Here is a 115,343-nt window from a genome sequence, read left to right on the forward strand (position 1 = left end):
TAGGGGGCTAAATAAATACACGAACGAACCTATGCATGCGTGATATGTGTTTAGGTATTTACTTTTTGCGGAACTATCACTTACTTTTACCTTCAGGCGTGGAAATCGCACAGCATTTTTACCATTTCGATCCGGAAATCAAATTTGCGAGCGCGATTTCGAATTTACGTGCCGGAATCGGGGATTTACGTGCCAGAATCGATACTTTTCGAGCGAGATATTGCAATTTGCGTGCCGGAGCCTAATTTAGGAAGTAAAACTGTTGCAGTAAACATTCCGGAACTACGACAAAAAAAACGAATCTGAATTTTAACCAAACATGAGTTGTTAGGGAGCTAAATAAATACACGAACGAACCTATGCATGCGTGATATGTGCATAGGTTTTTTATTTATTACGAAACTATCTCTTACTTTTACCTTCAGTCGTGGAAAACGCCATCTATTTCTACAGTTACGATCCGGATATCAAATTTGCGAGCGCGATTTCGAATTTACGTGCCAGAATCGGGGATTTACGTGCCAGAATCGATACTTTTCGAGCGAGATATTGCAATTTTCGTACCTGAGCCTAATTTAGGAAGTAAAACTGTTACAGTAAACATTCCGGAACTACGACAAAAAAACGGAAGACCCATTATCAGGACTCCCGTAAATTTCCTTCACGCTAGCTAAGTTATTTTTACACTACTAAAACTTGCCAAATAAAAGACTAATCCTATTACGCGTATTTTGAAGGAACTTGCTAGTGTATTTCTAATATAAATTAGAATAAGATGTAAGTTTCTCCACTTAGATAACATCTTCATGTAGGGGTACGAATAACTCTACCGACATCAATCAATTTCATTTTTTCACAATTCTAATTGTTCTTAAACTTCATATATAGATGGCATTTCAATTGGATACCCAGTACTTACCGCAACCATTAAATGTATCACTAGCACCTATTGTATCCAACTGATGTCTTATATCCATAACCTTGAACAATCACTGAACCATTATTATAGGTTGCTCCCGCTTACTCTTGTGTAACGATTAACCCTATTAGGAATTTCTTCAAAATATCAACCGAATATTCTCAAAATAATTCAACACATTCCGTCTCATTAGGTGTAATATAGATTGCCATTTCAATCATTTTCTTTGTGCACGAAGACGCTGGTGCTGGAATTAATATAACTGGGACATTTTGTTCATGACATATGTTAAGTACTTCTTCTACCGCCTTTGGAAAAATTTCCAATTCAAGATGACAATATCACTGCTCGCTAAGAGTGCTTTGAAAGGTTGACATCTGAAGGAGTTAAATTGAAATTAGCACCGGAGACAACAATACTCTTATTATCCCTTTCAGATACAATTTTAGTAGCTACACCCGTTCGTTTATTTTTGACTATACTGATACAATCAATATTAATTCCTTCATGCAATTGATTCTCTTGAAGTTCTTTCCCAAAAATATCTCTACCCACATTCCCTACAAAATTTACTTAACCACCTAATCTTGCAGTAGAAACATCTTGATTGGACCCTTTACCACCAGTTTGTTTATTTTAAAACAGTATCCATTACAATTCCCAGGAATTTCTCATAATTAGCTTCATATGCGATATCAACTTCGGGTAAATCGTTCCATGTATGATGATGTCTCGTGTCTAAAACTGTCATCCCCAGTGTAATTTCACCTTTGGTCTCAATGCCTACCTTCCCTTTCAATGTTTTAACAATGGATTCATCAATAATTGCTCCGATTGCCATAGAATCAATTAGCACACAATACGATTCAAACCCTCTATTATTAACAAAATTAATCATATTTAATAAGAAATCTGCCTCTTTTGTTTTTGCTGACTCTAATGTAAGTAGATGCTGCTTTGAAAAATTAACATCAAAATGTGTCGCTACATCTAATCCAATCGCAGTCAAAGGAACCCCTGATTTAAATACTATATCAGCCGCTTCTGGGTCAACATACACATTCCATTCACTTTGAGGATTGTCACCAGTTGCATTTGCTGATGAATATTTATTCAATCCAAATGCTCCTGCAATAGCATATATACCTTTAATCATTGGAATAATTTCCGGACTCTTTAAGAAGGCCATTGCTATATTTGTTAATGGAGCTAGTGCTGCTATATATAACTCATTTGGGTATTTTTTTACTGTATCAATAATTAAGTCTACAGCATGTTGATTCGCAAGTTCCATTGTAGGTTCTGGAAGGTATGCATCAGCTTGACCGTCTTCACCATGTGTAAAAGGATCACTTGCTAAATCTCGTACAAGTGGTTTAGCCATCCCCCTAGCTACTGGTATGTCTGTCCTATTCAATAATTCAAGTGTTTTTCTCGCATTTGCCTGTGTTACATCAACATGATAATTTCCAGAAACAGTCGTAATTGCTTTTACATCAAGAACCTGAGATTTACATGCCACGATAATAGCTAATGAATCATCCATCCCAGGATCACAATCAATTAATAGTTTTTTCATTTCTGTCATCTCCATTCACCCTTTTCATCCATCATTTTTTGTAAGAGTCCTTCAGCCTTTTCTTTTGTTTTCTTATCAATTTTGGTTGGTACGCCTTCTTGCTCAATACAAATAGCGGCACCTATACTCCCCATTAATCCCATCTCTTCTAGAGAACGATTTTCACATAATCCAATTAATACCCCGGCAGACGAACTATTTCCACCACCAGTTACATCAACAACCTTGATGTTCTTTACGCTGTTTATTTTCACCAATTCGTTCTTCGTTAGCATATAAGCTCCCTTTGAGCCGACTCTTAAAAATATGGTGTTAATGCTCCATTCTCTCAATCTTTCAATAACAACATCTAAATCACTTTCCCCAAATAATGATTTTGCTTCCTTTTCATTTAACGAAAATACATCAATTCTCTCTACAATACTCTTAACTTGTTGTTTAAAATCAATATGTGCAGAATCAGCATTAAGCTCCCACAATACTTTGATTTTTATTTGCTCGTTCAGGATGAAAAACTCATTCCAAAATTGTTCATCGTGCCCTTTAAATATATAAATACCTTCCGTATCACATGTAACAGCTTCCTCAATTTCTCTCACCGAAGCATTCATTTTTTGATAATGCTTAGCACCGTAAAAAGGTGTTTCTGTTCGATTCTCTTCATCTTCATATCGAATGATGGTTCTTGGTGTATTCGCATCCTTAATTATCAAATTTTGTGTAGGTAGTTCGTTATTTTGGAACCACTCAAAATGAAGATTTTGAAAATCTTCACCTACACCTGTCAGAATCGATATGTCGTCCGACCAAATTTTCGCACCAGCCAACGCATAAATGCCTGCTCCACCAAGAGCATATTTAACCTCTGAACTATCTTTTTTATGGATTTCATCCGTCACAGCTGTGGATACGATTAAATATTTTGACACCATCATCACCTCGCATACTTACACTACATTATATTTTTAACAGAGAACCCGTCTGCAACCATCGATCCGTTATCGATGATAAAACCTGCTGCACCACAATCATACGTATTATTTTCATCCGTACATTCAATTAATTTTTCTCTATTTACTGATACAGATAAAACGTTTCCATTCACTGACAATTCCATCTCATACAATTTGTCATGTTCATATTCAAAATCTACTGAACCAAGGATTCGTTCTTCATTATCTTTCCTACAAACAATAACGATTTGTTTGTCGTTTACAAACTTAGCTGCATAATATCTACGATGACCATTACTCCTTACTATTAATCCAGCTGACTCATGTAAACTGAATTCTAGCGCAGACTCTACTGAATAGTTTTTCCAGTCCTGTGTCCCTATCGTTACGACACCATTCTTCTCATGATGTGAAATACAATATGTGTATTTAAAATCAGCAGCAAAATGTTTGGCTGAACTTGACCAAGAATACAACCAAAATGGAGTAGTACTCCAAATGGATGTCATCATCATCCCTTTTTGATAAAAGTGACTTGGTGCTTCATTCCAATCGATATCCTTTATTACTAAACTACCATCAAATCTCTCTTCGGAAAGTATTTCATATCCCAATCTAAAAATAGCCATACCTTTTGTATCTGGGACAACCCATTCAACTTTATTTTCACCTTGTTTTAATGAAGTAGGTTCACTTTCAAACCGCTGAACTTCATTATTGATGTCATAATATAGTACATAATGCTTAATCTGCACTTCTTTGGAATCATAATAATGAATGGTTGAAGTTACTTTTTGAGACGCGTATAACGTCGGTGACGCTGTAGTCGAAAAGTTTATCGCTAATTTATCAAAATCAATAAATACGGGTGTTGAGACATGGACACTCAGACCTTTTGCTACTCCATTACACTCAATAAGCAAACCATTTTCATCAGATACCTCATTGGCATTGTAGATTTTTGAATGGCTCGTGTGATTTGTTGAATATGGACATAAATCAAATCCTTGCGTAGACCCTCTAAAATCAAATGTATAAGCTTTTTCTTCTCTCTCATAATTTTCGCCTATTAATCTCTTACTAGCTTCGACAATTTTATGCGTTTCTTTTACAGCGTCCGTGACTACTGAACCACCATCCGATGAAACTACATACATCATATCTCTCACTGGATTTCTAAAATCGGGTCCACTACCTATTCCTTCTAGCCCTAATCGTATGCCATTTAAACAACCAACATTCCCGGCATTACAATCCGTATCCCAACCTGCTGATGCTGCAATCATAATGGACTTTTGGAAATCGTCTTCTCCTAAAATAAATGCTACTAAAACCATTAAATGATTAGGGATAATATGACAAGATCCAGGAAACTGTTTATAGCCATATTTACTGTCTAAAAACTCTCGTACTTTTCTCCAATCTTTTTCTTCTTTACAAACTTCTCTCGTTTCTTGAATCGCCTGTTTTAAGAAGGGACTACTTATATACTTAAGCCCCCGATCTAATAAAGTGTTAATCTCTTTCTCTTCAAATGCCATGGCTTGCATAGCACCTAGAAAACATGCTGCCTCAACTGCCATACCATCATGACTTACACTTGCTGCAGCCTTTATCAACTCTACTGCTCGATCAGGATTGTTCGGACAGCTCATGGCAATAGCGTCAATAAATATTTGTGCGCCAATTTGTTCGGCTAATGTCTGACCATTCATCTCAATCGATCCACTCATCGGCGCTTTTACACCATTTTTTAATCGTAAAAATGCCGTATGCTCGGTTGAACGTCCCAAGCCCCCCCACCAAAGAACGGTTTTATCTTCAATAATATAGTTTAACCAAGTATCTCCAAATTTTTCGGCCGTTAAGTCTTGATAATTGTAATCTTTTAATGCTTTGAAAAATCCAAATGTACCTGATATATCATCATCGGCAACAATTAATGGTACTTTACATTCTTCATGAACATAGTAATTTATTTCATTAAATTCACTTTGGATTTTCTCATATGCCCAACCTTCTACTGGCCTTCCAAGATAAACACCGATGAGCTTCCCTAATACTCCTGCGTATGTTAATTCTGCATAATTTTGATTTGCCATAAAGAACACCTCCAAATTTAGCTAGACGCCACTTTAAATCCATTAGCTAGGATTGCACCTGAATTCACTACAAATCCGGCGCTTCCATTACAATACTCATCATCGATTGCATGAAGTTCTTTTTCACCATTTACTATTACTTCTAAAACATTGCCTTTTACAGAAAACGATACATTGTAACGCACATCCAGTTTCATATCGAAGTCTTTTTGAGCTAAATTTATATATTCGTGATCCTTTTGTTTTCCGATTACCATTCTATCTTTGTAAAAAAGCACAGAGTAGTACCTTCTATGACCGATAGATCTTGCGACGAGTCCAGCTGATTCTTGATTTGTAAAAATAATTTCTGATGACACGCAATAATCCTTCCATTCCTTTGACCCTATTGTTACGACTCCGTTATTAGTAGAATGAGAAATGGAAAAAGTTTCAGCAAAATCAGGATTAAAATGATCCGCAGAACTCATAAATGATTTAATCCATGTTGTATTTGTCGTCCAAGGGGTTAAACTTGGCGTTAACTCTATCGCTTTTTTCAATTCAAAAGACTTAGGTGCCTCGTTCCAATCAATCGATTTAATGACTACATGGCCATCGATTCTATCATTACTTGTTAATCGGATGCCTAATCTATAAATAGCATGTCCTTGTGTATGAGGAAGTGACCATTTTAAACGATTGTTTCCCTTCATTAAAATATGGGGATCACTAAATAAAGTTTTAATTTCGTCTTCTTGATCATATATATCAATAAAAAATGTTAAAACTGGTTGTTGTTCATTCATTGATAGAACTTCCACTTCTATTTCCTGTGTAGAATATAGGCTAGGGGAAGCTAAAACTTCAAAGTAACTAGTCCCTTCTTTTCCTCTTGATTCCAACTCAACAAAAGTATCCAATGAAACAGTAGAATGGTTTCCTTTTGCTAAATGATCATATTCAATAACCAATCCATTTTCTTTTGAAATCGTATTGTAATTATATATTTTCGTAGTTGCTAATTCTTCAAGGAAATCTTCATAAAGTGTAAATCCTTGTGTTGAGCCAGGATATTCAAAAGAGTACCGTTTTACTTGGAGCGGTATCTCTTCCCCATTCAGCGCATAAGCTGCTCGCACAATTTTTCTGGTCTCAATGACAGCATCCGTCACACAGCTACCACCATCTGCTGAGACAACATACATTCGATCAGAAACAGATTTTCGATAGTCTGGTCCTTTACTTAGTCCCTCAAGCCCTAAACGTATGCCATTAAGACAACCTACATTACCTGCATTACAATCCGTATCCCAACCTGCTGATGCTGCAATCATGATGGATTTCTGAAAGTCGTCCCCTGCCATGATTAAAGCCATAATAACCACTAGATGATTGGTCACCATAGGGCAGCTTCCAGGATATTTATCATAGCCATGGTTTATTGAAATCCATTCTCTAACTTCTCGCCAATCCGTAGCATTATGGCACACAGTAAGTAAATCTGTAATGACTGAGGTAAGTTCAACATTATTCACAACAGACAGGGCATTCGTTAGTAATCTATCGACATTTTTTTCTTCAAATGCACTAGCTTCCATATGCGCCAATAGACACGCCGCATCAACAGCAATCCCATCATGACTCACACTTGCAGCCTTTCTAGCAAAATCGACTGCTAACTCAGGGTTATTCGGACACGCCATGGCCCAACTATCGATAAATATTTGAGCACCAATTTGTTCCGACATACTTTTTCCATTCAACTCACTTGAACCACTTACGGGGGCGTTTATTCCATTTTTCAATCTTAGATAAGCGGTATGTTCTGTTGATCTAGATAATCCCCCCCACCACAATACTGTTTGATTTTCAATAATATAATTGAGCCAAGTATCACCGATTTGTGCAGCAGACAAATCTTTATTAAATTGATAATCTTCCAATGCTCTAAAGAATACGAATGTTCCTGAGATATCATCATCTGGTACAATCAATGGGACTCCTACTTGTCGATGCACGAAATGATTAACGTCTTTAAACGATTCATAGATTGAATCATATGTCCAGCCTTCAATAGGTCTCCCTAAATATACGCCTATGATTTTCCCTAAAACTCCCGAATAAATCTGAGATTCATATTTGGAGATACTCATTTTCACTATCACCCTTTTCTTTTTTATCCTTTAACAGACCCACTTACTAATCCCTCAATGAAGTACTTTTGAACGACTAAGAAGAAAACAATTAAGGGAGCAATCATTAAGACAGAAGCAGCCATCATTAATCCTTGATTTGTATTGTACGTATTATTTAATGATAAAAATCCTAAAGTTGCTGTGAAGTTTTCCTGCCCTTGTAGGAATGTAGATGTAATCAGAAATTCATTCCATACAGAAATCCCCACAATGATACTAACTGTAATCAATCCTGGTCTTACCAATGGAAACATTATTTTTGTAATCAAATTGAATGTTGAAGCGCCATCTATTCTTGCTGATTCCTCTAATTCAGTAGGTATATTCATAAAAAATGTTCGCATTAAGAATGTGGCTAACGGCATATTTACAGCTGCTAAGATAAAACTAACAGCATAAATATTCCCTATTAGATTAAATTTTGCTAAAACAAAATATAATGGAAAGAGAAATAATTGAATTGGGATTGTCATTGCGACCATGAAATAGATCGTGACTGCTTGAGTTGCTTTTATCTTTTTTCCTGCTAATACATACCCAGCAAGAGCTGAAGCAATTAAAACTATTACGATTGTCGTTCCAGTAAGCAAAATACTGTTGATAAATCCTGTGCTAAAATTCGCTGCATGCCAAGCATCAACATAATTTGAAATATTTAATGCTTTTGGCCAAGACAGAGGGTTTTTGATAATTTCAGTTTGATTTTTAAAACTATTTAATAACACAAGTGACAATGGAGCTAAAGCAGAAATAGAAAATAATAGTAGTATCACATGTGATAAGACAGACGTTCGTTTCTTCTTTGCCAACGAACTACTTTTCATAATATTTCCTCCAGCCTCTTAATTTTTCAAATCATTTCTACTCATCCAAATATATAGACATGAAGCTAACAATCCGAAGAAGCTCATAAATAAAGCAATTGCAGCTGCTTTTCCTACTTGAAATGCCGAAAAAGCAAATGTATAGGCATAGGTACTTAACATTTCAGTAGAATGTGATGGACCTCCACCAGTTAATAAGTAAACATAATCAAAGGTGAGGAAAGAGAAGATAATAATCATCACAAACATTATATTGAACGTAGGCCTAATACTAGGAAAATACACATATCTAAAGATTTGCCAACCATTGCAACCTTCTAAGTAAGCGGCTTCAATTTGTTCAGCAGGAGTTTGCCGAAGTGCAGCTAAATAAATGACCGTTAGGAAACCCCAATAATGCCAAATATCTACAGATGCTACTGCATATAATGCTGTATCGACCGATGATAATGGAGAATCAATTGGAATTCCAATCTCTTGTAAGTAACCAATTACTCCTGAAACTGGATTGAAGATAATATTCAACCATAAAATTGCATTGGTGGTTGGTGCTAAAATATAAGGAAAGAGGAAGATTAATTGATAGGCACTCTTACTTTTTTTTCTTTTTAGTAACATCATAGCCGTAAATAGTCCTATTACAATCGGAACTGTTACGAACATTAATGTCCACTTTGCATTATTTAACAACGCCTTCCAAAAAATGCTATCTACAAATAATTCATTAAAATTTTGAACACCGACAAAATTTGGCGTTGTTGAAACTCCATTCCAGTCGGTAAAGGCAACGATTACTGTTAATAATCCAGGGATAAACACTATTAATATACTAATTAGTAACGCTGGGGATATTAGAAAATAATTGACTGTATTTCTCATCAGCAATGACCCCTCTCTACTTCCATTAGGATAAAAATGGGACGATTTCAAATAAATTTGAGTGTCCCATTTTCTATAGTTACTCAGTAGGTTTTGGTATCGGTGGTACTAAGCCTTTTTCTTTTTCTTTATCAAACTCTACTTGCACTTTCTTCATTAACTCTGTACTAGTCATTTGTTCATTCCAAATCGATTCAATATCTAGGAAAATTTGTTGTGTGGCTGGTGGTAAGAATACACCTGAATAATAACCAAAGTGACCTTTATTTACACCATCCACCATATTTTTTATAGTTTCAGCGTATGCTTTTGACAATTCTGGCATGTCGCTAGTATCAATTTCTAGGTCTTTTAAAGGGACCCCCCAATAACCAGGCCATGTTTTCGTCATTTCATTCATAAACTCATTAGTCATCATAGTATCTAGAATTTTTGCAGCTTCATCTTTGTGTTTTGATTGAGCATTAATGGACAACGTTGCTGTGACACCTAAAGTATAATAAGGTTCATTTGTTTGATGATCTTTAGTTGGAAAAGCCATAAATCCTAAATCTTTCGCCTTGTCTCCTGAAAAGGATTGAGCTGCAAATTGGTATACTAAAGAAGGTCCAAAGAAAAACGGAGCCTTTTCATCAGCTAATAACTGTGTTGCTTCATTAAACGTAAGGTTTGTATAATCTTTTCCTGCTAAATAGCCTTTTTTATACCATTTTGCAGAAGTATCTAACGCGTCAATAATGGTAGGATCTGTCCATTTAGTCGTTCCAGTCAAGGCTTCGTAAACTTTTTCACCACCAGCAAAATGGGTTAAAAACAGTGATGAATAATTTTCGTTAACTGGTTTCCATCCCTTGTTTCCTGTTACTGAAGCATACATCCCTTTTTCAATTGCCTCATCCATAATTTTCTCTAATTCTTCGATAGTTTTTGGTTCCGGCCAATTATTATCTTTTAAAACCTTTTTATTATAAAAAATACCAACTGTGTTCAAAGAATTACCTAAGCTATAAAGATTTCCATTCACAGTACCAGATTCATAGATAGGATCTAAGATTCTATCTTTCCAACCATATTTTTCAGCATACTTGTCTAAATTTTCAATTCTCCCAGCCTCTGCTAACGGAATGACAAATGATGGACCTGAACCGTATACAATATCTGGACCTTTACCTGAAGAAAGGGCTACTGAAATATCTTTATCAACTGAATTTCTATATTCAATCTTTAATTCATATTCATCTTGCGATTTATTGTATTTATCAATTAATACTTTCTTTAGGGTTTCTTGATGTTCAGGAGGCGCTCCCCAGAACCACATAGTTATGATTTCTTTTCCATCTGCTGTCGTTTTACTATCGTTTGAACACCCAGCGAGTATTACCATCACCAAGAATATTGTAACTAAGCCAACTAATTTGTTTTTCATTGTTCTACCTCCATTTTATCTGTCTGATTGAACCTTCACGAAATATTCTCTATTTCTAGGTCCATCGAATTCTAGAAAATAGATTCCTTGAGAATGTCCAAGTAATAAATCACTATTCTCTATGATTAAGCTAATTGAAACACCTATTAATGAAGATTTAACATGACCCGCTGCATCTTGTGGAGTATCATGTTGATGCTTAAAGTCAATTCTCGTTGGAACGATTCTTCGTATTTCATCTTGTAAATCTTCTAATCCCCTTGGGTCCCAATATGAAGTAATGGTTAATCCCGCCGTTGTATGTGGCGTATAAATGATGCATGTCCCACTTTCTACACCACTATTTTTAACAAATTCAACAATATCATCGTTCAGTTTGATTACATCATGTTCTTTAGTTCGCAACGTGAAATTTTTCAGCATTAGTAAATCCTCTTTTCATTTCTTATTTTACAATGATTTCACTATTTTTTACGGCATTTCCATGTTGAGCAAATGACCAATTATCTTTACATCCCCTACCATCTTCTTCACCGATTATGTTGGCAATATAGCCACTCAGCAACGCTAATGGAACAAATTGTGTTAAAGGAATCGAAATAGAGTATTTTGATATTGGTGTTCCTATTACCGTGCAACCTTCTGCAAATGCTTTCTCCTTTAGATCTGAAATAACTAATGTTGGACGGCCGAGCTCAAGCGAATAGTTAATGGTTTCTATTGCCCGAGACAAACTGGGATTTGTAGAATTAGCTACCATTACTGTTCCAATTTTCGAAAAGTTTCTCATAAAGAAATTCAGATGTAACCACTCTTCCGTGTTAATGTGCATCGCATACTTCCCTACAGCTTCAAAGATCTTTGCGTGCCCATACCAAGCTGTGGCATAATCAAAACCTGAACCTATAAAATCAAACGCTTCCATTTCGGACCATTCCAAAGCAAGTGCTAATGTTTTACTATCCATGGAAGTAAGTGATTCTTCTAGTAGATCCGCTTGTGTTAAAATGTCTTTTCTATAATCCATAGCAACATCCATCGTGTATTTCCCTCTAACCTCACCAATTCTAATGGCCATTAAAAGCAGTGATAGGACTGACACTAAATAACTGCGGACCCCGGGGCTTGATTCGAATTTGGGAATATCTAAATCTAATGTCTTTTTCGCCGTTTTTCCAAGATAAGAGTCTTTATTAGATGTTACTCCAATTGTATAAGCACCGTATTTATTCGCACGTTCTACTGATTCACCTACTCGTGCTACTGTACCAGAATGGCTGACTGCAAAAATAAATGGGTTATTCGGGGAATTTCCTAATTGATTTTCCGCATACAATCTACTTAAATCAATGGATGTTACGACTTCTGTTGGGATACCTGTTAATAGTTCAAAGATGTGTTTTGTCGCTAATCCTGCCGCGAAAGAATCTCCACATCCTGTAATCACAATCTTTTGAATGGAAAAGATTTCAGGAGTGGTTAATAGCTTTCTTGTTTTAGGCTCTAAATCCTCATACTGCTCTTTTAATAATTTAGGTAAACTAAACACTTGGTTTCTCATTGCATTATCATAATCTCGCATAAGTTACCCTCCATTCACATATTTTTAACTTGTATTAACATTAACACAACCATACAATAATTATCAATCCAAATATTTTTTTTTTTCAAATTGATCAGTAAACTTTGAATTTACTTCATAATCATTTACAATCAATTGTATATATAACCATACAACTATAGGGAAAAGGGGATTATGTGGTGTACACTAATCGAATATCAATCGACAAAGATTCGCCTGTACCAATTTATCATCAGGTTGCAACTAATATAAGAGAACGTATTATGAAGAATGAATGGAAAGAAAATGAAAAGATACCTTCAGAAGCAAAACTAACAGAGGAATATGACATTAGTCGTGTTACATTAAGACAGGCTTTAGATGAATTGAAAAGAGAAGGAATTATTAATAAAATTCAAGGGAAAGGCGTTTTTGTTAAATATAACCCGAAACCTTTCGTTCATGATTTCAGTTTACCAACTGCATTAAATGCTAAGCTAGAACAGAGTGGGAATAATATTATTCCAGTATTATTAACATCTTCTATGTGTGGAACTATTCCTCATGTGAATGAATGTTTAAAAATATCTGAAGAGGAAAGTTTAGTTTATATTAAACGCTTATTTTTATTCAATAACAAACCTATCGGACTTAATAGATCGTGGTTAGCTGACTCAATGGTTCCTAAAATACTAGATAAACCGTTAATAGGTAACCACCTAAGTACAACTCTTTCAAAAAACTATAATCTAACACCTGTAAATATTGAAAATTCTATACAATCCATCATTCCAAATGCAGCAGACATGAAGCTATTAAATGTCCAATACACTGTCCCTGCAACTTTTCTAAAGAGTATTTCCTACTTAGATGATCAAACTCCATTAGAATATTCAGAAACAATATGGTTAGGTGATAGTGTAAAATTCACTTTCAATACCAATGCAATTCAATGATAGAAATTGGAGTCTTCTAAAATAGGGATTTACTTCTCTTTATCTGGACTATCTGATCACAATTAATAAGATGGTGTCGGAGATAACTAAGGAATGTAAGATTTTTCATTTTCCATGAATATTTTAAGTTAATTATTAGTACTTGACTTTGAACCATACGGTCGCAATTAATCACGGAATGCCTATCCTGCGCAAGACCACCTGATAGAATGTAACGAAGTAAAAAATAGAAAACCTATGCAAACGGTGTGTGCATAGGTTTTTTCCGAAACTAGCACTTCGTATTACCTTCAGATACGGAAAATCCACCTTCCTTTTCAAGCTTTACGATCCGGAAATCAAATTTGTGAGCGCCATTTCGAATTTACGTGCCAGAATCGGGGATTTACGTGCCAGAATCGATACTTCTCGAGCGGGATTGGCGATTTGCGTGCCGGAGCCTAATTTAGGAAGTAAAACTGTTGCATTAAACATTCCGGAACTACGACAAAAAAAACGGAAGACCCATTATCAGGACTCCCGCTTTTCTATAAAACGTACTATCATTTTCCTTCTAATACGTTAATAAACTCTCTTAAATAATCTGGCAGATCTGGTGGACGACGGCTTGAGATAAGATGTCCATCTGTAATAACCGGTTCGTCATACCAATTAGCACCTGCATTTTCCATATCATCTTTAATGCCAGGTGTACTTGTTACGTTTTTACCTTGCAAAATTTTCGCAGAAATCAATACCCAGCCTGCATGACAGATTTGACCAATTGGTTTTTCACTAGCATCCATTTCTTGGATTAAGGAGATAACTTCAGGAAACCTTCTGATTTTATCAGGTGCCCAGCCTCCTGGTACTAGAATGGCATCATAGTCTTCTGGATTCACATCACCATAAGCCATATCAGATTCTGCTGGCACACCGTATTTGCCGATATACGTCTCATTTGCCACTTCACCAGCAAGATGGACAATCGCTCCCTCTTCCCGAAGTCTGAGAATCGGATACCATAGCTCTAAATCTTCACACTCATGATGAACTAGGCTAATAACTTTCTTTCCTTCTAATCGCATGTTATTACCTCCTTATCTATTTCTAATGCTATTCTACACCATTTTAAACTTTTTCGCTTGAACAAGTTAACTTTTCGGGTAAATTTGAATAACTCAAATAAAATCATTTATTGACATTGGAAAACATAATCGATGAAAGTGAATGATTTTGAGGTATTATTTACTGAGTAAGAAGAACAGAAGTTATAATAAATAGAAGTTGTTTTTGAGCATGTTCAGGTTGAATATCTGTTTCTTGTTCTATTGAAAGATAAAGCCTCATCAAATTGTTCCATCACTTCGAAACTTTAATAAAATACAAAACCTAAACTTTTTCTAAATAAAGTGAAACTTCAATCTGTGGGGGTTCTTCACCCCCTATCGATTGTTAGCCCGTTCTATTGCCCGTTAATGCGGGATAAGTCCTATCCTTTTATCTATCTTACGCTTTTGGGCAAAATGGCCTGGAGCTTTAAAGACAATTCTTCCACTAGCTCATTGACTGTTACATCCCTCTCCGATTCTCCTTTTTCAAAAGCATCTTTGAGAATGTGATAAAAGTCTTCCTTTGTTATACTTGCATTCATGATAAATTCTCCCTCGTTTATGTACAGAAATCATCCCCAAAAAGAGTCCAATTCAGCACTCGGCAATCCGTTTATCGTGTTATTTACACTTGCATTAAACAATGTGTAATACATACTGGGTCTGACTTTTTATTTATGGAAGACCCCTCTCATTTCATAAGAAACCGGAGCCTTGTCCTTATATACTGACTTGATAACTTGCTCAAACATCTTTTCCAAGCAGAAAATAATTAACAATCAAATCCTATTATTCAGTCATTTTATTATTTTATCATATTCAACTACTTCCTCACTTTGAATTTTTTCGACAAAATCCGGGTAGCACAACCAAAACCTTTTGCTGTAAAATTAAATACCCCTGTTACACGAAGCAAAACCATGAATAAAATGGAAATACTATTTATATGCTTTTAGTTAATCACTAACAATATTATGACTGATAGCAAAGCAAATTAAATGAATAGAAAGTATGCATTTAATCAAATGTCTCCCTTATAACCTAAACTTTCCTTAATCCCCGGAATCAAAAACTGACCAGTATCGAGGACTGGTCAGCATTTATTCCTATTCCTTTTTCGCTGCCACATCCTCAGAAATATAAGCAGTTTCATCTACTATCTCAAACGCCGACATGCTCGTTCCACCTGTATTAATTTCTGGTACGTCAACTTCAGCAACAGACTTTTCTTCCCCTTTTTCTTTTGGAGAATTTAGGTAAACACAAAGAATAGCAATTGTTAATAATATACCAAATATAACTGCAATAACAAGCGCCTTTTTTTGTCTATAATCCAACACTACACCTACTTTCTCAGATATCCCCTTCCTTAAATTAAGTATATTTTGATTATTTAGCTAAATTCCTTTTAATTTTTCTTATCTAAATAAGTTTTGAAGTAATAGGTGTTAAGAACAAGGTAATGTGGTTATTGCTTTCTTTAAGAAACGCCTAAAATAGACTATGGAAAAAAATCATTTACTCCAATTTGAACTTCAAGGACTATCCACTAAAAAATAAGCTGGATCCTTCTTACGAATCTAAAAACGTCTTCCCCTTCAATTCATTCAACGTGACAACAAATTCATAAAGAAGTTTATAGGAGTTTTCCATATCTTCTAAGTCCACTACTTCAATAGGTGTGTGCGTATAGCGCGATGGGATGGAAATAACACCTGCTGATACACCTTTATGTGTCATGTGGATCGCCCCTGCGTCTGTGCCAATGCCCATGAAAACTTCAAGCTGATGAGGAATATGGCCGTTCTCGGCGATCTTCTTTAAATGTTGCGTAACAAGTGGATGGGCAATGAATGATTTATCGACAATTTTAATACACGGACCGGCACCTAATACCCTAGTCCCCGTCATCAACACGTCATTTGTATCACTCGTCGGCGTAGTATCTAGTACTAACGCATAATCCGGTTCGACAGCTGCTGATACAACGGATGCCCCTCTTAGTCCGACTTCCTCTTGAACGGTAAATGCTCCGTAAATATCGCCATGTTTGGCACCTGATTCACGTAATTTTTGCAGAAAATGAATCAGAACAGCACAGCCCGCTCTGTCGTCCAATGCTTTTCCGACAACACGATTGTTGCCCATTTGCTTACACTCGGTTCCATAAGAAATCGGCTGGCCTACGCGAATTCCCATCTCGATGACATCTTCTTTCGAACGGGCACCGACATCAATATATAGCTCACGATGATTAGCGACTCGGTTTGGGTCATCCCATTTCACATAATGAACGGATAGAGTCCCAATGACACCATGTACAATGCCACGATCTGCTTTAATAAGTACAGGTAAGGACAGCAAGATTCGGTCATCAAAACCACCTAATTTTTCAAATCGAATCAATCCGTTATCTTCAATTTTTTTGACAATAAAGCCGATCTCATCCGTGTGTGCCGCAATAACTAATGATGGGAAACTTGCATCATTGCCATTTATTTTCACGAGTAAATTACCAACTGCATCAACATGGTATTCATCCACATAGTCTTTCACTTCACGTAAAATAAACCGTTGGACATCTTGTTCGAATCCACTCGGTCCAACGATATTACTTAGACTTCTTAACAGTTTGTACATGGTTGTTCCTCCTTAATAAGGGTCAGACCCCACTTTTACTATATCTCGTTTATTTGTCTCGTAAATGACGCAATAAACTTTGGATTTAGTGTGTGAGGTCAGACCCTTTATATATCGTTCATATAGAGTGTAAGGACTAATCTTTTCCTTAGTTCGTCAAGTACACTTCAGCAAAATTATCATTTTCCATTGGGTGGGCGTTAAATCCTTGTACATAGCCCGCAAGACCCATAGGTGGCGTTGTATGTCCAATCGTTACCCACGGTGCATCTTGATGGAAAATTTCTTGTGCTTGTTTATACAACTTGATACGTTCTTCTTGTTCAAATGTTACACGAGCTTGTTGCAAAAGTTTTGTAAACTCTTCATTATTATAAAAAGCACGGTTGCTGGCTGGTTTTTCGATATTCGTATTGCTTAAATTCGGGAATAAGAAATTATCCGGATCTGCCATAACACCCGTCCAACCGTATAAGGCCATTGGATGTTCCCCTTCACCCGTCTTTTGTAAATACGTTGCCCACTCATACGTTTTGATTTCTGCGTCAATACCGATTGCTTTCAAGTTCGCTTGCATTGCTTCGGCAATTTTTAATGGTTGTGGTAAATACGGTCTTGGATTGCTCATCGTCCATAATTCCGTTTTGAAGCCGTCAGGGAAGCCTGCTTCTGCCAGTAGCTTCTTCGCGGCTTCTACATCGTATTTGTAATCTTGAATCTCATCATTATAGCCCCAAAGTGAAGATGGGAATGGGTTTTTCGCCACTTCTGCATAGCCATTATAGAAGGCATCAATTAATTCTTTCTTGTTAATCGCCATATTAATCGCTTGGCGCACTTTCACATTATCAAATGGTGCCATTTGTGTATTGAAAACCATGAATCCTGTGTTAAAACTTGGACGTTCAATTAAGCTTAATTGTGAATTGGCTTTGATTGTATCTGCATCATCTGGATTTAAGCCATCAATAATGTCTACTTCACCACTTTGAAGAGCAGTAAGACGGGATGAATTATCCGGAATCACACGGAAAATCATTTCATCTAAGTATGGTTGTCCATCAACATAATAATTTTCATTTTTCTTTAAGACCACTTTGTCATTACGACTCCAGCTCTCGAACTTAAACGGTCCAGTACCAACTGGATGTTCATAAAACTTATCGCCATATTTTTTAATCGCATCGGGACTGGCAATTCCGAACATTGGAATCGCTAAATAACTAATAAATGGTGCTGTTTTTTCAGTTAAGGTAATTTCTACTGTTGATGCATCTACTGCTTTTACAGAGGCAATTTTGTGATTTGGATCACCTTTAAATCCACCATACAGGAATGGATAGTACGGGAAGTCTCCCTTATGGTACGGATTCGCTGGGTCCATCCAACGCTCAAAGTTGAATACAACAGCATCTGCGTTAAAATCGGTGCCATCTTGGAATTTTACACCTTGTTTAAGCGTAAGTGTCCATGTTAAGCCATCTTCAGAAACTTTATAAGATTCCGCTAGTTTTGGTTGTAATTCGAGCTTATCATCGTAAACAAACAATGTTTCAAAAATATTATGCGTCACACGGATCGACTCGCCATCCGTAACATTGATTGGGTCTAAGCCAATCGAATCTGCGCCGCGGCCATAGATTAATGTACCACCGGCTTTTGGTTCCGTTGTTTCGCTCTTGTCTACAGCTTTTTCTTTGTTCCCACCAGAACAAGCTGTAAGCAATAATGTTAGTACGACTAAAATACTTACAAATAATGAAGAATTTCTTTTCATCATCGTTCCCCCTATTTTCTATATGGAAAGCGGTACGAAGTGTTCGTCCCGCAGTCTACCTATTTCTAGCTTTTCATTTTTGGATCTAGGGCATCTCTAAGTCCATCGCCCATTAAGTTAAAGCCAAGCACCGTAAGCATAATCGCAATTCCTGGGAATAAAACGGTCCATGGTGCCTGAATAATGTATTGCCTTGAATCGGCAAGCATTTTCCCCCATTCCGCTTGCGGAGGTTGAGCTCCCATTCCTAAAAATCCGAGTGCCGCCGCTTCAATAATGGCTGTTGCGATCGCTAATGTAGCTTGCACAATAATCGGTGCTAAGCTATTTGGTAATACATGATGGAATAAAATACGACCATCACTCATCCCCACCGCTCGAGCCGCCATAATATATTCTTCCTGTTTCACACTGAGTACTTTGGAACGAATGAGCCTGCCGAAATTCGGAATATTAATAATCGCAATCGCAATTAAGGCATTTTGTAAAGATGGTCCTAATACGGCTACGACTGCAATCGCTAATAGAATACTAGGAAAAGCAAGCATAATATCAAAAATTCTCGAAATCACTGTATCGATCCATCGTCCGTAAAATCCGGCGATAATGCCAAGAAAACAGCCGATGATTACAGATCCTGCGACCGATACGAGGCCAACCCATAAAGAAATTCGCGCCCCATAGATCACCCGGGAAAAAATATCGCGGCCAAAATCATCCGTCCCGAACCAGTGCTCTGAAGATGGTGGGTTATTACGAATGGAAAGTTGTTGTTCATTGATACCATATGGCGCAAGTAATGGTGCAAGGATCGCAATAATGATAAAAAATAGCACAATTCCTGAGCCAACTAATGCTACTTTGTTTTTCTTAAAGGTTTTCCACCCTTCTCGCCACGGGGAAACCGCTTCTTCCAGTTGAAGCTCGTTTGTCTCATTTTCACGTTTTGCTAAAACCGGCACAAAAATCCCCCTTCCCTTTAGTTGTATTTAATGCGTGGATCGATCGCAACATATAGAAGGTCCACAATCAGATTAATCAATATGAAGATGGTTGCAATGATGAGAATACCAGACTGAATCACTGGATAATCGCGAAATCCGATCGCTTCATAAATATAACGGCCAATTCCAGGCCAACCAAATATCGTTTCCGTTAAGATCGCTCCACCAAGTAATAGTCCGACTTGAAGGCCGATTACAGTTAGTACTGGGATTACCGCATTTTTTAATGAATGCTTGTACACGACAAAAAACATTCTCATCCCTTTTGCACGTGCTGTTCTAATATAGTCGGAACGCATGACTTCTAGCATACTGGAACGAGTAATCCGGGCAATAATCGCCATCGGAATCGTTGCAAGGGCTAAACTCGGTAAGATTAAATGGCGGATGACTTCACCGAATTGATCGAATCTACCAGCGATCAATGTATCGATTAAATAGAGATTCGTCACCACTTCAACTGGATCTCGAACATTCTCACGTCCTGTTGAAGGAAGCCAACCTAATTCTAAAGAAAAAGCCCATTGCTCCATTAATCCGAGCCAGAAAACCGGAATCGAAATCCCAATTAACGCCAGAATCATCGCGACATAATCAAACCATGAATTTTGAAACCACGCACTAATAATTCCTGCATTGACGCCAATAAAAATCGCAATAAACATTGCGACCAATGATAATTCCAATGTAGCTGCAAGATATGGCCAAATTTCATCCTTAATTGGCGCTGAGCTTCGTAATGACTCCCCTAAATCTCCTGACAGGAGCCCTTTTACATAGTGAAAAAATTGCACATACCATGGATCATTTAAGCCGAGCTTTTCAGTTAATTGTGCCACCGCTTCTTTTGTTGCTTGCTGTCCTAAGATCACTTGGGCTGGATCACCCGGGATGGCTCGAATGATGAAAAACACAACAAATGTCATACCAAATAGGACGGGTATAAGCATCAATAGACGGCGAATTGTGTAGGTTAACACAAAAACCCCTCCCCTTTCATTTCTACATATCTAAGTGCTTTCTTACTTCAATCGACAAGCCACAAAATGGCCTGGCGCAACTTCAATTAAATCATCACGTTCTGAGTCAATATTCATCCAAGAATCATCGATGACATATTTACTTGGCAGTGTGCCAAATTGAATCGCAGCTTGTTCATCGGCTTGATAATATTCCGGATCTGGAATAGGTACCGCAGCTAACAATTGCTGGGTGTATGGATGAAGTGGATTTTGATAAATTTTTTCAGCGTCAGCTAACTCCACCATCCGTCCTTTATACATGACCCCGACTCGATCACTAATATGACGGACAACGCCAAGGTCGTGGGCGATAAAGATATACGTTAATTGAAACTCCTTCTGCAAGTCTTTCAATAGATTGAGAACTTGCGATTGAATCGACACATCCAACGCTGAAACGGGTTCATCAGCAATAATTAATTTCGGATTGGTCATTAACGCCCTGGCTATGCCAATTCGTTGCCGCTGCCCACCACTAAATTGATGAGGATAACGTCTTGCGTGATAACTTGTTAACCCTACTACCTCTAACATATCGCTGACCTTTTTCTTTCGTTCAGCCTCATTGCCAATTCCATGAACAATCAGCGGTTCCTCTAATATTTTCTCAACTGTATGTCGCGGATTAAGAGAAGCATATGGATCTTGAAAAATCATTTGAATATGACGCCTTACTTTTCTCATTTCTTTTTTCGGGAGCGCTCGAAGATCTCGATTATCAAAGAGAATTGTTCCTTCTGTCGGTTCAATTAACCGAAGCAACATCCTGCCTGTTGTCGACTTGCCACAGCCACTTTCGCCAACGATCCCTAATGTTTCTCCTTCATTCACATGAAAAGAAACACCATCAACAGCCTTCATATCACTGATTTTCTTACCTAAAATCCCGCCCGTAATCGGAAAGTATTTTTTGACATTTTCCACCTGTAAGATCGGCTTCGTCATTTGGAAACACCTCCTTGTTGTTCATAAAGAAAGCATCTTACTTTTTGCCCTTCTCCGGTTTGATACAGTTCAGGTGTTTCCGTAAAACAGCGATCAAACGCATGTTCACATCGTGCAGCAAAACGGCAACCTTCTTTAATACTTCCTGGCTTTGGAACATTTCCAGGAATCGAATACAGCCGATCGACTTTTTTTCGCATATCAGGCACAGATTTAATTAAGCCCACAGTGTAAGGATGCTTCGGGCTTTTGTAAATCGTCGCAATATCTCCTTCTTCAACGACCTTTCCAGCATACATGACAACAACGCGCTGACAAACTTCAGCTACTACGCCAAGGTCATGGGTGATCATCATAATCGCTGTTTGATAGTCATGATTTAATTTTTTCATAAGCTTAAGAATCTGTGCTTGGATGGTGACATCTAGAGCAGTAGTCGGCTCATCAGCGATTAGCAATTGCGGGTTACAGACCATAGCCATCGCAATCATAACTCGTTGACGCATGCCGCCAGATAACTGGTGAGGGTATTCATTTAGCAATTCTTCCGCGCGAGGTAAGCCAACCATTTGCAAAATTTCAATCGCTCGTTCCTTCACTTGCTGCTTATTCCACTTGTTATGTAAGCGAATCGTTTCCATAATCTGATTCCCTATTGTAAACAACGGGTTTAAAGACGTCATCGGTTCCTGGAAAATCATCGTAATATCATTGCCCCGAATTTGCCGCATCCGTTTTTCCGATGCCTTCGTTAAATCCTCGCCTTTATACAAAATTTCTCCACCGACAATTTTGCCAGGAGGACTTGGGACTAAGCCCATAATCGATAACGAAGTCACCGATTTCCCGCAGCCCGATTCCCCAACAACCCCCAGAATTTCTCCTTTATTAATATAAAAATCAATATCATCTACTGCCGCCACTTCTCCATCATCCGTAAAAAAAGAAGTACGCAGATTTTTTACTTCTAAAACAGATTCACCGCTCATATGAAAGCTCCTTCCCATAACAATTCCCGACATTCCCCTTGCATTTCAATACCAAATTTCGTATTTAAATACAATCAATCCCGATAATTGTATACATAAAAAAGTTCAATTTTATCGAAAAACTTATTATTCTCAAACTTAAAGAACTTATAATCTATTTATTAATATTCTTTTGATATAATAATATTTTTAGAATATTTTTTGTTTTCATGTAGTATACCGCAAAAATCTACATTATTCTACAGTATTTTCACACACTTTAAGAGGATATTAAGCATCTGCAACCTGTTGGAGACATGGATTACGCGGTTGAAAGCGCTTTTATTTTGGGCGTAAAAAAACAGAGAGTCTATTTGAATTGACTCTCTGTTTTTGCTTAATCTGTAAAACTGTTGAAGAAATCAACTAATAAGATAACAATTCTGATTTTCTCTCGTTAAATACTGTATAGGAAGCTTGATTTCAGCAAGATAATACTAAAATACATAATAGTGGCATATTCGAAAAAAGTTTTGACAAATATCGAGTGGTGATAAGCAAAAAACTTAGTAGATAGGTAGCTTTGTTTCGTGCATCTTCCTAGCTTCTCCATCATACGAGCCGGTAATTAGATTTGTGTGACGAAGCCAATCTTGTTCACCGAGGAGTCGACGTTAAACTCAACAAGCACTATCTAGCATTCAATAAAAATTTACAGTTTGCAAAGTAGGCACATTATTCCAATCGAAAAAACTATACTTTTTCATCCGAACTCTACAGTATTTTCAAACTTTTAAAACGAGGTTAAGCATCCGCAACAAATTCGAGGAATTCTATTTAGTTCCTGGTTTTAGACAGACTTAGAACCAGATCCATTATTTCATACCCTATTGTAGTCATAAAGCCTGAACCCTTTTATGTTAGGTTCAGGCTTTATTAAGGACTATTCTTATTACTTACCGCTGAATTTCTCTTTTTCTACCTCATGTTTAGGATTACCTTTTCTAAATGACCAGATGTCAGAAACTGTTCTACCGGTGTAAATATCTTCAGCAACAGCATACCAGGAATACGTATGATTTGCCGGTAGCCCTTTCCAATCTACTTGTGCAGTTTTGCCGCTTTTCACATTTTCTACTTTGCCTATATCAGAATTGGTATAAACGTTGACTTCAAAACTGTCAGTCGCGACTCTTTTCTCTTGTGGTTGAAGATCCAGGTTGATGACAAACTCATCTTTTCCTGCGTATTTGTCTGTGTCATAGTAATTGTAATCATTCAGATAAGGAGAATATGTGTTTACGAGAATTCTGTTTTGGTCGGTATCGAAGTGAAGCAGGCGCATGTAGCCTTGTCCACCTTCTGGACCAGCTTGATAATCGGCAAGCATTTGGTAGACTTGACGATCCGGTGTTCCGTCCCCATCATCATCGATTGAATCAACCAGCGTTTGAGCTTCATGGTAATGGCCACTTAATACAGCGATGACGTTTGTGTTGGGCACTACCACTTGGTTATAGATTTTTTCTCCAAGCGGGTGTCTTGTTCCAGTTGACAATAAATACTCGTGGAAGCTTAGAATTGCTTTTCGGTCCGGGTAAGCCGCTAAAACTTCGTTTAACCAAGCGATTGATTCGTCATCGACTCCCCAGCCCATGTACGTGATGATATAGTCATTACCATTAGCTGAAATTAAATCATAGTGACCACGATTATTTTTGTAAGATTCGCCGTAGTATGGTTTGTCTTTAAAACGATCTTCACCAAAGTATTGAGAGTAATTTGTATAATCACCTGTTTTGTGATCTACGTCATGGTTTCCTGCTAGAACTCCATATGGTACTTTTGCATCGTCTAGGACTTTCATAAACTGATCTGCATTGTTCCATTGGTATTGCTTATCTGATTCATCTACTAAATCTCCGGTGTGGATGACATATTTAATTTTTAATGCTTCTTGCATTTCCGCAATCCACTGTGTTTGTCTTTCATAAATATGCGGATAGCTCTCGGAATAATATTGTGTATCGGACATCCAAACGAATGTATAGTCATAATCGTTTGGAGAAGCCGGAATTTCATCTTGTATCATTACGTTGATTTTACTGTTCTTTACATACTCGTTTACAGGAACGGTTTGCTTTAACGAAAAATCACTTTCTCCTGCAATTTTATAATCGATTGCCATCCAGTTATTTTTCGTATGATTCCATGCATACATCGTTACTTTTCTACCTATTAGTGAATGACCTTCCCACGATAATTCAACAACATCATCCTCATCAACTGATCTGTCCAGTGTTACATCAAAACGGTGGTACGGGAATTGCGTAGTTGAATCTGTCATCAAATATTCATCATCTGAAGCTGTTACTTTTGAGATGTCTTCATCGGTAAAGGATGTTTCACCTTCTGGAACTGCCATTTGTGGTGGCTCTACATCGGCTGCATGTTTAAAAGCTTTTACATAATCTTTATTTGCTGCATTATATGTGAAGCCTTTGTAAAAACTCACGTTCATATCATCGTTCGTAGGATCAGTCACTTTTACTTTCAAAGTTGGAGATCCTTTTACACCTGGATCACCATCGTTCGGTGATAGGAGCTCTGGTTTAGACGGTAATTCGTCGACCACAGAGAATCGGATTGAAAGTTCTGTTTTGTTTCCTACTTTGTCAATTGCAGTAATCAGTAGCTCATGGTTGCCTGGTGCTAATTGTGATGAGGAAGTTTTATACGGAACTGTTATTGGCTCGTTGTCCAGCTTAACTTCCGCTTTATCTATACCAGCTATCTCATCGGTAATAGATGGATCGATAATAAATTCGCCTTTATATTCCTTATTCTTCTCAATTGAAGGAGCAATAACAGGAGCAGTATTGTCTACTTTTACGGTAGCCGTCCGCTCGCCATTCACTGGATCGCTTACTTTAATCGTATGAGCACCATCCGATACTGTAGTTGTATTCCACTTATATGCCTTTGATGGAGCTTTTTCTACTGGTAGAGAAAATGTGAAATTAACTGCTGGATTATCATCTTTCATTGCAATCACCTTATCAGGATCTGTATAAACAGGATCATTTATTACTGTCCCGTCAGTAAGAACTAATCTCACGTTTCGTAAACTATAATCATCCCTGTTCTCTCCTGCATTCGAAGGGAATGGTGAAGCTTTATCACCAGAACGGATTGTAAAGGTGTTTTCGCCAATTTTTATTTTCTCCGGTTGTATCGGAATTGTGATTGTTTGCCAATCAATAATTCCGTCATCAAAAATGCGTAATACCTCATCCCCCATAGTCACTCCGTTTTGGAAGAAAGTATTTACATTACTTACTTCAAATGCAAGATAACTTTCATCTTCAAGAGCATAATAAGTCTGTTCCTTTAACTCAGACTCATCAATAAATAGCTTCACATTTTCCTGTGTTGCATCACTCGAAGAACCTTTAATAATTTCTTCTCCTGAAAGAAAATCTCCATTTTTTACATTGAGTCTTAACTTGTCAGGATTTTTATCGCTTGTAATCTTCACTTTGTATGTATTACTTTTTACTTCATTCGCTCCGTCAGAAACAATGAAATAATACTCAATGTTTTCTTTCCCAATTAAATCAGGCGAGTAAATTGTATAGTGATACAGTAAATCATTATAATCCTGCTGTAACAATGCCCTTTTATATTCTGTTTGCTCATTGTTTTTATAATACAGGGCAACCGTTTTTACTTTTACATTATCCGTGGCATCAGCCTTAATCTTTAAATCTTCTAATTGTTTTATTTCAGTTTTACCCGTCAAATCTTCCACTGTAGGAGATACACTATCATCCTGTACTTCAACTGTTTTTGCAGGGACTTGACCTGATTGGACTTTCCCAGGTGTAGCAGCATTTTTTCCTGCACTTATTTTGATCATCTTGTTTGACCCATCTACTGGATATCTGTATGTAATCCCTTTATCAGGATATGTGTCATCAATACCAGTTACTTCATTGTAATATGCAACCGAGCTTTCAAATCCTGTGTTGGTCGCTACGACAAGTCCTCGGACAGAACCGTTAGCCATTCCAGCGCTGTAGATTCTGACAATATCTTCAGTTTCTACTAGATTTGAATTGTAATTTGCATTAAAATCAGCTACCGTTTTCTTCTCATTTTGTTCATTAATAATCCAGAATACAAGAGTTTCTCTTGATTTAATCACAACATTATCGGGTACAGATTCCCAAATAACATCACTATTCGGGTCTTCACCATAACGGTATTGCATCTTATAATCTTTAAAATTTATATCTTTGTTCGTATTATTGTAGATTTCAATAAACTCATAGCCGTCAGCCCCTCCGACATTTGCTGAATCAGGAACTACTTCTGTAACGAGGAAGTCAGGCAATTTATTGTAATCTACTACTGGTTTTGCGACTGCAATATTATATTCTGACGTTTTAGTGATATTTTTTCCATCTGCTGCTTCAATATAATAAATCAAATCAGATTCAACTGTTTCAGCAGGAATTTCCACTGAAAATTTAGAAGAATCTTCAGGGGTAGCAGTCATCGATATTGATGTAAATTGCTCATCCCCTTCTTTTTTGAAATGAAGGGTGGCATAAGGTACAGCTTTATCATCTGTAACAGCCGCTTCGATCCTAATAGGTGTGTATGCTTCACTATTTTTCACTGCAGAATGCTGAATGTCAGGTGCCACTGTGTCTTCTATTATTTCAGGTAATATAACCGCTGTTGCAGGAACTTGCACAGGTACAATTGCTCCTGGCGTCGGATTTGCAAGCGTTTGGAATTTTTCCATTTCCGTTCCTGTTTTTGGATAGTTGAATTGAACAACTTTCCCAGTATTATCGGTCTCCCCAGGAAGATAACCTGCAGAGATGATTTCTTTCCCTGTTTGATCTTTAATAACAAGTGCACGATTCCCCCCATTCGCAAAACCAGGGAATACATCCTTGAATGGAATGACTTTGTCTTCAGTCAGGTTTATATTAAATTGTGCATTAAATTCAGCTAAAGTCTTTCCAGTATTATTGAACCAAAATACGAATGTCTCTTGTGGTTCAATGGTGATATTACTCGGAATTTGAAATGGTTTTTCCACACCTGTATCCAAATAACGGTAAATAAAAGAATAGTTATTTAATAGTAACGGTTGATTCGTATTATTATAGAGCTCGAAAAACTCATAATTGTCCGTTCCTGCGGAATCTGGTGAAATCTCAGTTATCAGTAAATGTGGGAGACTATTGAAATCTTCTACTGTAGTAGTTTCTGGTGAAGGAGTAGTTTCGGTTACAGAATTACTCGAATCTGCTGATTCGTCCGTTCCTTCCAATGTTGATTTTATAGGTTCAGTGCTTGAATCAGTATGTACGGAACCTTCCCCGGTTGATACCTGTGGAATAGAAACTTTTTCTAGTTCTTCCGCATTGGTAATGATTGGAGTAATTAAAATAAAGTTCGGTAATACTAGACTAAAAACTAATATATACGACATAAGCACCCTAAATCTCTTGTTCTTCATACTTCCCCCTAAAAAAATGATCGATTTTTGTAAAATTATACAATCATTTCATTAAGGAATATTTAGGAAATTGTAAAGTTTCGGTGAACTTAAAGAAAAACATTTCGAGTGCCAGGCACCAATTTGATAAAATTCCAGGTGTGCATATTAACTAAGTGTTCCAAAAGAAAGTAAACAACCTTTATACCTTATAAAGTGAAACTTCAAAACCAGTGGGGGTTTTACTGCCCGTTAATGCGGGATAAATGTAGGACTAAAGGTTGCTTAACTCTCTCTTTCATTCGTTTAAGATCATTTTACTTTTTCTACCCTTACAGGACTCTTCGTTCTTAATGATTGATAACAAGCTTCAATGACACCTAAATTTTTGTTGCTTAGTTTACCTTTGTTAATCGGTTGTTGTTGTAGGATAGATGTTGAGAAATGCTCGACTTGTAAGAGGTATTGATCCCCAGACACATGTTCTTCTCTTGCTTCTCCGTTTTCATCTGTTATGGAAATGATCCCTTCGCCATCTCTTAAATCTGGACGAAAAGCGAAAGGAACACGAATGGCGCCCTTTGTTCCAAAAATTTCATACTGATGGGTCATCGGCTCTTCAAAGCTGCAATGAAATCCTGCGGTAATACCATTGTCAAAGGTTAGTAGCCCAGAAGCCGTTAAGTCAACTCCTACATTTGCAGTAATATTACCAGATACATAGACTTCTTTTGGTTCTTGATCTAATAAAAAAAGGCTCGCATGAATACAATAGCAGCCAATATCAAAAATGCTACCGCCGCCTAATTCAGGATTGATCCGGATGTCACTCTTATTTAAATCAAGCTGGAATGTAAAGGCTGCTCGCATATGCTTTACATCTCCTATCTCTCCACTTGCAATGATTTCTTTGACACGTTGATGCTGCGGATGAAATTGATACATAAAGGCTTCCATGAATAAAACGTTGTTCTCGGCACATGCATTTGTCATTTCTCTTAAATCCGCAGAATGGAGTGCTGCTGGTTTTTCACATAATATATGTTTTCCCTTGTTTGCAGCTTCGATGACCCATTTTTTATGTAAAGAGTTTGGGAGTGGAACATATACAGCTTCAATATCTGGGTCCGCTAATAATTCCATGTAGCTGTCATAGGCTTTTGGGATATTCAATGTTTCTGCTACTTGTTTTGACTTGTTACTTTCGCTGGCAATTGCATAGACCTCATTGTTTTCCGCTGCTTGTAACGCGGGAATAATTTGTTTTTGTGCAATATTCGCCGTACTTAATATTCCCCATTTAATCACTCGTTTCAATGAATAGCCCCTCCTTCGGTTTTGTGCATAATAGACGGCCCATTGGTCGTTTATTGTACACAACGGGCACTGATTGTTACTTTTGCACTTCTAATTTCCTGTTATTCTGTCCTGGTTCTACAGTCTCGATCATTCTCATGTTTTTTAAGCCGTGCATGATTTCATACTTCTCTCGACCAAAATAATCATGAAGATCTAAATAATATTTATAAAGCTCATCATATATTTTCACATTTTCTGCGATTGGAACAAAAGCCTCCTCTTTAACTTTGGCCATTTTCTCAGCTGCTTCAAAAATCGTGTCGTAACCACCGTTTTTTCCCCCTGCAGCAACTGAAGCATACATGGCAGCACCGAGAGCCGTTGTTTGTTTTGAATCAGCTATTTTAATTTCTCGATTGGTAATATCAGCGTATACTTGCATAAGCAATTTATTTCGTTGCGGAAGTCCGCCACATGCGAAAAGTTCCTTGACCTCCACACCTGCTTCTGTAAAATTCTCAATAATTTTTCTAGTCCCAAATGCTGTCGATTCTAATAAAGTACGATAGATTTCTTCTGGTTTCGTAGCTAAAGTAAGTCCGATAATCGTTCCAGATAAATTGGCATCGACTAAGACAGATCGATTGCCATTCCACCAATCTAAGGCGATTAGACCTGATTGTCCAGGCTTATACCTGGTTGCCTTTTCCTCCAATACTTGATGTACACTTTTTCCTGCTTCTTCTGCTTCTTGTACAACATAGCTTGGTACTGCTTGCTCTACATACCAAGCAAAGGAATCTCCTACCGCAACTTGGCCAGTCTCATAACTGTAGTAACCCGGAATAATTCCATCTTCGACGATGCCACAAACCCCTTCAATCGCTTCTTCTTTATCCGCTATTAACATGTGACATGTAGACGTTCCCATCGCTAATACAAACTGTCCAGGGTGTACGGCTCCAACAGCTGGAACCCCAGCATGAGCATCAATGATTCCAACAGCAACAGCAATCCCCGGTAAGAGCCCTAACTTGTCAGCCATCTCTTTTGTCAGTTCTCCTGCCTTTTCACCAATCGACCGAACCTCACCACGCATTTTTGTTTCTAAAATATGTTCAAAACGCGGATGTAGTGCTTTAAAAAATGAAGCCTCCGGATACCCAGCTTCTTTATTCCAAAATGCTTTGTAACCACATGTATTACTACTGCGAATTAGATTGTTGGTTAATCGATACGTGACCCAGTCACAAGCTTCGATAAATAAGTCCGCTGCTTCAAACACCTCGGGTGCCTCTTTGATGATTTGTAAAATCTTCGGGAACATCCACTCCGAAGAAATTTTGCCACCATAACGATGTAAAAAATCTTCTTTTCTTTCTGTGGCAAGACTTGTTATTTCATCTGCTTCTTTATTTGCTGCATGATGTTTCCATAACTTCACCCAACTATGTGGATGGCTTTCCCATTTTGGATCCAAACATAATGGATCTCCTTGTTGATCTAAAGGTAAAATAGTTGAAGATGTAAAATCGATCCCTATACCAATTACATCTTTCTTATCGATCAAACGCAACACTTCAGGTACCGATTGAAAAAGTACATCTAAATAATCTCCTGGGTGTTGCAACGCCCAATCTGGTTGAAGTGGTTTTCCGTTCGGCAGCACCTCATCTAAAACACCGTGTTTATAAGGTGTCACATGTGTGGCGATTTCCTCACCCGTGTCAACATCGACCAATAGCACTCTCCCTGATTCCGTTCCAAAATCAATTCCGATCGTATATTTTCTTGTCAAATCGTTTTCCCCTTTCTTGGTTGCAAGCATAGCGGTCAAATAATTAAGAAGAGCTGTCCAAAAATGGGCAGACCCTTTTTAGAACAGCCCCATTTTGCATTCTTTATTTATATAATGGACCATACGCTTCACACGCTCTATAATCAGCGCCCGTTAAGTCCCCAGCACCAAAAGCACTCCAAGCACTAGGTCGGAATATGCGATTGTCCTCCACATTATGCATAGAAACCGGAATACGAAGCATTGATGCCAATGTAATTAAGTCGCCGCCAATATTGCCATAACTTACTGCACAATGGTTGGATCCCCAATTGTACATGACTGAATAGACATCTTTAAACACACCATGACCTGTTAATTTAGGAACGAACCATGTAGTTGGCCACGTTGAGTCTGTTCTTTTATCTAATATGTCATGCATATCTTCTTCTAATTCTACCGTATAACCTTCTGCAAGTTGTAATACAGGGCCAAGTCCCTCAACAATATTAATACGAGCAATTGTCACAGGCATTCCGCCGCGAGTCGTATAGTCGGTAGAGAAGCCTCCACCTGGGAAGAAATCAACCGCTTGACACCACTCTGTCGCTTGCAGACATTTTTGAGCTTCTTGTTCTGTGATTTCCCAGAATGGCTTCATGGCTGGCTTGCCATCTTTCTCTTGCTGACCTGTTCCATCTAATGCTGCTGGACCTGAGTTAAGCAAGTGGATAATTCCATTCGCAGCCACTCCAGTTAACTCTTTGCCAGTGACTCGTTTCACTGCCTCTGGACTCCAATACGTACGAACATCCGCAAATATTTGTGCTGCATTGGTCAATAGATGCCCGAATAACATTGTCACGCCATTCAACGTATCGTTTTCAGTAGCCATGATGAATGGTTCCCTAATGCCATTCCAATCAAATGATGAAGACAATATTGCTTCCATAAAATCGCCGGTAGGCATAAAGTCGGTCCATGCACGCTGTCCTTGGAAACCAGCTGCGATCGCATTATGACCTAATGCTGCTTCGCCAAATCCTTTTTCCGCTAACTTCGGATTGCCAATCATTAGATCTCTCGCAATTAGAGCCATTTTAACGATGGTTCTCCAGTCTTTCTCTTTCTGTTCTTCTGATCTTTGTGCATCAGGTAAAAGACCATTTTTCCCTTCTTTACAATGCTTCTTCACCCAAGTATAGGCAAATTCGTATTCTTCGGTATCATAAATTTCCAATTGCAATCTTCGCATGACTTCACTCATATCGACATATTCGTTTCTCATGCCGAGATATCGTTGAAAGAATTCTTCATTTACCATACTACTAGCAATCCCCATTGAGACCGAGCCTATGGAAAGATACGATTTGTCGCGGATGATTGTTACTGCAAGTGCTGATTTTGTGAATTGTAATAGTTTCTCTTGTACATCTTCCGGGATCGAAGAATCCGTCATCTCTTGTACATCGTGTCCATAAATATTAAACACTGGCAACCCTTTTTGATTATGGGCAGAGGAAGCTGCCGCTAAATACACCGCTCCCGGTCTTTCCGTTCCATTAAATCCCCAAATCGCTTTAAGCGTATGAGGGTCTTGGTCCATTGTTTCCGTCGGATAACACCAAGATGGAGAGACAGTAATTGTAACAGCAACACCTTCTTTCTTAAATTTTTCACGTGCTTGTGCAGCTTCAACAACTCCACCAATCGTCGTATCAGCGATTACACATTCAACAGCAGTTCCATCTGGATAATGTAATTGTTCTTGTATAAATGTCGCAACATTCGTTGCCATATTCATTGTCACTTCTTCTAATGATTCTCGAATCCCACCCTGGCGACCATCAATAACTGGTCGGATGCCGATTCGTGGAAATTCTCCTACCCATCTTTTATCACTTTGATTAATTAAAGATTCCATACTTGTTTCCATCTTTTGTTCCTCCTTCTTATTAAATTACGCCATGTTAGTTCCCTTGTTTATTTACCTGGAAAAAGTAGTTCCTGTACTTTAGTTCATCAAAGTTGGTCATTGTCACAGTTATACCTATATCGATTTGTTTTCTACCGCCTCTAAATAGCATTTACTACGCTGTTGGTGCTCCTTAAATTAACAAACATCTTACATAACTAATTCTGTTTTTCACCTCTTTCTCCTCCTTTGGTACAATGGATGTAATATAAATTTTTCAATTTAGAAATACTTTTCTGATCATTTCATCCTTAATTTTATTAATCATAAATTCAGAGATACTAAAGTCATTAATTAGATTCTGGTTTACCAAAAAATCACAGCCTTTCTTAGATGCGTCCCCCAAATACCTACATTACAAAGCCGGAAATTTGAGGTTTGCGCGCCAAAGCCAATATTTCTGCACTTATAAACAGAAAAACTCTCAACTGCTGTTAAGACAGTGGAGAGATCTTTTAACGGTTATCCTATTTCACTTCTACAATAAAGTCCGCCCAAGTGTTCATTCTTAGGTGAAAATTCAGTTTTGGATTTTCTTCAATTCTTACTTGTATATAATAATATCCGGGTTCATTAAGTTTTATTTCATTTGAGAATACATCAAATACTATAACAACAAACAAATTATGGAAAAATTAAAGACATGATTCCGGTACAATATCGAACTTATACCCAACAAGCTGCCTATTGAAATATCCTGTCTAACTCTTTGGGGGCACATCATAAAGGTTACTCTTTATACTCTTCCCGTTACACTCTATATGTTCACTTACCACTCTGCGACACTGCCGTCCTTATGACGCCAAACCGGATTGCGCCAGTTATGACCAACCTCTGCCATAGTTCTTACATGTTCTTCGTTAATCTCAATGCCTAGTCCTGGTCCGTTTGGAATTTTTACATAGCCATCTTCATATTCAAATACTTGTTTATCAACAATATAATCTAGTAAATCACTACCTTGATTGTAATGAATCCCTAAACTTTGTTCTTGAATAAATGCATTGTGACAGGTTGCATCTACTTGGAGGCAGGATGCTAAAGCAATCGGTCCTAATGGACAATGAGGCGCGGCTGCCACATCGAAAGCCTCGGCCATCGAGATAATTTTCTTACATTCTGTAATGCCCCCTGCATGTGATAAATCCGGTTGGATAATATCGACATAGCCATCAGTAAGCAGCTTTTTGAAATCCCATTTCGAATACATTCTCTCACCTGTTGCAATCGGAATCGCCACGTGGTTTGCGATGTCTCGTAATGCCTCATTATTTTCCGGCAAAACAGGCTCCTCAATGAACATCGGTCTGAATGGCTCTAGTTCTTTGGCAAGAATTTTCGCCATTGGTTTATGTACTCTGCCATGGAAATCAATGCCGATGCCAACATGAGGTCCGACTGCCTCGCGGACGGCTGCAATTCGAGCTAACACTTGATCAATTTTTTCATAGGAATCTACATACTGGAGTTCTTCCGTCCCATTCATTTTCACAGCTGTAAATCCTTTCGCAACCATGTCTTTAGCCGCTTCGCCAACATCAGCAGGACGATCGCCACCTATCCAAGAATAAACCTTAATCGACTCTCGAGCTTTACCGCCAAGGAGTTGATGGACGGGAGCGTTATAATATTTCCCTTTAATATCCCAAAGTGCTTGATCAATCCCAGAAATCGCACTCATTAAGATTGGACCGCCACGATAGAAACCTGCTCGATACATGACATTCCAATGGTCTTCTATATGAAGTGGATCTTTGCCGATCAGATATTCCATTAATTCATCAACGGCAGTTTTGACAGTTGCTGCTCTTCCCTCAACGACCGGTTCTCCCCACCCCACAATGCCTTCATCTGTGTCAATTTTTAAGAATAACCAGCGCGGTGGTACTTGGAATAATTCATATCCTGTTATTTTCATAGCACACTCTCTCCTTCTGTATGATCGAGATATTTGTTTAAGAACGGATGGCAGAAACAAAGGATTCAGCCTTTTGCGTCAATGCCTTTAAGTATTCTTCGTTCACTTCCTGCTTTGTATCGACGAGTGAGCTACCAATTCCAAAGCCAATCGCTCCAGCTTTTTGAAACTCGCCGATATTGGCTAAAGTAATACCACCGGTCGGTAAGAGTGGTATATGTGACAGTGGACCATGTATATCTTGTAAATAACTTGACCCCATGCTACCTGGAAACACTTTGATAATATCTGCCCCATACTCATAGGCGGTTAAAATTTCTGTCGGTGTAAACGCACCAGGGATGCTGACCGCCCCATATCTTTTCGTCATTTTGATCGTTTCAATATTTACAGTTGGAGACAAGATAAACTTTGCACCTGCTAATATAGCAGCGCGAGCTGTTTCCGGGTCTAATACCGTTCCAGCGCCAACAACCATTTCATTCCCAACCGCTTGACTCACGCGTTCTATCGATTGTAGGGCGTTTGGCGAGTTAAGTGTGATTTCGATCAAGCGGATGCCGCCATCTCGTAATGCTTTAGCAATCTTGACTGTATCTTCCGGTTTAGCACCACGGACAATCGATATAATTTTATGATTTAAAATCTGTGTAAGGGCATTCATTTCACCCACTCCTTTTCGTGTATCAGTGGAATGACATCTTCTTTGTGCGTTCGATTCATATCTTTATCAGGCAGCCCTTCAATATCCCCATTGACAGTCGTGACTATTGCTCCGACTCGAACTGCCTGGGTTTCTTAAAAACCAGCTATGCTCCCATATAACCAATACTCGCTGAGATTTTTTTTGCAGTCAGCAGCAAGTTTTCTACAATATTATCCTTTTGTTTGTTCATTCTTTCTTTAGGACCAGCCACACTGATCGCTGCTTGAATCGTTTGATCGGCTCCATAAACCGGAGCAGCTAAACAAAATAACCCTTCTTCATTTTCCTCATCATCGATCGAATAACCAAGTTGCCAAAAGATTCTTAGCTGCTCTAGTAGCTGTTGCTTGTCCGTGATGGTTTGCTTCGTAATCGGAAGCAATTCCACAGCGTTTAAGATTGTATGCCGATTTTGTTCAGGCATAAAGGCTAAGAAGACTTTGCCAAGGCCTGTACAATATAAAGGCTTTTGGCCACCAGGCTGTGCACTCGTGCGAATCGAACGATTACTGTCAATCTTCGCGATGTAGACTAGATCCTGATCCGATAACACCGCCATAAATACCGTTTCTTGAACATCTTCCATCAATTGTTTTAAGAAGGGATATCCTTGAGAAGAAATATCTAACGATTCCATGGCAGCGCTACCAATTTGAATCAGCTTTGGCCCTAACTTATATGTATTAGCGGAATCAAGGGATAAATACCCTTCTCTAAAAAGCGTGCCAATCAGACCCGATGTACTACTTTGTGGAAATGATAATGTTTCACTTATTTCTTTAATCGTTAAACCATGTGGCTTTTGGCTTAATAATTCAAATACTCGAAGAACACGCTCTGCAGATTTAACGGACATATGTGCACCTCTTTAAAATCATATATATGATTCTGATTCCTATATGTGATTTAGTAAGTTAATCGTATCATGAATAATTTGATAATTCCAACAATATTTTAAAAATGACTAACGATTCAAAGTCGTTAGCCATCTCCGTTCAATCAATAACAAGAGTTACTGATCGATTTTTATGTTTTCTTAAAAATTCTATTAAATGATTGTCTAGGTCATGTATACCGAAATCATACTCCCCGCCACTGGTCAACTCATTGAAAATGTAAGTCATCCGTTTTCTTTAGAAGCTTTACTGATTAGGATAGGTTTCTTTCAAAAACTTTACTGATTGATTAATTAACTCTTTTAAAACGTCAACATCAATATCTGCTATTTTATTTATATACACACACGCTTTACCTGTAGTATGTTTGCCAAAGTCCATTAATAATTCCTCGCGTTTCGAGTCACCTGGTGCAAAATACAAACTGATTTTAGCTTTTCGAGGTGAAAAGCCAACTAATGGTGCATCACCTTCGTGACCGGTTGCATATTTGTAATGATAGGAACCAAATCCAATAATACTCGGTCCCCACATCTTGGCTTGATAACCTGTCGTTTCTGTAAAAATATCTAATAATTTAAATGCATCTTCACGTTTTTTAGGGCTTTCGACATTTTCAATAAACTCTATGACACTACTGTCGGTTTCTTTTGTTTTTAGTTCGTACATTGTTAGAATCTCTCCTTTTTCTTTAGTATACTGTTTAGTGGGCCATACTAAAACTTCAATATGAAAAGCTTTTTCCTTCCGATCCAACTCCCCGTTTGTTGAAGAAAAATATTATAGTACATCTACGACAAATGTATAGGATGAGTCACCGTTTGTCCATTCAGCATAAATTTCAATTACATACTTTCCTTTTTTCGATGGTAAGGTGATTTGGTGTTGATTCACAAGTAATGCTTCACCACGGTTTTCTTCTTCCCATATATATGCCTGTAATTGTGGTAGGGAGCCATCGTTAAACTCTATATTAGCTAGTGAACTTTGATCAATTATTTCCGCTTTCATATTTTCAGCTATTTGCAATGGTGAAGCAGCATCTGCAATAACCGTCTTATTTGAAAATAAACCCTTTGATTCCCATTTATAAGTGCCTCTAGCTGTTTCGATCTTTTCACCATTTATTTTTACTATGGCATCTGGCGGTATTTCTGGCGGCTCTTCTGCAGATTTACTTGAACAACCTACTACATTGAATATGAACAACATTATTATTGCAAATACATACTTCTTATTTTTCACGTAAATCCCTCCTTTTTTCTGTTAGACATTGCTTGTTTATACATGTTTCAAATCATATTTTATAATCTAGCCTTAAAGGCCAACATCATATTACACCAAAAATATCAAAACTTATTATTATAGTAGATTTCGGTCCCTTTGAAGTAATTTACAAATGATGATCAAAGCGAGCAGCGATCTAGCACTACATTTCTAATATTTTGGCACTGTTAAATTATTTGCGAAATTAGATCTACACTTGTGAACAATTCTATTTTATTTGCTTGACTATTTGTTAAATGTGACAGGAATTTTAACCAAGACATAATCACCAGTCCACCTCTGCGTCGTGGCAATCAAACGATCTCCTTGTTTTTCAAAGAAAAGTCCGCTTCCGTCCTTTTGCTTGAACAGCCAGCCATTTTGACTTAGCATTTTCTTGATATTTTCGTCTGCTATGCTTTGTGCACTGCGTGTGATATACCACTCATATCCGTTTTCACTTGCTAATTTAACAATTTCTTTATTTGAATCATTTAGCAATTCTACCGCTTCTTTTTTACTAAGGTTCTCCATTGGAAGTGGAGGATAGAAAAGTTTGTTGTTAAATACAAAAACGGCAATAAATAGAACTGATACAACAAACACTATCATTTTCTTCATTCAATCGCCCCTTATGATTCTTCTTTCAATTCTATAATAAATATTCCAGTTGTATTCTAAAATACCTTTCTATTCGGAAAATCTCTTCTATTTAGACGTAGTGAGGTGTTTATTTCTATCATAGAACTCCTTAATAAATTCTGGAACATTTGACCAATCTTGTTGCATTTCTGAAATATAAATAGATTTGGTCGGTATAGCACCTTCGTACACAATCATTTTTATGTTGTCCAAAGTATTAATTTCTCACAAAAAAGCACTTGTTGCCTACAATGCAATCAAGTGCTTACAGTTAACAATATCAATTTCTTAGAATGAATCCATGGTTCGATGGTTCGACTCCCGTTAATGCACTTATGATTGTCTGCAAGATTTGTTCGTATTCGACAAGAAAGTTTTCATAAAACAATAAAAACGGCTTATGACATTCCTCGTAAAATCCACGGATGGCATTCCCCCCTGCTCCTTTAAGGGACTCCTCAAGTGCAATGAGATTGGTAACGGCCTCCTTGATTTGATTCATCTGATCTTTTTGGATATCTATTTTATCAAAGATCTCATCAATACCAGAATGCAGCGATCCTACTCATTTAGGCTATTCGTCAGTTTTTTTGTAAGTACACTTTTCACCATTACGTTTTTACGAAAAGTTATATACAGCCTTTCCGCTGCAAAATTTCATGAATGTTTTTATCATCCATTCCTAAACGGAAAATTTGTAAAGCACCCTATTCAGCTGCTCCTATTTTTAATGGTGGCAGGCATGAAAAAATAAAATTCGTATTAAGTTGAACGTAGGTAAACAAACACTCATTCCCTCAAAATACACATATATTAGTAAAAAAGGGGGTGATATGATGGATAGAATGATCCTAGTGTTTTTAGCAAGTCTTTTAGCTGGATTCTCACTGATAAAAGTGTCCTTAGCAGGAACATTTTTATCAAGTTTAGAACCATTCGCTACAATCATCGGAGTCTTAGCAGTTATCGTCTTTTCATTGGCCTTAATTTATCAAGGAGTAAAGACCTTATTTAACAAATAGCTATGTAAGCGCATTCAATTAAGATGACTCATATAGATCAGACCTCGCATTCTAAATCAGTATGTTATCTCATCCTGTATTTAGTTTTGCGGGGTCTCCTTCCTTTATGAGTGGTGACATTTCACGCCAAATCTATGTGACAACCAATCTCGGTTGCTCTATGAGAAAATGAAACTTCAATCAGTGGGAGTTTTACTACCCGTTAATGCGGGATAAACGATTCGTGGTACATCTTTACCATGAGCAATAACATCTCTAACTGCCCGTTTAATCCATTGTTTAGCCAGATCGTCAGTACCGCCAGCTTTTTCATGAAAATCTCTAATAAGACCTTTTGAAAACACACAAAGAACTTTTGTTTCACTATTAACTTGAAGTCTAACCCTTGGGTTTCTAGAGGAGACGATATAAGTAAGGACCCCACTAGCATTCAAAAGGTAATGTTTGTTAGACACATCACATTCCATTACAGCCCTAGTTACCCCATTAACGAACTCTTTTTCGCCCTTTTGGATATACTTTTGACTTCCCATAGTAAACAAACCACCTTATTAAAATATTCATACATACTATATATTTCGTAGAGTTGGCTTAACCTCCTCTATTTCCACAGAAAAATAACAAAAATTTTACGAGTGAAATAAAAAGTTTACATCAATATCGATTCGTGACTAACATATAAAATAAAATTTGATTTATATAAGTATACTATTTTATTATATAGGGATTTGTTGGATGTTGGGAAATAAAGTGGTAATGTCACTCTGCTTTTCCTCATAAGAAATATAATATGCTATAACATAAAAAACGGAAGTCTTTGATAAGAATCCCGCTTGTCTTTCTGGATATATTATAATTACGGTGGGCTTAAGAAAATTTATTCAGCCTTTTCTTACAATCTTCGGTAAAGTTCAATAGATAATAGACATTAGGCTCACCTGAATTAACTCCATATTAGCTATTCTCCCTTACTTTTACTTGGGAATGTACGCAAGCCTTTGTTATTTTACTAACGATATCTTCTATTCCAACAAAATCTTCTGCATCTGCAAAAAACATTAAACTCCTTTCTTGTCCTTTATATCCCTGGGTATCAATCAAAAAAATACTGGAGGGAATTGCGATTTCTTCTTTCATATTTCCCTTAAATCTTAATTGCCCATATCGACTGTTTAGGCACAACTATATAAACGGACCAGCTACCTTGATTCTAGTTATACTTAATATTCATCGATTTATCCTCAAAAATACTATAATCCATTTCTTTTAAACTAGGAGAGATGATCGGTTTAAAATCCATTTGATTTAGAATGTCTTTCACAAGATCAATACCGGGAGCAACCTCCTTTAACTCTAATCCAGCCTTTGTTAAAACAAATACTGCCCGTTCGGTTATATACATAACATCTTTTGAGTGATCAGTTGCATACTTTCCGCTGAAAGAAATTTGATTAACGTAATTTGTAAATTTTTTAATAGTACCTTCCTGAAGGATATGTAGCTTACCATTATGAATAGATGTCTTTAATCCTCCACCTGTAAAGGTCGTACAAAAGACAACTTTCTTTGCTGATTGCGTAATGTCTATAAACCCACCACACCCTACTGTTCTAGTACCAAATTTAGATACGTTCACATTACCAATTTGATCAACTTCTGCTGCCCCCATGAATGTGAGATCGACTCCCGCACCATGATAGTAATCAAATAAATATTCATGATCTAGAATGGCATCTGCATTGCGAGCAACTCCAAATTCGTTCGCCCCCAATGGAATCCCACCGATAATTCCAGATTCAAGAGTTAACGTGATCCGGTCGTTTAATCCTTCTTCGTTTATGATAGGACCAATAACATCTCCTGGAATTCCGATTCCCAAATTAATAACAGCAGATGATGATGTTAATTCCTGTACTGCCCTTCTACCAATTACTTTACGAATATCTAATTCAATAGGTGCGAGACTTTCCAATGATGTACGAACATCACCTGAAAAAACTGGATCAAAGACCGCACTCGGAATTTGGCGATGTTCTGTCACTGCGTCTTCAACAAGGACAAAGGCATCTACAAGATATCCAGGAACAACGACATTCTTTGGATGTAAGGTTTCTTTGTTGACTAAATATTTAACTTGAGCAATTACTTTTCCACCATAAGCCTTGGTTGCGTGTGCTGCCGACAGAATTTCCAGTTTTAAAGGCTCCTCTTCCGTTGTAATATTTCCATTTTCGTCGATGCTTGTACCACGTATGAAAACATAATCAAACGGAATAGAAGGATATAACAAAAATTCCTCATTGCTAATTGTGATCATTTGGACAAGGTCCTCTTTTGCCTTCGTTCGTTCATTGAATTTACCGCCTTCAACCCGTGGATCAACAAAAGTCCCTAGACCTACTGGGGAGATTTGTCCAGGCAATTTATTGGCCATCGCCCTTAACAAATGGGTTAATTGACCTTGTGGCCAACAATAGCAATCAATCTTATTCTCTTCAATCAACTTCCTAATTTTAGGAGCAAGTCCCCAATGCCCTCCAATTACGCGTGAAATGAGTCCTTCTTCAGCGATATGTTCTATTCCATTTGATTTGTCTGACTGTCCAGCGGTGTGAAAAACTGTAAGATCGTTTGGCTTTCCTGTTTCTTTATAATTCTGACCAATAGCTCGCAAGATTTTATCACATTGGCCCATTCCCCCAAATCCAACTAAAGCAATCGTACTTCCATCGGGAATTTCTCTGGCTAGGTCGTTAGCATTTAGTGATTGAACCATTTTATTCACCCCTAAAAAAATAATTAAATCATTTCTATGTCGTAGGAGAAATTGAGTATCTCTTATTCTCTTAAGTTTGTTGAGAACATAGACTTATTAAAAGCAAGTCCGTTAAATAATCTCATCGTTAACTTACTGGATGAACTTCTGTTGATGCTGACTCACTAAAATAGTAGAACAAGTCTTTGAAATTCATAACCTGCTCTTTGAAAATTACAGAAGGCATTTCTTTTAAATATGGAGAAATAACCGGTTGAAATTCCATTTGGGCTAAAATATCGTCTTCAATGTCAATTCCCGGTGCATATTCAATTAACTCAACTCCATTCGGAATAAGCCTGAAAACAGCACGCTCTGTTATAAAATACACAGGTTGTTGATTTTCTCTGGCATACTGACCACTAAATGTAATTTGTCGTACTTGATTGAGAAACTTTTTGTTTTTCCCTTCTTTAATAATTTTTAATTTTCCGTCTTTTATTTCTATCTCTAAACCACCTGCTGTAAATGTGCCAACGAAAACAACTTTTTTAGCCGGTTGAGTAATATCAATAAACCCACCGCACCCAACAACACGTGAACCGAATTTACTTACATTGACATTCCCTTTACCATCTACCTCTGCTGTTCCCATATAAGTAATGTCAACACCAGCTCCATTGTAATAGTCAAACTGATAGGGATGTTCAATAATAGCCTCAGCATTTTTGCTAATACCAAAATCCGTTCCTCCAGCAGGCACACCGCCAATCACACCAGATTCTACAGTTAGGATAATTTCCTGAAGAATACCTTCCTCACTTGCTACCGGACCAATTGTATCCCCCGGAATCCCCGTCCCTAGATTAACAACTGCTTGTGGAAAAAGTTCCATCACACCGCGGCGGCCAATGATTTTTCGAACCGTTAAAGGAATTGGCTCAAGAGTACTCTCGGCAACCTTTAAATCCCCAGAATATACAGGATCAAAGAAAGTAGAAGAAGTTTGACGGTGTTCATGAACAGGCTCTTCAGCTAGTACAATGGCATCCACAAATATTCCTGGAACGACAACCTGTTTGGGATGCAAAGACCCTCGACGGGCTAAATTCTTAACTTGAACAATCACTTTTCCTCCATAACGTTTTACAGCTTGGGCAACTGATATTGCCTCAAGTTTAATCGCTTCATCTTCCATCGTCACATTTCCGTTCTCATCTGCCGTCGTCCCTCGAATAATAGCCACATCAATAGGAATAGCGTTATAAAACAGATGTTCTTCCCCTTTAATGTCAATAACATCCACAAAACTTCCAGTTTGTTTAGCCTTATCGTTCATTAATCCACCTTCAATTCTCGGATCAATAAATGTACCTAAACCTACTTTCGAAAAATTCCCAGATTTTCCGGAAGCCATTGACCGGAATAAATGCGTCATTTGTCCTTGTGGTAGGCAATGAGCTTCTACTTCATTATCGTGGATCAGTTCCCCCCATTTAGGGGCTAAACCCCAATGTGAACCAATAATCCGTTTTACAAGTCCCTTATGCGCAAGGTGCTGAATCCCATTTACACGATCACTATGCCCAGCACAATGAATGAGCGTTAACTGAGAAGGAGTTCTATGTTCAAAAAAACGATTCTCTATTTCCTTGAGGATCGTTTCACAAGCTCCCATCAAGGTAAATCCAACACAAGATATGGTCGAACCATCCTTAATAAAATCTACTGCAGATTTTGCTGAAACAACCTTATTGAACATAATAGATTTTCTCTCCTTAATTAGATAATAAAACCGCCACCTACATTGATAACCTCTGAAGTAATATAAGAAGACTGTTCAGATGCGAGAAATGCAATACAATTGGCTACATCTTCAGGTTTACCAGCCCGTGCCATTGGAATTTTGGAAATCATTAGATCCCAAACATTTTCGGGCACACCTCGGGTCATATCTGTTTCAATAAAACCTGGGCAAATTGCGTTGCAGGTAACATTATATTTCGCTAATTCCCTAGCAGCTGTTTTTGTTAATCCCACGACTCCAGCTTTTGCTGCTGCATAATTGGCTTGCCCAATATTCCCTAGCCAGCTTGCTGAAGAAATGTTGATTATCCTACCATCTTTTTGTTCACGCATTTGAATGGCCGCTGGTTGCATACAGTTAAATACACCTGTTAAGTTTACCGAAATCACGCTATCCCATTGTTCTGGTTTCATTTTATGAAGCATGGCATCCCGATTAATCCCAGCATTGTTAACAAGAATATCAAGTTTACCATATTTGCTAATTGCATATTGAACGAGATTATTAGCTTGTTCTCGATCAGCTACATTAGATACAAAGGAATCAACCAAATACTCTTTGGCCTGAAGCTCCTTAGTGGCTTGTTCAACTCCCTCTGGATTAATATCAGTAATGACGACCCGCGCACCTAAAATGGCTAATTTTTCAGCAATCCCTTTTCCCAGTCCACGTGCAGATCCAGTTACAATTGCTATTTTTCCGGTTAAATCTATCATAATTTTTTCCCCCTTCACTATTTATTTTTCTACCTTTGTTCAATATTTTCGATAATAGTGGCGATTCCTTGTCCACCACCGATACACATCGTAACTATGCCACGTTTTAACCCTCTTCGTTTCATATCATATAAAGACTTAACAGTAAGAATTGCACCAGTTGCTCCAATCGGGTGTCCCAACGCAATCGCGCCACCATTCGGATTTACTTTTGCTTGATCAATTCCTAAATCCTTAATAACAGCAACTGCTTGGGCCGCAAATGCTTCATTTAATTCAACTAAATCAATATCATTTAATGTCAATCCTGATTTTTCCAAAACCTTTTTCACAGCAGATGATGGAGCAAATCCCATAATTTCTGGGTCTATTCCTGTAACTGCTTGCTCTCGGATGTATGCAAGAGGATTTAATCCAAGTTCATCTGCCTTTTCCTTTGACATGATAACTACAGCCCCTGCTCCTTGATTAATTCCTGAAGCATTACCTGCTGTTACCGATCCAGCCTCTTGAAATACTGGCTTCAATTTCGCCAATTTTTCAAGAGTGGTATGACGAGGATGTTCATCTTGCTCAAAAAGAGTAACTTCCCCTTTACGTCCTTTTACTTCCACCTGAACAATCTCACTCTTAAAGTAACCGCTTTCAATGGCTTGAAAAGCTTTTTCCTGGCTAGCTAAAGCAAAGGCATCTTGTTCTTCTCTCTTAATGTTAAAGCGTTCTGCTACCTTTTCGGCTGTAACACCCATTGCATAGTTTCCAAATGGATCTGTTAATGCTGTAGTAAGCCCATCTTCCAATTGACTATGGCCTAATCGATATCCATAACGGCCTTTTCGAATGTAGTAAGGAAGTAGGTCCATATTTTCAGTTCCAGCCGCTACTACAACCTCAGATTGTCCACTTTGTATGGCTTGTACTGCGCTATTAATAGCTTGAAGACCTGAACCACAAAGGCGGTTGACAGTATAAGCTGTTGAATGACTAGGTAGTCCGGCACGCAGCGCACACATTCGAGCAATAAATGCGTTTTCCGCAACTTGACCTACACACCCAACAATAACTTCTTCCACTAACTCAGAAGACACACCTGCTCGATGAATTGCTTCTTTCACTGCAATTGCTCCTAAATCTGCAGGGTGAATATCTTTAATTATTCCTCCCATAGTACCAATTGCTGTTCTTGCTGCTCCTACAATGACAACCTCTTTCATTCTTTCTCCCCCTCTTTAATTGAGTAATAAATTATTTTTCAAGTTTCTTTCTTGTAAAACCACAACTTTCCCGAACAACCAATGATGGAGTTAGGATGATTTGTTTATTCGCAACTTCGTCCTTTTCATTAACCATCTGTAAGAGATAGTCCATAGATAATCTCCCCATATCATATGTAGGATGATCTACTGTGGACAAAGGAACAATAAAATTTTCAGAAAAGGGGTTGTTATCGTTTCCCATTACAACAATATCCTCAGGAACACGAAGCCCAGAATCCCTTAGTCCCTTTACTATACCGAAACCTATTACATCGCTTGATGCACAAATTGCCTCAGGTAACTCTTTTACTTGATTAAGCATATTTATTACGTTGGCGTAACCCGATTCCAAGGAGTAATCCCCGTCAAAGATAAGTTCTGGGTCAACTTCCAATCTATTCTCATTCATTCCGTTAAAAAAACCGGCTTTTCTTTCCCTTGCAGTTGATATTTCAGAATCTCCACCAAAATATGCAATTCTTTTATATCCCTGTTCTGCTAAATGATTTACAGCTAATTCAGAAGTGAGTAGATTATTAATCCCGACAAAATTTTTCCCATATGATGATGGTTTTCGATTAACTAAGACATATTTTAGCCCTGTTTTTTCAACTTCTTTTAAGTCTTCCGTTTTAGAAATATTGGCTAATAGGAGACCGTCAACTTGTTTTTCCACCATCAGATTCAAATAGGTTAAAAATCGCTTATCATCATTTGACGTATTGCAAAGTATGACATTGAAATTATTGTGAATAGCTACATCATCCATACCCTTGATCATTGTCGGATAGTAGGGATTTGAAATATCTGTCACAATAACGCCGATCGTGTTAGTGCTTTTCTTCTTTAAACTCCTCGCCACTGCATTTGGCTTATAATTTAATTCTTCTATTACCTGCATCACTCTTTTAGTAAGTTCAGGACTGACATAAGCAGATTGGTTAATGACAGCTGAAACTGTAGCAAGTGCAACATTAGCTTTTTTGGCTATGTCTTTCATAGTTGTCATGTTAAAACCTCCATTAACAAGTTGTTTAGCGAAACGTTTCGTCTAGATTCATAAAAAAGTCTCTTACACCTAAATAAAACGTTGGCCAAACTCATCTCTCATCCCCCCCCAAAAGACATATTAAGTTTCACATCCTTTTATTGTCGATTAATTCCAAACGAAACGTTTCGTTAATTGATTAACTTGATTATAGATGTTTATTTCCGATTTGTCTATATATTTTTAATTATCTGTATATTTAAAATAAATTATAATTTTAATTGTTTTTAACAGGTTTAAAGCATGTTTTTTCTAATTTATATAGACAATTATTTGCGCCATAATTAAAGTAATCTGATTGGAAAAATAGCTATCATTGTTCATTAATAAGAATGCTCTTCGTATATTGCAAGCAGTTAATCTATCCCTGATACCCAATTAAAATAATTTCAAGGTCAGATTACCGCCTCATATACTTTTTGATAGAACATTTCGCCCGGGCTCAATCACTTTCAAGCCTTCCTTCTTACACTCTATACTTCATAGACCTAAAACCACCATCAGCGACTTGCAATCCTTCTTCTGAAGCCACCTGCTTAAATTAAGTAAGTGCTTCAGAAGAAGGATTGCAATAAAAAAAGTCAGACCCTCAAATCTAATATATCGATTATATCGTGTACATGACACAATAAACGGCGTATAGAATGTGAGGTCAGACCGTTGCAACATCATTAGATGCTAAAATTATTTGTCCCACTAAATTCATGCAAATCACTTAGGGTTTTTAATTTATTGAAAGCATCGGCTTAAGTACAACTTGATTCATACCGTCTTTAAAAGCTTGGTTCACTTCGGATAATGGATACATCTTGATTACATCAGACAACTTTTCTGCTAAACTAGCTAATACAGAAAACGCCACCTGATAATCGTTAGGATCACATCCATAGCTTGTAATGATTGAGACTTCATTTCGAACTAATTCCGTTAAGAAGAGTGTTGTTTCATGTTCATACAATGCAACAAAAATGGCATTCCCTCCTTTTTTTAAGCTATGGAACCCTGTTTTTACTGCTGCATTTGATCCGGAGCACTCAAATACCATGTCCACCTTTTCTTCTAAATTCCCCGATTTCACAATATGTGGAATCACTCCGAAAGTCTTGCATTTTGATAATCTGCTTTCATAATCTTTCTCAAGTCCCGACAGATAAACTTTTGCACCTTTCTGGGCGAGAATTAAACTTACAAAAAAACCAATAATTCCTGGTCCTTGAATGAGAATCGTATCAGATTTTGAAATTACTCCCGCCCGGCGTACAGCATGAACAGCAATAGACATCGGCTCACTTAATGCCGCTATGTTAAGTGGCATCCCGGTTGGAATTTCCCTTACTTGTTTCGCCTTTGTTTTCGCAAATTCTGCCATGCCACCATCAAAGTGGAGACCTATTACTTTAATATGAGCACATATCGATTTGCGTCCATTCATACAGTTTTCACATTCGCCACAGTAATTCATAGATTCAACGATAACTCTTTTCCCTTTTAAATGAGAAATTGAATCATCAAAGCAATCAACGACAACTCCCGCAAATTCATGTCCTAATATGACCGGTTTTCTTACAAACTCATACCCTTTTGAATGCTTATAGGCATGAAGATCACTGCCGCAAATACCACAGTACTCTACTTTTATAAGCACTTCATCATTGCTAAGCACCGGGAGTGCTATTTCTTGAAGATTAAGTTCTTGTTCCTTTTCTGTTTTAATGACCGCTTTCATCCATTTCACCTCTACATTCCAAGGTATGCTTTTTTCAGATGTGGATCATTGATTAATTCTTCTGCATTTCCAGATAACGCTAGTCTTCCATTCTCTAATACATAGGCGTGGCTAGCTATAGCTAATGATTGCTGCACATTTTGTTCCACTAGTAATACTGTAATTCCCTTATTCGCAATATCTACTAAATCTTTTAATAATTGTTGAACTAATATGGGGGCTAATCCGAGTGAAAGCTCATCAATAATCAACAGTTTTGGATTGGCCATTAATCCTCTAGCGATGGCGACCATTTGCTGCTGGCCACCACTCAAATCCCCTGCCATTTGACTTTTTCTTTCTTCTAAAACCGGAAACAAGTCATACACAAAACGGAGATTTTTTTTAAAATCTTTTTTCGCTCGTTTAGAGTAGGCACCTAATTCCAAATTTTCTTGAATCGGCATATAGTTAAACAACTTTCTTCCTTCTGGTACTTGGATAATTCCCTCTTCGACAATTTCATGCGGGCTCATTTTGTAAATCTCTTTGCCCAAGAATGTAATTTCTCCGCTCGAAATTTTTTCAATTCCAGAAATAGCATTGATTGTACTTGACTTCCCAGCTGCATTCGCGCCTAATAATGCGGCGATTTGACCTTCATTAATTTCTAGTGATAAATTCCACAAGGCTTGGATTTCGCCGTAGAATAAGTTTACGTTTTGTAATTTAAGCAAAGCTCAATTCCTCCCCAAGATAAGCTTTTATGACTTCCGGATTATTCGCAATTTCTTTCGGTGTACCTTCCGCTATTTTCTCTCCATGATGAACGACGACGATACGATCACAAACTTTCATGACTACTTCCATGATGTGCTCAATAAGAATGATGGTGATTCCATCGTCTCTTAACCCCTTGATCATTGGCAGGATTTCTTTCACTTCGCTTGGATTCAAGCCAGCCATCACTTCATCTAACAAAAGTAAGGTTGGCTGCGTTGCCAATGCTTTCGCTACTTCTAAACGTTTTTTATCGGCAATAGTTAAGCTTTTTCCGACTTGATCTTTCTTCTGAATTAAACCCACCTTTTCCAATATTTTCATACTGAATTCTCTTGCTTCCTTTGTACTAGTTGCTTTGTTGAAAGCTCCGACCATCACATTTTCAAGTACGGAAATATTGCCAAACGGCTTAACAATTTGATAGGTTCTACCAATTCCTTTTTGGCAAATCACATAAGGCTTTTGGCTTGTAATATCCTCATTATTGAAAACTACTTGTCCGCTTGTTACTGGAAGTGAGCCTGAAATTAAATTAAACAATGTCGTTTTACCAGCTCCATTTGGACCAATAATTCCGACGATTTCTTTTTTATTTACATCAAATGAAACACCATTGACTGCTTTTAATCCCCCAAAATGCTTGGATACTTCTTTAACCTGAATAATCAACTTTTTCACCATCCTTTACCTTGATGTTCTTTTTATTGATGCTTTTCAGTTTACCGGGAATGCGTTTTATAAGTGGAAGTAATCCATTCGGCAAGAAGGATACTATTAGAATCAATACAACTCCGTATATAAGATAATTCATTCCGCTTAGTGCAGGGAAAGCTGAACGTAAAAACTCATTTAAAGGGATAATGATAAAAGCACCTAATACTGGGCCAAATACTGTTCCAACCCCACCTATGATCGCAATCAAAGCAATTTCAATAGAGAAATTTATATTAAAGACGGAGATTGGTTCAAAAAACAACATATATTGGGCATAAAATACACCGGCTATTCCAGTCATTCCAGCACTGATTGCCATGGCAATCATTTTATATTTCGTTACATGAATGCCGAGCGTTTCCGCCCCATCTTCATCTTCACGAATTGCTTTTAAGTAATAACCAATCTTCGTTTTATCAACCCAAATCGCAATCGCTATACTAATTGCAAATAATACTAATGCTATAAAGTAATAAGCGCTATATTCTCTAAAAATAAGGTTTGCAAAACTTGGTTCAAATCGAATATTAACTCCAAGCGCTCCTTTTGTTATGTCTCTGAAATATAACGTCAAATAGCGAATAACTTCTGCACAGGCAATCGTTGTTAGCGTAAAATAAGTTCCTTTTAATCTGAAAGCAGGCCATCCAATCAATAAACCAACCAAGATAGATAACACGGCAGCAATGAGAAAACCTAACCAAGGACTAACACCGAAGTTTAGATATAAAAGTGTAGAAGTATAAGCCCCCAATCCAAAAAATATCGCATGACCAAGTGATAATTGTCCGCCGTAGCCACCTAATATATTCCACGCTCCCGAGATTGTTGCATACAATAATATAAGAATGAAAATATTTAAATAGAATTTGTTTTGAACAACGAACGGTATTACTAATAGAAGTATCCCAAATAGAAACAGTAATTTTTTTTTAGATAATAGTTGCATCATTTCAAGCCTACCTCCTCTGCTCCTTTGCCAAGACTAAATATACCGGCAGGGCGAACTAGTAAAACCATTATGAAAATGACGAAGTATATTGCTTCTTTTAATCCCGGATCAAAGATAACACCGGAAAGTGCTTCTACTAATCCAATTATTAATCCACCGAAGAATGCACCGAACATACTTCCCATTCCACCTAATACAATTACAACAAACGCAATAAGTGAGAATGATGCTCCGATTGTTGGATAGACCGAGTAAATCGGCATAAGTAATGCACCTGCAAGACCTACTAGACCTGATCCAATTCCGAAAGCTAATAGATAGATTCTTTTTACGTTAATCCCCATCAAAAATGCTGCCTGTTTTTGCATAGCAACTGCTCGGATCGCTTTTCCAGTCATGGTTTTTTGTAAAAATAAATATAAAATAACTGCTACTGTAACTGCAGCCCCAAATGCAACTAATCTAGGAATACTAATAGCTAGTTCCCCAATATGAATAACTGATGTTTGATAACTTGTTTTAACAGTAAAATGATTCGCACTTAGGGTCATTAAAGCAAAGTTTTGAAGGGCGATTGATAATCCTAACGTTGCAAATATTTTTGTTGATGCAGGTGTATCTAAAATGGGTTGAATCATAAATCTCTGAGTGATAACCCCAAGTAAAAATAGACAGATGATGACTAGAATGGCAGATACATATGGATCTAACCCCATCATCGAATAAAATAGAAAGCTTATATACATGGCAATCATTAGATACTCACCATGTGCAAAGTTTACAATCCTTACCACTCCAAGGATTAAATTCAGGCCCATACTAATTAATGAATAAATACCACCTAACAAAAGACCAGATATAAGTGTTTGAACAATTGTCATAACTACACCTCACTGTTTAATAATTAGGGAAGGGAAACTTCTTTTTAGGCTTTCCCATAGGGTCTAGCACCCTTCAGTAGTTACTATATCAGGTGACTGAGGGTGCCAAACACTTTGTTTTGAATTATCTTTTTTATAAAACTATTACTTTATTGATTTGAAATTTGAGGTTCTTCAACTGCTACGGCTTCCGGCCAAACAGTCTTAAGTTCCCCGTCGATCCACTGATGCATATATGCTTGACCTAGTATATTTTGCCCGGTTTTAGCATCAAATTCTACACCCCATCCAGTAGCAGTTGAGCCAGGTTTTGCAGTATATTTCAATGCTTCTTCTTTTAATTTGTCAGGGTCAACTTCCCCAGTTTTATCTATTACTTCCAATACGACCTTCATTCCCATATAGTTTGTTAGAGAGTGGCCAGAACGTGGTTCTGAACCATATTTTTCTTTGTATGCATCGATAAATTCTTCCATTCCAGGTGTAGCTTCACGATTAATTGCGTATTGTGGGAAGTCAACATTGAAAATACCGTTTGCTAAATTTCCCGCTCCATCTTTAAAGTCAGTCATCGTATGGCCGCCACCGGAGCCGAGAAATACTGGAACCTTCAATCCTAACTCTTCACTTTGTCTGGCAAGAAGAATTGCATCATTTAAATAAGAAATAGCTACCAAAACGTCTGGAGCAGCTTTTTTTATATTTAAAATGACTGAACTCAAATCATTTGATGCAGGGTTATATCCAATTTTTGTATCAACATTAATCCCTTCTTCTTTTGCAAATTTAATAAAAGCATCTGCAATCGGTGGTCCAGCAGCTGAATCTTCAAAAGCAACAGCAACCTTTAAATCAACTAGCTCTTTACCAAGTTTTTTTGTAACGACTTCTTTTATGAAATCTACATGCGTCTTTCCAAAAAAAGAAGCAGATGGATTCGTACGCATAATATATTTGTATTGACGGTCTGTAATGGTATCAGATGTAGAACCTAGCTCCCAGTACAACACACCGTTCCTTTCAGCTACCTCACTTGCAGCAAATGAGATAGAACTTGAATATGATCCGACAATGGTTTTTATATTTTCTTGATTGATTAAACGATTCGCTTCTGATTGACTAGCGTCTGCATCAACTGCATCTCCCTTAACAAGTTTTATTTGTTTTCCACCTGCTATACCGCCATTTTTATTTGCTTCTTCAACAGCAAGCTCTACCCCGCGATAACTTTCTTCACCAAGCAGTGCTAACCCTCCGGATAAAGGAAATAATGCACCAACTTTAAATGTTTCTGAATCACCATCACCACTCGCTCCATTAGAGCATGCTGACAAAAACATCAGAAAACACATCATAATAGCGCTTACAATTCTCTTCATGAAATATCCCCCTTCTTTGATACATAATTATTTTTAAATCTATAAAATGCCATTTTTCCAATCATTATTAAAGAAAAAATCTTTTATTATTATGAACCTCCATAATTACATTAACTACTTAACCAGCCACCATCGACATAAATTGTTTGACCAGTTACATAATCAGAGGCATGAGAAGCTAAGAACACTGCAGATCCTTGTAAATCTTCTACCTCCCCAGTTCTCTTTAATGGAATACGAGATTTCATCCATGCTACTTTACCATCGTCTTCAAAAACACTTTTCGTCATTTCTGTCTTAAAATATCCTGGACCAATTGCATTGACTAAAATTCCATAATCGGCAAACTCTACTGCCAACGCTTTTGTTAATTGAGAAATTCCCCCTTTACTTGCAGCATATACTGACATGTTCGCAAAGGCTATTTCACTAGTAAGTGATGCAATATTAATGATTTTTCCGTATTTCTGTTCCTGCATATAAGGGATAACAGCTTGTGATGTAAATAGCGCTGTTTTTAAGTTGATTCCCATCACAAAATCCCAATCTTCTTCAGTTACTTCTAAAAAAGGCTGACGTTTGTTTGCACCTGCACCGTTTACCAAAATATCTATTTTTCCTTCTTGATTCACGATATCTTGTACAAATCCTTTGATATCCTCTGAATTCCGAGCATCAACTGCTGCATAATAAGCATTTCTAGAAAAACTTGTGATGTTGTTTGACGTTTCTACGAGCTCGATTTCTGTTCTGCTCGTTATAGCTACGTTCGCACCCGCTTCAGCCAGCGCCAGCGCAATAGACTTCCCAATTCCTCGTCCGCCACCCGTAACCAGCGCCGTTTTACCACTTAAATCAAACAACTTCAACTAAAACACCCCCGATTGTTTTACGATCTAATAGAACTAATTCTCCATATGATGTCATTCTAGGATTTTCAGCGTTACTTCCACTTAACACATAGCATCATATTCCTAGCAGTCTAGTTGTGAATCGTCAACTTTGTACTCTGTAAATGTAGATGAGATTCAAGTATTGTTTGAAAACTTATTATCAGCAATTACATCAGTTTCAGCTATGACTAACTGAACGAAACGTTTCGCTGAAGATTTAATTTGATTATAGAGGCTTTGTTTTACTTTGTCCACAATTTTCTAAATTTTCTATCTATTTTAATTAATCTTAGATTATTTTTCTCTTTCTTTTAAACCCGTTCTCAATGATCAATCCATTTATCAGTGAATTACTTAATTAGCGGGAAAAGGTCTGTTTTGTCTTGACCTATGAGCTGAAATCCTCCTTCTAAACATATTTCTTCATTGGTTTTTACTTAATTTTTATAGGATTATCGAACACCTACTATTTTTTTATTTACTTCATGTTTACATAGACTAGATCAAGCTTCATTATCTATCCTTTGTGTCGAATTTTATTTTAATCTCTCTATTTGAGTCAAACCTTCAGAGACTTTGTGGATTTTTTAATGAAAATAAAGTATCAGGTTTTATTCCAACTATTAAATAATGCAATTATAGCAACATAATGGTTACTTAAATAAGACAGATTATGTGCCCCTTATTTTATCGTAATCTCATTTGAAACTTCGACAGTTCCCAAGGTATTCCAGACACTTAAAATTATGAAAATCAAAAAGCAGTCCATCCGCATTACAGAATGCACTGCCATAATTTATTTAACAGCTGACTAATTCCAATCGATATTCGGTTCTATCTCTTAATAATTTTTCCAAAATTCGAATGGGAACAATTCACGCAAATCTATGTTAAAATCTATACTTTGTTGCCCTAATACACCACGATTGACGATTCTTATCTTTCTTAACTTTGAGCAATTACATCTCCAACTACCATGAAAATAAATTGTTGTAATTCTCCCGTTTAACCCATTGTTTAGTCAGTTCAAATGCCCCTCAACTTTATTATGAAAATCTCTAATAAAACTCTCGGCAAATATATACAAAGAATACTTAAGTCTCTATTGATGTGATCTATCAACCTTGAAATTCTTTAGGAAACTATATATTTAATTCCCCTCCATCATTCAATAAGTATGATCTAAAGACATATCACTTTCTTTAATAAACTTCTTTTCCCTGTTTATATAAACATTCACATTCTTTTTCCCATATTACAACCATTAGTATATTCATAAAGAAGACCTCTCTTTCCAGAGAACGTTCACAAAGAGAAAAGTAAAATTTATTCGTAAGCGTAAAAATAAATTCACAGTCCCCTATCACGTTTAAACGAGAGAAACTGACATTATCGTGTCTAATATTTCACAAAAAAGAGAAGCCTCCCTAAAATTTCTTACCGCAAGACTAGCATATCTATACGGTATCCAAAGACTAGGGGTAAGAAGAAGAAAGAGAATAATAAAGCTAGCTAGCTGGAATTCTGCACAAAATAAGCACCTATTCGTAAATACGATGAGGTCTCTAACTGCTTTAAAGGCTGCATTAATTTCTTCATCAGGTACAAAACTCCTTGCTAATTCTTGGCATACATCTTAAGAAATTCAATATCCTCTTCCAAATTCATTTTGGAAAATAAAAAAGAGATTCATAGCAAATTCATGATTCACTCAAATATTGTCCTTATTGTCCTCAAATCAGAAACATCTCCTGACACTAAATGAACATCTGATTCAAATGGGAAAGCCTAAAAAAATATTTTAATGGCATGCTACTTTTTGTTCGATTTGGCTTATTAAAAAGACGAAGAGCTTTTTCTTATAGACCGCTTGGTGCCTTCTATGAATAAACCTTGTACAAAGGAGATCGTATACGTGGCGAAATATAGACAAGTACATATTGCATTTTGGCAATACGGGTTTGTGTTGGATCTCACTCCATAGGAAAAATATTTCTATCTGTATCTCATGACCAATAGTAAACTTCACAATGCGGGATTTACGAATTTCCGAAACGTATCACCGAAACAGAAGCTGGTTATAACCGCGAAACCGTTGACGAATTGTTAATGAACTTTTGTGATTACAAGAAAGTGCTGTATGACGAGTGCACAAAGGAAATTTTTCTGCTGTACTGGCTGAAGTACAAGAAGATTAATAATCAGAATGTATTTATCTTTATCATGCAGGAACTCTCAAGTGTTAATAACAAAGGTTTTGTTGAATCATTTTTTACTAGACTCGGAAATGACATTGAGTTTCTACTGTCAGATGAACAGCTAGCTGGAACAGAATCATCGGAAACAGAGGGTGATGAGTTTACTATTGCCGTACAATTTTATCTCGATCATTTTGGCGTGATGACGACATCTTTGGCGGAATCGATCATAAAGTGGGAAAACGATATAGGATCAAACTTGGTGATAGAAGCGATGAAGCGGGCACTAAAAAAACAACAAGTATGGAAATACACTGAGGAACTATTGAAAAACTGGGCAAGCAAAAAAAACACGGATGAGGCAAATTACCATCTGCTCCAAACCAAAGCAATTACAATACATGTTTAATCATCAATGACCGCTATTAGAACGATAAGCCGATCCATATGTCAGCGTGCTTAATCTGAAATCCTCGACATAGACGAGGCTTTCGGTACACGAATGGTACAAAAGTGCAGAAAAGATTCGGTCGTTCAGTTGAAGCGATCGGATACCTAAATTATAGAATGGTAGGTGCTTAAAATGTGTCAAATGTGTAATGGTACGCACGTTGTCAGCGCAAAAAACATTTCATCAATCTTCATATCCTGTTGTCCAATCTGTGGACCTGAATCTGAAAAAGTACGAAATGCTCGCTACAAAGACCTACTACTTGAGATTTCTCAATTAAAACGGTTGAGGAAGAAAGATACTTAATACATATGTGACGGGAACATTCGTAACTCATACTTACCTTCTTAGAGAAAGTAAAAAAACAAATTGCTGCCAGTTAATTCGGGCAGCTATTTGTTTTATGATTAGATATAATCAGTGTATTAACCCTCTTTGTTTCCTGTCATATTTATGGGATTAGCCACTATTTTTTCTCTGCTATTTCCTGAAGAATCCAAAGTAAAAGAGATTGTTGAATTCATCGGTATCCCTGGAACAGCTATGTTAATTTCTCTTTTACTAGCAATCTATACGATGGAATATGCACGCAAGATTCCAATGACATAAATCGGAAACTCATTATCCCAATCTATCTCACAAATTGCCATGATGTTACTCATTATTGGCGGCGGTGGTGCCTTTAAACAAGTTCTTGTTGATGGTGGTGTTGGCGATTATGTCGCCACTTTTAGTCGCATGGTCGATCGCTGCCATATTACGCCTATGCCTAGGTTCTGCTACAGTAGCTGCCCTTAAGACCATGGGCATGGTCGCCCACTTATGATTGCTAGCTCAGTAAACCCGGCTTTGATTGTCCTAGCAACCGGGGCTGGTAGTGTCATCGGCTGGATTTTGGATGGTTAAAGAATATTTTGGTCTGAGCATGTAGGTACCGTTTCAAACTTGGACAGTACTAACAACAGTATTATCTATAACTGGACTTGGTTGTGTATTGGTTTTAGGGTTGTTTATCTAAATAAAAACCGAGAGGCATTTAGTAATGACTCTCTGTCCTACTAATTTTGCAACGAGATTCATGTAATGCTAAATATTTCAAACTTGTAAATTGACTCCCATTTCCCTCCGCTCACTTCACGCATAACAGATCATGGTTCTTATCAATCAACAGACAACTTTAACACAGCCTTAAAAAAATTAATCTTCCTCGCTCACTTTCGTTAGATGTAGGAAAAATTCATAAGCCTCTACATCTGAGTATCCTTCATGCACGACTTTAGCAACCGCTTGAATCATTTCTTCTGGGTATGAAGATTGGAAAATATTTCTCCCCATATCAACTCCTGCAGCGCCACCTTGAATGGAGTTATATGCTAAAGCTAGCGCATCTTTCTCATGAATTTTTTTACCACCAGCAACTACGAGTGGTACTGGACAAGCTGCGGCTACTTTTTCAAAATCATCACAATAATATGTTTTAACAATTTGAACGCCAAATTCAGCTAGCATTCTTGTTGCCAACAAGAAAAATTGAGTCGTCCGTTCCATTTCTTTTCCAACAGCTACAACACCCATTGTAGGAATCGAATATTTTGAACCTAGGTTAACCGCTTTATTTAATTCTTCAATTGTTTCTTTTTGTCCATCCGCACCAATAAAAGTTTGAATAGCGATTGCGCTTGCATTCATTTTAATGGCATCATCGATATCTACAACCATCGATTCGTGGCTTAAATCTTCTTGCAAAATGCTCGAACCTGAGGATGCTCTTAATGCAATCGATTTATTAAATGAAGGTGGTACACTGCTTCGAATAGCCCCTCTCGTTCCCATCAGACAATCCGCATAATTAGCTAATTTAGGAATTAAAATATCTAATCTTTCTAACCCAGATGTTGGTCCCATAAAATAACCATGATCAAATGCCAGCATGACTGTTTTACCAGTTTTCGGATTGAAAATTCTTGATAATCGATCCTTCATTCCCCAGTCATAATTAGCAGCACCCTTTACATGGAAATTACCATTATTAGCAAATACGATTTCCTCTGAAAAGTCTTTCGCAGCTTTGTTTCCTATATTATCTACCATTCTGATCTTCCCTTCTTTACTAATTTCTTTTTTCGTAAGCTCTGTATTAAACTTGATTGTTGATTTCCGTTCCAGGCACTTCGCTTTCCGCTTAGCTACGCCTGAGCCTCCTCGACACTATGTGTCTGCGGGGTCAAGCCTATCTCGCTTTTCCCGCAGGAGTCTTCTTGCCTTCCACTTCAATCAACAAGTTATCAAAAATCAACACTGGTCTTTAACACAGCCTTTTCGTAAAGCTTTTCCAAGTAACAAATTAAAACAGTTGTTACTTGGAACGGATATACGAAAAATGTGTTGAGGGAGACCCCGCAGATGCAATGCACTGAGGAGGCTCCTGAAAAAACCGCCGCTACAACGGATATCAATCTAGGGTGGGCGTGTAAATAGCTTTTAGAGTAACAATGTATGCTTAAACATCCTAATTATTAAAAATCGTAGTCGTTTGTATTTTCTTTTGTGAATACGATTCTTTCAGGCAACACGATGATGCCGGAGTCTTCTGCTTCGTAATCATAGCCTTGAACGGTGTTTGGCTCTACTTTTACTTCTCCAAGCTCTGGGACATCAACGGTGCCGCCAACTTTCAATTCATTTCCTTGTGCTAAATGATACGCAATGTATACGGCAAGTGCACCTTGATCTTTAACATCCCATAAACCGTGATTTTCAATTGTTCCATTTTCAAGATATTGTCTCATTGAATTAGGAGAAGCAAATCCCGTAATAACCACATCTTCCTTGTTTAATCCTTTATTTTGTGCTGCTTGTGCCATGGCAGGAAGTGCAGTTGAATCAGGACAGATGATCACATCAATATCAGGATAGGTATGTAAGATACTTTCTCCCTTTTGTAGAGATACCTGTTCATTTCCTTCCCCGAATTGCTTTGTTACAATTTCCCAATTCGGATATTTTTCTGCAATATACTTTTCAGCATAATCAACCCATGAATTTTGGTCTGGTACAGTTGGACTTGAGTAGAACCAAGCAACTTGTTGGGGCTCATTAGGATTTTCAAGTTGCCCTGCAGCCATGTCGACAAGCATAGCACCCAAAATGTCAGGTGTTCCTTGATTGATATAGGCTGATCTATATTTTGGATCAACATCTGAATCCCAAGTGACAACTTTAATTCCAGCATCTAATGCTTTTTGTAATGCTTGATTTAAACCATCTGAAGAAACGGATGAAATAGCTATTGCATCAGCACCGCTATTAACAGCACTATTAATAATTTGCACTTGATTAGCAACTGTTCCTTCAGGGGCACCATCATACTTAACTCTAAAACCAATTTTATTAGCCATTTCCTGTGCACCGTCATTCCCAGATTCAAAGAAAGCATTTCCTGTCATTTTTGGGATAAAAACGACATCAATATCTCGCGCATCTTTTTTTCCTTTTTCTCCATCAGTACTGCTTCCAGCATCCTTGCTATTACAAGCTGCTAATAACATGGTTGAAATTGCTAAACCAGTGAATACTTTAAGAAATTTTGATTTACGCATTCAGATTACCCCCTCTATCTTTCTTTAAATTTAGTAACCTTCTAACATTCAACTTAAATTTTTGACCTCCCATAAATGCTACTGAAATAATCAAGAGCATCCCTGTTGCTAGTCCTATATATTGTGTTTGAACCCCACCCATTTGCAATCCCAGTTTTAAGAAACCAATGATTATGCTTGCAAGAGCAGTCCCGACAACACCCCCTTTACCACCTGTTATTAATGTTCCTCCTAATACAACAGCAGTTAAGATTGGCATTAAATATTCAGCGCCAAAATCTGCTCTAGAACTACCCAAATATGAGGTTAAAATAATACCTGCTATTCCTGCACTAAGCCCTGATAATACATATGTACTAGTGATTATTTTCCTCGTATTGATTCCAGAGTACTCCGCAGAATTTTGGTTAATCCCAGTTAAATAAATGTATCTTCCAAACCGCGTCCAATGAAGCAGCACGTAAGCAACTAGCAACATGACAACAAAAACGATAACTGAATGTGGAATGCCTAATAAATTTCCATTTGCTAGGTTAATAAACTCTTGTGAAAATCCGGAAATCCCTTCATAAGTACTTGCTCCAGAAAACCCAACCAAAACTAAAGCAATCCCGCTATATAAAAGCATCCCGCCAAGCGTTATAACCATCGCTTGGACCTTTGCATAAGCAATTAGAATGCCATTCAGTAAACCGCATAATCCACCAACTAATACCGCAAGAAGAGCTGCAACCCAAATATTCAATCCGTAAACTTGAGCCAAAAGACCTGTCACCACTGATGTTAATCCGATAATAGATCCACCAGATATATCGATACCTCCAGTAATGATGACAAAAGTAACGAAGAAGGCAATAATTGCAATCCCAACAAAATCATTGAAGCTATTTAATAGAATGTTTATATTCCAAAATCTTGGGTTAATTAGCCCAAAGATTATGATTTCTGCTAGCAAGGTAGTTAATAAGACTACGTTCCATTTGGGTATTTTTTTTAACATCGAACTCTCACACCTCCTCTTTGTAGTTTAGAATTCTTGCATTTAATCTTTCTTTTCTTGTTCGATTATTAGCCCGGCGTGCAATGAGGGCATCAGCAACAACAATGATAATTAATAGAGAACCTGAAATAGCAGAATTCCAGAATGCGGGGACTTTCAAGAATACTAAAGCAGAGTTGATGGAACTCATGATAATTGCTCCAATTGCTGCCCCTATAACGGACCCAATCCCTCCTCTTAAAGATACTCCCCCAAGAACTACTGCTGCGATTACCGTCATTTCGATCCCTAATCCAGCAGTCGTTGAAATAAATCCAATTTGGCTGGCAAATATTAGCCCAGCAATAGAAGCTAAAACGCCGGAAATGACAAAAGCAATAACTTTATATCGATTAACAGGTATTCCAATTAATACTGCACCATCCTCGTTATCACCTATCGCAGCGAAATACCTTCCTTTTCTACTATTAGATAAGTAAAAGTGAATGAGAATAACAGCTAAAATGACAATGATCGTTAATACATTTATTCCAAACAAATTCATCCGTGAAATATGTTTGAAGTTTTCCGGTAGATTCTCAACCCACTTTCCATTTGTAAACATCACTTGGGTTACCCTTACAATTTCAAGCATACCCAGGGTCATAATAAATGAAGAGATTTTTAATTTAGTCACTCCTAATCCATTGATTAATCCAATAACAACACCGATCATGATCGCAATTATTACAGCAAGGAAAATACTACCGCCATCTCTAAGAATAACGCCACTAACTGAAGCACTTAGACCTAATACTGCACCGATCGAGATATCGATTTCACCAGTCAATAAAACAAATGTCATCCCTACCGCAAGTACGATATAAAGCAAGCTATTTTTTGTCGCATTGAGGATGTTTCCTGAAGAAATAAAATCAGCGTTTACCAAGCCGACAATCACAAACAGCAAAACTAAGAATACGAGCGTTCTAAATTCACGATGCTTTGTCATACTCTTAACTTTAGACATGTCTTTCACTTCCTTTATATGTGCCAAAAGCCGCACTCATGACATTTGTTGCATTTATCTCATCAAATCCTAAACAAACCTGACAGGTCCCCCGATAAATGGCATAGATTCGGTCACTAATTCTTTCGATTTCTTCCAAATCTGATGAAATGAGTAATATGGAGTACCCCTGTTCTTTTAATTGAGTAATGATGGAATAAATATCACTTCTGGCAGCTGCGTCAATTCCTCTTGTTGGTTCATCCATGATGATGATTTGTGGATTTGTTGATAAAATTCTTGCAATAACAACCTTTTGCTGATTTCCTCCAGATAAGGATTTAACCTCATCATTGTGACTTGTGATTTTAATACTCAATTTGTTAACATACTCATCCGTGATATCTTTTTCAAATTTTTTATCAATGAAGAATCGGTGTTTTTTTATCACTTGGGCTGTAACATTACTGCTTATAGAACTTATAGAAAAAATTCCGTTCAAAAATCTATCTTCAGGTATATAGGCTAAACCGCTTTCAATTGTTTCACGAGCAGATAAATCTGTGATATCTTTTCCTTTCAAGTAGATTTTTCCACTATGGACTTTATTCATTCCATAAATGGCTTCTGCAATCTCTGTCCTCCCAGCTCCAACAAGACCCGCTAGACCCACTACTTCTCCTTTATATACATTGAAGCTAATATCATTGAAGCCGTCCCCACTTAGTTTTTGTATCTTAAGAATGGGTTCTTCCTTACTTCGATCCAAAAATTCCTTCTTAAATGTTTCGTTTCCACTCCGTTCGCTATCCAATGGTAATAACCCCTTGATTAACATTTCCTTTGTAAAATCATTGATCTTTCCCTTAAGAGTCACTTTACCGTCTCGCAATATAACAGCATGTGTTGAAATTTGAAAAACTTCATCTAATCGATGAGTGATATAAAATATTCCTACACCCGAGGCTTTTAATTGTTCAATTAACTTAAACAATGACTCCGTTTCAGCAAACGTTAATGAAGAAGTTGGTTCATCCAATATGAGAACCTTCGCATCTCTTAGAAGTCCCTTAATAATCTCCACTTGTTGCTGTTCTGCGATTGATAAGGAAATGGCAGATCTATTTAAATCTAGATTCCAACCTAATTGTTTAATTAACCTTCTCGCTTGCTCTCTTACTTCAACTTTATTTTTACTAAAGCCAATCGTTAGATTTTTCTCGATAGTCATATTCGGAAATAGCAGCGGTTCTTGTGGAACCAAATAAATTCCTTTACTATGGGCAATCGAAGGATTATAATGAACGACCTTTTCCCCATTAATTTCTATACTTCCTTCATCCGCTTTATAAACTCCCGTAAGGATCTTCATCAACGTACTCTTTCCAGCTCCATTACCACCTATAATCGAAATCACTTCTGACTCGCTGATTTCTAGAGAAACACCATTTAACACTTTATTTTGATTAAATGACTTCTGGATATTTTCAAATTTAACTAGTAGTCTTAATCCTTCCATAAAAGACCCTCCATACTTATTCAAAATGTCTCTATGTATATAGTTAAATAACCCTAATCTGTAACCGCTTTCTAAATGGTGCTAAAGTAATAATTTAATACATTTTATTAAGTAAGCATCATTTTATTCATTTTTTTAACCACTTCAATTGTTCAAGAAAGCACCATTTTCTTTTAAGTAATAGTAAATTACAAAACTGAATATACATAGAAACGGCATAAGATCTTATTCTCCCGCTTTTTCAAAATCGTTAACAATTTATTAATCTTGTTATTTTTTTTAATGTATCCAAAACAAATATTTATAGATGAATATTTTGTTTAAATCCAAATAATGATAAAAGAGTGATGAAAAATGACATATGAAAATGACTTAATCGTAAAAATAGCTTGGCAATATTATATTGAAGGTTTGACTCAAAATGAAATCTCTAAATCACTAAACCTATCAAGAATGAAGGTGATTAAATACCTTGAAAAAGCCAAAACAAACAATGTAATACAGTTCAAAATTAACTTAAAAGAATTGGATCATCTAACGATCCAAAATAAGATTAAAGAAAAATACAATTTAAAGGATATTTTTATTGTCCCAACCTCCAATGACAATACAGTTGACAGTCTTACAATTGCGGCTGCTCAGTACATTGAAGATCGAATTACAAGCGACACAATGATAAGTATCGGTTACGGAGAAGCTGTATCGAAAACCCTGGGACACTTACAAATATCTACTAAATATAAAATTACATTTGTTTCTTTATCTGGCGGTGTAAAGTTCTACATGCCGACAGCAATAGATACGAGGTCCGATTACTATACGAATCAAAATTATAATCACTACATTGTACCTACTCCCCTACTCGTATCCTCAAAAGATATTGCCGATTCTTTGCTAGAGGAAAAAACAGTTAAAAAAATATTAGAAATGATCCCTTATTCCAATATTACTGTTATAGGAATTGGCGCTCTTAATGACCGCGCGACTTTAGTTAAAGAAGGATACCTAAATACGAATGACTTTGAAATTTTAAAAATAAAGGGAGCTGTTGGCGATTTACTAAGCCAGTTTTACGATATAAATGGTCATGTTCTAGATTTAGATTTTCATAAAAAGCTGATTAGTACTGAAATTGATGTATTGAAATCACTTAATCATGTTGTAGCAGTTGCAGGAGGACTTGGAAAAAAGGATGCAATTATAGGTGCACTTAAGGGGGGATACATCGATGTGCTAATTACTGATGAATTGGTCGCCCAAAGTTTGGTTTAATGATTCAGTAAATCATTGAAAGGAAGGTAATTATGGAAAAATTCCTAATGGCTATTGATGCTGGAACCGGCAGTGTTAGAGTCATCTTATTTAATACATTAGGCCATGAATTGTGTGTCGCTCAATCTGAGTGGACGCATAAAGAGGATAAGCGATATCCAGGTTCAATGGATTTTGATATTAATCAAAATATCAACATAATTACTGATCTAATCAAGGAAATCATTATAAAAAGCAAAGTAGCTCCAAAAGATATTATCGCTATATCTACCACAAGTATGAGAGAAGCGATTGTCTTATATGATGAAAAAGGAAAAGAATTATGGGCTTGTGCAAACGTTGATTCGCGGTCAAATGATGAAGTTTATAATCTTTATAGCATAAGCGATACAATTGAATCTGATCTTTACAAAGTTTCAGGTCAAACATTTTCCTTAGGAGCTATTCCAAGGATTCTTTGGATAAAAAAGAATCTCCCTGAAACTTATAAAAAAATGAAGTATGTCACCATGCTGAATGACTGGATAACCTATCGTTTATCAGATGTCATTTCAGTTGAACCATCAAACGGCTGTACGACTGGTCTTTTTGATATTAAAGAAAGAATTTGGGACTCTCAATTAGCTAAGAAAGTAAATCTTAGGGAGGACATTTTTCCTATTGTTTATGAAAGTGGAACAGTTATTGGAAATGTCACCGAAGAAATGGCGGCGCTTACAGGTCTAAGTCCAGATACTTTAGTTGTTGCTGGTGGTGGTGATGCTCAGTTAGGATGCATTGGTGCTGGAGTTGTCAAAGAAGGAGATGCAGCAGTTTTTGGGGGGAGTTTTTGGCAATACGAATATACGACGAATCATGTTGAAATCGATAACGAATGTAGAGTAAGAATTAACTGCCATGCTGTACCCAATACTTGGCAATATGAAGCAATTGCATTCTTCCCCGGATTAGTAATGAGATGGTTTAGAGATAGTTTCTGTGAGCTTGAAGGGTATCTTCAAAATGAAACAGGAGAAAGTATTTATTCACAAATGGAAAAACGAGCACGTAACGTACCAGCTGGCAGCTACGGTATGCTAGGTACATTTTCTAATATAATGAACTATAAGTCTTGGAAACATGCAGCCCCAAGCTTTATCAATTACAAACTGGACTCAGCGAAATTTAATAAGGCAAGCTTTTACAGATCGATTATGGAAAATGCCGCCTTTGTAACAAAAGGAAATATTGAATTAGTTAATGACATAACTAATACATCTCCCGAGTCTATTATCTTTGCTGGTGGCGCATCAAAAAGCGATTTATGGTGTCAAATTGTTTCCGATGTACTTAATATACCATTACGAGTCCCTGTCGTTAGAGAATCAACTGCGCTTGGTGCTGCTATTTGTGCCGGAGTAGGCGCAAAAGTCTATAACGATTTCGATGATGCTATTTCAAAAGTAATTAAATTCGAAAAAACGTATTATCCAAATCACGAGAATAACAAAGTATATGAAGATTTATATAAAAAGTGGAAAGATATATACAAAAAACAACTAGAATTAGCAGACAACAATTTAACAGAACATATGTGGATCGCACCTGGATTAAAATAAAGAATATGGAGTGATTACAATGACCATTATTAACGAGAATGAAAGAGAATATAGATTTAAAGATAGTGGTCCAAAATATCTTTTAAAAGGACCAAGAATGAACTTTGGAATTGTTGTTTTAAAGCCCGGACAAGATTTCGCTGCTCATTATCATAATATAATGGAAGAAAACTTCTTTATCCTCGAAGGAGAATTAGAGATACATATTGATCATGAAGTTTTCACATGTAAAAAGGGAGATTTTATCCATGTTGAACCAAAAAAAGTTCATTATTTAACAAATAAAGGGAATACTGATTTTAAGGCTGCTTTCATGCTTTCTCCTTACCAAGAAAAAGATAAAGTTGAAGTAGATTACAAACCAACTGTTTAACTTTTTTGAAGTGATAAGATGTGCGCGGAAAATCGTCTTTCGAAGTGCATCATCAATACTTATGTATAAATGAACAAGATTAAGAGGATAACTGGCGTTTATATGATTACAAAAATCCGACTTGTTAATGAATGAACTTAAACGACCACCTGATTTAGCAGGTGGTCGTTTAAGACTCTTTTCATATTAGGAACCGCCTATTGCAGAGTCCGTAATATGCACTTCTTTTTTTCATGTTGAATATCATCTGTCATTGGCTCAATCACGTTTTCTGTTTTTTCAAAAAAAGAGCAACCTCAACTTAGCTACTCCGTGTCTTATTACACATATCTATTGACCAAATATCGATATTCGAGTGTCTTACCTACAACTTTTTATTCAATCCCCAAATCCACTAAATTCGCAACCGGCTCCTTCTTATCTTGCAGATCGACAATCACATTTGTATATCCGGCTGTACCTACCGCGTTTCCTGTATAATTTAACCCTAAAACAATATAATTTTCATTGAAATAGTTTATATTTGCAAAACATACTAAAAAAACCTCGAATCCGTTCCCTTGCTTCGAAGAAAGGAGCTGCCAATCAGGTAACTCCTTTCAGTATCGGCAATTACAAATAGTACGTTATTTCATTGGATTAAATGGAATCTTCATTGCTTCAGCCATTAATACAGGCAGGTTTGTGTTTTCATGTAAGCCTCTAAACAAGTCAGAGCCTGGTCCGAATGCATATAAAGGAACGTCTGTACCAGTGTGTCCGGTGCTTGTCCATCCAACGATTGCACGCTCAGAAACAACTTGATTTATTGCCATGGAAGGACTTTTAGCTGTTTTAATTTTTTCGGCTTCAACGTCGGTTAGGTTAAGTTTTGTGTACTCTTTTACAACTTCTTTTACGTTGCTGCGGTCCGAGTTAAGCTTACTTTCCATGAAATCCCCTGTTGCTGTAACATTATGAAGGACTTCAAGTTTCGTATCACCTTTTCCATAGCCACCGACTGACATTCCGCCCGTATCATGATCGCCAGCAACTACTACTAATGTATTTCTATCTTTTTTAGCAAATTCAAGAGCTTCTTCTACCGCCTTTTCAAAAGCTTCACTGTCTTTCATTGCCCATGCGGCATCTTGATCATGACCCGCCCAGTCGATTTGGCTGCCTTCAACCATTAAGAAGAAACCATCTTTATCTTGTTGAAGTACATCGATTGCAGATTCGGTCATTTCTGCAAGGCTAGGTTGATTAGTTTCATCGCGATCCAACTCTGGTGCCATACCATCCTCAGCAAAAAGTCCGATAAGTTTGTCTGTTTTTTTAACATTTTGCAGTTGTTTCTTATCTGAAACAAATTTATACCCATCTTCTTTAGCATCCTTTAATAAGGATTCAGGGAAATATTTCTTTCCGCCTCCTAGAAGTACATCTACACCATTTTCAAGCAATTGCGGTGCAATATCAGCTTCATTTGAACGTGAAGCAACATGTGAGGCAAAAACAGCCGGAGTGGCATGTGTAATTGTGGAAGTGGCTACTAAACCGGAAGCTTTTCCTTTTTCTTCAGACGCTTCAAGAATCGTTTTTAACTCTGTGCCATCTGGTGCAGTGCTAATCATCCCATTATTTGTTTTTACACCTGTTGCCATAGCTGTACCAGCCGCGGCAGAGTCCGTTATTTCCGTATTTGCAGAGTATGTACGATGCATGCCAACTAGCATTGAATCTAAAGCAGTTTCTTCCCCTTTATACAAACGGTAATTTGTTGCATAAGAAGCGGAATAGCCATCGGGAACCATAAAAATGACATTCTTCGCTTTACCCTGATTGCTATTTTCTGATTTTGCATCTACATTTAGAGTTGCAAAGCTGCCTACTAAACCTCCTAATGCAATAGAAGTTACAACAGCAAACGGGATTATTTTCTTTCTGATCGATCGTTTATTCATCTATTATTCCTCCTCGTAAAAGTGGTTTACAAGGTTAGTATAGATGGTGAGTTTTAACTCACTATGGATATATGGTAAATAATGAGTAAACTAGAAAAAATAGACTAAAAGTAACATTCTAACTTAATTCTTGCTTGATTTGGATTACTTTACACATTACAACTACCTAGTTTCGACAAAAAAAGGCTTTTCCTCACAATATTTGTTGTTTTGTAGGATTTTTAAAGTGATACTAGTATTTTATTCTAGAACCTTTCTTCATTTGAATTTACAATTCAGTATCATTTACTTGAGAGCAAGAGACGGTTCTCTTGTCTCACTTCCCCATGCTTTTCATGTAAGGGTTGGAGAAACGCACAAAATTCTTGCAGCCTGGCGTTGTAATAGTCTAGCTTCACGAGGCATCTCTATCACCATCATTCTAAACTAGATTTTTCTTTCTAACTATGGATTGAAGGATTTACTGGTGAAGTACTAAAAGGAAAAAGAGAACCGTACCCCTTTGCATCATATATAAGAATCTTCTATTAAATAGCTAAAAAATATAGTGTGTGACAAGTGGAATATTTTTATGAAGCAAGACCACTCGGATCGTGCCAAACCTGAAGATCAAAAAGAAGCAGGAGAACGCCCCCCTACTTCATCCAATCTGGTTGATGGAATCCTTGGAACTCTTCTTCAATCACTTTCTTAAATTCTACGGATTCTACTGCATCCTTGATGTCCTTCACAAATTGTTCATCTTTATTTTCCGTTAGAACCACGACACGATTAATGATATTTTCTGGCAGCTTATCCCTTACAAGTGCCTTCGTTAAGTCCAGTCCTGCCGCGATGGCAAAATTCCCATTGATTGCTGCAAGGTCAACAGATTCTAGTGCTCTTGGTGTTTGAGCGGCTTCGATTGGTTTAAATTTAAGCTCTTTGGGGTTACTAATGACATCCTTTTCAGAGGCACGAAGAGGATCGGCATTACTGTCAAATTCGATTATGCCATTATCCTTTAACACCGTTAAGCCCCTTGCTAGATTGGTAGGATCATTTGCAAGTACAATGGTACTGCCTTTCTCAATCTCATCCAATGATTGATACTTATTAGAATAAATACCGATGGGTGCTGTCGGTACCGTAATCACACTCGTTAATTCCATATCATTTTCTTTTGCGAACGCATTCATATATACCTCGTGCTGAAACAAGTTTGCATCCAGTGATCCGTTATTCAGTGCTGTATTTGGCTGTATGTAATCGTTGAATTCTTTCACGGTTACCTTATAGCCTTTTTCTTCTAAATAAGGCTTGACTCCTTTTTCTAGCATATCACTGTACGGGATTGTCGCCCCCAGTACTAATTCTTTCTTTTCACCGGCAGAGGATGAACTACCTGAATTACAAGCAGATAAAGCACCCATGACAAGTATGAATAGCAAAACAAAAATTTGTTTTTTCAATTTAACCACTCCCCTGTTTTTAGCGTTTGTTTACTCTTTTCGCGATATGCCCCCCTATATATTGGAATAGTTGCACTAAGACAACCACCAAAATGAGGTTTGTGTACATGATCGTATTATCATAACGATAGTACCCGTAACGAATAGCTAAATCCTCGATCCCCCACCCCAATGATTCCAACCATAGCGGAATAGACGATTAAGATAATGGCAGTCATGGTAAAGCCGGTCATCAATCCTGGCTTGGCTTCTGTAAGGATAATGTTTGTGATGATTAACCCGAAGTCCAGACAGCAACCGCAGCTTCGATGACTCCTTTATCAAATCTCTTGCAGATGATTCTACTAATTCTGCAAAAAAAAGGAATCCCCGCTACCGCTAGAGTCACCGTCGCTGCTAATGGTCTAATGGTTGTATCCACGAGAAAATTTTTAAATAACATTAAGAATACGATCAGGATAAACGGAATGGAACGGATTAGGTTGATCAAGATCTCAAAAACCTGTTTAATCCATATATTTTCTTAAAAATTCCGCGATCCGTGATAAACAAAACCATTCCTATAGATAGGCCCACCAGAATCGCGAATATTTCTCCCTTCTCGATCGTAAGCGAAACGTCATCTACACCCACAATCGTTTCCTTTTTACCCCTAAATTCCTTCTTAATGTGCTTCAACTCAATCATCCGGCTATTCCACTCCGCTCCTATTTTTACCGCTCGGTAAGGACACGTCTGTACTGGCTACCAGGATGGTCATCCGGCAAAATACTTTTCCCCCTAGGAAATAACTTTTCTCGCAATGTACCTGATTGATACTGCTTCTTATATAATCCCCGCTCTTGCAAGATTGGAATCACTAACTCAATAAAGGATTCCAAATCACCAGGCGTCACCAAATGGTTTAAATTGAAGCCGTCTACTCCTGATTCTTCAAATTGACGTTGTATAGCGTCCGCAACCTCTGATGGGTTCCCAACAATAATTTGGGTTCGATCTAATGACTCGAATCGTTTAAGTGCTTCACCAACAGATAATTTCTTCGGTGCATCCTTCGTTAAAGTAGCTGCTTTATAATGGCCGCCTTCCGTCGATTTCTTATATTCAAACGGCTCATTCGGATCCACGCCCTCAAACTCGGCAATGTCATAACCGCTAGCTCCGAACTGTGCTTTAGCAGCATCTGAACTCCATACTTTGTTATATTCCTCGAACTTCTGCCAAGCCTCTTCCGTCGTTTCGGCAACAATAACACTCAGAAAAGAAATGATTTTAATATTATCTGGATTACGACCATGCGTTTGTGCTCGCTGTCTAATATCCTCTGTGTAAAAACGAATTCTCTCAGGTGTGGGACCACCGACAAATATACACTCTGCATGTTTGGCTGCGAATTCCCTGCCGCGTTCCGATGTTCCCGCTTGATAAATGACAGGCGTGCGCTGAATGGAAGGTTCAGTTAAATGCGGCCCTTCCACTTTAAAATAGGTGCCTTCATGATTGATTTCATGTACTTTTTCGGGATCTACCAATGTATTCGTTTCCGCATTTTCAATCATGGCATTGTCTTCCCAGCTTTGCTCCCAGAGTTTATAAGACACCTCAAGGAACTCATCGGCTTTATTGTATCGTTCATCATGTTTGATCATATCTGGTAACCCAAAGTTTCTGGCTGCATTTGGGAGATAAGAAGTCACAACATTCCATGCAATTCTTCCCTTTGTCAAATGGTCTAAAGTAGAAAACCGTCTTGCATTTCCAAATGGTGGTTCATAGGTCGTACTAACTGTGATTGCGAATGACAAATTTTCTGTTACACTGGCCATCGCAGAAATGAGCAGCGATGCATCGTTCACTGGCACCTGTAAGCCATCTCGAATGGAAGGATCTTTACTCTTCTGATAAATATCATAAATGCCAAGGACATCTGCAAAAAAAATCGCATCAAACTTGCCTCGCTCCAATAGCTTTGCTAATTCAATCCAGTAGTCCAAATCCTTGTACCTGCGATGACGCTTATTGTCTGGATGCTTCCAAAGCCCATGGGAATTGTGCATCGAACTGCTCATATCAAAAGCATTTAAAATGATTTGTTTAGTCAATTTTTTTTCCTCCCTGTATTATATGATTTTTCTTATCCGCAAACTCGGATTAAAAGAAACGAAATAGGTTTCTCAGACTCCATTCAAAGTCATAAAAAATCCCCTTCTTTTACAAGAAAAGAAGGGGATTGATTGCCATACGAAAGCATACATCCCTTCTTATCTTTCAAGCATTTCGCTCGATGGAATTGGCACAGTACTAAACTAGTCTGTTGCCGAGGTTTCACAGGGCCAGTCCCTCCACCTCTCTAGATAAGAAAAACATTTTCATTCAGCTATTTACAAAAATATACATGAAGATTAAAATTATGTCAAATTATTTTTAACAATTAAAATAATAATTATATTATGAATTTTTCATAACTTTAGTATTGACAATTATTAGAATTCCATTTAATGTGAGGCTATCAAATAGAATACGTAACAAATTCTTATCAAGAGTCAGGGGAGGAAGTGGTCCTACGATCCTGCAGCAACCATTTATCCAAAGTGATAAGTAAAGGTGCTAATTCCAGCAGACAGTTCCAATGTCTGGCAGATGAGAAAGAGCAGCTAAGAAACAAAGTCCTCTTTCGTCAGCGAATGAGGACTTTTTTGATGTTAAGAAAATGGAGGCAAATGTTATGACCATTGTTCATCAGCAAATACCCGTCAACAAAACGCAAGAAGGACGAATAAAACAAGCAAAAGTATTAGCAGATATCTTTAAAAAAAGAGCAGCTAAAATCGACAGAGAGGGCGAATTTCCCTATGAAAACTTTGAAGATTTAAAGGAACAGGGCTTCTTAGCACTCACTGTTCCGAAAGAATATGGTGGTGCTGGAATTGATTTATATGAATTTCTATTCATTCAGGAAATCATCGCACAAGGTGATGCACCAACCGCTCTTTCCCTTGGCTGGCATCTAGGCTGCATCCTTGAGGCAGCCGAAAGAAGACACTGGAAAGAAGAAAGCTTTGCCAAGCTTTGTCAGTGGATTGTTCATGACAACGCCCTGATCAATGTGGCACAATCCGAACGCGCAACGGGGAGCCCTTCCAGAGGCGGGATTCCCACCACGACTGCCATCAAAGAAGGCAACGGCTGGCGGATCAATGGCGTTAAATCCTTCACCTCCATGGCCGTCGCACTCGATTATTCAATCGTCACTGTCGATGTCAATCAAACTGGCAAGAAAGGCTTTGTACTTGTTGATCATAAGCTGGAAGGTGTGTCTGTGGAAGAAACATGGGATAGTATTTCGATGCGGGGCACAAAGAGTGATGATCTGATTTTAGATCAAGTCTGGGTAGAATCGGATGCATTATTGGTACAAGAAGAGCTTAATCAACCCCATCCGAATGGCTGGTATCTTCAAGTACCTGCTGTGTACATTGGAATCGCCCTTTCTGCAAAAGAGTATGCTGTATCTTTCGCATCTACCTATCGTCCTAGTACACTGCCAGGTCCAATTAGTGATGTACCGGACGTAAGAAGAAAAATAGGAAAAATGGAACTAGAATTATTTAACGCTCGGGAAGTGTTATTTTCTGTTGCAAGAAAATGGATTGAATACCCTGAGAAACGGGCGTACATGGGTTCAGAACTAGCCGCCGTGAAATATATTGCAACAAACAGCGCGAATAGAGTCGTAGATTTAGCGATGAGAATTGTTGGTGCAAGAAGCCTTTCTGCCGAATCCCCCCTACAGCGCCACTTCCGGGATGTTCGTGCAGGTCTTCATAACCCGCCGACAGATGATGCGATTGTATACAGCCTAGCCAAAACTGTGTTAGATTGAAGAAGCGAGGGGACGGTTCTCATGTCTCCCTTCCCCTATGCTTTCAAAATTTTTGCAGCCTGGCGTTGTGATACCTCTTCGATTACTTTTACTTTTCGCAACACTTGATTTCTTTTTAACTGAGGCGAATTCTTTACTTGTACGGTAAATAAAAAAACAAAAGATGCCCCATTCGGTGCACCTCTTATTTTACAAATTTCTTTTCAACGTTTGTTGTTAGAGATATTTTTTAATGCTTGCGATCATGTCCTTATATTCTTCTGCTTTTAAGTATGTTTTACCTGGGTTCATTTCAAAGGTGGAACCCCATTCGTCTTTATCTTCATACTTAGGGACGATATGCATATGCATATGATGCATTTTATCACCATATGCCCCATAATTAAGCTTATTTGGTTGGAAAGCTTTGTCCAAAGCCTCCCCTACTTTTTTTACATCATTCATAAATGCCGCCAATTTATCTTGATCGAGCTGAAAAAGTTCTTTTACATGATCCTTATACACGACATTGCATCTGCCCGTATACGTCTGCTCTTTAAATAGAAAAACAGTAGAAACATCCAACTGACAGATTTCAATCATTAAGTTGTCGCGACTTTCATCCTCCATGCAATACATACAATCTTTATTACGCTCCATCACCCTCAGGTCCTCTCATGTTAGAAAATTCTAGACTTTCTAATTATATCACTATCATTTTCCTTTTGTGTTTTTTTATTAGTAAGGTTCCTTTGGAAGCAAGGATTAACTTCTATTTAATGGAGCGATTTTCTCTGAACTTCGAATAAATCTATTACTTTTTGCTCGAACAAATCTTCAAGTGCCTCTGTTCCTTCCTTCTCAACAAATAACAGATGCAACTTCTTAAATGCAAGGTGACGGTTCTTATGAGAAAATTATATATGTACAAGCTTTTAGTAATCGAGGTCACATCTATAAATATTAACAAGGCAAGATTATTCTAAAAAAGACCTTTCTGAATGAAAGTGCCCCTCTGTCAAATAGACTTTAAGCCTGAACCCTATTTTCAAATGGCTCAGACTGTTTCTTGTTTTGACGTGTTTCTTCTATTATATACGGATACTTTGTAAATCTCTTTTGACTCCTTTTTACCCCTAATTCTTTCACGCTTTTATCAGCGTCATTCCTATCATGTGGACTGAAAAGGAGCAAGCGAACCGCCCGTTGCTTACAGTAATTTTTCAAAATCCTCCACACATACAGGGCGGCTGAACAAGTACCCTTGAAACTCATCGCATTGTATTTCTTCTAGAAATGATTTTTGAATGTTATTCTCTACACCTTCAGCAATTACTTGGAAGTTCAAGCTTTTCGCCATTAGGACAATCAATTTCACAATGGCTGCATCTTTTTCGCTATTCTCTAAAGCAGAAATGAAGGAACGGTCTATTTTTAGGCGATCAATTTGAAATTGGCTTAAATAATGGAGCGATGAATAACCTGTTCCGAAATCATCCATGGCTATTTTAAAGCCCATTTGTTTTAACAAGTTTAATTTAGCTATGTTACTCTCAATTGGACCCATCGCGATACTTTCAGTAATTTCTAACTCGATTTGATTTGGATCGGCTCCGGTTTCATTGATAATCTTTGAGATCATTTCAATAAAATTATTTTGCTGAAATTGTAAGGAAGAGATATTCACGGCAATTCTTAATTGAGTAAACCCTTTTTGACTCCAAAAAGAGGACTGCTCACATGCTTTCCGTAAAACTCTTTCTCCAATTGGCAAGATTAGTCCCATTTCTTCGGCAATTGGAATAAAATCTGATGGAGGTACTAGCCCATAGCCAGGTCTATTCCAACGTATCAATGCTTCTGCACCAACGATTTCTTGATTGATCAAGGAGATCTGTGGCTGGTAGTATAAGATAAATTCGTCCCGCTCTAGAGCCTTTCTTAATGAAGTTTCTAACTTTATCGTCGATTCCATGCTCATTGAACCATTGTAAATTTCACAATCATTTTTTCCTTTTTCCTTTACTTTGTACATGGCCGTATCTGCTGCCATCATTAAAGCATCTAAGTCATCCCCATGATCAGGAAAAATAGACACCCCAATACTCGGAGTAATATTAAGTTCAACACCCTTAATATAATAGGTCTCTCTTAAGGTAGTTAATAGAGATCCTGAGATGGCTTCTATCTCATCGATATTTGTATTTTCGATTAATAATGCAAATTCATCCCCGCCTAGTCGACAAACAAATTGATCTTGATTTAGACAACTGATTAATCTGCTTCCTACTTCTTTTAATAAAAGATCACCATAGGAATGTCCAAGACTGTCGTTAATTTGTTTAAAGCGGTCCAAGTCAAGCATCATAAATGCCATTCGCTGTTGCAACTCATCCGAATTGCTGATCGCTTGTGAAAGTCTTTTCTCCATAAATCTACGATTCGGTAACCCAGTAACAACGTCATGTAAAGCGATATATTCCATAGAATTTAGCGTTTCTACTAGTTTATCCGTTCTTTCCTTGACTTTCCCTTCAAGGTCTTCATTTAATTGATTTAAATCGTTCACTAATTTGTCATTTTCTAACAAAGTTAGGATTTGTCTCAAAATGGCTAATAATATGGTTAAAAACAGACCTAGTACAACAGGATGAGCTTTGTACAACAAGGAAATGAAATAAATGGAAAGGATAAGAACACCCAAGTAAGGAGTAATAATTTTTAAAAAGTGACTTTTATTTTTTCTTTTTTGATTGATGCTAGTCTCTTTCTTTGGAGAGGGAACATAATGGATTCCAGCTAAACCTATTAAGAGAATGGATAGAATCCATAATGGTTCATTGATACTTCCTACAGAGTATATATTCATCACCTTTAAATAGATAAAAATACTATCTGCAATAATCTGTGTTAAAAAACCAGAAACGAAAAGGAATCTTGTCATTTTAGAGAAAATGCTACCTGATGCGAAAAAAACACTTAAAACCCCTACGAATACACCTAAATCTAAAATTGGATATAGTAACTCCGCGATATTTACCATCATATTGGTATGTTGATGGATCAGTGGATTAATTAAAAAGATCCAACTAAATGTAGTGGCTGCCGTCATAACGATTAACAAATCAAGAAAGAACCGAATAGTGAGCAAATGGCTTTTTATTTTATTCAAGATAATCAGGAGTGCGATAAAATAGAAGCCATTTTGCAAGATCCAAAATCTCTCAGAGATCGTATTGGACGCTCCATCAAGATTAAGAATAAATGCATTGTAACTCCAAATCAACGTTCCAATTAGATAACTCAGAATTCCCAATCCAAGAAATAACCAAAAACTTTTTGAAGTCTTAATAAAAGTATAAATCAGCCATCCAATGGATGTAAGACAAGCAATGATTTGAAACGACACTGCACCCCAATCTAATAATGGCGGATTGTTTTGAAACATGATATTCCAAAGAAAGTTAGAAAGAATAAAAAGCGCGATGAAAGTATAAGCCAATTTCCTGGTTTTAAGACTGTCCATTTGTTTCTCCATTCTGGCTTTGCATTACCTTAATATATAGTTCTTTTTATGTTCATCTTGATTACTATTTAATAACCAAGGATACTTTTCCTTATGTTGATACAGATCTTCAGGGTAAATAACAGCTGGGATTACATAATCCCCTTTATAGTAGATTTGTTCACCAACAGACTCCAATGGAAACTTATAAATCATTCTTAGTGTCTTATAGAAAACCCTCTCAAGTAAAGCGACACAACAACTGATTTCATGTTGTTCCGAATAGTGAACAAACACCGATAATAGTCTTTCTAGATTCTTTCCTCTAAATTGTTTTAAGATGGCAACCTTATCAATTTCTATCACCGATTCTGGATTATTTTTAATCGATTCAATCTGGTGAAAGGGATACACTGTGTTAATATTATTATTCGGTTCTAATAGATATGGCTTAAATTCTATCGTTCCTACTTTTTGATCTTTTGAATCTATGATTATGTATCGATCGGCTGGACCATCTTCCATTTCCAAACCATATCCTTTTTCAAGCCAACACTCTATCCAAATATTATTAAATTGATTAAACAAGGCTAATGAATCTACTTTTATATACAAGATATTTTCCTCCAATTGACGAATGTAGTAAATTATCTGACCAAAATAATTATACATATAATCAGAAACTTATTACCACATAAATCCAAAGGTCAGAAAAATAATATAAAAGTATTTAAGAGTTATTAGGAACATACTGAATATTATCTATATCTGCCATATCAACAAACCAAAAAGACAGAAAGCATCGATAGGGCATCTGTCTACTATAAGCTATTCTTGATGATGAATTGTAACTTGTAATAGGAAAACCCTTGAAATGTAGCCCTAGTTCTTTACAGCTCTATTATACCAAATTTCGAGGGTTATTCTTTTATTTTTTATTTTACTCTTCACCATTGTTTTGCCTTATGTTTAATAGAAAAGAAGAACCTTTAAAACTTCTATTCTTAAAGTATTGATTAGTGACTGGCACAGAAAATTGATTTATCTTGTTATACCACTCTTTCATAGCTACATAAATTTGACCAGCTCGTTCTACGCTAGTTCCAAATTCATCAGCCGCATTTGTGGAACTTGTAGATAATCTTTTTTTGATTATTTTCGGTACAGATTTCTTTTTTTGTTTAACTTCATTCGTACCCTTACCACCAGCACCCTTATTCCCATCCACTTTCCCGACTACAGCACTCTCTACCTTTTTCGCAAATCGCAAATTGGTTTCCTTAGCATCATCCACCACTTCGCCAACGGTTTTATTGTCTGAGAGCTTAACTCAGTTATTAGTGACGAATTCCAAAACAGGCAATTCATAGTTTCGAATTTTCTTGCCAATTCCTTTTGTAAAATCTTTGACCTGTGAAATGGAATGGCTAATTGAATCTGTAGCTTTCTTGGCAACGGCTTTTACACGATCGGGATGAAGGACGTTTTTGACTTTCGTCAAGCCTATCACGACATCATCACCATAATGGCGTTAATCCATTTTATACCTTTCATGCCCCCTTTCCGGCTATTACAAGTGGGCCACCCACTATAGTATGCTTTAGCGTCATTAGGTGTCTGTAGTTTAACGTTTCCATATAATAACTGTAAGGACACGACATAATGTTTTTCCAATCTTAACAAAAAAAGCTTTGCAGAATTCTCTGCAAGGCTTCTCTTTCGCGCATTAAAGTATCAGGATTCAGGCACCAATATTTAAGATTTTACTATTCTCCTTCACCGTTCAAACCATTTCCTTCAATATTTTCATCATTTGGGAATGGGGCTTGATATAGTGCGGGATCCTCATTTTCGATAGGTTCTTCATATTCCAAGAAATCTTCAGTGTCAACGGGTTCATCGTATTCTTCATAAGTTTGATAGTCCTCTAGTTCTTCATACCCTATAGAATCATCAGTTCTTTGGTAATAGGAATCATCGTCAAAAGCATCTTGGGTATAGGATGAGTCGATCTCTTCATCGCTTGGATTCTCAACATATGTATCTGGTTCTTCTTCACTATATTCTCCGCCGTCAAAATACCAATCTTCCTCATCTTCCCAAAGGTCTTGGTAATATTATTCACCGTATTCATTATAAAACAAATCGAAAATCTCTTGTTCAGTAAGCGGCTGTTCAACCCAGTCTTGAAGAATGCTATAAACATCCTTGACAGGAATACTAAAACCAATCGCTTCTTCACCAATCATTTTTGCTGAATTAATAGCAATGGCTTTTCCACTTTTTTTAGATAATAGTGGTCCACCACTGCTGCCAGGAGAAATGGCTGCTGACATTTGATAGATGTTTTCATAAGAGCGGTTTCCAATGTAAAAATTGCGACCGACTCCGGTTATGTATCCTATTGTTGCCGTATTTTCAAGACCATGCGGACTTCCAAGAGCGATTACTTCTTCTCCTATTAATGTCTGGTTTGAAGTTTCAAGTGCCATTGACTCCTTGCCTGCCAACTCCGGAACACGAATAATGGCAATATCAGTATTGTTGGAATATCCAATTACCTGACCGCCGTATTCACTTCCATCTGAATTCTTCACAATTGCCTGGACATATCCTTCAACCACGTGAGCATTGGTTACAATATCGCCTTTATGATTCATCAAAAAGCCAGATCCTTGAGCTGACTCTGTGTAAATTGTATACACTTTAGTTTGCTGTTCTGCAATAACATCCGTAATGTCTTTTTTACTCTCTACCTGTGCCTCAGTCTTTTTAGCTGGTAAGACAACAGGTTTAGCTTTTTCTTCCATTACTTGTTTCACAGGCTCAGTTACTGTTTTCATTGACGCTATTCCTGGTGGTACAACATACTGAAAGTAATAATAGAGCGACAAACCCAACGCCAATATGCTAAAAAAACTTAATGTAAGTAAAAAAGGAATGACTTTAGATTTTTTTAGCTTTTTCCCGCACGTTGAACAATAATTTGAGGAGTTTGCTATCTTTTCTCCACATGATGAACAATGCATATTTCCACTCTTTTCATATAAGTCTTTTATACTAATTATATAGAAAATTATGGATTTAGTCTAGGGGTTAATAGACTAGTATTTAATAAGTAATATATGATGATTGGCACCCAAATCAAAACTATACAAAAAAACAACTACCGTTTTAACTGGTGCAGCTGCTTTTAGACCTATCCTATTTCAATATAGACGTTCGTCCCTACGTTTTGTCACGATCATCAAATTTATCATAAAATAAGCGTATAGCCCCACCTACTTCAGACTAGTAGTTCGTAGTTGCACGCTTATATTCCGGATAAAAAATTCAAGAAAACCAGCAAGACCTTGACTTTGGACACTTACCTCATGGCCACCATAACTAAAAACAACCCATGTTAACATATTCTCCAAACTAGTATGACCTTCGAGATACTTTCCTAAAAAGGGTTGGAGATTCTGTTTTTCATATGGTTGGGATGAAAAATAAAAAATACAAGAGGCCCATAGTAGAAGAATAGCGAATAGAATGCGCTTTTGGTTCATTGGAATAAATTCCTCCAATTGATATAATAGACAACCTAATGTAAATGTGAGATATTCCGAAATCAAGTGAAAAAAATAGCTCATTATTTTAAATTTTCTTCTGGATTAAAATGAAAAAGAGCATCTGAATTAATGCCCTTTTTTACAAAACTATTTTTAGTGTATAAAACATCTACCTTGTATGTACCTGTAACAAATTGATAAGTTAGCAAATACTTTTATATTAATTATTACCCATAGATTTTGTAACATTCCTTTTAATACGCTCATAATGGAAAGGAGAAGCTCGTTACAAACGACGAGCCCTTATGACTACCAACGAAAAAAGAGGCCAGTCATCTTCCAAAATAAACCAACCTATTTTTCTCTCATTCAATCATTGTTTTCAGCAAGTCATTCTAGTTTTAGTCATGTTGTGGATAAAATTTCGCACCTCTTCAATAGATAAGCCTAAATTTTTCGCTTCTAAAATTAACTCCATCCATTCTGCTTCGTATACTACTTGCTTACTCATATACTCACCCGATTTGTGGCAACACAGCCGTCATAGCATAGCCTTAGACCTGTAATTTTGCGTCCCTATTTTTCAATAGGTTTGCTTTTCTCAAAAGTAATGTAACACTCTATTAATCCCTTACAATACCTAGTTATAAACTCTAATAAAATCATTACCAATATGTAGTTTGAATACTTTAATCGCAATTATATGTAAGAGTGATCCTATTTCCTTCCCAGTAATCTTAACAATATCTTTACATAATATTAACTATACATTAATAAATATACCAATATATTCTATTATTTGTAATCATTGTTTTTCTAAAAAATTTGACATTTTTCGACATTACTTCCTTAAACGCCATGGGCCAAGAATCTCTTCTGGTTACAATACTTCTTTTTTTCTTTAATGGTACTACAATGTATACCTCCGAATCAAACTACCCACTTACTTCCATTTGGTTACCAAATAGATGGCTAAACATCCCTCTTTTTTCTTTCGTTAATTGGTTATATGCCCCTACTTGGATTATTTCTCCTTGGTCCATAACTACCACTTGATCCGCATTACGAATGGTAGATAAGCGATGAGCAATGACGATGATGGTCATCGTTCCTTTTAGTCTTTCTATTGCAGCTTGAATCTTTGCTTCATTTTCTGTGTCTAATGCACTTGTTGCTTCATCGAGAACAAGGATGGAAGGTTTACGTAAAATAGCTCGAGCTAGTACAAGACTTTGCCTTTCTCCTCCAGATAACCTAATTCCACGATCGCCAATGAGCGTATCCAAACCTTGAGGTAGCTTCTTTACAAAATCTGCTGCTGCTGCGAACTCCAGTGCATCCCAAAGATACCTTCGCTCGCATTCGGTTCAGTGATCATTAAATTATCTCGAATAGTTGCATTAAATAGAAATGGATCCTGAGGAATATAACTAATCGATTTCCTCAAAGATAGTTAATGATCCTTAGTTAGAGGAACATCATCGATGGTCACTTCTCCCTGTTCTGGTTGATTTAAGCCCATCAATAGATCAAATAACGTACTTTTCCCAGCACCTGACCGCCCTACGATTGCTGTCATCTTATTAGATGGGATGTCGATATTAATATTTTGTAGTGCATATGTATTTTCACTTGTTTGATACCTAAAAGAGACATATCGACAAGATAACCCATGCTTAATCTCGATTGGGTTTACATCTTGATAATGACGATTAAATAACTCTCTTGCTTCTAAACTTTCATTTTGTAAATCTAATAACGCTTTTAAGGATGGAACAATGGCTCCTAGTTGCTCCAAATTAGTCTGGATCCCCGTAATCATTGGCCATAGTCTTGAAAAGATAACAAGAATTAGCATTAATTGAGCTCCCTCAGCTTTAAACATTTGGATGGAAAGAAACACAAAAAAAGCAATTAAAAAAGAAGAGGCTACTTTGAAGACCATTTGTGAGAATGAATTTAATGTAGTCATTTTAACTCGATTATGTTCCATTTCTTTAATTAAAGGAAGAAACCAATTCAGGTGAGATTCCTCTAAAGAATTACTTTTAATATCTTTGATCCCGTTAAAATGATCCGTAATTCCGCCAAGATACTTCTGATTTAATAAATAGGATTGCTTCCCTAATGTCTTAGACCTTTTGACGAACTTTCTAGAAAAGAGAAGCAGAAACATTCCAAAAAATAAAATTAAACTAGTCATACTTACCGATAAATAAAAGGCCACACCAATCTGAATCGAAATAAAAATGAAAGAAGATAAAAATTGTAAAAACAATTGGACGCCAGCACTTACATTAAATATCTCGTTTGTCATTAAGTTAATGATATCCGATTTTCTCTTCTTTAAATAAAATCCCCAGTTTGCTTGAAGTATCCCTCTATAGGTCTCTTCTCTTAAATGCCTAATAAAACCTTGTTGAATCTTTGCTCCTAAGACCGATTGATTCTTCTTAAAAATACTTTGTCCCATCATTAGGAGGACATAAATCCCTAATATGATGATGAAACAGTGTTTCAGGAATACCTTGAAATAATTCGTTTATCCAGCTTACAAATGTAATTTCCTTTGTTTTAACATCCAAGATTCCAGTTAACCCAACTAGAGGGATTAACAAGAAAATTCCGACACTTTCTAATAAACTAATGAAAATCATACAGATAAGATTGATATAAAGTATTTTTCCTGAATACTGATGAATTTGCTTTGTAAAGTGCAAAAGATGTTTCAAACTCATATCCTCCTTTCCCTTAATCTACTTTCTCATTATCATATGATAATGTGAGCTATTGATCGTGTTATCCGACCTTATGAACATTCATTTCTATAGCAAATTTAGCAACAACGGTAAACCTATGCATTACTTCAGCACCTGATATATAATACGGACCACTACGTAACCAGGCATGGGCAATAAGTTCCCCTTTATCGTCTTTAGCTGTGCCTAAATAAAGTGTGCTTTCAATGTTTCTTTTCTCCAGCATTTTCATTCCAGCAATGGCCTTTACTAGGCATTCACTTTCCCAAAATGTATAGCGACTCATCAGATGGATAGCACGAGAAACACTAGCTAATACTTTTTTATTCGATAGATCATCTGAATTAGATGTCTCTTGCATTTGCTTTCCTAAAGAAGGAGCTACTTTTGCAAAAGGGATACTCTTCAAAAAGCGAGCCCATGCTAAATATTGATATGCTTCAATCAACAACAGCTTCGTTTTCTTATCTAGCCTTACAAATGATCACACTTTCTTCAATATGTTCATCCTGTCCTTCTAGAGTTTGAAAATGATGATAACTAGGAATGTGCTTAACCTTCTATCTTAATTAATCCTTCTTCAAGCAACTGGTCCAAAAAGGGGTGAACTTGTTCCTCACACTCTGTTTGCTCGACATCATATTGAGACTGTAATGTTGCAACCAACTCTTCGATTGAAATTGGATTCTTGATTAAACCCATATTTCTCCACCTAATTCACCTAAATTATAATACTTCCCGCTCTGGATACATAACATTACTGTTTCTCCATCCATATCACTTACGATATTTCCTTCCATTTGGCTAATTAGATGGTTTTGAGTTAATTCTTTAGTTTTTAACATATACATTCCCCTTAATTTATTCGATACTACTTTATCATTAAAATATTATGCAAAGTTAAATGCAAAAAATCTTTTATAAAACAAGCCTTTGGAATTCAATTTTACATAATAATTAACTTTCAATTTGATGAACTAGGATACCTTCTCTTCTCAAAAGTAGGGCAGAGTTATATCCCGATTATTTCCAAGTTTATATGAACGCTCAAGCGCCATTATTATACCAATCATGCATTTTCGAAATGGACCATCAACAACTGCATTGCTTGATCATTTGACCCATCGCTCGTATATTCACATAGATAATGGCGAATCATACCGATCACTTCAAAATATGAAGAAACGAGAAAACGGAGAAGTGTAATCGAGCGTGCGAGGTGTTAGGGCGTGCTTGCCCCTAACACCTAACTCCTACCACTAATGGGAGTTAACATTCATAAAGTGGCTCACTTTTGAAGTGATCGCTCTGGTTCAATTTCATTTTCGACCATAACAATTAGTATGCATTCATGCTTTAAACGGAGAAATTCGGGTTATTTTTTTATTCTATAAATTGGAAAGTAATTATATTGACCACTTAATGAATCATCATTCATAACAATCTTGGATAGCTCATCATAAATATTAACGTTTAGGATGTTTTTACACATATAATAATTAAAGTGATTATCATTTGTAAATGAGGTCTTAAATTTAAAAAGACTATCATTTTCCTGGTATCCACCACCCAAATGGAGTTTTTTTAACCCTAAGGATTTAGAAAATTCTACCATAGCATCAAATAGTAAATTATTTGGCCTTAAAGATAGATATTTTGTTTTCGAAGCACCTAAATGATAATGGGCAAATTCCTTTCCAATTAACATTAATACACCACCAATAATCTGCTCATTATGCCTTGCTAATAAAAGATATGATTTACTTAATAATGTTTCCTCCATTTGGCGGTAAAAATAAGAGCTATTAAAATAGTAATAGCTTAAGGCATTGTTCCGATCCATAGTTTCATTATACAGATCCATAAAAATTTCAATGTCATCTTTATTGTTTGATACAAAGACTTCAACACCTTCTTTAATTGCTCTTTTAATATTTCTTTTATTATTAGATGTGTAATTTTTTCTGATTTCTTCTAAAGTAATAGTTAAATCTACTGCAGTTGTTTTGCGAATATAATCAATTTCCATAACCTCTTTAATGTATTCATCATTTTTTATTAAAGGATGCAATCTAACAGTTTCAGTAATGATATTGTTATTGTTACAATACTGTTTAAAATGGTAGTAGAACTGTTTAATGACGCTTTGTTCCCCTTCTACTACTGGACCACCATATCCGTAAGGAGTGATTATATCAAAATACCCTTCCTTTATATCAATCTTTCTTTTAATATACGGATAAAAAACTTTTCCATTCTTGTTTTCAAAATAAACTGCTTCTGGTTCCCCCTCTTCTACATCTGAAAATAAGTTTACATATTCTTGTGAATAATAAATATCTAACTTGGGAAATTTCCCAATAGTTTCGCTCCAGTTATCATTTGGACCTAATTTTATCAATTTTTCAAACATTAAAGTTCCATACCTATTGAAATTCTCCATTACTATGACTAACGTCACACCCCTTTTGAATTATTAATTGACAATATGACTACTCCCTAAGCTTTAAGTCCTAACTTTAAATTAATTTTCTATTTATTACATTTAATAATTGTGAATATTATACTATATGAAGCAGAAATAAAATGTCGAATTATGCGAATTTTGTATTCTTTCATAATTTTCAACCTGCTATAATAGCTACAACCAATGTTAAAAGACGATTAACTTCCAACATTTCTTTTGAATATAAAACATAACTTTAAAGATATGTTTTATATAATAAAATCGTTAGAGAATAATTTTTACCATCTCGGATATTAATTATTCATCTATTATCAAGTCGTTTCATCGAAATGACTTTTCCGAAAATGCTATGAGGGGAACTGACTTTGTCAGTAGCCTATGCAACTACCATCCGTACAAGCCCCTCCCCGACTTTGTGGAACGGCTTAAATTTTATAATTGAACCAAAATTTTCGGAAACGCTCTTCTCTAGCCCTTACACGAGTGACCCCTTAAACGACCACCTACTAAAGTAGGTGGTCGTTTATGTAAGCATTCTCCATGCGTAAACGTTTTAATTCTGCTTGTAATGCCTCTACTGTTCCTTCAGCTGGGTTGTTCCTTCCTTTCTTTTTCATGGATGGACGCCCCTTTTTATTTGGTTCTAGGGCATCCGTTCCTTGTTCCTCAAAAAGCTTTCGCCATTTCCGAATCTATCGACGAGAGGGAATATTAAAAATCACTGCAGCTTCATACGAAGACGCCCCATGTTCGTTCATATAATTAAGTACATCTAGTTTAAACGCTGCCGAATAGTTTGTATAGGTTGAAGAAAGGACCCGCGATACCATGATTGTCATCATATAAGGCAATCCATTTCTGTACATCACTTCGAGAAACATTAAACAATCTAGAGAGCGCTTTTTTACTACATATATTCTGTAAATAATGTTCTACCACACTTAGTTTAAATTCAGTTGAGTATTTTGCCATAAAGAAACACTCCAATCGTTAGATTTGGTGTCTAACAATTGGGGTGCAGTTCAACATAGCAGGGCTTTACATCCTACTCAATCAAACCAAAGCCTCGCCAAGTTCCTGAATTGCCTGCCTTAATACATACCCACCCGATATATCTACCAGATATCGGATTGGAATTATACACTTTATCCCCTAACTCCCACGTCCCTGTTGTAGGAGCGGTTGTATGTCGCCAGTTATTAAACATGTTAGATACTTTCATTTGTGTATGATAAATGTTTGGCTCTATCTTTATTAAGCTCAAATAATTAAAAACCTGTCCTAACGTTGAAACTCCTGTCTGTATTCGATATTTAATGTATTTTACGGTCCCATTTGGAAATACCGGTATTCCTGTAAACTGGGAGCCTACATTAGTTCCGAATTCATAAGCACCAGTAGACACGTTAAATATGCCTCCTGCTAGTGATGTAAAGTTGGTCTGTTCGGTTAACAGAAGGTTTTTATTAGCATCATACGCATACATATAAATTAAGAATAAGCTTTTGTCGGATTTTGCTATAATGCCGAATGGATTTATTAATTCAATTAAGTCTGATTCATATAACAGTCCATTAGTTTGCATTATCGTCAAGTCATATTTGTTTCTTTTTAAAGTGGATAATGCATAATTTTCAGATTCAGAATTGATATTAAAAAAGGTTTCTTTTCTGTGGAATGTGTCTAAATTAGACACAACTTGATTATTAAGCCCTCTATTCGTGTAAGGTATTTCCACCGAATTCCTTAAATAGCTATAGAGAGTTGATTGCCAACTTCTAAAAATGATATTATCACCCGTTCCTTTTTCAAACGTAATAGTATTATTCCCCTCCATACGTACATCGTAAAAATAATTTGAATTCCCTTTGTTGATTGTTAACGTGAATCCTTCTAACATTGTTCCATAAAAAATATTGTTATCATGGTGGTAATTCCCGTCTATAGTAATGTTATTCATTCTTCCACCATAAAATTTATTTTCATTTATCCATCCTGCCTTTACACCTTCGGAAAAGATCCTAAATGAGTCGATTTTTCCTAATGTGAAATTGTTATAAGCAGTAAATTCTTTTTTAGGGTTGTCACCATGTGCGTATATTTCCATTTCATTCGCTTTGATGACCTCAATCATTGAAGAATTAAGACCACTAAGCCTTAATAGTCCATTCGACACATTTGTAATCTTCCAATCGCAAGGTGCTAGATAAGAGTCATAACTAATGTCTAAAACTTTTCCAGTCGCCATGTTGATCGTTCCATCAAAAATAATATGCTTCACACCGGTAATAACGATATCTTCTGTGCATTTATAGTTACCTGCTGGTAAATATAGTGTGAGGTCATTAGCTTTTGCAAACGCCGCAGCATTTATAAAAGATTGAGTGTTATTTACCACACCATCACCGACTGCTCCAAATTGTTTTTCTATGTTTAAAACTTCTATTTGAAATCACTCCATTTTTATTTCCCTAGTCTCTTATTTTCATACATTTCACATATGGGTTCATTGCAGTACTTCTTGTCCAGATATTATATGTTTCATACTCTAGCCTTGTGAATTCTATGAAGCCTATTATTCTAATTTTCTTAATCATATGTACATACTTGGGTACCTTGAAAAGATACAGTACCATCGGTGGCAATCATAAGGGAAAACTGGATATTAACTAACTACTGCAGTAGATGAAGCAGCATTTTAGTAAGACGATTGGGCCGGCTAAAGCTTTTAAAAACAACTCCTCCACTACTATTTTTCGTTTATTTCCGGAGTTATGAACATAAAATTATAAAGATTTAAATAATTACCATAATTAACTATACGGTGTGTGATTACCATACATATCAAAATACCAAGTATAATCAATGAAAATTAGCCTTAATTATTTGATTTTACGCAATCCTGTAAGAACCAATCAATTCCTATACGTACGAATAATCGTCATCTTGAAAGGTGATTTTTCTGTCTATACGAAACGAAAAACTGAGTGGGTAATTTTGAATAATGTAAAAAAGTAGGGATGAGGTTGTGTAATTGATGTGGCATTATCACTTTTTGTAGTTAAACGTAAACATAAATAAGTATCTCAGACGTATTTGTAAGAAAGTTAGCACTAAGAACTTTAGAAGGAGCTATTCTGTTAGAAGCTTTTTCGGGGACTTATACAAGGGCAGAACCGGGAGCAGTGCCTATTCTTCGTACCTATCTGGTGGAAGAGCTTAAAGGCGAGGAACTCAGTCGCTAGGACGGTACGTTATTTTCCTGAATTTACAAAGTATTTTCGTCCTTTGGCAAACTTGCGCTATGTCCTAGAATGTACGTCATTATCAGTCGAATTTGCTGAAAAAAAGCCGGAAGATGTGACGGATTTTTACCGAAAATGCAAGTGTCAAATAAAGTTCACCTGTTTTTCAGGCGGCATTATTTGACACTTACTTTTAATCATTTAATATAGACACCTCGCATACGCAATTATCACGGATTTAAATTATTCAATTGGCATACAGAATAATAAAATCAATTACGCTCTTTTTAAAAACATAATTGTATTTTTGACTAGCATTTTCTTTACTCACAAGGTACCCATTATTTAACTAAGATGTGATCATAAACTATTTTAACTTCATCTTTCCTAGCATGGTTCAACTTTAATTAAATACTTATACTACAACCCAATCTTTTCCCAATTCGTGATTTTTCCCTGTAGTCAATCGCCTCCATAATAGAATAGTATTATTTGTCCCAACATTCCAGACAATATCTCCCTCCTCCCAATATCCAGCTGAAGGGATTTCAGTATGGGTCCATCGCTTAAACTTATTTGATATTTTTATTAGAGTTTGATAAACGTTTGCTTCTATCTTAATTATATTTAAATAGTTGAACACTTTACCTTTAGTTTTACTTCCTGTCCGTATTCGATATCGAACGAATTTAACGGTTCCATTGGGAAATAGTGGGACTCCCGCATTTTCTATTCCAACATTTTCATCAAAGCTATAAGCACCTGTCATTGTGTTGAACTTCCCATCAGATAGCGCTGTAAAATTAGTTTGCTCAGTTAATATTAATTTCTTATTTGCATCATAAGCGTATAAATCAATAAGGAATAAACTTTTATCAGATTTAGCTATAATGCCAAACGGGTTTCTTAATTCTATTAAATCCGTTTCAAATAAAACTCCATCGGAATTAGCAATTGTCAAATCAAATTTATTTTTAGTTATAACCGACAACTTGAAGTTATTGGACTTTGAATCAATATTAAATATAGTATCTCTCTTATGAAACTTGTCCAAATTTGAAATAATATGATTATTAAACCCGTAATTCTTGCAAGATGTATTCACTGAGTCTCTTAAGTAGCTATATTGGTTTGCTTGCCAACTTCTATATATCACGTTATCACTTGTTCCTGCACCAAAAGTAACCGAATTATTCCCTTCTAATCGAACATCATAAAAAAAATTTGAAGCTCCTTTATTTAAATCAAGTGTAAATCCTTCAAGCATTGTTCCATAAAAAATATTGTTATCGTGGTTAAAGTTTCCATCAATTACAATATTCATAATTCTCCCTCCGTAAAATTTGTTTTCATTAACCCAACCTGCTTTAGCACCTTCAGAAAATATTTTTAATTTATCAATCTTACCTAAGATGAACGTGTTATAAGCAATAAACTCTTTTTTTTCTATATCACCATGAGCATAAAGTTCTAACTCTTTAGCTTTTATGACTTCAACTTTAGATGAATTAAGACCACTTAACACCAGTTTGCCATTTTGAATATCATATATTTTCCAATTAGCTGATGCTAAATAAGAATCATAGAGAATTGTTATAGCTTTCCCTGTATCCATTTTTATTGAACCATCAATGATAATATGCTTTACACCTTCAATAACAACATTTTGTGAACAATAATAATTACCTTTAGGAAGATAAAAACACGTGTCATTATCCTTCGCATAAGTTGCTGCTTTTAAAATCGCTTGATAATTGTCTGTTACTCCATCGCCAACTACACCAAACTTCTCCTTTACATTAACGACTTCAATTTTAGAATCATTTAACAACCTAATTTTATCAACAATAGAATTGTCATCCTTACCTTGATCCATAGTCAAGTCGTGTCTTTGTAATATCATATCTTTTCCCTCTCTTTTAATAGAATAACCAAAAAAGAAAGCAAACATAATTATGAATATATTCCGCAAAAGAATTCTCCTCTTCATTTTATCTCCCTCCACCTCATTTTTTAACTGCTTTTTAAAAATGTATTTGGAAAATGGAAACCGAATCAAAAGAAAGACAAAAATACGTTAATTAACAAGACAAGATAAATTACTTATTCTTTTTACTAGAGTCTTTATTACGAAGAATATCACCAGTAAAGACAATAATTCGAGAATCTCAAATACCAAAATATGTTATTAAACAGTTTAAGTAGATATTTTATACATACTTTATCAAAAGAACAGACAACATGAAATTAACTTGATACCCAAAAGAATTTATACAGGTTGATAAAGAAAGCGATTGAGACTGGATATGAATCACTTGTAATTTATCGTTAAGAATAGTATCTAGAACTCACATTCTTGCGCGACTTAATAAAAAAGGAAAACAATTAGTGATGGAAAGCCCGCACAAGGTTTTAGTTTCGCAGTGGATAACTAGATATTATCTAAATTAACATTAAAGAATAAATATTAGGAAATCTTTTACTCATAATACCCCTATGAATACCGCAAACTGACAAACTTATTAAGATGTAAATATCATATAAACTTCAATAAAAAAGAGATTTATTGCCTGTGTAATGATTTAGTGTTTTTTATGTTACAGATACAAAGACTAGTGCCAATCCCAAACAGTTAGAAATCAGTTTTTAACAAATAATTATGAATTTTTGAAGGAGTATAACAATCTTTTCTACGTTATCTCATTTGTCGATTTAAACAATCGAATCTCCTTTGGTTTAAGCTAACTCTATTCAAACTCTTTAACAAACCTACTCAAATGACAATAACACCAAATATGAATTGGCTAATTGAATCTTTTTATAGAATCTCTGAAGATAAATGTTTTAGTAGATTTCAATGTATTACTAATGAAGCAGTATAGAATGGACTTCTAACTTTATGATCTTTATAAATGCAGGACACCATACTAGTATTTTTAGATATTCCACTTCATGGATTTCATCAAAAGAATCAGGCAGTATCATTTTAATAGAAATATGTATGTAAATGGAATTGTAATCTTTTATTCCGATTTCGGCATTTTTCTTTAGACGTGTAATAAAACAAACTCCTTCAAAGAAGTTTTTATCTTATCGAATTATTATAGTCCAAATACCCTCAACCAAAAAGATAAATGGTATCTGAATCAATATGGACCAATCCATTATTTTAGTTCGATCTGAGTGTTAGCCGTTAAATAAACGAAAAATTATCCTGAAATATAAATATATACATAACAACTATTCGTAAATGGAACAATCCCCTACTTTGGTTTTACGGAACGTCGCCCACGGTTTTGGGCGATATTTATGGTCGATAAATCGATTAGATGAAGATACCAATTCATAATGAAACACTTTCTCAAAAATTAATAAGTTGACTTGTTTTCTAGAAAGTTAAGAAATACTGATCCCTTCCAAATCAATATTCTTCTGTATTTCTTCCTCATCTTTGGACAGCTTTGATTTACGAGTTAAGCTTCCAATTCATTAATTTGCCCTAAAGCATTAACAGGATTATGGAAGCTGCATATTTTTTAACGTATTTGTCCACATCAATTTAGAAAAAATTTTCATCAAGTACTTTCAAAAGTTCATTTACTGTATATTTTTTTGTTAACCTTGTCGATGAATTCTCCTTGTAGTTATGGATTCGGTCAGGACTACCAAACCTAATTATATGATTTTATTTTTATACCTAAAATGATTTGATTTCGTCAACAATTAACCGAACTTTCAGTTTATTAACCAAATGTTTTTTAACAAGTTAAAATTACTTTTATGAAAAGTTAATGTTCATGGTAATATTTGTTTAAACTAATTAGTATACAAATAAACAATACAGCGCTTGAAATAGCATTAGCAATAGCTACACCCATTAAACTATATTTGATACACAAGAAAATAGACAAAATAATTAGCATAATCCCATACACCAACAATAATTTGTTATAATACTTAGCTCCCATGTATTTCATTACTACAGGTTTAAGAATACTAACTCCCCCCATAATTGCAGCTCCTAAACATACTGGTACAAAAACACCCTCTATTTTTGATAGGAAATTGGGGTATAAGATTGCAACAAATATCGGTGTTGTTATTAAGCTCAATACAAAATATAACACTGTTACAAAAATGGATCCTAAAACAACTAATTTGATAATTCTTCTATTACTTACTTTCTTTTCACCTGCTAATTTACCTAAAATAAAGTTTGAAAGCGGGTTAATAATAAAGCCACCAATTTTAGATGATATTGCTGCTGAGTAATATAAACTAACATTAGTAGCACCCAATATTGGATAAATTACAAATCTATCATAATACATTAAAGAATAAGAAGCCCCATTATTTATAATTAAGTGTGTAGTATTATTTAAATTGAGGCTACTGTTATCCTTAAACAATTTAAAAAAATTGTTTTTGTACATATGTAAGCAAGAAATGCTCACTGAAAATACTTCAGCCACTAGAAATACAATTAACCAATTTTTTTGAAAATAAAGAAATAAGAGTCCAATTAACATCCCGAAAAAATAGTATGAATTTTGTTTAAAAACCCAATTATGTGCATCCTTTATGCGATATTCCGAGAGAATGAAATATCTTATACTACCCAGCAAACATATTATCGAATAAATAATACTATCAATATAACTATTAGAAAATATGTAAATATAAACAATAAAACTAATCATAACTAATACTACACTACTTTTTTTAAGTATCTTTAGATAGATAGAATTATAAGCTTTCTCGTCTAACAACCTAGCACTTCCGATACTAAAACCAAACATAGAAGTAATGATATTACTAATTCCAAAAACCATAAGTATTTTTCCAAATTCATCAACATCATAAAATCTAGAAATGATTGGTAGAGCGATAAGTTGTTGAGCCAATATTAACAATGAGAATGAGAGAATATTAATTACAAACTCAACTACTATAGTTTTATATTTTTTGAGCAGGCCCTTTACACATTGTTGATTTATTGGTGTTATCAAGCAGGAACCCTCCTGATTTTATTGACATATAGACTTTTTGTAATATCCCAGTTCTAATCAAAATAGACCCATTCGTTCGAACTGAAAATATATAACTGCCTTTACTAGTTCATACAATTCAGTATTCAACAACTTGTTAGTATACTAGATAAAGTAATATAATGTGAATCATTAAATTCATATACATTTGTATTTCTTATATAAACATCATTTTTACGGTGGTCACATTACACAAAAACTTTTCCCTTTTGATGTCATAAATCTTTTACGAAACTATTTGCATACAAAAGTGGTATTGTTATAAAAAAAAGTCTAAATAGAGAGTCAACATATCCCATAGAAAAAAAAGAAGCACTTTCGAAGAATGCGTAGAACAATAGCGCTGATAATCCGGAAAGAAAAATAATACTGGTTACGTTATCTTTTTTATAGATTCTAATTACTTTATTTAGAACAAAAAGAAAGATAAGTAAATGAAGTAACAAATCTACGATACCACCACCAACCAGTGTCTCAATATAAAAATTGTGAAATTGATTTGGAAATCCCATATTTGTAATTAAACTTGCGCTAGTAAGATATCCAGTTCCAAATGTCCAGCTTGATTGATCTAGTATTTGAAAACCAGCCTGCCAGATTTCACTTCTCCCGCTTGTCCCATTCTCTTTTCTAATAAAATTCTCAGCTATAAAATTATTCACTTGCTCATTAAAATAGAGTATGAAAAATATTAAAGTAACAGAAATAAAAGTCATTATTTGCGTCAAGACTTTTTTTCTAAAATATATAATAAGAAAAATAAAAAGAAATATACATAACGATGCAATAACAGTTCTTGAAATTGTTGCAAATATATTTAACCCTAAGATCGAATAACAAACCAAGTAAAATATTGTTTTTTTTGTAAAGTACAGATATGTATTAGCAATCACACAAAAAAATAAGAATTGCGCAAAACTATTTCTATTTGTAAAAAAAGAATCAAAATTTACCTCATATGGATTATTGATACTAGTAATACTTAGTATACCACTGAAATTAACTATCATATTATATATACATGCTATAAGACCCAACATTAATATGGATCCCATAAAACTATCTAAACCTTTTCTAGAAATTCTAAACTGCGAGGGAATACATACAAATACCAGTACGCTAACAAATCGAACTAACACATTAATAAAATCAAAGTTATCAATCGTAGTACCTGTTAGTGCTGAAACGAAAATCGTAATGGCTTGAGAGGTCATAAAAATCCAAGCAAAAAGAAAGAGACTTATATTAAGTTTTATTTTAGTATGAGTAATAAAATAAAGTAGCAATATTATTACCTGAATAAAAAACATACTTCCTACTGCAATTGTATAAATTATTCCCTCACTAAAACCAGGAATCAATATTGTAGATATCAAAATAGGAGTCAAACTAATAAGTATGATGTAAAATAAAATAAGCCCTAGCTTATCATTGGATTTAACTTCTAAAAGCACATTAATACCTCACCTTCAAGTGTTGCTCCCATTTTCATGTCAGTTTTATTTATTAATAATAATGAGGCAATTTCATAATTCAACCAATGAAAACGAACTTTATTATAATAATCTTTAAAAACAAACAAAAAGACAAATAATATAATAAATTTCAAGTCTAAAATTCTTTTAATACTCGTTTAATTTGAATGTATCAGCCTTTAGAAAATTGATTTTAATGCCCCTTAATTCTTTCATTCTAGCAAAATTTTGGGAATTATCTTTTGATAGGTTATATTCCTATCAAATTTTTCCTCAGCCAATTCTCTATTGTTTTTGCCCATTTTTTTTCTTAACTTTGAATCCTTAAATAAAAATAATAGGTTTTCTGCTAGATTAATTGGATTCCCATTTTCACAATTTACTCCAGCATTATACTTGGATATCAATTCCCGATATTCTTGGCTTTCTTGCGTGTTTATTACTGGTAATCCAGCTGCTGCATAGTCACCTACTTTATTTATTATGCTGCCTGCAGAATTTGACCTAATAGGATTTACAGCAATATCACATGATTTTAGGATACCTACCATCTTTTCATAATTAAGTCTTCCAGTAAATTCAGCATTAACTCCCTTTACTATTGCATACTCTTGAAATCGGGACATTAATGGACCATCTCCCATTACGATAAATTTAATTTTATTTATTCCCTTATCTTTCAAATTAGATAAAGCATCGATAACCAAGTTGATATCATAGCTATGTCCTAAAGTTCCAATATATGCGAGCCATATTTCATCAAGGGGCTTGCTTACCAAATTTTCTTGTGACACCTTATCAAAATAAGCAAGGTCCGTTCCAAGGAATACACTTAATCCTTTACATTTATTATTGACAGTCAATGCCCTACTTTTATATGTTTCAGAAACGGCAATTACTTCATCAGCTGTTCTGTATATATAATTTGCTTTTTTATTCATAGGGTAATATAAAAGATTGCTAACAACAGGGATGTTAAATACCATTTTAAATGCTTCTGGCCATATATCTTGAATATCTATTATAAATTTAATTCTATTTTCTTTTGCATACTTTGCTGCAGCATACGCCACATCTAATGAGGGAACTGCACAGTAAATTATATCTGGTTTCTTTCTCCTTTTAAGATAGCTATTAAGATTTTTCCCAAATACATAATGACTATAAAATCGTTTTAACGATACATTTTTTTGATATCCATCTTCGTGCAACATTGTCAATTTATATTTCATTTGTTCTAGTTGTTGTCCATTAACCATTCTATGTTTTTTTGTCTCATGCGAAAAATCTGTTGTTACTAATTCAACACTATGATTATAATCCGCTAACATATTAAGGATATAGGAAAAGCGCCCATTCCCCTTTTCTCCGGGAACATGTGTAAAGTGTGCTACAATTAAAATATCTTTCACCTTATTCATCCTCGTGTATTTAGTAGTAAAAGCTCTTTTAAGAAGATGTTTAGTCTAGTCTATCTGAATCTTCACAAATCACTTTAGAATCATATAGAAATTGGAATACTTTCATCTTAGCTATCAACTAAAACCCTTCCCCGCAATCCGTATAGAAATCAAAAGACAGTGGATTAGATTGGAGTAAATATTCATTAGATCATTAATGTCAATAATTGTTCTGTTAGAGATATTCGTAAATACATATATTAATGAACTACTATACACATCAAATCGCTTTGTAATCACCTACTTTTTGCGCCGTTAGGCACTTATAGCGCAACTTGTCGAACGATGCCCTCCTCTCCATTAAAGTGCACGTCTTGTCTGTTTACATATCCTAGGGTGGCTCTGGCAGACATGTCACTATTTTTTGTCCAAAGTGTCTCTGAAATATGGCAGAGCTGTCACTTTTGCATAGCTTTAATCAATTTATTACAAGACACCGAATTTTAATATTATACATTTTATAAACTAACTCTAATTAATTCAGATTTCCTCTTTATAACAACGCTATCATACATCATCATTAATACATCCTCTTCATAGTTACCAAATTCGGCAGAGTTCTCTATACCATTTAGATTGTTTAAGATTAATTTTATAAAATCTACTCCGCATCCATATGAATGTAAGTATGCACCACCGAACCTCGGATTAATCTCAGACAAGTAATACTCCCCATCCTTATAGAAAAAATCTATATCAATGGGGCCATTGAATTCTAATTTTGATGCAACATCAACAATTATTTTATTCAGCTTTTCGTCTTTAAATGATATTGTCTTATTAGCACCTCCTATTTTAGTCTCAAGCTTCTTCTTTGAAAATATACTTACCGGCCTGTGACTAATCGTATCAACATACACATCAGCATCCAAATCAACTCCATCCATAAATTCTTGAATGATTAGTTTTTCTGATTGGCTACAGACTGACATTAACTCATCATAGTCTTTTATTTTCATCGCTCCCACACTAGCACTACCAGTACGGGGTTTTACAAAGACAGGAAAACTACATTTTTTTTCCTTATAAGCTCTAGAAAAATCATCTAAACCATTATAGGTCTTCACTGTTTTAATGTCATTTTGGACAAGAAACTCATACATTTTATATTTATCAAAACACAATTTTGCTGTTTCTAAATAAGGTGCTAGTACCTCAACTCCTATTTCCTTGAATTTCTCTCTGTTCTCTGCCAAAATTTCAATCTCTGGATCTATTAAGGTCGTAATCGCCTGTATATTTTCTCTTACACAGATATCCAAAAGGATATCCACATATTGCTCCGCGTAAATTCGTGGCACTATATATTGTTTATCAGCAAAATATAAGGCGGGGGCTGTATTACTATTATCTATAGCTACAATTTTTGAATCATTACCTAAAGACATTTTGAAGTTCTTAATTAACTCGGTACGTCTTCCCACACTACAACATAAAAAATTCATGACTACTCCTCCATCTTGCCTAATAATCTGTATTTAGGATTTTTTATTACCCTGAAAAGCTTCCATTGTAGCATCATTCTGAGAACTAATACCTTCTCGTTTAAAAACTTTTGCAATTGTTTTCATTATAATAATTATGTCATTAATAAATGTAATATTTTCTATATACTCTATATCAAGATGAAACCTTTCTTCCCAACTGATAGTATTTCTACCATTTATCTGAGCTAAACCAGACAAGCCCGGTCTTACTTCGTGACGCCGTTTTTGATACTTATTATAAAGAGGCAGATACTGTACCAATAAGGGCCTTGGACCTATCAGTGACATATCCCCTTTTAAAATATTAAACAGTTCCGGTAGTTCATCAAGGGATGTAGATCGTAAGAATCTTCCAAACTTAGTTAACCTAACACTATCAGGAAGTAGTTCTCCATTCTTATCTCTTTCATCTGTCATCGTTCTAAACTTATACATTATAAAAATTTTCTCATTTAACCCTGGCCTTTTTTGCTTAAATAATATCGGACTACCTAACTTCACTCTTACAATGATAGCAACTATCAAAAATATTAGACTGAGAATTATAATAGCAATCAAAGAAAGTATGAAATCCATCGATCTTTTTATAAATCTTCTATAAAAATCACCATTAGAAGATTCCATTATTTAAACCACAGCCCTTTAATAATCTTTACCACTCTCTCTAAATCCACAGCTGTCATCTTCGTATCTGAAGGTAAACACACACCATTCTCGAACAAATTCTCGGAAGCATTCGATCCTACAAAATCATACTTTTCAAAGAAAGGTTGCATATGCATCGGCTTCCAAATCGGCCTTGACTCAATATTCTCTTTTTCCAAAGCTTCCATAATATCAATCGGTCTAACTTTTCCATTTAGAGTTATCGAGCTTAACCAATAATTTGGCTTATTCCAATCATTAATAGGCATGAACTCGACTCCATCAAGTTCACCTATTTCTCTCTTATAAAACTCAAAGATATACTTCTTTTTCTCGACTCTCTGATCAAGAACTTTTAACTGTCCTCTACCAATCCCAGCAACCACATTACTAATGCGGTAATTAAATCCTAATTCGCTATGCTGATAATGCCTTGCTTTATCTCGGGATTGAGTGGCCCAAAATCTTACTTTTGCAATTCTTTCTTCATGATCAGAAACGAGCATACCACCTCCTGATGTAGTGATAATCTTATTCCCATTAAAAGAGAAGATACCAAAATCTCCAAAAGTACCTGTATGTTTTCCTTTATAATAAGCACCTAAGCTTTCAGCAGCATCTTCAATTAAAGCAACATTATGTTTCTTGCAAAGCTCTACGATCTTATCCATATCAGCAGAAAGTCCGTAAAGATGAACAATTATTACCGCTTTTACATTCGGGTACTTTTCAAAAGCTTCTTCTAAAGCTTTAGGGCACATATTCCAAGTCTCATAATTACTATCAATAAAAACAGGTGTTGCATTTTGATAAATAATTGGATTTGCTGTAGCCGAGAAAGTCAGTGTCGGACAAAAAACAATATCCCCTTCACCAACTCCTACTGCTTTAAGTGCCAAATGAATAGCAGCAGTACCAGAAGACAGTGCCGCAGCACTTTTAGATCCAACCTTAGCTGCTAATTCTTTTTCAAATTGATTTACGTTTTCCCCAAGAGGAGCAATCCAGTTTGTATCAAAAGCTTCCTTTACATATTGCATTTCATAACCTTCATCACTCATATGCGGTGATGAAAGAAATATTCTATCTCTCATTGTTTAAACGTCCTTCCTTTTGTTATGTTACTTCTATGCTAATTGAATTTAATATAACTATATTTTGTAGCTTTGTAGTTAATTGGATTATAGTGGACCCCATTGTCAAGACACGGATTTTTAAAAGTTAAGGTGTATTCATCTTTTCATCATGTGTCCATGTGAGCGTCGGGGTGCTCATGGTTCCCCTTTATAACTACTTTGCTACCAAATATACTTTGTTCTTTCTCCGATTAGCTAAATTTATAACAAATTCTTTAAGTTCTTTTGAGGATAAATCATCATGAAAACTTAGAAGATAATGCAATTCCTCTTTTTGTTCCAAAACTGCTTTTCCAATAAATATCTTCGGATACACAGCCTCACCATAAACTTCATTCTCCCCTAATAGTTCTTCAAACATTTTCTCACCAGGTCTGATTCCACAGAATTCAATTTCAATTTCCTCAATTGTATAACCAGATAATTGAATAAGGTTTGACGCTAAATCAACAATCTTAACGGGTTCGCCCATATCTAATACAAAAAGTTCTCCTCCTCCTGCAAGAGAACCAGCTTGGATTACTAATCGAGAAGCTTCAGGTATGGTCATAAAATATCTTGTCATGTCTGGATGGGTAACAGTTACAGGTCCACCTACTAGAATTTGCTTTTTGAATAGAGGTATCACACTGCCCCTACTTCCAAGTACATTCCCAAACCTGACGGCAACGAATCTTGTTCGACTTTGCTGGTTCAGCTGCTGTATAACCATTTCTGCAATGCGCTTCGTAGCTCCCATCACATTTGTTGGGTTAACGGCTTTATCTGACGAAATCATCACAAATGTGCCAACACCATATGTGTCAGCTGCTTCTGCAACATTTTTCGTACCAAAGATGTTATTTTTAACAGCTTCGCGTGGATTATTCTCCATTAACGGAACGTGCTTGTGTGCAGCAGCATGATAAACAACATCTGGTTTATAATTATCCATCACATCAAAAATCCTTTCTCGATCTTGAATGTCTGCGATAACTGGTACTATCTCAATGTGATCTGAGAATAACTTTCTTAGTTCCATATCAATCTGATAAATACTATTTTCTCCATGTCCGAGAAGAATTATTTTTTCAGGAGAAAATCTACATATTTGTCGGCAAATTTCAGAACCTATGGATCCACCGGCACCAGTTACTAGAATGGTTTTACCTGTAACATATTCCGAGATACTATCAATATCTAATTCAACCGGCTCTCTACCTAATAAATCTTCTACCTCCACTTCTCTGAATTGATTGACCGCCACTTTTCCTAGCATAATATCCTCAATCATAGGCATAATTTGTGTTTTGGCAGTCGTTTTCATACATTCCTCAAAGATGATCTTCAATTCTTTTTTATTTAAAGAAGGAATTGCGATTACAATATTATCAATATGATATTTTTCTACAATTTCAGAGATTTGTTTAGAACTGCCCACAACAGGAATACCTAAAATGTCTAATTTTTTCTTATTCGGATCATCATCAATAAATGCTACTGGATTTAATTCTGTATCATGATTATTCAAGAGCTGACGCACTACCATCGTTCCTGCTGATCCAGCACCTATAACCAATGTATTTTTGATTTCCGTTTGATTTTTTACGAAACGGTCACGAAACATCCTCCAATAAAAACGAGAACCACCAATTAGAAGTACGTGTATCATCCATGTCAATGCTAAAGCTCTGACATATACATCTTGAAACACCATCACTTGAACAATCACCGTTACAATGATAGAAAGGGTTACTGCTTTAACGATAGAGACTAATTCTCCGATGCTTGCATACTCCCATGCCTTTTTATATAGTTTATAAATCGAAGCAAAGATATGATGGCTAATTAATAGTGAAACTGAGCTGAGTAAGAGTGCAGTTAGCTTAAATATTTCTAAATATGGATGCAGTACTAAATAGCTTACATAAATAGCTGATAAGACGATTAGGGAATCTAATAGAGCTAATAATGTTAGTCGCTTCTGGTATGCCAACCAAAAACCCTCCTTTAATAATATTATTGTATGCTGTCTTACATCTATGAATAAATTCTTCTATGTCTTCCCCCCTATAATTAGATGATTTAAAAGAGTTCTAAAATTATTACTGTGCTGCTTTACTCTTTAGTAGCACTTCTTTTCTTTTTTTTATTGAGTTAAATTGTACCGTCTCTAATTGAGGTAATTGGACTAAAGGTGCATCTTGTCTTATGTAACGTATTGCCTTTTTTATCGATTTTGGATAATCTTCAAATCTTTTCATATTTATCTATCCCCCACTTCTAAAAAATACCCAAAAGCTTTTTCCTAATTGGCATTGGTTGTTTAATGGAGATGCTTTGGCCATCCAGCACTGTTTGGGCATTTTCTTTGAAATACAATGTACGATCTATTCCATATGTTTTTGTGATTGTTTCATAAGCCTCTTGGAGCGTGAATCCCCTTGAACCAACATTATGCGCATCCGTTGCAATAAAATGGGCTTGGTGATGTTCAATGATCTTTTCCGAAAAGGATTTAATCTTTTTGCCAAACAGACCAATTACACTTCCAGAAGTGAGTTGGGTTAATGCACCCTGCTGAACCAATTGATAAAGGAGTTGAGGATCTTCTATTAATTCTCGATTTCTTTCAGGGTGAACAATAATTGGTGTTATTCCCTTCATTAATAGCTCGTAGACCACTTCATGTGTATATATGGGTACATATCCCGATGGTAGTTCTATCAATAGGAATTTTTCCCTATTATTAAGGGTCAGGACTTCCTCCATTTCCAGTGAAATCATTAAATGTTGATGGATTCTTACTTCTTGCCCCGGGTAGATCGTCAGAGGAATCTTCTCTTGTTGTAAATGCCTATTCACCTCAGCTACCTGGAAAATAATCTCTTCCTTCTTATTTACATATTGCCCATTCATATGATGCGGTGTAGCAAATAAATGGTTAATTCCAGCTCCTACCGCCGTATTCGCCATATCCAAACAGCTAAGCAGGTCAAGGGCCCCATCATCAACTCCAGGTAAAATATGACAATGCAAATCGATTAACACTAACAAGACCCCTTTTCAAATCTAAGATGAAAGAATGGAATTTCCATTTAAAAAACCCGCAAACTTTTTCATAACCAGCAGTAGTTGCATTGGCATGAGTTTCATTTGTCGGATTTCTTTTTATCCATATTGGTAGTAGTCAGCTTTAGATTTTACTTCATTCACTACTACTCCAAGTATTTGTGCCTTCGCTTTTTCCAGCAATTCTTTCGCTTTCACAGCACCTTCTCGAGATGTCTTTCCACTAGATACAACTATGACGACACCGTCAGATTTATGTGCCATAATTTGTGGGTCTGTGACAGCAAGTACAGGTGGTGTATCAAACACTACATATTCGAACTTCCCTTTCAGCTCTTCCATTAATAGTTCCATAGATTTGGAATCTAATAGTTCCGAAGGATTATGCGGAATAGGGCCACTAGTCAAAATATCCAGATTGGGTACGTGTGTATTGGAAATCGCCTTATCTAGGCTAATCCTCTTAGTCAACACGCTAGTCAGTCCATGAATATTATTGACGTTAAATGCATAATGAACAGAAGGTTTCCTTAAATCGGCATCTACAAGTAAAACTTGTTCCCCTTGCTGTGCTAAGACAATGGCTAAATTGGCTGCTGTTGTCGTTTTCCCATCTGAAGGTTCAGCTGATGTTACGACGATTGATCTGATTTCTTTATCTCCAGAGGATAAATGAATATTCGTTCTGATTAGTCGATATCTTTCAGTAATAGGTGATTTAGGACTACTATGCGCAATTAAGTTGACTTGCTTTACCTGTTTTTTTTCCCATTTAAGACGCAACATGTTCACTTCCTACTTTTTGTATTTTAGATCTTTGCTTTCCTGGTGAAAATTTGTGAATCGATCCTAGTACCGGTAGTCCGAGGTATATTTCAACATCGCGCTCATCTTTTAACGTGTTATCCAAGTACTCTAATAAAAAGGCTAATCCTATACCAACCATCAAACCAACTACCACCGCTATACTAATATTCATTAATGGGTTGGCACCGACAGGAATGGGATTCACAGCCTTTGCCAAAATGGTTACATTGTCGACGTTCATAATTGCTGGGATTTCCCTTTGAAATGTTTCAGCTACTTCATTTGCAATTTCTACTGACATTGCTGGATTACTATGTTGAACAGCTAAAGAAAAGACTTGGGAGTTATCTTGGCTATTTACGGTAATTTTTTGATTAAGTTGCGCTACGCTTTCTGTGAGATTAAGATTTGCTTTGACTTTATCCAGTATAGCGGGACTTTTTATGATCACACTATACGTATTAATCACATCTATATTGACTTGTAATTGTGTGGCGTCTATCTGATTGTTTTCGTTTTTCTGATTTACCAAGATTTGTGTTGATGATTGGTATACAGGTGTTAATACAAAATAAGAAATGCTACCACTAATTAACGCTGCAACCACTGTCAGAAACACGATTAACCTCCAACGTTTCTTAAGCGTATTAAAAATATCACTAATGCTAATTGTTTCCTCCATATAAACCTCCAGAAAATAAATTACTATTGAATTTTATTTAGTATTCGAGTTTTGGTTTTGCCATTTAATAAATTCAATCAAGGTTCTGTATTGTTTGATATCGTTTTTTTCCAATCCTAATTCTTTTAGCTCATTTACAAAGTCGACCCATTCTTTCTCGTTATATGTATCCTCGTCCTTGTCGGTCTTTAATAATGTTTCGAGATCTACGTTTAAAACGGCTGCGATCTTTAACATGATCTGGAGCGATGGGTTCTTGTTCAGATTACGCTCGATATTGCTTAAGTAAGATTTCGATATATTTGTTAGTTCCGCAAGTTTTGAGAGGCTGTATCCTCTCCTTTTTCGTATTTTTACAATATTTTCCCCAATCATCCAATTACCTCTTTATTCTTGTTTTAACGTATACTTGATGAACACTGATCTTCCTCTTACTTCTCCACCATAAGAATTAGTTTCACGATTTAAGTGAATCCCCCATTCCCTTCATATTTTCACTTCTAATTCATCGATGTAAGAAGGAGTATGATTTATTCCTACCTCTTGTTCTGAAATCGCAGCTATAAATTGTTGCTTAATTTCTTCAACTAAAATTGTTACTGTCATATCTTTTACTTCATTTCCTCGGTGATAGGCATATGTTAAAATGTTTTTAAATGTTTCTTGATTTAAGAAATCTGAATTCAATATTCTTCACCATTCCCTACTCTATTTCTGCATAGAAATCCCTGTTATCGTTTTAGGTGGATTTTCTACCTGATTAATACTTTTTCAAATACATTTCATCAGGAAGAAATAATTTTGGAATACGTGCAGAACTTAATGCTCAGCATGTTAAAACTACATTTTGTTATGTACTAGATGTCTCTGAATATAGAATAAACTACTGCATTTCCAACAAATTTTTCTATACCTGACAGCTCCTTTTCTAAACCAACTATTAAAGTACTAAATTACGAATTCCATTTAGAGATTTCATAATTTAATACTTTAATAATAAAATGGGGCATTTAACCCCGCCTCTCACCACACTCTTGACGACTTGCGTCTAAGGTTTATTTCAACCCACAGCGTAATCGAGTGCCTCCATTTATAGTGGTAAGGAGACATCACCAAACGAATAGACTTTATTAAGTTTATTTTTGTTCTCAATAACGAACGTAAACGCAAAAAAAATCTACATTAATTATTACTATACAGTGAACTTCTTTATTTATTATTTTTCTTCTTCACTCGCTCTTACTGAGAACATTAAAATGACTATCCGTCTTTCATTTTTTCCACTTACGAAAATTTCTTTATAAAGAACACAATTAGTGATAAATAAAAAATAATCACTAAATAGAACCGCTTTGTTCATTATAAAGAACTACTACATTTTTAAATTACCATCTTCTATATAATCTGTCAACTCTAATTCAAAATTCCCCCCACAAAAAATACCATAAAACAAGTATATCTTTTCTACTACTTATGACGCTGCATAAGTAATATATCAAGCTTTGTTTCAATACGGTTTAAAGTCTCCAAAAGAGTTTCTTGTAATTCAGACTCTTTATTATTGTTATTTCGAGCTGTTTCGAACATCCATTGTTGCTGGTATCTCGATGCCTGTATAGATTGGTTGTTATTTTTTTTATTCATTTCTTCCAATATTCTCACTTCCCCTATGTCATAAAAAGTTATTTATTTAGGTTTTAGCTGCTTTTCGCTATCCATATTATTGGAGTTATTTGTAATGAACTTCCGAACTTCTTGAATAGATAACCCTATTTTTTTCGCTTCTTCTATTAAAGAGAGCCATTCTTGATCTATATCCTTGTCCAATGTATACAATCGTCCCATCCCCCAATATAGATTCTGACATTCTTTTTCCCCATATGATCGACTTTTTGTTCTTATTCGAGAAAATTCGTTCTTTATTAAGAATATCATATGTCAAATTTCCTATATTTTCAATCTATTAAAAATAATTCTGTCAATTTTTTTCTCAGCAAAGTTTTCTGATTTTAACAATATAGAAATGTATATGGAATTTACTTAGACATTAGTTGGAATATCAACCATGATGTAGAGTTTTTTTACAAGTAAAGGAGGTTATTATAGGACTTCGCAAAAGAGAGTAGAGGCTGAAGAAATCTCAAAACGTGTTTAAATGATTAACAAACAAGTTTATTCGGCTTGCTACTAGCAAGAAATTCATATTGAAAACATAGAAATCATTTGACCGTTTATGGCTGAAAATGAAAAAACGCCGATTTAGAGGCTTTTTTAGAAAAAAGCTGATAATCAATTAATGAACTGCCCCGTAAATGTTAGACACTAAACAAATTTAAGGCGGAAGCTAAAGTAAAAATGGTTTTACGTTATCTAGATGACAATGAAAGTATGAATGATATCGCAAAAGAGCAGGAAGTAAGACTCACGATATTAAGTGGTTGCCATCATGAGCAAAAAGCAATGATTCTAAAATCAAAACTACATAAAACATGAAGAGGCGTTTGGGTAACCAGACAGCTTTTTCTATTTTCAACTTTTATATGAGGATCCGAGGAAAAGCATAACCTTTTATTACGCTATATATATATATACCCCGAAGATCATAATACAGCACAAGCTACTATTGCTAGTTACACCCATTTGGACGCGTGTATGAACTCTACTTTTAACATTTGCGAGCCGCATTTCAGATTTACGCGCCGGATTGTGGACGTTACTTTACATTGCATAAAAAAAGGAATCCACCTTCAGTATTATAAGAAACTACCTCCCAAGTATCTGCTTCAGGAAAATACATAATGATGCGTTGATCATGATTGTAATAGACACTCATGGAGATATTTACAAATGATAATCTAGCAAAAAAGGAGAGCCGATTACCAAAGGTAATTGCTCTCCTTTTCTATTTTCCTATGAACAAGATTATTCGGGGAATGACAGGTACGAGAAACAAGTACCCTAGATTAAGGATTAATCATAATTTTCAATGTATTCGTCTTATCATGAATAGCCTTTTCAAACGCTTCTTTCACGTCAGTGAGTTGATATTGATTTGTAATCATTTTCTCAATATCAACTTCTTTACTAGAAAGCATTTCAATGGCTTTTGGGTAGGTATGATGGTAACGGAAGACACCCATTAGATCAATTTCTTTATCAATAATCTTACTAATGCTGACAGGTACTTCATCTTGAGGGGACATTCCAACAATGACGACTCTTCCGCCTCTTTTGACCGATGAAATCGTTCCTTGTACAGCTTTCGGATTACCGGCTGTTTCAATGGCAAGATCGACTCCAACACCATTCGTATATTTCATGACTTTATCGTCAAGATTGTCTTCGGATAAATTGATTGTATGAGTTGCTCCCATTTCTTTCGCTACATCCAAACGACTTTGCTCTAAATCGACTCCGATGATCGTTTTTGCCCCAGCCATTTTTGCCGCTGCTGCAGTTACTAGGCCAATGGGTCCCATTCCCATAATCACAACCGTTTCTCCAGATTGAAGTTTTCCTCGGCTAATGGCATGGATTCCGACTGAAAATGGCTCAATTAGTGCTGCAGTTTCATAGCTCATGCTGTCTGGAATAGGGAAAACTAGATCCGCTCTCATGGCAATGTATTCACAGAAAGCCCCATCATAGGGTGGCGTAGCAAGAAACTCTACATGTGGGCATAGATTATAACGTCCCTCTTTACAATGATCACATTTTCCACAAGTCGCCCCAGGTTCGATAGATACACGCTGTCCCACTTGAAGTTCCGTAACCTTTTCACCAACTTTGACAATCTCTCCTGATGCCTCATGTCCTAAAATAATGGGTTTTTCTACAATAAAGTCGCCAATTTTCCCATGCTCATAATAATGAACATCTGATCCACATAACCCTACCGTTTTGATTCGAATTAAAACCTCGTCAGCTTCTGGTGTTGGAATTTCCCTTTTCTGTATTTCAATATTTTTTACTTCGGTTAGTACTGCAGCATCCATCGTACTTTTTATATGTTTAGAATCATCTAGATTCGGCTTTTCAATTATCACGTAGACCACTTCCTCTAACAAAATTATTTTAGATATTCATCAACATTTTCATCTGTTACTAGCTCAAAAGGAATTTCATATTGTTTCTCAATGGTTTCCCCTTTGGCTGCTTTCACTGCCATATCAACAACTGTTTTGCCTTGTTCTATTGCATTTTGGTACACTGTTGCAATCATTTCACCTTTTTTGACTGCTTGAAGGGCATCATTAACCCCATCAACACCTACAACAGGTACATCTGTCATACCTTTGGCACGTAGCGCATTGATTGCTCCAATTGCCATTTCATCATTTTGAGCAATAACGGCATTAATTTTATCACCGTGTGTTTGAATCCAGTTTTCCATAATGGTCATAGCCTCAGCTCTAGACCAGTTTGCTGTTTGCTCTGCGATTAATTTAATGTCTTTATTTTTTTCTAGAATATTGTCTATTCCTTCACGTCTTTTTGTTTGGCCAGTTTGTCCAATTGGACCTTCTAATAGAACAACATTCCCTTTTCCACCTAATGCATCTACAATTTGTTGTGCTTCTGTTTCACCCGCAACAACATCTGGAGAACCAATATAAGAGTTTAATTTTTCAGATGTCAAGAACGCATTAACGCCTAATACCGGTGTGCCTGCATTAACAATCTCATCCACAGTTGCATTTAACGCTTCTTCATCAATGGGGTTCACAATAATCGCATCTACTTTTTGACTTTCTAAGTTTTTTAATTGTGAAATAGCTGTGCTAACATCATAGTTTCCATCCATTACTACAAGGTCTACCCCTATTTCCTTCGCATGCGCTTTCATTGCTTCCGTTAGATTCGTTGCAAATTCTCCTCGTAGACCATAAACCTGAAAGCCAATTTTAATCGAATCAGAATCTTTCTTTTGTTTGCTATCTCCACTACCTGAACTTGTTTCAAGATTGGAGCTACAAGCAGCGACCATTGTGGTCATGATTAATAGAACGAGCAGTAATAGTGACCCTTTAATTTTTTTCATAATAAATTCCCCTTTGTCATTTAAATTTTATTAAAAAAAGGTTATCCCTTCTCTTACCCTATTTACACTCTCTTACGATCTACTAAAACAGCAATAATAATAATTGTCCCTTTAACCACTTGCTGCCAATAAGAAGAAACAGCTAATAGATCTAATCCATTATTCAAAACGCCAATAATCAGTGCTCCTACTAACGTCCCCCATAAACGGCCTCGTCCACCAGCTAAACTAGTTCCACCAATAACAACTGCTGCAATCGCATCTAATTCATAAGACATTCCAGCTTGTGGTAAACCTGAAGAAACACGAGACGTAAGCAAGACACCAGCAAGACCTGCAAGTAATCCACTAATACAATAGACAGACATTAATGTTCGATCAACATTCAGCCCAGATGTTTTTGCAGCGTTTTCATTTCCTCCTACAGCATAAATATGTCGGCCTAATTTAGTACGATAGAGTAATACACTACAAAAACCAAAAACAATTAATACGATCCAAACAGAAATTGGTATCCCTAAAAACCCACCTGTTCCAATGACCAAAAACGAATTGGACAAACCAGAAATCGGCCGACCATTACTATAAATATACGTAAGTCCCCTTGCAATGGACATGACACCAAGTGTGACAATAAAAGGAGCTACTTTCCATTTTGCAACAACAAGTCCATTAACGAGGCCAAGAACAAGGCCAGTTCCCAAACCAGCAGCTATTCCAAGAAATAAATTTGTATCATTTCCGGTAACTAATGAAGCGGTAACAATCCCTGAAAAAGCTAAGATGGAACCTACAGATAAATCAATTCCTTTTGTTAAAACAACAAAGGTCATACCAATAGCTAGAATGGCATTAATCGATACCTGTTTAAAAAGATTCAACATATTAGAAGTAGTTAAAAAGTTGGGACTTAATATCGTGATGACAATCACCAAAGCAGTTAGAGCAAGTAATATGCCATATTCTGATAATAAGTGGCCAAACTTTGGACTCTTCTTTTTGATTAGTTGTGTGTTGTTTGTAGACACATGGCTATTCATATTAAACCCCCATTTTATTGGCTGTAGCCAAACTTAATATTTTCTCTTGAGTCGCCTCTTTTGGACGAAGTGTTCCTGTTACTTTCCCTTCACTCAACACAATGATTCGATCACTCATTCCTAAAACTTCAGGCATTTCCGATGAAATCATAATAATGGAGTATCCTTCTTTCGTAAGTTGATCCATTAACTTATAAATCTCTGTCTTAGCTCCGATATCGATTCCCCTAGTCGGTTCATCTAATATTAAAACCTTCGGATCGGTTAACAGCCATTTTGCTAAGACAATTTTCTGCTGGTTCCCGCCACTCAGTGTTTCTACAAGTTGATTTCGACTATATGTTTTAATTTTAAGTTTCTTAATCATCTCGTCGACTACTTGGGTTTCTAAATCCCGTTTCATCATGGGTCCTGACGTGAATTTATTGAGTGATGAGATCGTTATATTTTGCTTCACAGACATGGGCAAGACGAGCCCTTCTTCTTTCCTATCTTCTGTTACAAAAGCAATTCCATGTTTAATCGCATCTTTCGGTCCTTTTATTTTTACTTCTTTATTTTTTAGTTTGATTGTTCCACTCTCGATAGGGATCATGCCAAAGATTGCTTTGGCAATTTCTGTTCGACCTGCTCCCATCAATCCAGTCAACCCCAAGATTTCGCCTTCTCTTAATTGAAAACTAACATTTTGAAAGTATCCTTTAGCAGTAATCCCTTCTACACTAAGAGCGATTTGGTCTTTTACTGACTTACTTCTTTCTGGAAAAATATCCGTTAGCTCTCTTCCTACCATTTGCTTAATTAATGAATCATGATCAAGCGTTTTTGCTAAGTTCGTAGAAATATATTCTCCATCTCGAAATATAGTAATATCATCCGCAATTTGGAAAATTTCATCCATCTTATGTGAAATATAAATAATTCCTTTTCCTTCTTTTTTTAATCGATTAATAATACTAAACAGTTGTTCTACTTCTTTATCTGCAAGAGAAGAAGTAGGTTCATCCATAATGATTACTTTCGAATCATATGAAACAGCTTTTACAATCTCAACCATTTGAATCTCAGAAACACTCAATTCTTTCATTCTCTGTTTAGGATCAATCGATAAACCAAGGTTTTCAAACATCTTTTTCGTATCTTTATACATTTTCGGATAGTTCACTAAATGAATTTTAGGATAAATGGGCTCTCTTCCTAAAAAAATATTTTCAGCTACAGTCATTTCAAAAATGGGGCTTAATTCTTGATGAATCATCGCGATCCCATTGTCTAAAGCCATTTTAGGATTATCTAGAAATATCTCTTTTCCCTCTACTAAAATGGACCCTTCGGTTGGTTTATGGATACCAGATAAAATCTTCATTGCTGTTGATTTCCCTGCTCCGTTTTCACCCATGAGGGCATGAACGGTTCCTTTACGAATCTTTAGACTCACATTGCGAAGGGCCTTAACACCATTAAACACTTTTGAAATCCCTTTCATTTCTACTAATAATTGTTGATCGTACATTGGGAACCTCCTTCTTAAACGTTTAAGTTAAAGAGAAAATCTAGTGGAACATTAAACTGTTCCACATGATTCACGAATAACTAACTTCAATGGCAATGAGGTCGTGATAATCTCATCTTTAGATTTCAATTTATGCAAGGCATGAATTGCCTGCCTGCCCATTTCAAAAGCGGGTTGTGAGACGATCGTTAACTTCGGAGAACTTATTTCTTGCCACGGATGATCATCAAAACCAATAAAACTAATATCTTTTGGAATACTAAGATTTTGTTCTTTTATGGCTTTAAGTGCCCCTATCATTAGCAGGTGATTCGTAGCAAAAATAGCTGTTGGTGGTGAAGACAAGTTCATCATTCTTATGACAGCCTGATAGCCCCCATCTATTTGTGCCTTCGTCCCTGTATTGTTTCCCCCAAATTGAATCAACTCTTCATCAATTTGTATGTTTTGACTAGTTAAAGCTTCGACATATCCTTGTTTTCTTTGGACCGTCGTACTAATTCCTGGTGAAGCCAAGATTAACCCTATTCTTTTATGACCGTTTTGCAGTAACTTCCTTGTAGCCTTGTAACATCCGTCAACATTATCTGCCTTAATGACGGGCAATTTAACATTTTCTACTTCACGGTCTATTAAAACAATCGGTGCATTTGCTTTTATTTTAGTAGTACTTAATGTTTCCGATACAGGAGCAAGTATAATCCCACTTACTTGTTGTGCGGACAACAATTCAATTAACTGATTTTGTCTCTTTTCACTTTCCTCGGAATTAGCAACGACAACCTGCCAATCATAGTATTCACATTCTTGTTGAATCCCGTCTAATATTTCGGTAAAGAAAGGGTTGTTATCAGGTACAATTAATCCAATTAGCTTACTCTCGCCTCTCTTTAAGCTTCTAGCTGATTCATTTCTGGAATAGCCGATTTGTTTAATGACCTCATTGACCCTTTGGATTGTTTCTTCACTTGCTTCATCCTTATTGTTTAACACATTCGAGACCGTTGCTATTGAAACATTTGCCTGTTTTGCTACATCATATAGTGTAGGCCGCTTTTTTTGCACCATCTACTATCTCCCTCTACTATCCGATTACATTATTTACTGGATAACTGCTTATATAAGTTCTGATACTTATGAAAGCCCTCTTTATATAGCAAATAATGATCTGTTCTAGGGGTTATTATAACATCATCTGCTCCATTCGTTACTTCATCAGGTGCTCTAAAGAAGCCAATTCCCATTCCAGCTAAGATTGCAGCACCAATAGCCGGTCCTTCAAATCGCGCGGATTTTTTTAGCTTAACACCTATGACATCTGATAATATTTGACTCCAAATCTCACTTTTTATTGCACCACCCGTAATCACAAATGATTCAGGGGAAGCTATATTTTTTATCAGTTCATGACAGTCCTTCAAACTATATGAAACCCCTTCC

The 115,343-nt window shown here is 36.2% G+C and carries 92 protein-coding genes, 5 pseudogenes and 3 riboswitches (1 of these 100 only partly in view); of the genes and pseudogenes, 8 read left to right on the forward strand and 89 right to left on the reverse strand.

The features are described from left to right. Positions 1-1,270: 1,270 nt before the first annotated feature. From V179_RS32470 to V179_RS0113650, 10 genes and pseudogenes are all read right to left on the reverse strand, one after another. Positions 1,271-1,480: pseudogene (locus tag V179_RS32470) on the reverse strand (PfkB family carbohydrate kinase); the annotation flags it as partial. A gap of 70 nt (positions 1,481-1,550) precedes the next feature. Beyond that, a complete protein-coding gene (locus V179_RS0113610) occupies positions 1,551-2,498 on the reverse strand; it encodes a nucleoside hydrolase (protein ID WP_028391954.1) in 948 nt (315 codons plus the stop codon). A gap of 5 nt (positions 2,499-2,503) precedes the next feature. Continuing rightward, complete coding sequence (locus V179_RS27915) at positions 2,504-3,427, reverse strand: carbohydrate kinase family protein (protein WP_051404950.1); 924 nt, start codon at positions 3,425-3,427, stop codon at positions 2,504-2,506. A gap of 23 nt (positions 3,428-3,450) precedes the next feature. Then, complete coding sequence (locus tag V179_RS0113620) at positions 3,451-5,553, reverse strand: ADP-ribosylglycohydrolase family protein (RefSeq protein ID WP_028391955.1); 2,103 nt, start codon at positions 5,551-5,553, stop codon at positions 3,451-3,453. Between the two features lie 17 nt (positions 5,554-5,570). After that, positions 5,571-7,688: an ADP-ribosylglycohydrolase family protein gene (locus V179_RS0113625; protein WP_028391958.1), complete on the reverse strand. Its 2,118-nt coding sequence runs from the start codon at positions 7,686-7,688 to the stop codon at positions 5,571-5,573. Positions 7,689-7,711: 23 nt separating this feature from the next. Next, positions 7,712-8,554, reverse strand: a complete 843-nt coding sequence (locus V179_RS0113630; protein ID WP_028391959.1) for a carbohydrate ABC transporter permease — start codon at positions 8,552-8,554, stop codon at positions 7,712-7,714. Between the two features lie 18 nt (positions 8,555-8,572). Next, positions 8,573-9,433, reverse strand: coding sequence for a carbohydrate ABC transporter permease (locus V179_RS0113635; RefSeq protein ID WP_028391960.1), 861 nt, complete (start codon positions 9,431-9,433; stop codon positions 8,573-8,575). A gap of 79 nt (positions 9,434-9,512) precedes the next feature. After that, positions 9,513-10,859, reverse strand: a complete 1,347-nt coding sequence (locus V179_RS0113640; protein WP_028391961.1) for an ABC transporter substrate-binding protein — start codon at positions 10,857-10,859, stop codon at positions 9,513-9,515. A 15-nt stretch (positions 10,860-10,874) separates the two neighbouring features. Then, positions 10,875-11,282 (reverse strand): secondary thiamine-phosphate synthase enzyme YjbQ, encoded by a 408-nt coding sequence (locus V179_RS0113645; protein ID WP_028391962.1) that lies wholly within the window; start codon positions 11,280-11,282, stop codon positions 10,875-10,877. Between the two features lie 22 nt (positions 11,283-11,304). Next, positions 11,305-12,441 (reverse strand): SIS domain-containing protein, encoded by a 1,137-nt coding sequence (locus V179_RS0113650; RefSeq protein WP_028391963.1) that lies wholly within the window; start codon positions 12,439-12,441, stop codon positions 11,305-11,307. Positions 12,442-12,620: 179 nt separating this feature from the next. On the opposite strand from V179_RS0113650, the gene V179_RS0113655 reads away from it, so the two are divergent. Then, positions 12,621-13,376 (forward strand): GntR family transcriptional regulator, encoded by a 756-nt coding sequence (locus V179_RS0113655; RefSeq protein WP_028391964.1) that lies wholly within the window; start codon positions 12,621-12,623, stop codon positions 13,374-13,376. Positions 13,377-13,918: 542 nt separating this feature from the next. On the opposite strand, the gene V179_RS0113660 is transcribed toward V179_RS0113655, so the two are convergent. The 20 genes from V179_RS0113660 to V179_RS27930 form a co-directional block, all read right to left on the reverse strand. Continuing rightward, positions 13,919-14,443, reverse strand: coding sequence for a type 1 glutamine amidotransferase domain-containing protein (locus V179_RS0113660; RefSeq protein ID WP_028391965.1), 525 nt, complete (start codon positions 14,441-14,443; stop codon positions 13,919-13,921). Between the two features lie 416 nt (positions 14,444-14,859). Further along, on the reverse strand, positions 14,860-15,009 hold the full coding sequence (locus V179_RS31055; RefSeq protein ID WP_154664007.1) for a hypothetical protein: 150 nt from the start codon (positions 15,007-15,009) through the stop codon (positions 14,860-14,862). 564 nt (positions 15,010-15,573) lie between these two features. Continuing rightward, positions 15,574-15,804 (reverse strand): hypothetical protein, encoded by a 231-nt coding sequence (locus V179_RS0113670; protein WP_028391966.1) that lies wholly within the window; start codon positions 15,802-15,804, stop codon positions 15,574-15,576. 235 nt (positions 15,805-16,039) lie between these two features. Then, positions 16,040-17,107 (reverse strand): M42 family metallopeptidase, encoded by a 1,068-nt coding sequence (locus V179_RS0113675; protein WP_028391967.1) that lies wholly within the window; start codon positions 17,105-17,107, stop codon positions 16,040-16,042. A gap of 148 nt (positions 17,108-17,255) precedes the next feature. Beyond that, positions 17,256-18,884 (reverse strand): ABC transporter substrate-binding protein, encoded by a 1,629-nt coding sequence (locus tag V179_RS0113680; RefSeq protein ID WP_028391968.1) that lies wholly within the window; start codon positions 18,882-18,884, stop codon positions 17,256-17,258. A 65-nt stretch (positions 18,885-18,949) separates the two neighbouring features. Continuing rightward, a complete protein-coding gene (locus V179_RS0113685) occupies positions 18,950-19,846 on the reverse strand; it encodes an ABC transporter permease (RefSeq protein ID WP_034301150.1) in 897 nt (298 codons plus the stop codon). A 17-nt stretch (positions 19,847-19,863) separates the two neighbouring features. Beyond that, entirely contained in the window at positions 19,864-20,868 is a 1,005-nt protein-coding gene (locus tag V179_RS0113690; protein ID WP_028391970.1) for an ABC transporter permease, read from the reverse strand. Between the two features lie 42 nt (positions 20,869-20,910). Continuing rightward, positions 20,911-21,855: an ABC transporter ATP-binding protein gene (locus V179_RS0113695; protein ID WP_028391971.1), complete on the reverse strand. Its 945-nt coding sequence runs from the start codon at positions 21,853-21,855 to the stop codon at positions 20,911-20,913. Further along, entirely contained in the window at positions 21,852-22,844 is a 993-nt protein-coding gene (locus V179_RS0113700) for an ABC transporter ATP-binding protein (protein WP_028391972.1), read from the reverse strand. The genes V179_RS0113695 and V179_RS0113700 overlap by 4 nt, the downstream gene beginning before the upstream one ends. Before the next feature lie 931 nt (positions 22,845-23,775). After that, positions 23,776-28,362: a lamin tail domain-containing protein gene (locus V179_RS27920; RefSeq protein ID WP_084552346.1), complete on the reverse strand. Its 4,587-nt coding sequence runs from the start codon at positions 28,360-28,362 to the stop codon at positions 23,776-23,778. 291 nt (positions 28,363-28,653) lie between these two features. After that, a complete protein-coding gene (locus V179_RS0113710; protein ID WP_326929553.1) occupies positions 28,654-29,649 on the reverse strand; it encodes a Gfo/Idh/MocA family protein in 996 nt (331 codons plus the stop codon). A gap of 85 nt (positions 29,650-29,734) precedes the next feature. Then, the gene (locus tag V179_RS27925) at positions 29,735-31,438 is read right to left on the reverse strand and encodes a ribulokinase (protein ID WP_051404952.1); all 1,704 of its coding nucleotides are present in this window, start codon (positions 31,436-31,438) and stop codon (positions 29,735-29,737) included. 103 nt (positions 31,439-31,541) lie between these two features. Next, positions 31,542-33,353, reverse strand: coding sequence for an L-fucose isomerase (locus tag V179_RS0113720; protein ID WP_152534732.1), 1,812 nt, complete (start codon positions 33,351-33,353; stop codon positions 31,542-31,544). A gap of 808 nt (positions 33,354-34,161) precedes the next feature. After that, entirely contained in the window at positions 34,162-35,310 is a 1,149-nt protein-coding gene (gene dgoD, locus V179_RS0113725; protein WP_028391975.1) for a galactonate dehydratase, read from the reverse strand. Between the two features lie 37 nt (positions 35,311-35,347). Then, positions 35,348-35,974 carry a bifunctional 4-hydroxy-2-oxoglutarate aldolase/2-dehydro-3-deoxy-phosphogluconate aldolase gene (locus V179_RS0113730; RefSeq protein ID WP_028391976.1) on the reverse strand — a complete coding sequence of 209 codons (627 nt, stop codon included), beginning with the start codon at positions 35,972-35,974 and terminating at the stop codon, positions 35,348-35,350. Positions 35,975-36,119: 145 nt separating this feature from the next. Further along, the gene (locus V179_RS0113735) at positions 36,120-36,872 is read right to left on the reverse strand and encodes an IclR family transcriptional regulator (protein WP_028391977.1); all 753 of its coding nucleotides are present in this window, start codon (positions 36,870-36,872) and stop codon (positions 36,120-36,122) included. Between the two features lie 286 nt (positions 36,873-37,158). Next, on the reverse strand, positions 37,159-37,581 hold the full coding sequence (locus V179_RS0113740) for a DUF1801 domain-containing protein (protein ID WP_028391978.1): 423 nt from the start codon (positions 37,579-37,581) through the stop codon (positions 37,159-37,161). Between the two features lie 111 nt (positions 37,582-37,692). Further along, a complete protein-coding gene (locus V179_RS0113745) occupies positions 37,693-38,157 on the reverse strand; it encodes a hypothetical protein (RefSeq protein ID WP_028391979.1) in 465 nt (154 codons plus the stop codon). Between the two features lie 267 nt (positions 38,158-38,424). Continuing rightward, positions 38,425-38,799 (reverse strand): hypothetical protein, encoded by a 375-nt coding sequence (locus V179_RS0113750; RefSeq protein WP_028391980.1) that lies wholly within the window; start codon positions 38,797-38,799, stop codon positions 38,425-38,427. A 301-nt stretch (positions 38,800-39,100) separates the two neighbouring features. Continuing rightward, positions 39,101-39,376 carry a T7SS effector LXG polymorphic toxin gene (locus tag V179_RS27930; protein WP_084552348.1) on the reverse strand — a complete coding sequence of 92 codons (276 nt, stop codon included), beginning with the start codon at positions 39,374-39,376 and terminating at the stop codon, positions 39,101-39,103. A gap of 280 nt (positions 39,377-39,656) precedes the next feature. On the opposite strand from V179_RS27930, the gene V179_RS0113760 reads away from it, so the two are divergent. Then, the gene (locus V179_RS0113760) at positions 39,657-39,842 is read left to right on the forward strand and encodes a hypothetical protein (protein WP_028391982.1); all 186 of its coding nucleotides are present in this window, start codon (positions 39,657-39,659) and stop codon (positions 39,840-39,842) included. A gap of 176 nt (positions 39,843-40,018) precedes the next feature. On the opposite strand, the gene V179_RS0113765 is transcribed toward V179_RS0113760, so the two are convergent. The 15 genes and pseudogenes from V179_RS0113765 to V179_RS32475 all read right to left on the reverse strand — a co-directional run. Next, positions 40,019-40,375: a hypothetical protein gene (locus V179_RS0113765; RefSeq protein WP_028391983.1), complete on the reverse strand. Its 357-nt coding sequence runs from the start codon at positions 40,373-40,375 to the stop codon at positions 40,019-40,021. Between the two features lie 421 nt (positions 40,376-40,796). After that, positions 40,797-40,979 carry a hypothetical protein gene (locus V179_RS0113770; RefSeq protein ID WP_028391984.1) on the reverse strand — a complete coding sequence of 61 codons (183 nt, stop codon included), beginning with the start codon at positions 40,977-40,979 and terminating at the stop codon, positions 40,797-40,799. Between the two features lie 73 nt (positions 40,980-41,052). After that, positions 41,053-42,618, reverse strand: coding sequence for an acyl CoA:acetate/3-ketoacid CoA transferase (locus V179_RS0113775; RefSeq protein ID WP_028391985.1), 1,566 nt, complete (start codon positions 42,616-42,618; stop codon positions 41,053-41,055). A gap of 127 nt (positions 42,619-42,745) precedes the next feature. Next, entirely contained in the window at positions 42,746-44,359 is a 1,614-nt protein-coding gene (locus V179_RS27935; RefSeq protein WP_051404953.1) for an acyl CoA:acetate/3-ketoacid CoA transferase, read from the reverse strand. 20 nt (positions 44,360-44,379) lie between these two features. Further along, positions 44,380-45,120 carry a 3-oxoacyl-ACP reductase FabG gene (gene fabG, locus V179_RS0113785; RefSeq protein ID WP_028391986.1) on the reverse strand — a complete coding sequence of 247 codons (741 nt, stop codon included), beginning with the start codon at positions 45,118-45,120 and terminating at the stop codon, positions 44,380-44,382. Positions 45,121-45,149: 29 nt separating this feature from the next. Next, positions 45,150-46,334 (reverse strand): thiolase family protein, encoded by a 1,185-nt coding sequence (locus V179_RS0113790; RefSeq protein ID WP_028391987.1) that lies wholly within the window; start codon positions 46,332-46,334, stop codon positions 45,150-45,152. Positions 46,335-46,365: 31 nt separating this feature from the next. Continuing rightward, positions 46,366-47,385, reverse strand: coding sequence for a LacI family DNA-binding transcriptional regulator (locus tag V179_RS0113795; RefSeq protein ID WP_028391988.1), 1,020 nt, complete (start codon positions 47,383-47,385; stop codon positions 46,366-46,368). A 763-nt stretch (positions 47,386-48,148) separates the two neighbouring features. Beyond that, positions 48,149-49,150 (reverse strand): zinc-dependent alcohol dehydrogenase, encoded by a 1,002-nt coding sequence (locus V179_RS0113800; RefSeq protein WP_028391989.1) that lies wholly within the window; start codon positions 49,148-49,150, stop codon positions 48,149-48,151. Between the two features lie 11 nt (positions 49,151-49,161). Continuing rightward, positions 49,162-49,866 carry an ABC transporter ATP-binding protein gene (locus V179_RS0113805; protein WP_028391990.1) on the reverse strand — a complete coding sequence of 235 codons (705 nt, stop codon included), beginning with the start codon at positions 49,864-49,866 and terminating at the stop codon, positions 49,162-49,164. Continuing rightward, a complete protein-coding gene (locus V179_RS0113810; RefSeq protein ID WP_028391991.1) occupies positions 49,859-50,581 on the reverse strand; it encodes an ABC transporter ATP-binding protein in 723 nt (240 codons plus the stop codon). Before V179_RS0113810 ends, V179_RS0113805 begins: the two co-directional genes overlap by 8 nt. Further along, positions 50,565-51,578 carry a branched-chain amino acid ABC transporter permease gene (locus V179_RS27940; protein ID WP_051404954.1) on the reverse strand — a complete coding sequence of 338 codons (1,014 nt, stop codon included), beginning with the start codon at positions 51,576-51,578 and terminating at the stop codon, positions 50,565-50,567. The genes V179_RS0113810 and V179_RS27940 overlap by 17 nt, the downstream gene beginning before the upstream one ends. Beyond that, entirely contained in the window at positions 51,575-52,459 is an 885-nt protein-coding gene (locus tag V179_RS0113820; protein WP_028391992.1) for a branched-chain amino acid ABC transporter permease, read from the reverse strand. The genes V179_RS27940 and V179_RS0113820 overlap by 4 nt, the downstream gene beginning before the upstream one ends. Positions 52,460-52,608: 149 nt before the next feature. Further along, the gene (locus V179_RS0113825) at positions 52,609-53,838 is read right to left on the reverse strand and encodes an ABC transporter substrate-binding protein (RefSeq protein ID WP_028391993.1); all 1,230 of its coding nucleotides are present in this window, start codon (positions 53,836-53,838) and stop codon (positions 52,609-52,611) included. A gap of 110 nt (positions 53,839-53,948) precedes the next feature. Further along, complete coding sequence (locus V179_RS0113830) at positions 53,949-54,707, reverse strand: SDR family NAD(P)-dependent oxidoreductase (protein ID WP_028391994.1); 759 nt, start codon at positions 54,705-54,707, stop codon at positions 53,949-53,951. Positions 54,708-56,100: 1,393 nt separating this feature from the next. Beyond that, positions 56,101-56,352 (reverse strand): annotated as a pseudogene (locus V179_RS32475) (hypothetical protein); the annotation flags it as partial. A gap of 488 nt (positions 56,353-56,840) precedes the next feature. On the opposite strand from V179_RS32475, the gene V179_RS27945 reads away from it, so the two are divergent. Continuing rightward, positions 56,841-57,338 carry a DnaD domain protein gene (locus tag V179_RS27945; protein ID WP_051404955.1) on the forward strand — a complete coding sequence of 166 codons (498 nt, stop codon included), beginning with the start codon at positions 56,841-56,843 and terminating at the stop codon, positions 57,336-57,338. Between the two features lie 474 nt (positions 57,339-57,812). Continuing rightward, positions 57,813-58,398: pseudogene (locus tag V179_RS31710) on the forward strand (GntT/GntP/DsdX family permease); the annotation flags it as partial. 179 nt (positions 58,399-58,577) lie between these two features. Here V179_RS31710 and lsrF read toward each other — a convergent pair. From lsrF to V179_RS0113875, 5 genes are all read right to left on the reverse strand, one after another. Further along, positions 58,578-59,471, reverse strand: coding sequence for a 3-hydroxy-5-phosphonooxypentane-2,4-dione thiolase (gene lsrF / locus V179_RS0113855; RefSeq protein WP_028391995.1), 894 nt, complete (start codon positions 59,469-59,471; stop codon positions 58,578-58,580). A 425-nt stretch (positions 59,472-59,896) separates the two neighbouring features. After that, positions 59,897-60,979, reverse strand: coding sequence for an autoinducer 2 ABC transporter substrate-binding protein LsrB (gene lsrB / locus V179_RS0113860; protein ID WP_028391996.1), 1,083 nt, complete (start codon positions 60,977-60,979; stop codon positions 59,897-59,899). Next, complete coding sequence (locus tag V179_RS0113865; protein WP_028391997.1) at positions 60,972-61,979, reverse strand: ABC transporter permease; 1,008 nt, start codon at positions 61,977-61,979, stop codon at positions 60,972-60,974. The genes lsrB and V179_RS0113865 overlap by 8 nt, the downstream gene beginning before the upstream one ends. A gap of 7 nt (positions 61,980-61,986) precedes the next feature. Further along, positions 61,987-62,988 (reverse strand): ABC transporter permease, encoded by a 1,002-nt coding sequence (locus V179_RS0113870; RefSeq protein ID WP_034301157.1) that lies wholly within the window; start codon positions 62,986-62,988, stop codon positions 61,987-61,989. Beyond that, the gene (locus V179_RS0113875; RefSeq protein ID WP_034301160.1) at positions 62,981-64,486 is read right to left on the reverse strand and encodes a sugar ABC transporter ATP-binding protein; all 1,506 of its coding nucleotides are present in this window, start codon (positions 64,484-64,486) and stop codon (positions 62,981-62,983) included. Before V179_RS0113875 ends, V179_RS0113870 begins: the two co-directional genes overlap by 8 nt. Before the next feature lie 354 nt (positions 64,487-64,840). Between V179_RS0113875 and V179_RS0113880 the strand changes: the two genes are divergently transcribed. From V179_RS0113880 to V179_RS0113890, 3 genes are read left to right on the forward strand one after another with little or no spacing between them, the layout of a single operon-like run. Then, positions 64,841-65,758, forward strand: coding sequence for a sugar-binding transcriptional regulator (locus tag V179_RS0113880; RefSeq protein ID WP_028392000.1), 918 nt, complete (start codon positions 64,841-64,843; stop codon positions 65,756-65,758). Between the two features lie 32 nt (positions 65,759-65,790). Then, positions 65,791-67,356: an autoinducer-2 kinase gene (gene lsrK, locus V179_RS0113885; protein ID WP_034301163.1), complete on the forward strand. Its 1,566-nt coding sequence runs from the start codon at positions 65,791-65,793 to the stop codon at positions 67,354-67,356. Positions 67,357-67,375: 19 nt separating this feature from the next. After that, positions 67,376-67,729, forward strand: a complete 354-nt coding sequence (locus tag V179_RS0113890) for a cupin domain-containing protein (RefSeq protein WP_028392002.1) — start codon at positions 67,376-67,378, stop codon at positions 67,727-67,729. 626 nt (positions 67,730-68,355) lie between these two features. On the opposite strand, the gene V179_RS0113895 is transcribed toward V179_RS0113890, so the two are convergent. The 4 genes from V179_RS0113895 to V179_RS0113910 all read right to left on the reverse strand — a co-directional run bounded on the left by V179_RS0113895 (position 68,356) and on the right by V179_RS0113910 (position 73,228). Next, on the reverse strand, positions 68,356-69,675 hold the full coding sequence (locus V179_RS0113895; RefSeq protein WP_051404956.1) for an alkaline phosphatase: 1,320 nt from the start codon (positions 69,673-69,675) through the stop codon (positions 68,356-68,358). Positions 69,676-70,310: 635 nt separating this feature from the next. Continuing rightward, a complete protein-coding gene (locus V179_RS0113900) occupies positions 70,311-71,126 on the reverse strand; it encodes a MetQ/NlpA family ABC transporter substrate-binding protein (RefSeq protein WP_028392004.1) in 816 nt (271 codons plus the stop codon). A 274-nt stretch (positions 71,127-71,400) separates the two neighbouring features. Continuing rightward, a complete protein-coding gene (locus tag V179_RS30720; RefSeq protein WP_161632346.1) occupies positions 71,401-71,616 on the reverse strand; it encodes a hypothetical protein in 216 nt (71 codons plus the stop codon). A 223-nt stretch (positions 71,617-71,839) separates the two neighbouring features. Next, entirely contained in the window at positions 71,840-73,228 is a 1,389-nt protein-coding gene (locus V179_RS0113910; RefSeq protein WP_028392006.1) for an LLM class flavin-dependent oxidoreductase, read from the reverse strand. Positions 73,229-73,384: 156 nt separating this feature from the next. Then, a riboswitch (SAM riboswitch) is annotated at positions 73,385-73,487 on the reverse strand. 169 nt (positions 73,488-73,656) lie between these two features. Further along, positions 73,657-73,773, forward strand: a riboswitch (SAM riboswitch). Between the two features lie 78 nt (positions 73,774-73,851). On the opposite strand from V179_RS0113910, the gene V179_RS0113915 reads away from it, so the two are divergent. After that, positions 73,852-75,009 (forward strand): acyl-CoA dehydrogenase family protein, encoded by a 1,158-nt coding sequence (locus V179_RS0113915; protein ID WP_028392007.1) that lies wholly within the window; start codon positions 73,852-73,854, stop codon positions 75,007-75,009. 216 nt (positions 75,010-75,225) lie between these two features. Here V179_RS0113915 and V179_RS0113920 read toward each other — a convergent pair whose 3' ends face one another. From V179_RS0113920 to xylB, 35 genes and pseudogenes are all read right to left on the reverse strand, one after another. Further along, the gene (locus V179_RS0113920) at positions 75,226-75,648 is read right to left on the reverse strand and encodes an HIT family protein (RefSeq protein WP_028392008.1); all 423 of its coding nucleotides are present in this window, start codon (positions 75,646-75,648) and stop codon (positions 75,226-75,228) included. A 550-nt stretch (positions 75,649-76,198) separates the two neighbouring features. Continuing rightward, positions 76,199-78,514, reverse strand: coding sequence for a putative bifunctional diguanylate cyclase/phosphodiesterase (locus tag V179_RS0113930; RefSeq protein ID WP_028392010.1), 2,316 nt, complete (start codon positions 78,512-78,514; stop codon positions 76,199-76,201). Between the two features lie 24 nt (positions 78,515-78,538). Further along, positions 78,539-79,108 carry a hypothetical protein gene (locus V179_RS27955; protein ID WP_051404957.1) on the reverse strand — a complete coding sequence of 190 codons (570 nt, stop codon included), beginning with the start codon at positions 79,106-79,108 and terminating at the stop codon, positions 78,539-78,541. Between the two features lie 325 nt (positions 79,109-79,433). Beyond that, on the reverse strand, positions 79,434-79,763 hold the full coding sequence (locus tag V179_RS0113940) for a hypothetical protein (protein ID WP_028392011.1): 330 nt from the start codon (positions 79,761-79,763) through the stop codon (positions 79,434-79,436). Positions 79,764-79,823: 60 nt separating this feature from the next. Continuing rightward, positions 79,824-80,003: a hypothetical protein gene (locus tag V179_RS0113945; protein ID WP_028392012.1), complete on the reverse strand. Its 180-nt coding sequence runs from the start codon at positions 80,001-80,003 to the stop codon at positions 79,824-79,826. Between the two features lie 607 nt (positions 80,004-80,610). After that, on the reverse strand, positions 80,611-81,336 hold the full coding sequence (locus tag V179_RS27960; protein WP_051404959.1) for a S1C family serine protease: 726 nt from the start codon (positions 81,334-81,336) through the stop codon (positions 80,611-80,613). Positions 81,337-82,429: 1,093 nt separating this feature from the next. Then, positions 82,430-82,558, reverse strand: a complete 129-nt coding sequence (locus V179_RS32480) for an anti-repressor SinI family protein (RefSeq protein WP_084552422.1) — start codon at positions 82,556-82,558, stop codon at positions 82,430-82,432. A 14-nt stretch (positions 82,559-82,572) separates the two neighbouring features. Then, positions 82,573-82,654, reverse strand: a riboswitch (cyclic di-GMP riboswitch). A gap of 328 nt (positions 82,655-82,982) precedes the next feature. Continuing rightward, positions 82,983-84,779 (reverse strand): annotated as a pseudogene (locus tag V179_RS27970) (ABC transporter ATP-binding protein). 67 nt (positions 84,780-84,846) lie between these two features. After that, on the reverse strand, positions 84,847-85,260 hold the full coding sequence (locus V179_RS0113965; protein WP_028392013.1) for a lasso peptide biosynthesis B2 protein: 414 nt from the start codon (positions 85,258-85,260) through the stop codon (positions 84,847-84,849). Between the two features lie 98 nt (positions 85,261-85,358). Continuing rightward, positions 85,359-85,651 (reverse strand): annotated as a pseudogene (locus tag V179_RS27975) (lasso peptide biosynthesis PqqD family chaperone). A gap of 530 nt (positions 85,652-86,181) precedes the next feature. Next, positions 86,182-87,219: a lipid II:glycine glycyltransferase FemX gene (locus V179_RS0113975; protein WP_034301648.1), complete on the reverse strand. Its 1,038-nt coding sequence runs from the start codon at positions 87,217-87,219 to the stop codon at positions 86,182-86,184. Positions 87,220-88,050: 831 nt separating this feature from the next. Next, positions 88,051-88,245 (reverse strand): helix-turn-helix domain-containing protein, encoded by a 195-nt coding sequence (locus V179_RS29160; RefSeq protein WP_051404962.1) that lies wholly within the window; start codon positions 88,243-88,245, stop codon positions 88,051-88,053. Positions 88,246-88,318: 73 nt separating this feature from the next. Beyond that, complete coding sequence (locus V179_RS0113990; RefSeq protein WP_028392015.1) at positions 88,319-89,671, reverse strand: hypothetical protein; 1,353 nt, start codon at positions 89,669-89,671, stop codon at positions 88,319-88,321. A 1,262-nt stretch (positions 89,672-90,933) separates the two neighbouring features. After that, entirely contained in the window at positions 90,934-92,508 is a 1,575-nt protein-coding gene (locus V179_RS0113995) for a glycosyl hydrolase family 28-related protein (RefSeq protein WP_028392016.1), read from the reverse strand. A gap of 1,798 nt (positions 92,509-94,306) precedes the next feature. Continuing rightward, entirely contained in the window at positions 94,307-95,527 is a 1,221-nt protein-coding gene (locus tag V179_RS0114000) for a lipopolysaccharide biosynthesis protein (RefSeq protein WP_028392017.1), read from the reverse strand. Positions 95,528-95,781: 254 nt separating this feature from the next. Continuing rightward, complete coding sequence (locus V179_RS0114005; RefSeq protein WP_028392018.1) at positions 95,782-97,020, reverse strand: O-antigen ligase family protein; 1,239 nt, start codon at positions 97,018-97,020, stop codon at positions 95,782-95,784. Positions 97,021-97,253: 233 nt separating this feature from the next. Then, entirely contained in the window at positions 97,254-98,453 is a 1,200-nt protein-coding gene (locus V179_RS0114015) for a glycosyltransferase family 4 protein (RefSeq protein WP_028392019.1), read from the reverse strand. 506 nt (positions 98,454-98,959) lie between these two features. Beyond that, complete coding sequence (locus V179_RS0114020) at positions 98,960-99,946, reverse strand: ATP-grasp domain-containing protein (RefSeq protein WP_028392020.1); 987 nt, start codon at positions 99,944-99,946, stop codon at positions 98,960-98,962. 33 nt (positions 99,947-99,979) lie between these two features. Then, positions 99,980-100,612, reverse strand: a complete 633-nt coding sequence (locus V179_RS0114025) for a sugar transferase (RefSeq protein ID WP_028392021.1) — start codon at positions 100,610-100,612, stop codon at positions 99,980-99,982. Next, entirely contained in the window at positions 100,612-101,727 is a 1,116-nt protein-coding gene (locus V179_RS0114030) for a DegT/DnrJ/EryC1/StrS family aminotransferase (protein WP_028392022.1), read from the reverse strand. Before V179_RS0114030 ends, V179_RS0114025 begins: the two co-directional genes overlap by 1 nt. 196 nt (positions 101,728-101,923) lie before the next feature. Further along, entirely contained in the window at positions 101,924-103,744 is a 1,821-nt protein-coding gene (locus V179_RS0114035) for a polysaccharide biosynthesis protein (protein ID WP_028392023.1), read from the reverse strand. Between the two features lie 109 nt (positions 103,745-103,853). Continuing rightward, complete coding sequence (locus V179_RS31325) at positions 103,854-104,012, reverse strand: hypothetical protein (RefSeq protein ID WP_200868671.1); 159 nt, start codon at positions 104,010-104,012, stop codon at positions 103,854-103,856. 19 nt (positions 104,013-104,031) lie between these two features. Further along, positions 104,032-104,799, reverse strand: a complete 768-nt coding sequence (locus V179_RS0114045; RefSeq protein ID WP_034301168.1) for a tyrosine-protein phosphatase — start codon at positions 104,797-104,799, stop codon at positions 104,032-104,034. A 120-nt stretch (positions 104,800-104,919) separates the two neighbouring features. After that, positions 104,920-105,606 (reverse strand): CpsD/CapB family tyrosine-protein kinase, encoded by a 687-nt coding sequence (locus tag V179_RS0114050; protein ID WP_028392025.1) that lies wholly within the window; start codon positions 105,604-105,606, stop codon positions 104,920-104,922. Next, entirely contained in the window at positions 105,593-106,309 is a 717-nt protein-coding gene (locus V179_RS0114055) for a YveK family protein (protein ID WP_028392026.1), read from the reverse strand. Before V179_RS0114055 ends, V179_RS0114050 begins: the two co-directional genes overlap by 14 nt. A 33-nt stretch (positions 106,310-106,342) precedes the next feature. Beyond that, positions 106,343-106,684, reverse strand: a complete 342-nt coding sequence (locus tag V179_RS0114060) for a helix-turn-helix domain-containing protein (RefSeq protein ID WP_028392027.1) — start codon at positions 106,682-106,684, stop codon at positions 106,343-106,345. Positions 106,685-106,795: 111 nt separating this feature from the next. Then, on the reverse strand, positions 106,796-106,996 hold the full coding sequence (locus V179_RS0114065; RefSeq protein ID WP_028392028.1) for a hypothetical protein: 201 nt from the start codon (positions 106,994-106,996) through the stop codon (positions 106,796-106,798). A 780-nt stretch (positions 106,997-107,776) separates the two neighbouring features. Beyond that, on the reverse strand, positions 107,777-107,971 hold the full coding sequence (locus V179_RS0114070; protein ID WP_152534736.1) for a hypothetical protein: 195 nt from the start codon (positions 107,969-107,971) through the stop codon (positions 107,777-107,779). Positions 107,972-107,995: 24 nt separating this feature from the next. Next, positions 107,996-108,244: an anti-repressor SinI family protein gene (locus V179_RS31715; RefSeq protein WP_034301173.1), complete on the reverse strand. Its 249-nt coding sequence runs from the start codon at positions 108,242-108,244 to the stop codon at positions 107,996-107,998. Between the two features lie 1,028 nt (positions 108,245-109,272). Next, entirely contained in the window at positions 109,273-110,304 is a 1,032-nt protein-coding gene (locus V179_RS0114085; RefSeq protein ID WP_051405027.1) for an NAD(P)-dependent alcohol dehydrogenase, read from the reverse strand. Between the two features lie 74 nt (positions 110,305-110,378). Further along, positions 110,379-111,350 (reverse strand): substrate-binding domain-containing protein, encoded by a 972-nt coding sequence (locus tag V179_RS0114090; protein ID WP_028392031.1) that lies wholly within the window; start codon positions 111,348-111,350, stop codon positions 110,379-110,381. 62 nt (positions 111,351-111,412) lie between these two features. Further along, positions 111,413-112,390 carry an ABC transporter permease gene (locus V179_RS0114095; protein WP_028392032.1) on the reverse strand — a complete coding sequence of 326 codons (978 nt, stop codon included), beginning with the start codon at positions 112,388-112,390 and terminating at the stop codon, positions 111,413-111,415. Between the two features lies 1 nt (position 112,391). Continuing rightward, positions 112,392-113,903 carry a sugar ABC transporter ATP-binding protein gene (locus V179_RS0114100; RefSeq protein ID WP_028392033.1) on the reverse strand — a complete coding sequence of 504 codons (1,512 nt, stop codon included), beginning with the start codon at positions 113,901-113,903 and terminating at the stop codon, positions 112,392-112,394. 51 nt (positions 113,904-113,954) lie between these two features. Continuing rightward, positions 113,955-114,971 carry a LacI family DNA-binding transcriptional regulator gene (locus tag V179_RS0114105; RefSeq protein ID WP_028392034.1) on the reverse strand — a complete coding sequence of 339 codons (1,017 nt, stop codon included), beginning with the start codon at positions 114,969-114,971 and terminating at the stop codon, positions 113,955-113,957. Positions 114,972-115,000: 29 nt separating this feature from the next. Then, positions 115,001-115,343: the 3' end of a xylulokinase gene (xylB, locus tag V179_RS0114110; RefSeq protein ID WP_028392035.1), read on the reverse strand. 1,124 nt of this gene lie beyond the right edge of the window; only the last 343 of its 1,467 coding nucleotides appear in the window; the start codon falls outside the window, past its right edge; it ends in the stop codon at positions 115,001-115,003.

The organism is Bacillus cihuensis, from assembly GCF_000504145.1.
In the GTDB taxonomy this organism is placed as follows: Bacteria; Bacillota; Bacilli; order Bacillales; family DSM-1321; genus Peribacillus; species Peribacillus huizhouensis.

What these genes read in the sequence shown, in the direction of transcription:
- V179_RS0113610 (WP_028391954.1), bottom strand. Translation starts at nt 2,498, where the DNA reads ATGAAAAAACTATTAATTGATTGTGATCCTGGGATGGATGATTCATTA.
- V179_RS0113620 (WP_028391955.1), bottom strand. Translation starts at nt 5,553, where the DNA reads ATGGCAAATCAAAATTATGCAGAATTAACATACGCAGGAGTATTAGGG.
- V179_RS0113625 (WP_028391958.1), bottom strand. Translation starts at nt 7,688, where the DNA reads ATGAGTATCTCCAAATATGAATCTCAGATTTATTCGGGAGTTTTAGGG.
- V179_RS0113630 (WP_028391959.1), bottom strand. Translation starts at nt 8,554, where the DNA reads ATGAAAAGTAGTTCGTTGGCAAAGAAGAAACGAACGTCTGTCTTATCA.
- V179_RS0113635 (WP_028391960.1), bottom strand. Translation starts at nt 9,433, where the DNA reads ATGAGAAATACAGTCAATTATTTTCTAATATCCCCAGCGTTACTAATT.
- V179_RS0113640 (WP_028391961.1), bottom strand. Translation starts at nt 10,859, where the DNA reads ATGAAAAACAAATTAGTTGGCTTAGTTACAATATTCTTGGTGATGGTA.
- V179_RS0113645 (WP_028391962.1), bottom strand. Translation starts at nt 11,282, where the DNA reads ATGCTGAAAAATTTCACGTTGCGAACTAAAGAACATGATGTAATCAAA.
- V179_RS0113650 (WP_028391963.1), bottom strand. Translation starts at nt 12,441, where the DNA reads ATGCGAGATTATGATAATGCAATGAGAAACCAAGTGTTTAGTTTACCT.
- V179_RS0113660 (WP_028391965.1), bottom strand. Translation starts at nt 14,443, where the DNA reads ATGCGATTAGAAGGAAAGAAAGTTATTAGCCTAGTTCATCATGAGTGT.
- V179_RS31055 (WP_154664007.1), bottom strand. Translation starts at nt 15,009, where the DNA reads ATGAATGCAAGTATAACAAAGGAAGACTTTTATCACATTCTCAAAGAT.
- V179_RS0113675 (WP_028391967.1), bottom strand. Translation starts at nt 17,107, where the DNA reads ATGTACAAACTGTTAAGAAGTCTAAGTAATATCGTTGGACCGAGTGGA.
- V179_RS0113680 (WP_028391968.1), bottom strand. Translation starts at nt 18,884, where the DNA reads ATGAAAAGAAATTCTTCATTATTTGTAAGTATTTTAGTCGTACTAACA.
- V179_RS0113695 (WP_028391971.1), bottom strand. Translation starts at nt 21,855, where the DNA reads ATGACGAAGCCGATCTTACAGGTGGAAAATGTCAAAAAATACTTTCCG.
- V179_RS0113700 (WP_028391972.1), bottom strand. Translation starts at nt 22,844, where the DNA reads ATGAGCGGTGAATCTGTTTTAGAAGTAAAAAATCTGCGTACTTCTTTT.
- V179_RS27920 (WP_084552346.1), bottom strand. Translation starts at nt 28,362, where the DNA reads ATGAAGAACAAGAGATTTAGGGTGCTTATGTCGTATATATTAGTTTTT.
- V179_RS0113720 (WP_152534732.1), bottom strand. Translation starts at nt 33,353, where the DNA reads ATGGAAACAAGTATGGAATCTTTAATTAATCAAAGTGATAAAAGATGG.
- dgoD (WP_028391975.1), bottom strand. Translation starts at nt 35,310, where the DNA reads ATGAAAATAACAGGATATGAATTATTCCAAGTACCACCGCGCTGGTTA.
- V179_RS0113730 (WP_028391976.1), bottom strand. Translation starts at nt 35,974, where the DNA reads ATGAATGCCCTTACACAGATTTTAAATCATAAAATTATATCGATTGTC.
- V179_RS0113735 (WP_028391977.1), bottom strand. Translation starts at nt 36,872, where the DNA reads ATGTCCGTTAAATCTGCAGAGCGTGTTCTTCGAGTATTTGAATTATTA.
- V179_RS0113740 (WP_028391978.1), bottom strand. Translation starts at nt 37,581, where the DNA reads ATGTACGAACTAAAAACAAAAGAAACCGACAGTAGTGTCATAGAGTTT.
- V179_RS0113750 (WP_028391980.1), bottom strand. Translation starts at nt 38,799, where the DNA reads ATGAAGAAAATGATAGTGTTTGTTGTATCAGTTCTATTTATTGCCGTT.
- V179_RS0113760 (WP_028391982.1), top strand. Translation starts at nt 39,657, where the DNA reads ATGGATAGAATGATCCTAGTGTTTTTAGCAAGTCTTTTAGCTGGATTC.
- V179_RS0113765 (WP_028391983.1), bottom strand. Translation starts at nt 40,375, where the DNA reads ATGGGAAGTCAAAAGTATATCCAAAAGGGCGAAAAAGAGTTCGTTAAT.
- V179_RS0113770 (WP_028391984.1), bottom strand. Translation starts at nt 40,979, where the DNA reads ATGAAAGAAGAAATCGCAATTCCCTCCAGTATTTTTTTGATTGATACC.
- V179_RS0113775 (WP_028391985.1), bottom strand. Translation starts at nt 42,618, where the DNA reads ATGGTTCAATCACTAAATGCTAACGACCTAGCCAGAGAAATTCCCGAT.
- V179_RS27935 (WP_051404953.1), bottom strand. Translation starts at nt 44,359, where the DNA reads ATGTTCAATAAGGTTGTTTCAGCAAAATCTGCAGTAGATTTTATTAAG.
- fabG (WP_028391986.1), bottom strand. Translation starts at nt 45,120, where the DNA reads ATGATAGATTTAACCGGAAAAATAGCAATTGTAACTGGATCTGCACGT.
- V179_RS0113790 (WP_028391987.1), bottom strand. Translation starts at nt 46,334, where the DNA reads ATGAAAGAGGTTGTCATTGTAGGAGCAGCAAGAACAGCAATTGGTACT.
- V179_RS0113795 (WP_028391988.1), bottom strand. Translation starts at nt 47,385, where the DNA reads ATGACAACTATGAAAGACATAGCCAAAAAAGCTAATGTTGCACTTGCT.
- V179_RS0113800 (WP_028391989.1), bottom strand. Translation starts at nt 49,150, where the DNA reads ATGAAAGCGGTCATTAAAACAGAAAAGGAACAAGAACTTAATCTTCAA.
- V179_RS27940 (WP_051404954.1), bottom strand. Translation starts at nt 51,578, where the DNA reads ATGATGCAACTATTATCTAAAAAAAAATTACTGTTTCTATTTGGGATA.
- V179_RS0113820 (WP_028391992.1), bottom strand. Translation starts at nt 52,459, where the DNA reads ATGACAATTGTTCAAACACTTATATCTGGTCTTTTGTTAGGTGGTATT.
- V179_RS0113825 (WP_028391993.1), bottom strand. Translation starts at nt 53,838, where the DNA reads ATGAAGAGAATTGTAAGCGCTATTATGATGTGTTTTCTGATGTTTTTG.
- V179_RS27945 (WP_051404955.1), top strand. Translation starts at nt 56,841, where the DNA reads ATGAACTTTTGTGATTACAAGAAAGTGCTGTATGACGAGTGCACAAAG.
- lsrF (WP_028391995.1), bottom strand. Translation starts at nt 59,471, where the DNA reads ATGGTAGATAATATAGGAAACAAAGCTGCGAAAGACTTTTCAGAGGAA.
- lsrB (WP_028391996.1), bottom strand. Translation starts at nt 60,979, where the DNA reads ATGCGTAAATCAAAATTTCTTAAAGTATTCACTGGTTTAGCAATTTCA.
- V179_RS0113865 (WP_028391997.1), bottom strand. Translation starts at nt 61,979, where the DNA reads ATGTTAAAAAAAATACCCAAATGGAACGTAGTCTTATTAACTACCTTG.
- V179_RS0113870 (WP_034301157.1), bottom strand. Translation starts at nt 62,988, where the DNA reads ATGTCTAAAGTTAAGAGTATGACAAAGCATCGTGAATTTAGAACGCTC.
- V179_RS0113875 (WP_034301160.1), bottom strand. Translation starts at nt 64,486, where the DNA reads ATGGAAGGATTAAGACTACTAGTTAAATTTGAAAATATCCAGAAGTCA.
- V179_RS0113880 (WP_028392000.1), top strand. Translation starts at nt 64,841, where the DNA reads ATGACATATGAAAATGACTTAATCGTAAAAATAGCTTGGCAATATTAT.
- lsrK (WP_034301163.1), top strand. Translation starts at nt 65,791, where the DNA reads ATGGAAAAATTCCTAATGGCTATTGATGCTGGAACCGGCAGTGTTAGA.
- V179_RS0113890 (WP_028392002.1), top strand. Translation starts at nt 67,376, where the DNA reads ATGACCATTATTAACGAGAATGAAAGAGAATATAGATTTAAAGATAGT.
- V179_RS0113895 (WP_051404956.1), bottom strand. Translation starts at nt 69,675, where the DNA reads ATGAATAAACGATCGATCAGAAAGAAAATAATCCCGTTTGCTGTTGTA.
- V179_RS0113915 (WP_028392007.1), top strand. Translation starts at nt 73,852, where the DNA reads ATGACCATTGTTCATCAGCAAATACCCGTCAACAAAACGCAAGAAGGA.
- V179_RS0113920 (WP_028392008.1), bottom strand. Translation starts at nt 75,648, where the DNA reads ATGGAGCGTAATAAAGATTGTATGTATTGCATGGAGGATGAAAGTCGC.
- V179_RS0113930 (WP_028392010.1), bottom strand. Translation starts at nt 78,514, where the DNA reads ATGGACAGTCTTAAAACCAGGAAATTGGCTTATACTTTCATCGCGCTT.
- V179_RS27960 (WP_051404959.1), bottom strand. Translation starts at nt 81,336, where the DNA reads ATGAAAACAGTAACTGAGCCTGTGAAACAAGTAATGGAAGAAAAAGCT.
- V179_RS32480 (WP_084552422.1), bottom strand. Translation starts at nt 82,558, where the DNA reads ATGAGTAAGCAAGTAGTATACGAAGCAGAATGGATGGAGTTAATTTTA.
- V179_RS0113975 (WP_034301648.1), bottom strand. Translation starts at nt 87,219, where the DNA reads ATGTTTGAAAAATTGATAAAATTAGGTCCAAATGATAACTGGAGCGAA.
- V179_RS29160 (WP_051404962.1), bottom strand. Translation starts at nt 88,245, where the DNA reads ATGGCAAAATACTCAACTGAATTTAAACTAAGTGTGGTAGAACATTAT.
- V179_RS0113995 (WP_028392016.1), bottom strand. Translation starts at nt 92,508, where the DNA reads ATGAAGAGGAGAATTCTTTTGCGGAATATATTCATAATTATGTTTGCT.
- V179_RS0114020 (WP_028392020.1), bottom strand. Translation starts at nt 99,946, where the DNA reads ATGAATTTTTTATGTTGTAGTGTGGGAAGACGTACCGAGTTAATTAAG.
- V179_RS0114025 (WP_028392021.1), bottom strand. Translation starts at nt 100,612, where the DNA reads ATGGAATCTTCTAATGGTGATTTTTATAGAAGATTTATAAAAAGATCG.
- V179_RS0114030 (WP_028392022.1), bottom strand. Translation starts at nt 101,727, where the DNA reads ATGAGAGATAGAATATTTCTTTCATCACCGCATATGAGTGATGAAGGT.
- V179_RS31325 (WP_200868671.1), bottom strand. Translation starts at nt 104,012, where the DNA reads ATGAAAAGATTTGAAGATTATCCAAAATCGATAAAAAAGGCAATACGT.
- V179_RS0114050 (WP_028392025.1), bottom strand. Translation starts at nt 105,606, where the DNA reads ATGTTGCGTCTTAAATGGGAAAAAAAACAGGTAAAGCAAGTCAACTTA.
- V179_RS0114055 (WP_028392026.1), bottom strand. Translation starts at nt 106,309, where the DNA reads ATGGAGGAAACAATTAGCATTAGTGATATTTTTAATACGCTTAAGAAA.
- V179_RS0114060 (WP_028392027.1), bottom strand. Translation starts at nt 106,684, where the DNA reads ATGATTGGGGAAAATATTGTAAAAATACGAAAAAGGAGAGGATACAGC.
- V179_RS31715 (WP_034301173.1), bottom strand. Translation starts at nt 108,244, where the DNA reads ATGATATTCTTAATAAAGAACGAATTTTCTCGAATAAGAACAAAAAGT.
- V179_RS0114085 (WP_051405027.1), bottom strand. Translation starts at nt 110,304, where the DNA reads ATGGATGCTGCAGTACTAACCGAAGTAAAAAATATTGAAATACAGAAA.
- V179_RS0114090 (WP_028392031.1), bottom strand. Translation starts at nt 111,350, where the DNA reads ATGAAAAAAATTAAAGGGTCACTATTACTGCTCGTTCTATTAATCATG.
- V179_RS0114095 (WP_028392032.1), bottom strand. Translation starts at nt 112,390, where the DNA reads ATGAATAGCCATGTGTCTACAAACAACACACAACTAATCAAAAAGAAG.
- V179_RS0114100 (WP_028392033.1), bottom strand. Translation starts at nt 113,903, where the DNA reads ATGTACGATCAACAATTATTAGTAGAAATGAAAGGGATTTCAAAAGTG.
- V179_RS0114105 (WP_028392034.1), bottom strand. Translation starts at nt 114,971, where the DNA reads ATGGTGCAAAAAAAGCGGCCTACACTATATGATGTAGCAAAACAGGCA.